The following is a 115,343-nucleotide window of genomic DNA, read 5'->3' as shown; positions in this document are numbered from 1 at the left end:
ATCAAACACAACGTGGAGCTGGTGGCCATCGGCAACGGCACTGCTTCACGTGAAACCGAGCGCTTCTATCTCGACCTGCAAAAGCAGTTCGGCGAAGTCCGGGCGCAGAAAGTGATCGTCAGCGAAGCGGGCGCGTCGGTGTATTCCGCGTCCGAACTGGCGGCGCAGGAATTCCCGGATCTCGACGTATCGCTGCGCGGCGCGGTGTCCATCGCTCGCCGCCTGCAGGATCCGCTGGCGGAGCTGGTGAAGATCGACCCGAAATCCATCGGCGTCGGCCAGTATCAGCACGACGTCAGCCAGAGCCAGCTGGCGAAAAAGTTGGACTCGGTGGTGGAAGACTGCGTAAACGCCGTCGGCGTCGATCTGAACACCGCGTCGGTGCCGTTGCTGACCCGCGTGGCCGGCCTGACGCGCATGATGGCGCAGAACATCGTCAATTGGCGCGACGAGAACGGCCGCTTCAGCAACCGTGAACAGCTGCTGAAGGTCAGCCGTCTGGGGCCGAAGGCCTTCGAACAGTGCGCCGGCTTCCTGCGCATCAACCACGGCGACAACCCGCTGGATGCTTCCACCGTTCACCCGGAAGCCTATCCGGTGGTGCAACGCATCCTGGCCGCCACCGAGCAGGCGCTGCAGGACCTGATGGGCAACGCCTCCGCGGTGCGCAGCTTGAAAGCGGTCGATTTCACCGACGACAAGTTCGGCGTGCCGACGGTCACCGACATTCTGAAAGAGCTGGAGAAGCCGGGCCGCGATCCGCGTCCGGAGTTCAAAACCGCCACCTTCGCCGAAGGCGTGGAAACCCTCAACGATCTGCAGCCGGGCATGATCCTGGAAGGCTCGGTGACCAACGTCACCAACTTCGGCGCCTTCGTGGATATCGGCGTGCATCAGGACGGCCTGGTGCACATCTCCTCGCTGGCGGACAAATTCGTCGAAGATCCGCACACCGTGGTGAAGGCCGGCGACATCGTCAAAGTGAAGGTGATGGAAGTCGATCTGCAGCGTAAACGCATTGCGCTGAGCATGCGCCTGGATGAGCAACCGGGCGAGGGTTCACCGCGTCGCGGCGGCAACGCGCCTGCCCAGACGCGCAACAACGCCAACCGTTCGGCAGGCGGCAACAAGGCCAAACCGCGCAACGCGGCGCCGGCCGGCAACAGCGCCATGGGCGACGCGCTGGCGGCGGCATTCGGCAAGAAACGCTAAGTCGGAACCGACAGGGCGGAGCCTGCTCCGCCCTTTCCGAGAAAGAAAACTTGCGGCATTTTTTTGACCCGTCTCAATAAACCTTCATCTTTTTATTTCCCGTTGCTGCGTGACCGCCCTCCCATTGTTAAAGCGGCAAACATTCCTTCTGCAGCCGTTTATTAACAACGTCGTTAACACGCATTTTTCATTTTGCGAATTGTGAGCGAAACACAAATGGTTACCGCTCGTATTACGGCGGAATAATGTTATTGAATTGCCTTTCATCAGAAATAAATAAGGGAAAAACGCCATCAATATTTGCAAACGAGAAAACTCGGCTACAAATACGCAACTGATTTAACTCACCATTCTCATTTGTCGCCGAGTAAAAGCAGTGGTAAAACGGGGCTTATCAAGACGATACAACCAAAAACTGTCGACGCCATAATAATTGGTTACAATACCCCTATCTTTTGTGTTGAATGCGATAATGATAATTACTATTATTTGCGCTCACTTTATTGCATGACCTTATGGATGAATACCGCCGACGGCGTGGCATTTTCGCCGGCAACGTCCAATTATCATCAGCCCGATGTTCATCGGCACCCGGAAGGTTAATCACATGCAGCTTCAACCTAAACACACATATAAGATTGTCGGCTTTTCCGGTGAAATTGCGCCGGCCTACCGCCAGAAACTGTTATCGCTCGGCATGCTGCCCGGCTCTTCGTTCGACGTGGTGCGCGTCGCGCCGCTGGGCGATCCGATAGAAATTAAAACCCGCCGCGTCAGCCTGGTGCTGCGCAGGAAGGATCTGGCGCTGCTGCAGCTCGACGGCCAGTCCTGAACCGGCGCGCCTCCATTTGCCGACGCGCCCTTGCGCCGGCGCTGCTCTCCTTGAAGACGACACGCAGAACTATGAAAAAACTCACCATCGGCTTAATCGGTAACCCGAACTCCGGCAAAACCACGCTGTTCAACCAGCTGACCGGCGCACGCCAACGGGTCGGCAACTGGGCGGGCGTGACGGTCGAACGCAAAGAAGGCCATTTCACTACCCCGCAGTCCGACGTGCGGCTGGTCGATTTGCCCGGCACCTACTCCCTGACCACCATTTCAGAGCAAACCTCGCTCGATGAGCAGATCGCCTGCCACTACATTTTGAGCGGCGACGCCGATCTGCTGATCAACGTGGTCGACGCCTCCAACCTGGAGCGCAATCTCTACCTGACGCTGCAGCTGCTGGAGCTGGGCATTCCCTGCATCGTGGCGCTGAACATGCTCGACATCGCCAAAAGCCAGCATATCGATATCGACGTCGCCGCGCTGTCGGCGCGCCTCGGCTGCCCGGTAGTGCCGATGATCTCCACCCGCGCCGACGGCATCGGCGTGCTGAAACAGATGATCGACAATCATCGCCTCAACGAACAGCAGGCGCTGGTGAACTATCCGCCGTTGCTGCTGAAAGCGGTCGCCACGCTGAGCGATGCCATGCCGCAAACGCTGCCGGCGGTGCAACGCCGCTGGCTGGCATTGCAGATGCTGGAAGGCGACATCTACAGCCACCGGCTGGCCGGTCCCGCCGTCGCGCTGCTGCCTGCGGCCATTCAGGCGTTGCAACAGCAGCAGCAAGAAGACCCGGCGCTGGTGATCGCCGACGCGCGCTACCAGTCTATCGCCACCCTGAGCGACGCGGTCAGCAACTCGCAGCAGGCGATGCCCAACCGCCTGACCGACATGCTGGATAAAGTGATCCTCAACCGCTGGCTGGGCGTACCGATCTTCCTGTTGGTGATGTACCTGATGTTCCTGCTGGCGATCAACATCGGCGGCGCGCTGCAGCCGATCTTCGATATCGGCTCGGCGGCGATCTTCATTCAGGGCATTCAGTGGCTCGGCTACACCCTGCACTTCCCCGACTGGCTGACCGTTTTCCTGGCGCAGGGCGTCGGCGGCGGCATCAACACCGTGCTGCCGCTGGTGCCGCAGATCGGCATGATGTACCTGTTCCTGTCGTTCCTGGAAGACTCCGGCTACATGGCGCGTGCGGCGTTCGTGATGGATCGCCTGATGCAGGCGCTCGGGCTGCCGGGCAAATCCTTTGTGCCGCTGATCGTCGGTTTCGGCTGCAACGTGCCGTCCATCATGGGCGCCCGCACGCTGGACGCCCAACGCGAGCGCCTGATCACCATCATGATGGCGCCGTTCATGTCCTGCGGCGCCCGGCTGGCGATCTTCGCGGTATTCGCCGCCGCCTTCTTTGGCCAGGACGGCGCAGGGGTGGTGTTCTCGCTGTACATGCTCGGCATCGCGGTGGCGATCCTCACCGGCCTGGTACTCAAATACACCCTCATGCGCGGCGAAGCCTCGCCGTTCGTGATGGAGCTGCCGGTTTACCACGTGCCGCACCTGAAAAGCCTGCTGCTGCAAACCTGGCAGCGGTTGAAAGGCTTCGTGTTGCGCGCCGGTAAGGTGATCGTGGTGGCCAGCATATTCATCGGCGGCCTTAACAGCTTCTCGTTCAGCGGCAAAACGGTCGACAACATCAACGACTCCGCGCTGGCCACGGTTTCCAAGGTGCTGACGCCGTTGCTGCAGCCGATGGGCGTCCACCGCGATAACTGGCAGGCCACCGTCGGCCTGGTGACCGGCGCGATGGCGAAAGAAGTGGTGGTCGGCACGCTGAATACGCTGTATACCGCCGAGCACATCAACAAAGAGGCGTTCGACGCCGCCAACTTCAACCTGCTCGATGAGCTGGGCGGCGCGCTGCAGGAAACCTGGGACGGCCTGAAAAACACCTTCAGCCTGAGCGTGCTGTCCAACCCGATCGAAGCCAGCAAGGGCGACGGCGAGATGGGCGTCGGCTCGATGGGCGTGATGAGCAGCAAATTCGGCTCCGGCATCTCCGCCTACAGCTATCTGATCTTCGTGCTGCTGTATGTGCCCTGCGTCTCGGTGATGGGCGCCATCGCCCGCGAATCAAGCCGCGGCTGGATGACATTCTCCATCCTGTGGGGGCTGAATGTGGCCTACTCGCTGGCGACGCTGTTCTACCAAGCGGCGACCTTCAACCAACACCCGCAGTACAGCCTGACGGCGATCCTGGCGGTGGTGCTGGTGAATCTGCTGGTGCTGTTCGGCCTGCGCCGGGCGCGCAGCCGCGTCACGGTGCGCCTGGGCAACGCCACGCCGGCGGCCTGTTGTCAGGGCGCCAAAGGGAGCTGTCACTGATGGCCGGGCTGCTGCAGGTGCGCGATGCGCTGGCGCTGCGCGGCAGCGCCCAGGCGCAGCAGCTCAGCCAATTACTGGCGACGCCGCTGCCGCTGGTGCAGGCGATGCTGGATCGTTTGACGGCAATGGGGAAAGTGGAACGTATCGAACAGGATGGCGGCGCCTGTCTGAGCGGCGGCTGCAAAAGCTGCCCGCAGGGCCAGGGATGCAGCACGGTGTTCTACCGGCTGAAGGCCTAACGATCAGGGGCGCCGCAGCGGCGCCCCTTGCCGTTCAAGGCTTATTGCTTGTCTTTGTAAACTTCGGCGATGGCGCTGAATTTACCGTGTTCGCGGCCCGCCAGGATCACGTAGTATTGACCGCCCTTTTCGTCCGCCAGTTTGGACAGCTCTTCCTTGGCGTCCATCGGTGACGTGGTTTCCGCCGTCGTGGTGACGGTGCCGATCTTCTCGTATTTACCCGGATTCTTATCCAGATCTTCCTTGGTCAGCAGGGTTGCCGCCATGGAGCCGAAAGACACCGAACCCAGCACTGCCGCTGCAATAATCATCTTCAATGATTTCATGACACTAACCTCTCAATGGATAATTTATCTGTTATGAAAGCCGTCCAGGATCCATGCGTAGTACCGCAGGCTGCCGCGACATCCACAGGCCTCGTTGCTTTCCCTGACGGGGCCCGTTTCCCAGAGACGAAACGCCAAAATGAAAATCGCCGCACGCGGTCTTTTCATTTTGCAGCCAACGCATTGACTCACTAAGTATTGAACAGCTTTGTCTTTTATCCACCCGGCGGCGTTTTTTTTCGCGCTCTATCGTGCGTTTTCCCGCTGCATTCAATGTGCTGCAATAAACGCTTCGATCATCGTCACAAATTCATCGGGATGAGAGATAAACGGCGCATGGGCGGCTTTGGCCACGATCTGCGACGTGGAGTTCGGCCAGGCGGCGTCGAGCAGCTCGGCGACCTTGCGCGGCACCAGCCCGTCCAGATAGCCGTAGATCCGCAGCAGCGGCAGATTCAACTCCGCCAGCGGCGCGCGCAGATCGGCGGTGCGCAGGATCTCCAGCCCGCCGTTCAACACCTCGACGCTCGGCGTCGGTTGGTTGAGCACTACCGCTTTCAGCTGGCGCGCATCCTGACGCGCGCTCTCGGTGCCCAGCGTCTGCAGCGCCAGAAAACGCTCGACGGTGCGCTGGAAATCCAGGCTTAGCTGGTGCTGGAAACCGCTCAGCACATCCGGACGGATCCCCGGCCACGCATCGCGGGCGGCAAAGCACGGCGAAGAGGCCACGGTGATGAGCCCGCTGACCCGCTGCGGCTGCATCAGCGCCGCCTGGCTGGCCACCAGTCCGCCGAGCGACCAGCCGAGCCACCAGGCCTGCGGCGGGGCAGCCGCCAGCACGATTTCCGTCATCTGCTCCAGCGACAGGGCGCCGCACCCCTGGCTGCGGCCGTACCCCGGCAGATCGACCAGGTGCAGGCGAAAATGCGGCGTCAGCCGCGCCTGAATGCAACGCCACACTTCGGCGTTCAATCCCCAGCCGTGCAGCAGCACAAGATCGCGTTCGCCTTCGCCTATTGTTTGCCAGTACAGCGCTGTCATTGGTTATTGTCCTTTCATGCTTACCCGTCTCGGAGACGCTATGCTATCAATCCGCAGCCGCTGTTGGCTATGCCGACAACCGTTGAGCCTGATGCGTCATGGCATCTGCAGTTGCTGCCTGCGCCATCTGCCGGCCCACCCGCCGTGTTGCCCGCGCTGCGGATTGCCCGCCGGGAAGGCGCGAACGCCCTGCGGCCGCTGCCTGCAACGGCCGCCGCCCTGGCAACGGCTGGTGTTCGTCGGCGACTACGCTGCGCCCCTCAGCCAACTGGTAAAAAGGTTCAAGTTCCACCGCGCGCCCGAGCTCGCGCCGACGCTGGCGCGCCTGATGCTGTTGCGGTGGCAGCAGGCGCGCAGAGAGCAGTATCTGAACAGACCCGACCTGATTTTAGCGGTACCCTTGCATGCATCACGCTGCTGGCGCCGTGGCTATAACCAGAGCGATCTGCTGGCGCGGCCGCTGGCGCGCTGGCTGGGCTGCGCCTATCAGCCCGCCGCCTTGCGCCGGGTGCGCAAAACCGCCCTGCAACAGCGGCTGAGCGCCTCTGCCCGCAGACGCAATCTGCAGCGCGCGTTCGCCTGTACCGTGCCGGTCGCCGGCCGGCATATCGCCTTGGTGGATGACGTGGTGACCACCGGCAGCACCGTCGCGGCGATCGCGGCGCTGCTGCGGCGGCAAGGCGCCGCCTCGGTGCAGATATGGTGCGTTTGCCGCACGTTGTAGTGCCACGGCAATGGGCGTATTATAACCGACTATAGAAGTCAACTATTGAGCTAATGCTATGATCCGTATAACAGATGCTGCACAGGAACACTTTGCCAAACTGCTGGCAAATCAAGAAGAAGGCACCCAAATCCGCGTATTCGTGATCAACCCGGGCACGCCGACGGCCGAATGCGGTGTCTCTTATTGCCCGCCGGACGCGGTAGAAGCGACGGATACCGAACTGAAGTTCGACAAACTGTCCGCCTATGTCGATGAGCTGAGCGCGCCGTATCTGGAAGACGCCGAAATCGACTTCGTGACCGACCAGCTGGGTTCTCAGCTGACGCTGAAGGCGCCGAACGCCAAGATGCGCAAGGTCGATGACGACGCGCCGCTGATGGAGCGCGTGGAGTACGTGCTGCAGTCGCAGATCAACCCACAGCTGGCGGGCCACGGCGGCCGCGTAACGCTGATGGAGATCACCGACGACAACATGGCTATTCTGCAGTTCGGCGGCGGTTGCAACGGCTGTTCGATGGTCGACGTCACGCTGAAAGAAGGCATCGAGAAAGAGCTGCTGCAGAAATTCCCGGAGCTGAAGGGCGTGCGTGATTTGACCGAGCACCAGCGCGGCGAGCACTCCTACTATTGATACCCGGCGTTCGCGCCACGGTAGATAACATAATGCCGGAAGGGGGAACCCGTTCCGGCATTGTCGTTTTCAGCCCACCGACACCTTGCGGCGCCGCTTGTCCAAATCCTTCAGTAAGCGGTTTATGTGCGGGTCGGCAAACATCTCCTCCAGCGTCTGGGTCAGCTTGCGCCGCCAGTTAGGGTATTGATCGCTGGTGCCGGGAATGTTGACCGGATCCGCCATATCCAGCCAGTCTTCCGGCTGCAGGCCGAGCAGGGCGCTGGCGCTGTCGGCGACATAGCGCTGCAGGCCGCGGTTGAGCAGCGGGCTCATGCCGAGCAGCGCCGCCTTCTTGCCTACCTTCTGCGGCACGCAGCCATAGCGATGCAATCCGTCCAGCAACCCCTGTTTGGCGCGTTCCCGATCGGCGAACAGCGCTCGCAGGATCTCCGCGTCCGGGTAAAGGCCCAGCCGATTGCCGAGCGTCAGATCGTCGCTTTGCCAGTAGCCGCGCAGCGTCGGCAGATCGTGGGTGGTGATGGTCGCCATCGCCTGCACCGGATAGGCCTGCGGCGCGCGGAAATGGTGCTCGCCGTCGCTTTCGAAATAGAGCACTTTGTAGGAGTAGACGCCGCTGTCGCGCAGCTTGCCGACGATCTCCACCGGCACCGTGCCGAGATCCTCGCCGATCACCATGCAACGGTGGCGCTGGCTTTCCAGCGCCAGCACCGCCAGCAGATCGTCCACCGGGTATTTGACATAGGCGCCGCGATCGGCGGTTTCGCCATACGGGATCCACCACAGCCGCAGCAGCGCCATGACGTGATCGATGCGCAGCGCGCCGCAGCTGGTCATGTTGGCACGCAAAAGATCGATGAACGGCTGATACCCGCGCGCCGCCATCACGTGCGGATCCATCGGCGGCAGGCCCCAGTTTTGCCCCAGCGGCCCCAGAATATCCGGCGGCGCCCCGACCGACGCGTTCAGGCAGTACAGCTCGCGGTCACACCAGGTTTCCGCCCCGCCTTCCGCCACCCCGACCGCCAGATCGCGATACAGGCCAATCGGCATCTGCTGCAGCCTGCTCTGGTCAAAACACTGCGCGAACTGCGTGCCCGCCAGCCATTGCAGCCACAGGTAAAAGCGGACCGCGTCCTGATGTTCGGCGCAGAACTGCCACACCGCGTCGCTCTGCCCCTGCCGATAGCGCTCGGGCCAGGCCGGCCAGCCCCACTGGCTGGCGTCTTTGGCCGCCAGATGGGCATGCAGCGCATCAAACGCCGCCTGCTGATACAGGCTGTCGCCCCCCTCAGCCACGAACTGCTCGAACGCCTGACGCTGCGCGTCGTTCGGCTGGCGCGCCTGAAACAGCGGGAACGCCAGCTTCAGCGCCGCCAGCTTCAGCTGCATCACGGCGGTGTAGTCCACCCACTCCGCGGCGCGCGCCTTGGCCAGCTGCTTCTGCGTCGCCGGCTTCTGCCACCAGCGCTGCGCCGCGTCGCTGCGCTGGAAATCCTCCACCGCGTTGACGTCGATATACGCCAGATTCAACCAGCGGCGCGACGAGGGGCTGTAAGGGCTGGCGCTCTCCGGGTTGGCCGGATACAGCGCATGGATCGGATTGAGGCCGACGAAGGCACCGCCGCGTTCCCCCACCTGCTCCACCATCAGGCGCAGATCGCCGAAATCGCCGATGCCCCAGTTGCGATCGGAACGCAGCGTATACAGCTGAACGCAGGCCCCCCACAGCTTCTTGCCGGTCAGCAAGGCGTCCGGCTCAAAGCAGCGCCTCGGCGCGACGATCACTCGGCATGACCACTGCTGCTCGTCCTGGCTCAGCGTCAATTGGTGGTACCCCATCGGCAGATCGCCGGGCAGCGTCAGGGTCTTGCGCGCGCCGACGCGCCCCTGCAGGCATTCGCCGTCTTCACGCTGCAGCGCCCACAGGTACTCGCCTTCACCCGCCGGGGTCAACGCCAGCGGCGCGCCCTGATAGAACACCTTGACCGCCGGTAACGGTGATGCCGCGCCTTCCTGCGCGCCATCGGCCCGATTCATGGCCGCCAACAGCTTGCGCTTGGTCTCCGGTTCAATCGCCTGCCGCTTGCCGTGGGCATTGATAAAATCGGCAGCGATCCCCGCCTGCGCTGCCGCCTGATCGATACGCTTGCGATCCATTCGCTCTCCTTAACGTTTGGCTTGCCAGATACGCTGCTGATAATCGCGGATCGAGCGATCCGAGCTGAACATGCCGACGCGCGCGGTGTTAAGGATAGTCCGCCGCGTCCATTCGTCCCGATCGCGATACAGCTCGTCGACCCGGCGCTGCGCCTGGCAGTACGAGGCAAAGTCCGCCAGCACCAGGTAGGGATCGCCGCCTTCCAGCAGGCTGTGCAGCATCATGTCGAACGCGTGCTTGTCGCCGTGGCTGAAGGCACCGCTCGCCAGCTCGTCCAGAATCGCCTTCAGGTGCTTGTCTTTCTTGCGGTAGCTGAGCGGATCGTAACCCTTCGCCACTATCGCCTTCACCTGCTCCACGGTATTGCCGAAGATAAAGATATTGTCTTCGCCCACCTGCTCGGCGATTTCGACGTTGGCGCCGTCCAGCGTGCCGACCGTCAGCGCGCCGTTCAACGCCAGCTTCATGTTGCCGGTGCCGGAAGCCTCTTTGCCGGCGGTGGAGATCTGTTCGGAGATATCCGCCGCCGGGATCATCAATTCGGCTACCGACACACGGTAGTCAGGGATGAACGCCACTTTCAGGCGATCCTTCACCAGCGGATCGTTGTTGATCTTCTCGGCCGCCTGGTTAATGGCGTAGATGATGTTCTTCGCCAGGTAGTAACCCGGCGCCGCCTTGGCGCCGAACAGGAACACGCGCGGCACGATGTCCAGGTTCGGGTTGTCGCGCAGCTGGCGATACAGCGACAGGATATGCAGCAGGTTCAGGTGCTGGCGTTTGTACTCGTGCAGGCGTTTGATCTGCACGTCGAAGATCGCGTCCGGGTCGAGCGTCAACCCCATCACGCCGTGCACGTACTGGGCCAGCGCCACCTTGTTGTCGCGTTTGATCTGCTGATAACGCTGGCGGAACGCCGCGTCGTCAGCGAATTTCTCCAGCCCGCGCAGCGCGTCGAGATCGTTCGCCCACTCCACCTTCAGTGTCTCATCGATCAGGCCCGACAGCGCCGGGTTGCACTGTTTCAGCCAGCGGCGCGGCGTGATGCCGTTGGTGACGTTATGGAATTTATTCGGCCACAGCTGGTGGTATTCCGGGAACAGATCTTTCACCACCAGATCCGAGTGCAGCTGCGCCACGCCGTTGACCGCAAAGCCGCTGACCACGCACAGGTTGGCCATGCGCACCTGCTTGTTGTGGTGCACCGCCAGCTTGGCCCACACCGCCTCGTCGCCCGGCCAGTGCTTATCCACCAATTTTTTAAACCTGGCGTTGATTTGTTTGATGATGGAGAAATGGCGCGGCAGCAGGCTGCGCACCAATTTTTCATCCCAGCATTCCAGCGCTTCCGGCATCAGGGTGTGGTTGGTATAGGCGAAGGTGTTGCTGGTGATCGCCCAGGCCGCCTCCCACTCCAGCTGGTGCTCGTCCAGCAGAATGCGCAGCATTTCCGGAATGGCGATGGTCGGGTGGGTGTCGTTCAGCTGGATCACTTCGTACTTCGGCAGCTCTTCAATCTTGCGGCCGGCCTGATGGTGCTTGCGCAAAATGTCCGCCACCGAGCAGGCGCACTGGAAATACTGCTGCATCAGGCGCAGGCGCTTGCCGGCCTGATGGTTGTCGTTCGGGTAAAGCACCTTGGTCAGCTTGTCGGCTTCTACGCCCTGCTTCTCCGCCTGCAGGAACTTGCCGTCGTTGAAATCGCTCAGGTTGAACGGATGCTGATGAGTCGCCTGCCACAGACGCAGCGGCTGCGCCACGCCGTTGCGATACCCCAGAACCGGCAGATCCCAGGCTTCGCCGCGCAGGGTGAAGGCCGGGCGCCACAGTTCGCGGCCGTCGGCCTGCTTTTCCAGCTTGCCGCCGATGCCCACGTCCACCGCCAGCGCGGCGTTGTGGCGGAACCACGGGTAGCTCTCGCGCTGCCAGTTATCCGGCGCCTCTTGCTGCTGCCCATCGCGGAACGACTGGCGGAACAGCCCATACTGATAGTTCAGCCCATAGCCGGTGGCCGGTTGTTCCACCGTCGCCATCGAGTCGAGGAAACAGGCCGCCAGCCGCCCCAACCCGCCGTTGCCCAGCGCCGGATCGGTTTCCTGCTCCAGCAGATCCGCCAGCTTGACGTTTTGCTCGGCCAGCGCCTGCTCGACGGTGTCGTACCAGCCCAGGTTGATCAGGTTGTTCGCCGTCAGCCGGCCGATCAGAAACTCCATCGAGATGTAGTTTACGTGGCGCAGCGGTTTGGCGCTTTTGCGCGGCGCCGGCTGCGCGGCCAACTGCTCGGCCAGCGCCGCACTGACGGCTTCCCACCATTGATGTTGCGTCATCTGCTGTGCGGAACTGAGGCCGAACCGTTGCCATTGACGGGCGAGCGCCGCCAGAAAAGCATCCTTCTTAAGCGTAGGCTGTGACATAAGGAAAACTCTCTATCCAGTAAGTGGGTCAAATTGCCGCTATCGTGCCGGTGAGAAAGCCTGACGGCATCATCCCGCCTGGGGATTAGCTGGGGAGGAGGATTGGGGCGTAGCTGGAATTGTGATCTCAGGCACTGTTTGACTCCCTTGCAACGATGCAAAAAAGCCCGCCAACGCGTGCGGCGAGCACTGAGAACGTTAACCCTGACGTTAGCACAAGTATTCGCGCTGCTGAAGTTTTGTCCATGGCCGGAAATGCGATCCGCCACCGCATCGCCGCGCGCCGGCGCCAAACGTAAAAAAGTGTGATCGATAGCAACTTAACTCCAAGCCGATGCGGAAGCTTGTTGCAATACGTTTAGGGTTGGCAGAAGTTAGGGGGAGCTATTAATTACGAACCATAAAATAATTAGCGCCACTCCAATCCCGGCGGGAACCGCGATTTATACCCTGGAATACTATGCTGATCCCATCAAAACTGAGCCGCCCGGTACGGCTGCAAAATACCGTGATCCGCGATCGCCTGCTGGCCAAACTGGCCAGCGCGGGCAACTATCGTCTGACACTGGTCAATTGCCCGGCGGGATACGGGAAAACCACGCTGATCGCCCAATGGGCGGCCGGCAAGGCCGATCTGGGCTGGTATTCCCTGGATGAGAGCGACAACCAGCCGGAGCGCTTCGCCAGCTACCTGATCGCCGCCCTGCAGCAGGCCAGCGGCGGCCGCTGCGTCAAGAGCGAGGCGCTGAGCCAGAAACACCAGTACGCCAGCCTGTCGGCGCTGTTCGCCCAACTGTTTATCGAGCTGGCCGACTGGCATCAGCCGTTGTACCTGGTGATCGACGACTACCACCTGATCACCAACGACGCCATCCATGAAGCCATGCGCTTTTTCCTGCGCCATCAGCCGGAAAACCTGACGCTGATCCTGCTCTCGCGCACTCTGCCGCCGCTCGGCATCGCCAACCTGCGGGTGCGCGATCAGCTGCTGGAAATGGGCACGCAGCAGCTGGCGTTCACCCATCAGGAAGCCAAACAGTTCTTCGATTGCCGCCTGGCGGCGCCGATGGAGCAGCAGGACAGCAGTCGCCTGTGCGACGAAGTCGAAGGCTGGGCCACCGCGCTGCAGCTGATCGCGCTGTCGGCTCGCCAATCCGCCTCCTCGGCTCAGCTGTCGGCCAAGCGGCTGGCGGGGCTGAACGCCAGCCATCTGTCCGACTATCTGGTGGACGAAGTGCTGGATCACGTCGATGCCGATGCGCGCGCCTTCCTGCTGCGCTGTTCGGTGTTGCGCTCGATGAACGATGCGCTGATCGTGCGGCTGACCGGCGAAGACAACGGCCAGCAGCGGCTGGAGGAGCTGGAGCGCCAGGGGCTGTTTATCCACCGCATGGACGACACCGGCGAATGGTTCAACTTCCATCCGCTGTTCGCCTCTTTCCTGCGCCAGCGTTGCCAGTGGGAGCTGGCGCTGGAGCTACCGGGGCTGCACCGCGCCGCCGCCGAAGGCTGGCTGGCGCTGGGGTATCCGGCGGAGGCCATTCACCACGCGCTGGCGGCCAGCGACGTCAGCATGCTGCGCGATATCCTGCTGCAACACGCCTGGTCGCTGTTCCACCACAGCGAACTGGCCTTGCTGGAGGAGTGCCTCAACGCGCTGCCGTATGAGCGCCTGATCCAAAACCCCAAGCTGGCGCTGCTGCAGGCCTGGCTGGCGCAGAGCCAGCACCGCTACAGCGAAGTCAACACTCTGCTGGAGCGCGCCGAGCGCACCATGCGCGAACAGAAAATCGAGATAGACCAAACGCTGCACGCCGAGTTCGACGCCTTGCGCGCCCAGGTGGCGATCAACGCCGGCAAACCGGAAGAAGCCGAGCGGCTGGCGACCGAAGCGTTGAAATTCCTGCCGCTGTCCAGCTACTACAGCCGCATCGTCGCCACCTCGGTGACCGGCGAAGTGCACCACTGCAAGGGCGAACTGGCGCGCGCGCTGCCGATGATGCAGCAAACCGAGCAGATGGCGCGTCGCCATCAGGCGAACCATTACGCGCTCTGGGCGCTGCTGCAGCAAAGCGAAATCCTTATCGCCCAAGGCTTCCTGCAGGCCGCTTACGAAACCCAGGATAAAGCGTTCGAACTGATCCGCGAGCAGCACCTGGAACAGCTGCCGATGCACGAATTTCTGCTGCGCATCCGCGCCCAGATCCTGTGGTCGTGGTCGCGGTTGGACGAAGCGGAAGACGCGGCGCGCGCCGGGCTGAAAATCCTGGCTAACTACCAACCGCAGCAGCAGTTGCAGTGCATCGCCATGCTGGCCAAATGCTCGCTGGCGCGCGGCGATCTGGACAACGCCAATACCCATCTGCAGCGCTGCGAAACCCTGCTGCACGGCGCGCACTATCATCGCGACTGGCTGACCAACACCGACAAATCGCGGGTGATCCACTGGCAGATGACCGGCGACGCCGCCGCCGCCGCCCAGTGGCTGCGTCATACCGAAAAACCCGGCATGGCGGACAACCATTTCACGCAGGGCCAATGGCGCAACATCGCGCGGGTGCAGATCCTGCTCGGCCAGTATGAAGAGGCCGGCGTGGTGCTGGATGAACTGAACGAAAACGCTCGCCGCTTGCGACTGGTGAGCGATCTCAACCGCAATCTGCTGCTCAGCAACCAGCTTTACTGGCTGCAAGAGCGCAAAGGCGAAGCGCAGCAGGCGTTGATCGAAGCGCTGTCGCTGGCCAACCGCACCGGTTTTATCAGCCACTTCGTCATCGAGGGCGAAGCGATGGCGCAGCAGCTGCGCCAGCTGATCCAGCTCAACACGCTGCCGGAGCTGGAACAGCATCGCGCCCAGCGTATCTTGCGCGACATCAACCAGCATCATCGGCACAAGTTCGCGCATTTTGACGAGAACTTCGTCGATAAGCTGCTGACCCACCCGCAGGTGCCGGAACTGATCCGCACCAGCCCGCTGACCCAACGCGAATGGCAGGTGCTGGGGCTGATCTATTCCGGTTACAGCAACGACCAGATCGCCGGCGAGTTGGACGTGGCGGCCACCACCATCAAGACGCATATCCGCAATCTGTACCAGAAACTGGGCGTGGCCCATCGCCAGGAGGCGGTGCAGCAGGCGCAGCAACTGCTGAAAATGATGGGCTACGGCGCGTAAAAACCCTGATATCCCTCTGGTCTTAAACGCCGCAGAGTTGGTTACAATAGCGGCGTCCCCCTATTACGAGGCAGTCAGCAGTATGGAACAGTTCGAAGCGATCAACGTTGAGCAGGCGTACACCCGCTGGAAAGAGGGCAGCGCCGCCCTGGTCGACATCCGCGATCCGCAAAGTTTTGAAGCCGGGCATACGCCGGGCGCTTTTCACCTCACCAACGCCACCTTGTCGGCCTTTATGCAGCAAAACGACTTCGAGCGGCCGGTGATGGTGATGTGCTACCACGGCAACAGCAGCCGCAGCGCGGCGCAGTACCTGCTGCACCAGGGGTTCGACGCGGTCTACAGCATCGACGGCGGCTTCGAAGCCTGGGCCCGCCAGTATCCGCAAGACGTGGAAACCTCTGCCTGATCCCCGCCGCCCGCCGTGCGTCGGCGGGCTTCCCTTTCGTTTTTGTGCGCGTTTTCGCGGGTTTTTCGCAGATCCGTTTGCCAGCGCTCAGGATTTCGACGTTATAATCGGCCGTCAGGGTCGCCGGCGAGCAAGCCGCGGCCAAAATCATTCACTTACGACGGAAGAGCAATGGTTAGAGTAATCGCCATATCCAACCCGCGCCTGGCGCTGGCCTTTGTCGACTATATGGCGACCCAGGGCATCCGGCTTGAACTGCGCAACAGCGGCGAGGCGGCGGAAATCTGGCTGGCCGACGACGGTCACCTCGAGCAGGTGCAACACGAGCTGCAGCAGTTTCTGGCCGATCCGCTCAACCGCCGTTATCAGGCCGCCAGCTGGCAGACCGGCCATACCGACGCCGGCCTGCATTATCAGAGCGAATCCTACCTGCACACCCTGCGCAGCAAGGCCGGGCCGCTGACGCTCGGCGTGATGGTGCTGTGCATCGCGGTCTATATTCTGATGCAGGCGCTGGGCGACGATACCGTGATGTACTGGCTCTCCTGGCCGCAGGACAGCAGCCAATACACGCAGCTGTGGCGCTGGGTCAGCCATGCGTTCCTGCATTTCTCCCTGCTGCATATCCTGTTTAACCTGATGTGGTGGTGGTATCTCGGCGGCCAGATGGAAAAACGCCTCGGCGCCGGCAAGCTGTTCGTGCTGGCGGTGGTGTCGGCGTTCTTCAGCGGCTGGGCGCAATCGTTGTTCAGCGGCGCGCTGTTCGGCGGGCTGTCTGGCGTGGTTTATGCGCTGATGGGCTATGTGTGGCTGTCGGGCGAACGGGCGCCGGAGCGCGGCTTGATGCTGCCGCGCGGCCTGATGGTGTTCTCGGTGCTGTGGCTGGTGGCCGGATATTTCGATATTTTAGGAATGTCGATCGCCAACGCGGCACACATAGCCGGTTTAGTGTTAGGGTTATTGATGGCATTTTGGGATACGCGTCATCGCGCACACAACGAACAATAACAGCCGGGAGCTATGCCCCAATGGGCATAGCGGGCGTTTTAGGGGATTATCGTGAAGCAAACACAGCGTCATGACGCAATTATCGAGCTGGTGCGCCTGCAGGGTTACGTCAGCACGGAAGAGCTGGTCGAACATTTTGACGTCAGCCCGCAAACGATTCGCCGCGATTTGAATGACCTGGCCGACCAGAACAAGATCCAGCGTCACCACGGCGGCGCGGCGCTGCCTTCCAGCTCGGTCAACGCTGCCTATAACGATCGCAAGGTGATGTGGTCGGAAGAGAAGGCCCGCATCGCGCAGCGCGTCGCCAGCCAGATCCCGGACGGCGCCACGCTGTTCATCGATATCGGCACCACGCCGGAGGCGGTGGCCCATGCGCTGATGAACCACAAGAACCTGCGTGTGGTCACCAACAACCTTAACGTCGCCACCCTGCTGACCGCCAAAGAAGACTTCCGCCTGATCCTGGCCGGCGGCGAAGTGCGCACCCGCGACGGCGGCATCATGGGCGAAGCCACGCTGGACTTCATCTCCCAATTCCGTCTCGATTACGGCATTCTCGGCATCAGCGGCATCGATATGGACGGCTCGCTGCTCGAATTCGACTATCACGAAGTGCGCACCAAACGCGCGATTATCGAAAATTCCCGCTGCGTGATGCTGGTGACCGACCATTCCAAATTCGGCCGCAACGCCATGGTCAACCTGGGCAACATGAACCTGATCGACTACCTGTTTACCGACCAGCTGCCGCCGCCGAGCGTGATGAAAATCATCGAACAGTACGACGTGCAGCTGGAGTTGTGCTGATTCAGCCTTAACCTGCGGGGCGCGCCGCCGCCCCGTTTCATCCCTTCAGGCACCCCTCATCGACAGCCGTTTGCGCGCCCGCGCCATATCCATACTATTTGTGTGACTATCATCACCAAACTGTTACCTCTATCACGCCTAAATGTTTTTGTTTGGTTAACTCTTGGCTTGCTTGTTGGTTTTTGATTACAATCATGAGCGAAAACGAACATGAAAGAGCTATTTCGAACATCTGGAGGAAGATGACGTGGAAACCAAAGACTTGATCGTTATCGGTGGCGGCATCAACGGTGCCGGCATCGCGGCGGATGCTGCCGGGCGCGGGCTGTCGGTACTGCTACTGGAAGCGCAAGACTTGGCCTGTGCTACGTCTTCCGCCAGTTCCAAACTGATCCACGGTGGCCTGCGCTACCTGGAACACTACGAATTCCGTCTGGTGAGCGAAGCGCTGGCCGAACGTGAAGTGCTGCTGAAACTGGCGCCGCACATCGCGTTCCCGATGCGTTTCCGCCTGCCGCACCAGCCGCACCTGCGTCCGGCCTGGATGATCCGCATCGGCCTGTTCCTGTACGATCACCTGGGCAAACGCACCAGCCTGCCGGGCAGCAAGGGTTTGCGCTTTGGACCAGAGTCGGTGCTGAAGCCTGAACTGAAGCGCGGTTTCGAATATTCCGACTGCTGGGTCGACGATGCTCGCCTGGTGGTGCTGAACGCGCAGGAAGTGGAAAAACGCGGCGGCGAAGTGCGCACCCGCACCAAAGTGACCCGCGCATGGCGTGAAAACGGCCTGTGGATGGTGGAAGCGGTCGATATCGACAGCGGCAAAACCTTCACCTGGCGCGCCAAAGGCCTGGTGAACGCCACCGGCCCGTGGGTGAAAAACTTCTTCGACGACGGCCTGAAGCTGAAATCGCCTTACGGCATCCGCCTGATCAAAGGCAGCCACATCGTGGTGCCGCGCGTGCACGATCAGCCGCAGTCTTACATTCTGCAGAACGAAGACCACCGCATCGTGTTCGTGATCCCGTGGAATGACGAGTTCTCCATCATCGGCACCACCGACGTGGAGTACAAAGGCGATCCGAAAGACGTGAAGATCGACGAGAACGAAATCGCTTATCTGCTGAAAGTGTACAACGACCACTTCAAGAAGCAGCTGGGCCGCGACGACATCGTCTGGACTTACTCCGGCGTGCGTCCGCTGTGCGACGACGAATCCGATTCACCGCAGGCGATCACCCGCGATTACACGCTGGACGTGCACGATGAGCAGGGCAAAGCGCCGCTGCTGTCGGTGTTCGGCGGCAAGCTGACCACCTACCGCAAGCTGGCCGAACATGCGATGGAAAAACTGGCCCACTACTACCCAGGCTGCGGCCCGGCGTGGACCAAAAATGCCACGCTGCCGGGCGGTGACATCGACGGCGACCGCGACGGTTACGCGGCCAAACTGCGCCGTGCGCACGGCTGGCTGCCGGAAGCCCTGGCGCGCCGCTATGCCCGCACCTACGGCAGCCAGAGCGAGCTGATCCTGGCCGGCGCCAACGGCCTCGCCGATCTGGGCGAAGATTTCGGCCACGGTCTGTATGAAGCCGAGCTGCGCTACCTGACCGAGAAAGAGTGGGTCGTAGAGCTGGACGACGCCATCTGGCGCCGCACCAAGCTGGGCATGTGGCTGGACGAAGCGCAGCAGGCGCGAGTGAAAGCCTGGCTGGCGGAACACGCGAAAACGAAAGCGCTGTCTCTGGCTTCCTGAGCTGCAGCGTAACGAAAAAGGGCCGGTTATCCGGCCCTTTGCTTTTTTCCTCTCTCGCTTTACAGTTTCACCGGCTTAATGTGCCAAATTTCATCCGCGTATTCCTGAATGGTGCGATCGGATGAGAAGTAGCCCATATTGGCGATATTCAGCACCGCGCGCCGCGTCCACTCGTCCTGATTGAGATAGACCTCGTCCACCTTGTCCTGCGTGTCCACATAGCTGCGGTAATCCGCCAACAGCTGATAGTGATCGCCGAGGTTGACCAGCGAGTCGAACAAATTGCCATAGCGTTTCGGCTCTTCCGGGCTGAACACCCCGGTGGCGATCTGCGTCAGCGCCTGATGCAGCTCCGGATCCTGCTCATAGTACTGGCGCGGGTTGTAACCGTTGCGGCGCAGTTCCTCAACCTGCTCGGCGGTATTGCCGAAAATAAAGATATTCTCCTCCCCCACGTGCTCACGCATCTCGACGTTGGCGCCGTCCAGCGTGCCGATGGTCAGCGCGCCGTTCAGCGCGAACTTCATGTTGCTGGTGCCCGAGGCCTCGGTGCCCGCCAGCGAGATCTGTTCCGACAGATCCGCCGCCGGGATAATGATCTGCGCCAGGCTGACGCCGTAGTTCGGGATGAACACCACCTTCAGTTGGGTATGCACGCGCGGATCGTTGTTGATCACTTTGGCCACATCGTTGATCAGACGGATGATCTGCTTGGCGGCATAGTAGGCTGAGGCCGCCTTGCCGGCGAAGATCACCACCCGCGGCACGCGCTCAATGTCCGGGTCAGCCAGCAAACGGTTATACAGCGTGATGACGTGCAGCACGTTGAGCAGCTGCCGTTTGTACTCGTGGATGCGCTTGATTTGCACATCGAACAACGCATCCGGGTTGACCACCACGTTGAGCGTTTTGGCGATGTACAGCGCCAGCCGCTCCTTGTTCTGCCGTTTGGCGCGCTGCACCGCCTGCAGGAAGCTCGGGTAATCGACGTTGGCCTTGATCTCGCTCAGTTGGCTGAGATCGGTGCGCCAGGTTTGACCGATGCAGTCGTCCAGCACCGCCGCCAGCGGCGGATTGGCCAGCGCCAGCCAACGGCGCGGCGTCACCCCGTTGGTTTTGTTGCAGAAACGGGTCGGGAATAGCCGGGCGAAGTCGGCGAACAGCGACTGCACCATCAGTTCGGAATGCAGGGCGGAAACGCCGTTGACCTTGTGGCTGGCCACCACCGCCAGCCAAGCCATGCGCACCCGGCGGCCGTTGGTTTCGTCGATGATCGAGACCCGCGCCAGCAGATCGTTGTCGTCCGGCGCCACTTCCTGCACCATCTTGAGGAAGTGATCGTTGATTTCGAAAATCAGCTGCAGATGGCGCGGCAAGATGCGGCCAATCATATCCAGCGGCCAGGTCTCCAGCGCCTCGCTCATCAGCGTGTGGTTGGTGTAAGAGAACACCTGCTCCACCACTTCCCAGGCGTCGAGCCACTTGAATTTATGCTCGTCGATCAGCCGGTGCATCAGCTCCGGAATCGACAATACCGGGTGGGTGTCGTTGAGGTGAATGGCGATCTTGTCCGCCAGGTTGTCGAAGGTTTTGTGCATCAGCCAATGGCGGTTGAGGATATCCTGCACCGTGGCCGACACCAGGAAATACTCCTGCCGCAGCCGCAGCTCGCGCCCGGACGAGGTCGAATCGTCCGGATAGAGCACGCGCGACACGTTCTCCGAGTGATTTTTGTCTTCCACCGCCGCGAAGTAATCGCCCTGGTTGAACTTGCCGAGGTTGATCTCGTTACTGGCCTGCGCGCCCCACAACCGCAGCGTGTTGGTGGCGTCGGTGTCGAAACCGGGGATCACCTGATCGTAGGCGATGGCCACGATTTCTTCGGTCTCCAGCCAGCGGGCCTTGGCCCCCTCCTGCTGCACGCGGCCGCCGAAGCGCACCTTGTAGCGGGTGTTATGGCGCGGAAACTCCCACGGATTGCCGTACTCCAGCCAGTAGTCCGGCGATTCCATCTGTTGGCCGTTGACGATGTTCTGCTTGAACATGCCGTACTCATAGCGAATGCCGTAGCCGCGCCCCGGCAGCGCCAGCGTCGCCAGCGAGTCAAGGAAGCAGGCCGCCAGCCGGCCCAGGCCGCCGTTACCGAGCCCGGGGTCGTTTTCTTCCTCCAGCAGCTCCGCCAGGTTCAGCCCCATCTCGTTCAACGCGTTGTCGATATCCTGATAGATGCCCATCGACAGCAGCGCGTTTGACAGGGTGCGGCCGATCAGGAACTCCATCGACAGGTAATACACCTGCCGCACGTCTTGAGACAGCTGGGCGCGGTTGGAACGCAGCCAGCGCTCCACCATGCGATCGCGTACCGCGAACAGCACGGCGTTCAGCCAATCGTGCCGGTTGGCGATGGCCGGATCCTTGCCGACGATAAACATCAGCTTATAGGCGATGGAGTGTTTCAGCGCTTCCACACTGACCGTAGGTGAGGTGTAACTAAACGGTGAAGTCATGGCTTTTTAATCCCTTGTAGGGAGCCCCGCCATTCGCCGCGGAATAGCGGGCTCCGCTGAACATGGACGCGGCACGCCGCGCCCCGACAATCTACCCTTACGGCTGCCCGCCGCGCGCCAACCCGAAACGCGAAACGCGGGCTACAAACGTTGATAAAGCGATAAATACTCTTTCGCCGCCACCGGCCAGCCGAAGTCCACGCTCATGGCGTGGCGCTGAACGTGGCGCCAGTGTTTCGGCCGGCTCCACAGCACCATGGCGCGGCGGATGGCGTTGCCCAGCGCGACAGCGTCGCAATCGTCGAACACGAATCCGCTGGCGGTGCCGTCGGCCAGGTTCTCCAGCGCGCAGTCCACCACCGTGTCCGCCAGCCCGCCGGTACGGCGCACCAGCGGCAGCGTGCCGTATTTCAGGCCGTAGAGCTGGGTCAGGCCGCAGGGCTCGAAGCGGCTCGGCACCAAAATGACGTCGGCGCCGCCGATGATGCGGTGGGAGAAGGATTCGTGATAACCGATCTGCACGCCGACCTGTTCAGGGTAGTCGGCGGCGGCGGCCAGAAACGCCTGTTGCAGCACCGCGTCGCCGGCGCCCAGCAGCGCCAGCTGCCCGCCCTGCGCCAGCAGTTCAGGCAACGCCTGCAGCACCAGATCGAGGCCTTTCTGGCTGGTCAATCGGCTCACTACCGCGAACACCGGCAGTGATTCGTCCACCTTCAGCCCCATGGCCTTTTGCAGATGCAGCTTGTTTTTGACCTTGCTTTTCAGATCGTCGGCGTCATAGCGGGCGCTCAGCCGCGGGTCGTGGGCCGGATCCCAAATCTTGTCGTCCACCCCGTTGAGGATGCCGCTCAGCCTGCCCTGCCGCTGCCGCTCCTGCAGCAGCCCCTCCATGCCGTAGCCGAACTCCGGCCGGGTGATCTCACGCGCATAGGTCGGGCTGACGGCGGTCACGTGGTCGGCATAAAACAGCCCGGCCTTGAGGAACGACATCTGGCCGTAGAACTCCAGGCCATAGACGTTGTAGAACGACGCCGGCAGCCACAGCTCGGTCACGTGATGGGCGGAGAACAGCCCTTGATAGGCCAGGTTATGCACCGTGAACACCGAACGCGCCGGGTGGCCGTTGGCGGCCAGATAGGCGCAGCTAAGACCGGCGTGCCAGTCGTGGGCATGCACCAGCTGCGGGCGCCAGTAGCGATCCAGCCCCTTGGCCAGCTCGCAGGCCATCCAGCCCAGCAGCGCAAAGCGGCGGTGGTTGTCGGGGTAGGCATACATGGACTGATCGTGGTACGGGCTGCCCGGCCGGTCATACAGCCAGGGCGCATCGATGAGATAGATGCCCACACCATGGTAGGTGCCGTAACGCAGGCCGACCCGGCCGGCGAACGAGTCTATCTCCGCCACCAGCACGGTGTCGGGTATGCCGTTGCGTACGTCAGGAAAAGCGGGCAATAGCACCCGAACATCGGCGCCTTCGGCGATTTGCGCCGCCGGCAGCGCGCCAACCACGTCTGCGAGTCCGCCCGTTTTCAGCAGGGGGAACATTTCAGAACATACGTGTAAGACCTGCATTATCACTCCTGAAAGTCGGCCGAAGGCCTCTGGATAAGAAATAAAGCAGGCTTGCCGCTGTTATGTGTGCCGCGTTGCGCAAGCCATCGAACCGTTCATCGGGCGGCAGGCTATCGTTCTGCCCCCACGTTAACTCACAATTTTGACAACATTTCGCGCGTCACCAGCACGATGCCGCCTTCCGAGCGATAGAAACGCTTGCTGTCCTCATCGGCGTTTTCCCCGATCACCATGCCCTCCGGAATGTGGCAGGCGCGGTCGATGATGCAGCGCCGCAGGCGGCAGGAACGGCCGACGTTCACGTCCGGCAACAATACGGTAGAGTCGATGGTGCAGAACGAGTTCACTCGCACGCGCGGGAACAGCACCGAATGCACCACCACCGATCCGGACACGATGCAACCGCCGGACACCAGCGAGTTCATGGTCATGCCGTGGCTGCCGGAGCGATCCTGTACAAACTTGGCCGGCGGCAGCGGTTCCATGTGGGTGCGGATCGGCCAGGCGCGGTCGTACATGTCCAGCTCCGGCGTCACCGACGCCAGATCGAGATTGGCGCGCCAGTAGGCGTCCAGCGTGCCCACGTCGCGCCAGTACGGCGGCAGATCGGGGTTGGACGTCACGCAGGACAAGGTAAACGGATGCGCCCACGCCGCCTGCTGCGCGGTGATTTTCGGGATCAGATCCTTGCCGAAATCGTGGCTGGAGCCGGGGGTCGACATATCCTCTTCCAGCAGTTGGAACAGATAGGCGGCATTAAAAATATAGATGCCCATGCTGGCCAGCGACATATCCGGATTGCCTGGCATCGCCGGCGGATCGGCGGGCTTTTCCAGAAACTCGATGATACGGTCGCTTTCATCCACCTTCATCACGCCGAATTCGCCGGCTTCGCTGCGCGGCACCGGCAGGCAGGCCACGGTGCACTGAGCGCCTTTCTCGACGTGATCGATCAGCATGCGTGAGTAATCCATCTTGTAGATGTGATCGCCCGCCAGGATCACCACGTATTCGGCCTCGTAGCGGCGGATGATATCCAGGTTCTGGTACACCGCGTCGGCGGTGCCCTTGTACCAATGCTCGGTGCTGAGGCGCTGCTGGGCCGGCAGCAGATCGACGAACTCGTTCATCTCCTCGTTGAGGAACGACCAGCCGCGCTGAATGTGCTGCACCAGCGTGTGCGACTGGTATTGGGTGATCACGCCGATGCGGCGGATGCCGGAGTTCAGGCAGTTCGACAAGGCGAAATCGATGATGCGGAATTTGCCGCCAAAGTGGACGGCGGGCTTGGCGCGGGTGGAGGTCAAATCTTTCAAACGTGAGCCGCGGCCGCCGGCCAGGATCAGCGCTACGGATTTAATCGGCAACTGGCGCGCCAACATCAGGGGGTCTTTATTTTCAAACCTAACCATAGCGGACTCCTTTTATTATTTCCGTACCAGAACGCAAAGCGAGCGCGCGGCCTGGTGCCAGGCGGGCAATACCGCCCGTGAGTCTTCCTGAGTGAACGGGGCGACAACCTGCCAATCGCCTTCCGGCAATCTCATCTCCGTCGTTTGCGGCGTGGCGTTGACCAGCAACAGCCAGCGCTGCGACAGCAGGATCTGCATGAGCAGCTCGCCCCGCTCCCACTGCTGCGCGTGGAGCGGCTGGCCTTGCGCGTTCAGCCACTGCACGCTGCCGTCGTCCTGCTGCCACCAGCGGTCCTGCTGCAGCGCTGGGATCTGGCGGCGCAGCGCGATCAGCGCCGCGACGTAATCGGTCAGCGCGTCATCCGCCGTGGCCCAATCGAGCCAGGTGGTGGCGTTGTCCTGACAATAGGCATTGTTGTTCCCCTGCTGGCTGTGTCCCTGTTCATCGCCGGCCAGCAGCATCGGCGTGCCCTGGGACAGCAATAGCGTGGCGAGCATCGCCCGCTGGCTGGCCCTGCGGCGTTGCACAATGGCGTCGTCGGCGACCAGGCCTTCCACGCCGTGGTTGTTGCTGAAATTGCGATCGCTGCCGTCGCGGTTGCCCTCACCGTTCGGCTGATTGTGTTTCTCGTTGAAGCTGACCACGTCTTGCAGGGTAAAGCCGTCATGCGCGGTCAGCATGTTGACGGTGGCGTAAGGCGCCCGCCCGCGCTGGTTGTACAGATCGCTGGAAGCGGCAAAACGCCGGGCGAACTGGCCGAGCGACACGCCGCTCTGCAGCCAAAAACGGCGCATGTCGTCGCGGTAATGATCGTTCCATTCGGCGAAGCGGCCGGGAAATGCCCCCACCTGATAGCCGCCGGGGCCAACGTCCCAGGGTTCGGCGATCAGCTTGCAGCGCGACAGCAGATCGTCCGCCAGCATCGCCTGGAACAGCGGCGCATCGCGATCGAACCCCGGCGTGCGGCCCAGCACGCTGCCCAGATCGAAGCGGAAGCCGTCGACGTGGCACTCCCGCACCCAAAAATGCAGGCAATCCATCACCCAGGCTACGCCCTGCGGCTGATCGAGCCGCAGCGTGTTGCCGCAGCCGGTGTCGTTGACATAGTCCCCTTCGGGCGTCAGCCAGTAGTAACTCAGATTATCGATGCCGCTCAGCGACAGCATCGGCCCATCCCTGTCCAGCTCGGCGCTGTGGTTAAACACCACGTCGAGGATCACCTCAATGCCGGCTTGGTGCAGCGCCTTGACCGCATCGCGAAATTCGTTGAGCGGCGTGGCATCGGTGCTCAGGCTGGCGTAGCGGTTGTCCGGCGCATAGGGCGCCAGCACGTTATAGCCCCAGTAGTTGATCAGCCCCAGCCGCTGCAGGCGCGGTTCGGAGGTATGTTGCTGCACCGGCAGCAATTCCAGCGCGGTGATGCCGAGGCGTTTGAAGTGGGCGATCATCGCCGGGTGCCCCAGCGCGGCGAAACTGCCGCGCAGCGCCGGCGGGATCTGCGGGTGCAGCAGCGTCAGGCCGCGCACGTGCGCTTCGTAAATCACCGTCTGTCCCCAGGGCGTGGCGGGCGGGCGATCGTCCTGCCAGTCATACTGTTCGTCCACCACCACGCACTTCGGCATCAGCTCGGCGCTGTCGTGCGGGTCCGGCTGCTCGTAACCGCCGTGCAGGTGCGGGTGGTCCGCCACCGGCCCTTCCACCGCGCGCGCGGCCGGATCGAGCGCCAGCTTGTTGGGGTTGAAGCGCTGCCCGTTCGCCGGATCAAACGGGCCGTAGACCCGGTAGCCGTAACGTTGCCCCGGCCTGCCGCCCGGCAAGTAGCCATGCCAGATATCGCCGCTGCGCGCCGGCAGCGGCAGGCGCACTTCGCGCTGTTGGCCGTCGAACAGGCACAGCTCCACCCGCTCGGCATGCGCCGAATACAGGGTAAAATTGATGCCTTCGCCGTCGTAATGCGCGCCCAGCGGCGCGGCGAGGCCAGCCGTCAGCTCGGTCATGGCGCCTCCCGCAGCAGATAAATGGTCGACAATGGCGGCAACGTCACGCTGATAGAGAAATCGCGGCCATGGCTGCCGACCATTTCGGAAGAGACCCGCCCCTGATTGCCGGCGTTGCTGCCGTGATAGTGGTGCGAATCGGTATTGAGGATCTCGCGATAGTCACCGGCGCGGGAAATGCCGATGCGGTAGCGATAGCGCGGCACCGGGGTAAAGTTGCTGATGGCGATCAGCTCATTGCCCTGCGAGTCGTAGCGCGCAAAGGCGAACACCGAGTTGTCGTGATCGTCGACCACCAGCCACTCGAAGCCATCCGGGAAGTAGTCGCGCTCGTACAGCGGCGCCTGCTGCCGGTAGCAGTGGTTCAGATCGCGCACCAGCCGCTGCACGCCGTTATGCCAGTTATCCAGCCCTTCCAATAAATGCCAGTCGAGGCTGGTATCGAAATTCCACTCGCGCCCCTGCGCAAATTCGCAGCCCATAAACAGCAGCTTTTTGCCCGGATGCGCCCACATAAAGCCGTAATAGGCGCGCAGGTTGGCGAACTTTTGCCAGGCATCGCCCGGCATACGGTCTAGGATCGATTTTTTGCCGTGCACCACTTCATCGTGCGAGATAGGCAATACAAAGTTCTCGGTATAGGCGTACAGCATACCGAAGGTCATCTGGTTGTGGTGATACTTGCGGTGCACCGGATCGCACTTCATATAATTGAGCGTGTCGTGCATCCAGCCGAGGTTCCATTTGTAATGGAACCCCAGGCCGTTGGCGTCCGGCGGCAGGGTGACGCCGGGATAGTCGGTGGACTCCTCCGCCAGCGTCACCGCGCCCGGCTGCGCCTGGCCGATAGTCTGGTTGGTATAACGCAGGAAGGCGATGGCCTCCAGATTCTCGTTGCCGCCGTAGTAATTCGGCACCCACTCGCCGTCGGCGCGGCTGTAATCGCGATAGATCATCGACGCCACCGCATCGACCCGCAGCGCGTCGATGCCGAAACGCTCCAGCCAATACAGCGCGTTGCCCGCCAGGTAGTTGCGCACCTCGTGACGACCGTAGTTGTAGATCAGCGTATTCCAGTCCTGATGGTAGCCCTCGCGCGGATCGGCGTACTCGTACAGCGCAGTGCCGTCGAAATTCGCCAGGCCGTAGGCGTCGCTCGGGAAGTGCCCCGGCACCCAGTCGAGGATCACGTTGATGCCCGCCTCATGCGCCGCCGCCACAAACGCCCTGAAGTCAGCCGGCGTGCCGAAGCGCCGGGTCGGCGCATACAGCCCCAGCGGCTGATAGCCCCAGCTGCCGTCGAACGGGTGCTCGTTGATCGGCAGCAGCTCGATATGGGTGAATCCCATGTCCTTCACATAATCGATCAGCTGCACCGCCAGCTCGCCGTAGCTGAGCCAGAAGTGGTTGTCAGTGTGGCGGCGCCATGAGCCGAGATGCACCTCGTAGATGGCGATCGGCTGGTCAAAATCGTTGGCGCGGCGGCGCGCCGGCGTCGACGGCACCACCTCCGGCAGCGGCGCCACCAGCGAGGCGGTATCCGGGCGCATCTGCGCCTCGAAGGCGTAAGGATCGGCTTTCAACTGAGTATTGCCGTAGCAATCGACGATTTCATATTTGTACAGCTGGCCGGCCTGCACGCCGGGCAAGAACAGCTCCCAGATGCCGTTTTCACGCCGCAGACGCATCGGGTGGCGGCGGCCGTCCCAGAAGTTGAATTCCCCCACCACCGAAACACGCTGGGCGTTGGGCGCCCAGACCGCAAAGCTGACGCCGTCGATGCCATCCAGCGTGACGAGGTGGGCGCCCAGCCGTTCATAGGGGCGCAAATGCGTACCCTCAGCCAATAGCCAACTATCGATATCCTGCAGCAGCGGGCCGAATCGATAAGGATCGTCGACGATCTGTTGATGATCGCGCCAGCTGACCTGCAGCTGATAGCGGAAAGGATTTTTGCGCCGCGGCACCACGGCGCTGAAGAAACCGCGCGGATCGTCGCAGTTCAGCTGCACCAGCCGCCGGCCGGTTTGCTGTTCCACCAGCCAGACTGCGCCGGCGTCCGGCAGCAGCGCGCGCACCTGCAGACCGTTATCGGTCGCATGCATGCCAAGCAGAGCGAAGGGATCGGCGTAATGGCCGGCGATGATCTGATCAATCACGTCACGATCGGGAAGTACAGGCATAGTCTTCTTCCTTAGATTAACAGCATGATCTAAGCACGGCTTGTTGATTATTCCTTGGCCGTTTTGGTCATCATGCAATGCATTCGGACTCTAAAGCGTGATTGCGGTCGGTTATTGACCAATCTTTACTCTGCCGACCTGAATTTCGCTCTTTATGCTTATTTTTTGAAATATTTCAGTCATGGTGAAAAAGTGTCCACCCATGCATTAAGCATAGCCAATGTCTGTTAAAAACTGCTCAGCATTGCTCAGGAAAATTCTTCATTAAGAAAACTGCCAGCCTGGCGGCGTTTGCATGCGGCGGCTGACGAGGAGATAGGCGGGATCCCGCCCATTGAAACGAGGCTGGCGATGACGCTGCCCGACGCGGTGCGCGGCGAACAAAAAAGCGGAAAATAAGGCATTAGGGGGCTGAAAGCAGCCAGCCCCCTGGAAGTGCGGGTTTACAGCAGGATGCGCAGCATGCGGCGCAGCGGCTCGGCCGCGCCCCACAGCAGTTGGTCGCCTACGGTGAACGCCGACAGGTACTCCGGCCCCATATTCAGCTTGCGCAGACGGCCGACCGGCGTATTCAGCGTACCGGTCACCGCCGCCGGCGTCAGTTCGCGCATGGTCAGTTCGCGGTCGTTCGGGATCACGCGCACCCAGTCGTTGTGCGTCGCCAGCATCTGCTCGATTTCCGGCAGCGACACGTCTTTTTTCAGCTTCAGCGTGAACGCCTGGCTGTGGCAGCGCAGCGCGCCGACGCGCACGCACAGACCGTCGACCGGGATCACGCTGGCGGTGTTCAGGATCTTGTTGGTTTCCGCCTGGCCTTTCCACTCTTCGCGGCTCTGGCCGTTGTCGAGCTGCTTGTCGATCCACGGGATCAGGCTGCCGGCCAGCGGCACGCCGAAGTTATCGGTCGGCAGTTTGCCGCTGCGGGTGGCCTCGGTCACCTTGCGTTCGATATCCAGAATGGCGGAGGCCGGGTTCTGCAGCTCTTTCGCCACGTCGGCGTGCAGCATGCCCATTTGGGTCAGCAGTTCGCGCATGTGGCGCGCGCCGCCGCCGGAGGCCGCCTGGTAGGTGGCGACCGACGCCCACTCCACCAGATCGTTGGCGAACAGGCCGCCGAGCGACATCAGCATCAGGCTGACGGTGCAGTTGCCGCCGACGAAGGTTTTGATGCCTTTGTCCAGGCCCTGCTGAATCACCGCGTGGTTGACCGGATCCAGGATGATGATGGCGTCGTCCTGCATGCGCAGCGACGAGGCCGCGTCGATCCAGTAACCCTGCCAACCGCTGGCGCGCAGCTTAGGATAGACTTCGTTGGTATAATCGCCGCCCTGACAGGTAATAATGATATCGAGCGCGCTCAGCGCGTCGATGTCATACGCATCCTGCAGCGTGCCCTGCTGGCCGCCAAAGGCCGGCGCGGCGGAACCGTGCTGCGAGGTGGAGAAAAAGACCGGGCGAATGGCGTCGAAATCGCGCTCTTCCGTCATGCGTTGCATGAGAACCGAGCCGACCATTCCGCGCCAACCGATGAAACCAACGTTTTTCATAATATCTGTGTCCTGCCCGGATAAGGGCTTATTAGGTGATAACGAGTTGTGTGCAATATCTCCTCACCTTACAAAATGTCGGCGCGGGCGCAAAGTGAATTTATTCGATGGCTGGGGATTTCTCAGCAATCCTTCTTATAGGCAAGGACGCGGCCGTAAAGGCCGAGGCGTTTTCCCGATCACGAGGTCACCATGACAGAGATGATTTCCGCTACGGTATTGCTGTTTTTAATTATGGATCCGCTGGGCAATCTGCCGATTTTCATGTCGGTGCTCAAGCACCTGGAGCCGCGCCGCCGCCGGGTGGTGCTGATCCGCGAGCTGCTGATCGCCCTGCTGCTGATGCTGATCTTTCTGTTCGCCGGCGAGAAAATTCTGGCGTTCCTCAACCTGCGTACCGAAACCGTCTCCATTTCCGGCGGCATCATCCTGTTTCTGATCGCCATCAAGATGATTTTCCCCACGCAGGAGGGGAACAGCTCCGGGCTGTCCGCCGGCGAGGAGCCATTCCTGGTGCCGCTGGCGATCCCGCTGGTGGCCGGGCCATCAATTCTGGCGGCGCTGATGCTGCTGTCGCACCAATACCCGCATCAGCTGCCGCATTTGGTGGCGGCGCTGCTGATCGCCTGGGGCCTCTCTGCGGCCATTTTGCTGATGTCGAACCTGTTCCTGCGCCTGCTGGGCAGCAAAGGCGTCAGCGCGCTGGAGCGGTTGATGGGGCTGATTCTGGTGATGCTGTCGACCCAGATGTTCCTGGACGGCGTGCGGGCTTACATGAAGCTGTAGGCGCCTGGCGGCGCCGACAACGGTCCGCGCTTAGCGGGCGGTAACGCGGCGAATATAGGCGAGCGTATCGGCAACCACGCCGTCCAACGGCTGGTTGATGTCGATCGCTTGCACATCCGGCTCCTGCTCGCCCGGCTCTTCCAGCGTGGCGAACTGGGAAATCAACATCTGCGGCTTGAAGAAATGGCCCTTGCGTTGCTTCAGACGCTCCTCGATCACCGACTGGTCGCCTTTCAGATACAGGAAATGCAGGTTGAGATTGCCGTCGCGCAGGCGATCGCGATAGCTTTTCTTCAGCGCCGAGCACACCAGCAGCGACACGTCGTTGGTGCGCTGCATGGCGAAGATGGCGTCGTTCAGGGCCGCCAGCCACGGCGCGCGATCGTTGTCGTCCAACGCATGCCCGGAGGACATTTTGATGATGTTGGCGCGCGGGTGCAGGTAATCGCCGTCCAGCATGGCGGCGTTGGCCTGGTGAGCGACAGCGCTGGCCACGGCGGATTTGCCGCTGCCGGAAACGCCCATCAAAACAAATACGTGATTCTGCGGATTGCTCATTGTGTCATGCCCTTATGGGAACTGGCGCGAGCGCGCCAAATGCGTCCCGACTGATAAAGATACTTTGGAACGCCGACGCCCCGCAGGGCGCCGGATAAAGATTATACGACCGTCGCCAGCAGCAGACAGCCCACCAGGCCGCACACCGAGATAATGGTTTCCAGCACCGACCAGGATTTGATGGTTTCCATGATGCTCAGGTTGAAGTACTCCTTGAACAGCCAGAAGCCCGGATCGTTGACGTGCGAGAAGATGACGCTGCCGGAACCGACCGCAATCACCATCAGCTCAGGGCTGACGCCGGTGGTGGCGATCAGCGGCGCCACAATGCCACCCGCGGTGATCGCCGCCACGGTGGCGGAACCCAGCGCCAGACGCAGCGCAGCGGCGATCGACCAGGCCATCAGGATCGGCGAAACGTTGCTGCCTTCCATCAGGCCGGCGATGTACTTCTCAACGCCGCTGTCCACCAGCACCTGCTTGAAGGCGCCGCCGCCGCCAATGATCAACAGCATCATGGCGATGATTTTAATCGAGTCGGTGATGGTGCCCATCACTTCATCCATGGTACGGCCACGGTTCAGGCCGAAGGTGAAGATGGCGATCAGCACGGCGATCAGGGTGGCCATCACCGGGTCGCCGAAGAACTCGGCGAAGCGCAGCAGGCTGTGGCCCTTCGGCAGCACCATTTCAGCGACCGCGCGCAGCGCCATCAGGATCACCGGCACCAGCGACGTGGCGACGCTGACGCCAAAGCTTGGCATCTCCGCGTCGGTAAAGGTTTTCGGGTTGTACAGGCCTTCCGGCACCGGCTTGTCGATGCCTTTCAGGAAGCGGGCATAGACCGGGCCGGCCAGGATCACCGTCGGGATCGCCAGCAGCGTGCCGTACAGCAGGGTTTTACCCATGTCGGCATGGAAGATGGTGGCGATGGCGGTCGGGCCTGGGTGCGGCGGCAGGAAGCCGTGGGTCACCGACAGCGCGGCGGCCATCGGCACGCCGACGTACAGCAGCGGGATACGCGCGGAGGCGGCGATGGTGAACACCAGCGGCAGCAACAGCACGAAGCCCACTTCGTAGAACAGCGCGAAGCCGACGGTGAAGCCGGTCAGCACCACCGCCCATTGAATGTGTTTTCTGCCGAACTTGTCGATCAGCGTGGTGGCGATGCGCTGTGCGCCGCCGCAGTCCGCCAGCAGTTTGCCGAGCATGGCGCCGAAGCCCATGATCAGCGCCAGGCTGCCCAACGTGCCGCCCACGCCGGCCTTGATGGAGCCGATGACCTTATCGACCGGCATACCCTGCGCGATCCCGACCGCCAAAGCAACCAGAACCAGAGAGATAAAGCCGTTCAGCTTGAAGCGGATCATCAGCAGCAGCAGCAGCGCTACGCCGCCTGCAACAATCACTAATGGCATAGTTTTTCTCCAACCTTTTATCGCGACTCTCTTTACAATAGGCGTAAAGCGTGCGGTTGTTTTATTTTTAGGCTCTTTCCCGGTGTTTAAGAAGAGCTGTAGGTGTTGTTGAGTCAGAGGTTCAGTCTTGCAGCAAGATGACCGCGCACTCGTTGTTACCGGTATCATGATACCGGTAACAACATGAGCGCCGGAACCGGGTAACCGGCTAAAATTCGCGTTCTGGGACAGAGATCAAACTTATGCCGGCAACGAGCGGCGGGCTTACAGGCGGGGTAACCAGCGCGCCTCAGGGCGCGCTGTAAAAAGAAAGAGTGTTAAAACAGAACGTTAAAATGGCTCAGATGCTGCCGCCGGGGATCACGGTGAAACCGACGTCCACCATGCGCGGGCACACCGTTTCGCCGCGCAGCCGGGCCAGCAAGCGCTCGGCGCCGATCTGGCCCATGCGTTCGCGCGGCGTCAGCACGCTGGCCAGCTTCGGCACCATCACCTGGCCGATGTCATGGCCGTGGAAACCGGCGATCGCCATGTCCTGCGGGATCGACAGCCCTTGCCGCTGGCATTCGAAGGCCGCGCCGATCGCCAGGTCATCGTTGGTGCAGAAGATACTGTCGATCTGCGGGTAGTCACGCTGCGCCTGGCGCAACAGCTCGCCGCCGGCGGAATAAGAGGAAGAACGCGCGGTCATGATGCTGTACGGCTCCAGGCCGGATTCACGCATCGCCTGCTCATACCCCTGCTGCTTGATGATGGTACGCTCATCCTGACGAGCGCCGAAATAGACCACGTGACGGTGGCCGTGCGCGATGATCTGCTGGGTCATCTGGCGCGCCGCCTCGAAGTTGTTGAAGCCCACCGCCAGATCGATGCACGGTGAGACGCAGTCCATCAGCTCCACCACCGGAATGCCCGCCACCTCGATCATTTTCAGGGTGCGCGGCGTGTGATGGCGCTCAGACAGGATCAGGCCGTCGATATTGTAAGACAGCAGCGAGGTCAGACGCTCTTCTTCACGCTCCGGCAGGTAGCCATAGTGCGCCAGCATGGTTTGGTAGTTGTGCGCGTCGGTTACGCTTTCGATGCCGCGCAGCACTTCGGCGAACACCTGGTTGGTCAGCGACGGCAACAGCACGCCAATCGCCCGGCTGGTGGCGTTGGAGAGGATATCCGGCGCGCGGTTGGGGATGTAGCCCAGCTCATCCAGCGCGACGGCGATTTTTTGCTGCAGGGCGGCGGAAACCTGGTCGGGATTGCGCAGATAACGGCTCACCGTCATCTTGGTCACGCCCACCTTGTCCGCCACATCCTGGAGTACCGGCCGTTTTTTCTTCATTATCAATGAACTGACTAACCGTGAATGGGCAGTCATTTTAGCAAAAAAAACGGCGGGCCGATATTGTCGGTTATGCGACAGCCAACGCAAAAAGGGCTCACACAGTGAGCCCTTCATACGCTGACAAAGGGGGAAAAAGCGTGGTTTTTCCCCCTTTGTGATGATTAGCCGAAAATCAATAAATTGATTTTCCTTGTTTTTATATGCTGGCGGCGTCAAGTCAGGCAACATCGTCAGACGTGTCATTAACCTCAAGGGCTCACACCGTGAGCCCTTGAAATTTACCGCTTAATCACACCGGCGGCAGATCGAACAGCAGGATTTCGCTCTCTTCGTCGGCCTGGATCGTCAGCGCCGATTCATCCCACACCGCGAACGCGTCGCTGATGCCGGCGGTCTGGCCGTTGACCGAGACCTTGCCGCGCACCACCTGGATCCAAACGCGACGGCCGGCGGCAATCGGGCATTCCCCCTGCTCGCCCTTATTCAGCGCCCAACGCGACAGCGTCATATCCTGGAACACCTTCAGCGAGCCGTCACGCGCATCCGGCGACAGCACCAGCTGACGGCCCTGCGGCGCGTCGAACATGCGCTGCTCATAGCGCGGCTCCAGCCCGACCTGATCCGGGATGATCCAAATCTGGTACAGGTGCAACGGACGATCCTGATTAGCGTTGTACTCAGAGTGACGCACCCCGGTGCCCGCACTCATGATCTGGAATTCACCGGCCTGGATCTGCTCCTTGTTGCCCATGCTGTCCTGATGTTCCACCGTGCCGCTCAGCACGTAGGTCAGGATTTCCATGTCTTTATGCGGGTGAGTACCGAAACCCTGCCCTGCGTCGATCACATCTTCGTTGATCACTCGCAGCGCCGAGAACCCCATAAAGTTCGGATCGTAGTAATCGGCAAATGAGAAGGTGTGCCAGCTATCCAGCCAGCCATGATTGGCGTGGCCGCGGTCTTCCGCTTTACGTACATAAATCATTTTCAACTCTCCTCAATGTTTTTTTACAGTCTAGTCCTGCCAGCAGAATAAGAAAGCGTAAAAAACTCATGCCTCTGTTCAAAAATTTCGATGAAATGAAACAGCGGATGGGCAGCGGATTTGTTGAAAGCGGAACCGGCTGAAAAAGGGCAAAAAAAAAGCCAGCACCCGAGCTGGCTAAGTAAACACTGGAAGCAATGTGAGCAATGTCGTGCCTTCGCAGCGAGAGTATCAAGGATTGATGCCCTCCCCGGAACGCATCGCAATAATAATCATTATCATTCGCACCTGTAAAGCGTTTTTTTTGACCCGTTGAAATAATATTGACTCAAGGCAGTAAACGGATAAATTCAGAGGTTATTCAACCGGTAAGCAAAAGGAGCAGCGAGATGAGCGAGATCGTGATACGCCACGTGGAAACATCGGATGCTCAGGCTCTGCATCATCTTTATTCTCAGACGCCCGTCTACCGCGATACGCTGCAGCTCCCGCTACCGTCCGTCGAGTCCTGGCAGAAACGCCTCGCCAACCCCGAACCGGGCACGCATAACCTGGCGGCCTTCGTTGACGGGCAGCTTGTCGGTCAGTTAGCCGTGATGCTGAATCAGCGCGTTCGCCGCCGCCACGTGGCCACCTTCGGCATCGGCGTCGATCCGCGCTACCACGGTAAAGGCGTCGGCAGCCGCCTGATGCAGGCGATGATCGACCTGTGCGACAACTGGGCGGCCATCGAGCGCATCGAACTGACGGTGTTCACCGACAACCCGGCGGCCATCGCGCTGTATCGCAAGTTCGGTTTTGAGATTGAAGGCACCAGCCGCGCTTTCGCCATTCGCGACGGCGTGCTGGTCGATGCCTACCATATGGCGCGTTTTCGCTCCGGGCAGCCGCGCGGCGATGCGTGATCTCATCCCCCCGCAGGGGCCGCTGCGCCGGCCCCTGAATATCAACCGCCGAACCTTTTTACACGCGCTGGCCGGCCTGACCGCCGCCAGCATGTTCTCCCCCTTCACCCCATTAGGTGCCGCTATGCCAACTTCCGCCGCCGGTCGCCCTGGCGCCCGCAACCTGATTACCGATGTGCCCGGCCTGAAGGTCGGCGTGGCGCAGGACAGCCGGGTGCGCACCGGCGCGACGGTGATCCTGCCGGACAGCCCGGCGATTGCCGCCGTGGACGTGCGCGGCGGCGGCCCCGCCACCCGGGAAACCGACGCGCTGGGTGAAGACAATTTGGTACAGACCGTCGATGCGTTGACGTTCAGCGGCGGTTCGGTATACGGCCTGGCGGCGGCGGACGGCGTCGCGGCCTGGCTCGGGCTACAAGGCAGAGGCTATGCGCTGCGGCCGGCTCCCGGCGTGCCGGTCTCACCTATCGTGCCCACCGCCTGCCTGTACGACCTTGCCAACGGCGGCGATAAAAACTGGCAGCTCACGCCGCCGTATCGCCAGCTGGGCATCGACGCGGTCGGCAAGGCTGGATTGGACTTTCCACTGGGCACCGTCGGCGCCGGCTACGGCGCCATGACCGGCATGGGCAAGCTGAAAGGCGGGCTCGGTTCGGCATCGATCGTTGCCGCCAGCGGCGCTACCGTCGGTGCACTGGTGGCGGTCAACAGCCTGGGAGCGGTGGTAGCGCCCGGCACCCGCGCCTTCTGGGCGACGCCCTATGAAATTGACGGTGAATTCGGCAACGGCGGCGCGGCGGCGCTGGCGCAACTGCGCGCGCAGGGCGAAGACTGGATGGTGCAAGAGCCGCAAGGCGGCAGAAAGAACACCACCCTGGCCTGCATCGCCACCGATCTGGCGCTGACGCGTGTGGAGTTGAAACGGGTGGCCATCATGGCGCAAGACGGCATGGCGCGCGCTATTCGCCCGCTGCACAGCCCGTTTGACGGCGACGTGGTGTTCGCCCTGTCCACCGGGCAGCGCGAGGTACAGGGCAGCCGCGAACTGGCGGTGCTGCAGATCGGCGCGCTGGCGGCGGACACCCTCGCTCGGGCGATCGCCCGGGGCGTATACGCCGCCACGCCGTGGCCGGGCAGCCAGGTCACAACCTGGCAAACGCTCGGCGGCTAACGCGCCGCCATCAAAAAAGGGGGCCGGTGGCGCCCCTCGATCTTTATTGCCCCCCACCGCCTAAATACCGGCAGTTTCCCGAATATAACGGCGCGCCTTCACCGCATACTCGAACGGGTTGGCCAGCGCCGGATCCTGCTCGGCCTCCACCACCATCCACCCTTTGTAACCGCGCTCGTCCAGCAGCTTGAACACCGGCCTGAAGTCGATCACGCCATCACCCGGCACGGTGAAGGTGCCCTTCTTCACGCCGTCGAGGAAGCTCAGCTTGTTGGCCTTCACTTCCGCCACCACCTCATCGCGCACGTCCTTCAGGTGGACATGGTTGATGCGCGGCAGATACTTCTCCAGGATCGCCATCATCGCCTGTTGGCTGCCTTCCGAATAGTAGGCGTGGCCGGTATCGAACAGCAGGTAAACGTCGTCGTTGACCATGCTCATGTAGCGATCGATTTCGGCCGTGGTCTGAATGCCGGTGCCCATGTGGTGGTGCAGGCACACCTGCATGCCTTTATCGGCGGCGATCTTCGCCAACTCGTTGTAACCGTCGGCCACGCGCTGCCACTCTTCATCGCTGAAGTACGGCTTCTCTTCGAACACGCCTTTGGTGGTGCCCTGAATGCTCTTGCTCTGCTCTGAGCAGCCAATCACCCTGGCGCCCATGGCATGCAGGAAATTCATGTGGTTGATAAATTCATCAATGGTTTTGTCTTTCTGGCCGTCGGCGAAAAAGGTGCTGAACCAGGCGTTGCAGATCTGGATGCCGCGAATATCCAGCATCGGTTTCAGCACCGCCGGATCGCGCGGGTATTTGCTGCCCACTTCGCTGCCGGTGAAACCGGCCAGCGCCATTTCACTGACGCATTGCTGGAAGGTGTTCTCCTTGCCCAGATCGGGCATGTCGTCGTTGGTCCAGCCGATCGGCGCAATGGCCAATTTCACGTTGTCTTTATTCATGGTTTGCCTCGGTCCTTGCAGGGCCGCCGGTACAAACGCCGCCGGCGAGCCGAATCAGATTATTTGCCCAACAGCTCTCTTTCGATGCGTTCTCTGGTCGCCACCGCCTGGCTCGGCATCTTTTCCGGGTAACCGAACAGCGAGGTGCAGATGATCGATTCGCCGCCGACCTTGAAGCTGCGGTTGGCAAATTCCATGTCGCGCAGCGTCTGGAACAGGGCGTCGAAATTCACCTCGCCTTCGCCGATGCCGATGTGCTGGTGCACCGCGGCGTCAACGCCCGGCGGGTTGACGATATAGCGGCAGTGCTTGGTGTGGTTCATGGTGTCGGCGATCAGCACGTGGGACAGATCGTCCCCGGCGTACTGCAGCATCCCGGCTACGTCACCCTGCCCCTTGTCGTAGTAGAAGGTGTGCGGCACGCTGTAGAGATATTTGACGTGGTCGCTGCGCAGCGACTTCACCAGGTCGGCGGTTTCGTTGCTCAGCTCGCAGAAGTCCCACGGGTGCGACTGGATCTCCATACGAATACCCTCGCGCTCAACGATCGGCAGCAGCTCCTCCATCGAGCGATACCACAGCTCCTCGCAGATCTCCGGTTCGTTGGGATTGCCGGCCAGTTCGGTGTTGATCACCTGCACGCCCATTTCCACCGCAATTTCGATCATCCGCCGCCAGTTTTTGACCGCCGCCTGGCGGCGATCTTCCCCCGGACCGGACCAGCGATACACCACGATAAATGAGGAGATCTCCACGCCGGTCGCTTTTAGGGCGTTTTTATACTCCGCCATGATTTCGCGGCTGGCCTTCGGATGTTTGTAAAACGGGTTGATCTGCGGGTGCGGCGACTGCTCGATGTATTTGTAGCCCCAGTCCGCCACCTGCTGAACCATTTTGGTGACGCCCAAATCCCGGATAACGTCGACATCAAAAGCGATCTTCATGGTCACTCCTCTGCAATCGTGGTTACGCGCTGCGAGCGGTTATTTACCGTAAAACGCCGGGCGCGCCGGCAGGGTCACCGGCACGATCTCGCCGCTGAGCTGGGCCGCCACGCAGGCGTCGGCGGTTACCGCGGCGGCGTAGCCGTCCCAGGCGGAAGGCCCGGTCAACTTGCCCGCGGCTACGTCGTTGATGAAGCCCTGCAGCTCGACGTCATAGGCATCGATAAAGCGATCCTTCCAGTCGGTCAGGATTTCGGTCGACAGGCGGGCGCCGCTGCGCATCTGCACCGAGGACGGTTCCGGCAGTTTGGCGATGCCGGTTTCCCCCACCACTTCGCACTGAATGTCGTAGCCGTACTGGCAGTTGACGAAGATTTCGACGTCGATGCGCGTCCCCTTGGCGGTTTCAAACAGCACAATTTGCGGATCTTTCAGGTGCGGGAACGCCTTCGGGCTCTTGCGTGGGAACACCACCTGCACCGACACATAGTCGTCGTCGAGCAGCCAGCGCAGCACGTCGATTTCGTGGATCAGGGTGTCGGTGATCGCCATATCGGTGGTGTAGGCCTCGCCGACCGTCGGGTTGCGGTGCGCGCAGTGCAGCATCAGCGGCTCGCCGATCTGGCCGCTGGTCAGTACCTGTTTCAGCGCGCGATAGCCCTGATCATAGGGGCGCATGAAGCCGACCTGCACCAGCCGTTTGCCGTGCTTCGCTTCGGCGTCGACGATGTTTTTGCAGCCCTGCGCGGTCACCGCCAGCGGCTTCTCGCAGAATACCGGTTTGCCGGCGGCGATGGCCGCCAGCACGAACTCTTCATGACTCGGCCCCCAGGAGGTGACCAGCACCGCCTGCACGTCGGCGGCTTTGATCAGATCGTGGCCGTTGTCATACACCCGCGCATCCAGCTGCAGATCGCTCACCGCTTTGGCGGCGTTGTCGCGGTTGATGTCGTTGACCGCCACCACGCGGGCGCCCTGCAACACTTTGCTGCAGCGACGGATATGATCGCGGCCGATGGCGCCGGTGCCGATAACCCCAATGTTCAATGTCATTTTCGCTACCCTCGAGATTAATGTATGAAAACGAATCAGTAATCGCGCGCCTTATCGATGTTTTCCTGCAGCTTGCGCGCCACTGCGACGATTTTTTCGCTGTCGGCCACCTGAGCGCCGCCCACGCGCCACCAGCTGAGATACTTGTGCACCATGGTCTTCGGCAGCACCTTGATGTCCAGCAGCGTGGACACGGTTTGCCTGCGGGCGTCGGCCAGCGCGTCGAGCAACTGCTGCTCGGTGGTGACGCGATAGGTTTTGCACCCGTAAGCCGCCGCCAGCATGGCGAAATCGACCGGCACCAGTTTGCCGTCGAGCTTGCCGCCCTGTGGATTGCGGAAGCGGAATTCGGTGGTGTAGCTGTCCATGCCGTGTTCCATCTGCAGGTTGTTGATGCAGCCGTTGGTCATGTTGTCGAACAGCACCACGTTGATCTTGCAGCCTTCCTGAATCGAGGTGACCAGTTCGGAATGCAGCATCATGAAGGCGCCGTCGCCCACCATCGCGTACACCTCGCGCTGGGGCTCGGCCAGCTTGACCCCCAGCGCGGCGTTCACCTCGTACCCCATGCAGGAGTAGCCGTATTCCACGTGGTAACCGTGCTCGCCGCGGTTGTGCCACACCCGCTGCAGATCGCCCGGCAGGCTGCCGGCGGCGGCGACGATCACGCTGTCCGGCGGCAGCTCGCGGTTCAGCACCCCCAGCACCCGGCTTTGCGTCATCGCCGAGCCGGTCTGGGCGATAAATTCGTCGAACACCTGCTCGCGGTCGAGGTGATCGTCTATCTCCGGCACAAAGTCTGCGCCGCTGTATTCCACCGAGTAAACACGCTCGGTCTCTTCACGCTGGGCACCGCGCGCCGCGGCGATGGCGTCGCCCCAGCCGGCGCGATAATCGGCCTGCGCCAGCAGCGCGCCCAGTGCGTTCAGGGCCTCGCGGGCGTCCGCCAGCACCTGCACGCCGTCGAGCTTGCCGGCGTCGAAGGCGCTGACGTTGATATTGAGGAAGCTGACGTCCGGGTGTTGGAACAGCCATTTGGACGAGGTGGTGAAATCGGTGTAACGGGTGCCGACGCCAATCACCAGATCGGCCTGCCGGGCCAGCGTGTTGGCCGCCAGGCAGCCGGTTTCGCCGATGCCGCCGAGGTTGAATTCATGGTCACTCGATACCGTGCCTTTACCGGCCTGGGTCTCGGCGAACGGAATGCCGAAGCGCTCGGCGAATTCGCGCAGCGCCCGCCCGGCCTGCGAGTACTTCACGCCGCCACCGCACACCAGCAGCGGTTTGCGTTTGGCCGTCAGCAGCGCTAAGGCGTCCGCCAACATGCCGTCGGTCGCCGGGCGGCGATCGAGCCGATGCACGCGCTTTTGGAAGAAATAGTCGGGGTAGTCGTAGGCTTCACCCTGCACGTCCTGCGGCAGACACAGCGTCACCGCGCCGGTTTCCGCCGGATCGGTCAACACGCGCATCGCATTGATGCAGGCGCTCATCAGCTGTTCCGGGCGCACGATGCGATCCCAGTATTTGCTCACCGCACGGAACGCGTCGTTGGTGCTGATGCTGAGATCGTAAGACTGTTCGATTTGCTGCAACACCGGGTCCGGCTGGCGGGAAGCGTAAACGTCGCCCGGCAGCAGCAATAAAGGAATGCGGTTAGCGGTGGCGGTGGCCGCGGCGGTGATCATATTGGCGGCGCCGGGGCCGACCGATGAGGTGCAGGCGTAAATTTGCCGGCGCAGCTTCTGTTTGGCGAAGCCGATCGCCGCATGGGCCATCCCCTGCTCGTTGCGGCCCTGGTGCACCCGCAGATCGCCGCTATCCTGTTCCAGCGCCTGCCCCAGCCCCAGCACATTGCCGTGGCCGAAAATCGCGAAAATGCCCGCGACGAATTTGGTTTCCACGCCGTCGGCCAGCAGATACTGGTTATCGAGAAATCTGACGAGCGCCTGCGCCATGGTTAACCTGATCTTGCCCATTTACCCACCCTTTAGATTAAGGGCCGCCCCGGAAAGCGCTCATGCCGAGCCGACAATCCCGTGTTTGTGTTACGCGGCGGCAGCTATTATCTTGAGCAGGCGATGCCCGCGCTGCTCACGAAGTCGACAACCTGAAACGTGAAGCGATTATAAACAAATATATTTTTCATAAAATCACATTACAGAAGAAACATTTCATTTTGCGATAAAGATCGCATATTGCATGAAAAGCCCGTTTCATCTCGTGGTTCAGCCTTCATGGGCTTCGTGCCGCGCACCGGCCGATAAAAGTCGTTGGCACATGGGTTGACAGCCTTTTCCTCTGCCCTCACCTCCCTTTTATGTTCCGCCCCGGCGGCCCTTGCGCAGCCGATTCATCGCCTTTTCCCACGCCTCTGTCGATGTTTTAAACGCATCACATTTTTGGGGTGTAAATTTCATTTCATATTGAAATTGAAATTTTCATTCCCCATACTGTCCCCATGCTTCCTGCAGGGCGCCACGCTCGGGCCGCCGCCGGAGTTTTGCTTAACAGAAGGAAACGGGTATGGCTACACAACAAAAACAGCTTGATGTCATTTGTCTCGGGCGCATCGCCGTCGATTTCTATGCTCAGCAGATCGGCGCGCGTCTGGAAGACGCCGGCACATTCGCCAAATACCTCGGCGGCTCTTCCGGCAACGTGGCCTACGGCACCGCCATTCAGGGGTTGAAATCCGGCATGCTGGCCCGCGTCGGCGATGAACACATGGGCCGCTTTCTGCGTGAAGAGCTGCAGCGCGTCGGAGCCGATACCCGCTGTCTGATCACCGACAAGCAACGATTAACCGGCCTGGTGATCCTCGGCATCAAGGATCAGGAAACCTTCCCGCTGATCTTCTACCGCGAAAACTGCGCGGACATGGCGCTGACGCCGGACGACATCGACGAGGCCTACATCGCCTCCTCCCGCGCGCTGGCCATCACCGGCACGCACCTGTCGCACCCGAACACCCGCGCCGCGGTGCTGAAGGCGCTGGAGTATGCGCGCCGCCACGGCCTGCGCACCGCGCTCGACATCGATTACCGCCCGGTACTGTGGGGGCTGACGTCGCTGGGCGACGGCGAAACCCGCTTTGTGGAATCAGACCAGGTGACCCGCGAACTGCAGGAGGTGCTGCACCATTTCGATCTGATCGTCGGCACCGAAGAGGAATTTCATATCGCCGGCGGCAGCACCGACACGCTGACGGCGCTGAAAAACGTGCGCCGGACTACCGCGGCCACGCTGGTGTGCAAGCGCGGCGCGCAGGGCTGCTCGGTGTTCGAAGGTGAAATCGCCGACGACTGGGCGCAGGTGAAGCTGCACGCCGGTGTGCGGGTTGAAGTGCTGAACGTGCTGGGGGCCGGCGACGCCTTTATGTCCGGGCTGCTGCGCGGCTACCTGAACGATGAGGGCTGGGAGCAGGCCTGCCGCTACGCCAACGCCTGCGGCGCATTGGTGGTTTCGCGCCACGGCTGCGCGCCGGCGATGCCGACCAAACGGGAACTGGACGACTACCTGCAGCGTGAACAGCAGGTCACGCGCCCGGACCGCGACGCACGCCTGAACCACCTGCACCGGGTCACCACCCGCAAGCAACAGTGGCCGGAACTGTGCGTGTTCGCCTTCGATCACCGCAAGCAGCTGGCGGACATGGCGCGCGAAGCCGGCGTCGGCGAGGAACGCATTCCGCGCCTGAAGACCCTGCTGCTCACCGCGGCGCAACAGGCTGCCGCGCAGGCCGGCCTCAACGGCAACAGCGGCATTCTGGCCGACACCACCTATGGGCAGGCGGCGCTGAACGAGATCACTGGCCAGGGATGGTGGATCGGCCGGCCGGTGGAGCTGCCCAGCTCGCGCCCGCTGCGCCTGGAGCACGGCAATATCGGTTCGCAATTGATCGACTGGCCGCAGGAGCACGTGGTGAAGTGCCTGGTGTTTTATCACCCGCACGATGCGGAGGAACTGCGTCGCGAACAGGATGAGCTGATCGCCGACGTCTACCGCGGCTGCTGTAAATCCGGCCACGAGCTGCTGCTGGAGGTGATCCTGCCGGACAGCAACGCCGACAAAGACGAACGTTATTACCTGGAGATGATTGAGCATTTCTACCAGTTGGGCATTCAGCCCGACTGGTGGAAACTGCCACCGCTGAGCGCAGAAAACTGGCGGCAGGTCGGTGCCCTGATCGACACCTACGATCCCTTCTGCCGCGGCGTGCTGATCCTGGGGCTCGACTCCCCGGAGGCGGTGCTGAAGGCGGGCTTCGCCGCCGCCGCGGATGCGCGCTGGGTGAAAGGTTTCGCCGTCGGCCGCACCATTTTCGGCCAACCTTCGCGCCGCTGGCTGCAGGGGGAAATCGACGACGCGGCCCTGATCGAGCAGGTGAAACAAAAATACCTGACGCTGATCGGTTTCTGGCGCCAGTACCGTCCGCAGGCGGGCGGCACGCACTGACAGCAACAGCAGGTTCACGTCCCCTTAAGGCCATTTCGCCGCTTTAAGGGGATTTTTTTGCCCCTTTTCTGTGAAGTCGCGCAATGTGCGATCGAATAAATCGCTTTTTGAGGAAATGAAATTTCCGCTCCGTCTGTTAAAATACCCTGTCAATATTTCAGGCATCAGGCCAATGCGCCTTCACCCCACTGCGAGCCGAATGGATGAACAACCCAACTCAACTTTCGCTGTTACAGGACGAGATCCGCCACCGTTATGAAACGCTGAGCAAGCGTTTGAAGCAGGTGGCGCGCTATATTTTGGATAACAGTAACAGCATCGCTTTCGATACCGTTGCCTCCATCGCCGCACAGGCCAGCGTGCCGCCTTCCACCCTGATCCGTTTCGCCAACGCCTTCGGCTTCAGCGGCTTCAACGAAATGAAGCAGGTGTTCCGTCAGCATCTGATGGAAGAAACGGTGAACTATACCGAGCGCGCGCGCCTGTTCCGCCAAACCTCTACCGACGACAACGTCGCGCCGGAGAAGCCGGCGGAGATTCTCAACGTATTCACCATGGTCAATGCGCAGGCGCTGCAGCAGCTGGCGATGCAGATTGCCCCCGAGCAATTGGATCGCGCCGTCGAACTGCTCAACAACGCCGAAAACATCTACGTGATCGGCCTGCGCCGCTCGTTCAGCGTCGCCTCCTACCTCACCTATGCGCTGCGCCATCTGGAGCGCCGCGCATTTCTGATCGACGGCCTGGGCGGCATGTTCACCGAACAGCTGAGCATGGTGAAACCGAAAGACGTGGTGATCGCCATAAGCTATTCGCCGTACGCCCGCGAGGCGGTGGAACTGGTGGAATTGGGCGCCAAGCGCGGCGCGCAGCAGATCGCCATCACCGACAGCCAGGTCAGCCCGCTGGCCGCGTTCAGCGACGTCTGTTTCGTGGTGCGTGAAGCGCAGGTGGACGGGTTCCGTTCGCAGGTGGCCTCGATGTGCCTGGCGCAGACGCTGGCGGTCTCGCTGGCGCTGAATAACGCCCGGGACGAGTAAGGCTGGTGTGAACGCGCCCGACAGGCTCGGGCGCGGCGGGATTATTGCAGCAACAAATAGCGGTAGAGCGCGCTTTCCAGATCCTGCATCATGCTGATGAAAAGCAGAATCTCCACCGTTTGGCCGTCGTAGTCATAGATGACGCGGTATTCGCTGTCGGGATCCAATCGTTCGTGCAACCGCACTCCCATGCCCGCCAGCACGGCGTTGAAGCGATAGCGGACGGGATCGTCGGCGATTGCCGCGAGGGACGATAACAACAGATTGTCCACGAACATCCCGGCTGCGACGGCCCCTATCGTTCCGCTCTTATAAGACTCGATGTCTTTCAGGCTCCATTCCGCCGCCGGCGCGACGGTAAAACGTATTTCCTGGGGCATCCTGCACCTCGGGTCTATTTCCGCGCGTCACGCAGCCGCTGCAAGGTTTCTTCGGGCGACAGACCGCGCTGATTTTTAATCTCTTGCTTCGCCATCATAGTCAGTTTCAACAACGCGTTGGACTGGCGCTCGAGATTGCGTTCCCGTATTTCGGCCTCTCTCTCAGCCGCCGTTTGTACAAACAGCTCGGCAACACCATTTTTTGTGACGTAAACCCCGCCTTCAAACAGATCGGGCGAACCTAATCCTTCGCGCGCCGCTTTTTGAGACATGGTGGTTGTCATAGTTTTTCCTCCTGTGTACCGGCATTCTCACTGCATAACAGCGGTTCGTTAGATTCACTCAACCAGGGAGCAATCGCGTGCGGACAGGTTATCATTTGAGCAAGAGAGAGGGCAAATTTAGGTCAAATTTATACCCTGATAAAGAGAAAGCCCGGCAAGCCGGGCCTCAAGCGCCTATTGCGCGGCGGGGTAACCTTCGCCGTTAATCCAGGCGTGGTCTTTTTCCCAGGTGAACTTCCACTGCCGTACCGGCCCGGCCATCACGTTGAGATAATAGTTGTCATAACCCGCCAGGGTCGCCACCGGGTGATAACCGCGCGGCACTTTCACCACGTCGCGATTGTAGACCGGCATGCACTCGTCGAGCGTGCGATCGTCGGTATAGACGCGCTGCATGCAGAATCCCTGCTCCGGCTGAATGCGGTGATAGTACGTCTCTTCGAGATAGGTCTCGTCCGGCGAATCTTCTTGATCGTGCTTGTGGCTCGGGTAGGAGCTGGTATTGCCCTCGTCGGTGTAAACCTCCACCACCAGCAGACTGTCGGCCGGCTCGCTGTCCGGCAGAATGTTATGCACCAACCGCTGGTTGCGCCCCTTGCCGCGCCGCTCCACGCCGATTTCCGCCGGCGTGATCAGGCGTGAAGGCAGGTGGCCGCTGCCGGGCGCGCTGCACACCGCCAACTCCAGATCGGTTTCTGCCCGCACGTCGATGCGATCGTGGTGCGGCACGTACACCGCGTAAGGCGGCGTGCGCTCGAACGGGCTCATGCGTTTGCCGATATGCGGGTATTCGGCGCGCAGCGTGGCGACGGAGGCGATACCGGCCACCAGTACCAGACACAGTTCCTTGTCACCGCACTCCAGCTGCAGCGACTGCCCGGCGGCCAGGCGGTAAACGTCAAAGCCGACATAGCCCCAACCGGCATTTTCCGGCGTCACGTGCTGGATACGCCCCTCGGCGTTCGGCGCCTGACATTTGGCAAGCAGTGAAGACATTTCGATTCTCCTGTTAACTCCCCGTGCAAAGGCCGCTGCCCCCATGGAGCAACGGCCCGCTCATACTCTGCGATCGCTTAACCCAGCGTCGGCATGCTGAATTCAGACACCGTCTGCTGCCCGGCCGGCCAGCGCGCGGTGGCGGTCTTCATGCGCGTGTAGAAACGCACGCCGTCGGTGCCGTGCACGTTCAGCGCGCCGAACACCGAGCGCTTCCAGCCGCCGAAGCTGTGGAACGCCATCGGCACCGGCACCGGCACGTTGACGCCGACCATCCCGGCCTGCACTTCCTGCACGAACTGGCGCGCGTAGTGGCCGCTGCCGGTAAAGATGGCGCTGCCGTTGCCAAACTCGTGGCCGTTAACCGTGTCGATAGCGGTGCGATAGTCCGGCACCCGCACGATGCCCAGCACCGGCCCGAAGATCTCTTCGCGGTAGATGCGCATGTTCGGCTTCACATGGTCGAACAGCGTGCCGCCGACGTAGTAGCCTTCAGGGTAGCCCGGCACCTGATAATTGCGGCCGTCGGCCACCAGGGTGGCGCCTTCTTCCACGCCCAGATCGATGTAGCCCAGCACCTTTTTCTGGTGAGCGGACGATACCAGCGGCCCCATTTCATTCTCTTCGCCGCCCTGCTGCAAGCCCGGCCCGACGCGCAGCTGCGCGATCAGCGGCTTCAGTTTGGCGATCAGTTTATCGGCGGTGTCGTCACCGACCACCACGGCGATCGGCAACGCCATGCAGCGCTCGCCGGCAGAGCCGAACGCGCCGCCCATCAGCGCATTGACCGTGGCGTCCAGATCGGCGTCCGGCATGACGATCGCCTGGTTTTTCGCCGCGCCGAAGGCCTGTACCCGCTTGCCGTGCGCGCTGGCGGTGGTATAGATATGTTCCGCCACGGTGGAGGAGCCGACGAAGCTCACCGCCTGAATGCGCGGATCGGTGCACAGCTGCGCCGCATCTTCATTGGCGCAGTGCACCACGTTGAACACGCCGTCCGGCAGGCCGGCTTCTTTCAGCAGCTCCGCCAGGCGCACCGAGGCCGAAGGCACCAGCGCCGGCGGCTTGAGGATAAAGGTATTGCCGCAGGCCAACGCGATAGGGAACATCCACATCGGCACCATCGCCGGGAAGTTGAACGGGGTAATGCCCGCCACCACGCCCAGCGGCTGCATCAGCGAGAAGCTGTCGACGCCGCCGCCGACGTCCGGCGAGTATTCGCCCTTGATCAGATGCGGGATGCCGCAGGCAAATTCGACCACTTCCATGCCGCGCGTCAGTTCGCCCAGCGCATCCGAATACACTTTGCCGTGTTCGCTGACGATAAGCTCGGCCAGCTCGTCGCGGTGCTGTTCCAGCAGCGCCTTGAAATTGAACATGATGCGCGCGCGGCGCAGCGGCGTGGTGCGCGACCAGTCGGCAAACGCCCGGTGGGCCACGTCGATGGCCTGCTTGACTTCGGCGGCGGTGCTCTGCGTGACGCGCCGCTCAACCTGCCCGCTGGCCGGGTTGTGCACGTCGACGGTTTGATTGCTGCTGCTCAGGCACACCTGCCCGTCAATAAAGTTACCCACGGTTTTCATGTCACGCCCTCTTTTCAAGTCCGCTGTCGCCTGGCCACACCCAGGCGGCGCGGCGTTAATCGTCCCGCTCGCCAAACCCCGTCGGCAAGCCGGCTAAATCCTGACCGGATGCAGCAAACTCTATTTCATTGAAAAAAAAGTTTCAAATAAATTGTTTTGAAAAATTTGTTTTTAGTGCGTGAGGTCGCAATTTTGCGGTGTCGATCGGGTTGGCGCTTGCATTGCCGTGCCAGGGAAAGCGCAACTGCGGCGGAGAAAGTTGGGGTAATACACACTGACTTTGCTACAGAAAACCCGCACTGCGCCTGCCCTGCCGCCATTACCGCACGCCCTCGAGCGCCCAAGGTGCCCGAATCGCTCGCGACGGTTTTTTTTGAACTGGATCTAAAAATCAATATTCCATTATTCACTAATTATGAAATAAATGTTCTTGTTTGTTCCAGCATTTATCGACGACATCGCCTTGATGACAGGCACGGTTCACACCCTTCCGCTCGCCCTCTTCCCGACAACCCAACCGTGCGGACGGAAGCCAGGATAAAAATCGGAGCAACACATGTCATATCAGCGTAAGCATAATACCGGCTACATATTGCGAATTTGCGGCATCGCCGCCCTGGGCGGCATTCTATTCGGCTACGATACCGCCGTGATCTCCGGCGCGATCGAAGCGTTGAAAGCCTATTTCGATCTCAGCCCGGCCGAAACCGGCTGGGCAGTCTCCAACGTGGTGATCGGCTGCGTGGTCGGCGCCTTCGCCGCCGGGCCGCTGGCGGCGCGCTGGGGCCGTAAAAAGGCGCTGATGCTGGCAGCGCTGCTGTTCACCGTGTCCGCCGTCGGCGCCGCATTGGCTCCGACCTTCACCTGGTTCGTCATCTACCGCATCATCGGCGGGCTGGCGGTCGGCATTGCCGCCACCGTGTCGCCGATGTACATGTCGGAGGTGTCGCCGAAAGACATGCGCGGGCGGGCGCTCAGCATGCAGCAATTCGCCATCGTCTTCGGCCAGATCGTGATTTTCTACGTCAACTTCAAAATCGCCAGCCTCGCCAGCGAAGCCTGGCTGGTGGAAATGGGCTGGCGCTGGATGTTCGCCTCGGGCGTGATCCCCTGCATTCTGTTCTGCATCCTGGTGTTCGTCATTCCTGAATCGCCGCGCTGGAACGTGATGATGGGCCGCGACGATCAGGCGCTGGCGATGTTGACCAAGGTCTCCAACGCCGCCCACGCGCAGAATCTGCTGAAAGAAATCAAAGACTCGCTGCAGCAGGATCAACAGCAGCAGCACCGGAAGCTGAACTACGGCGATGTGCGGGTGCGGTTCATCCTGTTCGTCGGCTGCATGATCGCCATGTTGCAGCAGGTCACCGGCGTCAACGTGATGATGTATTACGCGCCGGTGGTGCTGAAAACCGTCACCGAAAACGCGCAGGAAGCGCTGTTCCAAACCATCTGGATCGGCGTGCTGCAGTTGGTCGGTTCGGTCATCGGCGCCATGCTGATGGATCGCATGGGCCGCATTCCGCTAATGCGTTACGGCACGCTGGGCGCCATCGCCGGCCTGCTGCTCACCTCGTACGCGCTCTACACGCAGGCCACCGGCTATTTCGCGCTGTTCGGCATGCTGTTCTTCATGGTGTTTTATGCGCTGTCCTGGGGCGTCGGCGCCTGGGTGCTGGTGTCGGAAATCTTCCCGAACCGCATGCGCGCGCAGGGGATGAGCATCGCCGTCGGCTGCATGTGGGTCGCCAACTTTGCGGTGTCGCAGTCGTTCCCGATGATCAACGACCACCCTTACCTGTTCTCGCATTTCCACGGCGCCTTCCCGATGTGGATCTTTGCCGCCTGCTGCCTGTTCAGCTACTGGTTTATCGGCCGCTATATTCCTGAAACCAAAGGCGTCTCGCTGGAAAAAATGGAACAGGTGGTGCTGGCCAAACGCCTCCGCCAATCCCTGCCCGACGGCAAGCCGCTGCCGCTGGAAAACGGCAAATCCTGATCTCTCAACCCTGACCGCTGGAGTCATGCCCCATGAACATTGCGCTGGACCGCTTCTGCATTAACCGCAAGATCGCGCCGAATCTCGATCTGGACAATTTTTTCCGCCTGGTGAAACGCTGCGGGCTCAGCAAAATTGAGCTGCGCAACGACATGCCCAGCGGCAAGGTGACCGACGATCTGAGCGACGCGCAGCTCAACGCGCTCGCCGCACAATACGGCATTGAAATCGTCACGATCAACGCCCTCGGCATGTTCAATCGGGTGGATGACCCGGCGGCGCTGCAGCAGCGCGCCGAAGCGTTGCTGGCGCAGGCGCAGGCCATCCACAGCCGGGCGCTGGTGCTGTGCCCGCACTGCAGCGCCGACGACACGCGCAGCGAGCAGCAAAAACGGGACGATACCCTCGCCGCGTTGCGTCTGCTGGCGCCGCTGTTTGCCCGCTACGGCGTGCAGGGATACGTCGAGCCGCTGGGCTTCGGCATCAGCTCGCTGCGATCGTCGCTGTTGACCCAGGCGATCATCCGCGACTCGGGCGCGCCGTATCGCATCGTGCTCGATACGTTCCACCACTATTTGAGCGGTGTGGCGCAAGCCGACTTCGACGCGCAGATCCAGGTGGCGCAGATCGGCCTGGTGCATCTGTCCGGCGTGGAGGATGGGCGGGATAAAGGCGCGCTGAGCGATGAAGAGCGCATCATGCTGAGCACGGGCGATCGGCTGGAAAGCCGCCGCCAGGTACAGAACCTGGAACGCCTGGGCTACACCGGCGTCTATGCCTTCGAGCCCTTCTCTTCGCAGTTGGACGGCTGGAGCGAGGCGGATATCGAACGGGAAATCCGCCAGAGCATCGCCCTGCTGCAAGGGTAAAAAAAAACGGCCTCCGCGGAGGCCGTTTTTCATGGCGTTACTTCAGGTTGCCGACCACCAACTGGTGGCGCGCATTGTAAAACTTACGGTAAGCCAGATAGCAGGCGATGATGGTCGACAGGCTGGCGGTGGAAAGCAGCATAAAGGTCACCATAATCTGGTATTTGATCGCTTTCACCGGGTCGATGCCGGCAAAGATCAGCCCGGACATCATGCCCGGCAGGCTGACCAGCCCGACGGTTTTCGCCGAGTCCACGGTCGGGATCAGCGAAGCGCGGATGCTGTCGCGGATCAGCGCCGCCGAGGCGAACTTGGGCGTCGCCCCCAGGCTGAGCATCTCCTGAATCTTCTGCTGCTCGCTTTTGAAACGCTGGCCGAGGTTGGTGTAGCACAACCCCACCGCCACCATGGCGTTGCCAGCGATCATCCCGGAGATGGGGATCACCTGCATCGGCGTAAATTCGATGGAGCCGGTCAATACCAGCACCGCCAGCGTCAGCACCGCGCCGGTGGTGATGGCGATAAACGACGTCACGAACGCGTGTTCGACGTACTTGCTGCGTTTCTTGGCGTTGTAAGCCGCGTTAAAGCAGATGAACAGCACCATCAACACGGTGAGAACGGCGTTATCCAGGTCGAAAATATACTTCAGCACGTAGCCGACGATGATCAGCTGCACCACCGCGCGGCAGATGCTCCAGATAATGTCCTTTTCCAGCGCCAGCTTTTCCCGGTGGCTGATCAGGATGGCGACCACCACCAGCACCATCGACAAGCCCAAGGATTCGTTGGTGATGTTATGCTGATTCATGCTGTTGCTCCTGTTGCTCGGCGCCGCGCGCGCGCAGGGTGATCACTTCGTCCGCATGCGCTATCTCTTCGGTATCGTGCGTCACCCACAGCACCGCCAGCCGGTGTTCCGCCACCAGCTGATGCACTATCTCATTGACGTTGCGTTTGTTTTCCTCGTCCAGCGCGCTGGTGATCTCATCGAGCAACAGCACCCGAGGCATAAACTGCAGGTTGCGGATCAGGGACACCCGCTGCTTCTCCCCGCCGGACAGTTCATTGATGCTTTTGGTCAGCATCGCCTCCGGCAGCCCGAAACGCGCCAGATCGGCCTTCATTTTTCGCTCGGCCGGCGGTTCCTGGCGGATCTGGTAGGGCAGCGCCAGATTGTCGTAAACCGTACTGCCGAACAGTGACGGCGTCTGGAAGCAGTAAGAGACCTGCTTGCGATACGCCTCCGGCGACATCTCGTCGATCGCCTGGCCGTCGAAATAGAGCTTTCCGCTGGTCGGATCCATTAAGGAAGAGATGATTTTCAGCAGGGTGCTTTTCCCGCAGCCGGAAGGTCCGGTGATCAGTTTGAACTCGCCTTCACCCAGCGTGAAAGAGACGGAATCCAGGATCACCTGGCTGTCTATTTGATAATGAATATCATCCAATCTCAGTATGTCTTTCTTTTCCTTCATTACGATGCCGGCTCCCTATACCTGTTCCCGTCTGAGCGATAAGTATATGGCTGCTAAAAACATCTTAGCAATGGCTGTGCGGATGGCAGCGAACGGAGGGGAAGGATTGACGGAGCGAAACGCCCCGCCAAATGATAAATTTAATTAATGATTAGCTGTAGGAATAGTCAAAAGCGACCGCCAGGGTCGAATCACTCTTTTTTTATCGCTGCCTGTTCGTCGCAGCTGTACCAGCGGAGAGAATTGTTGATGCTGCGGTGGGTGCAGTGAACCTTACCCTCCTTTTCCAGCGCCAGCAGCAGGGTGCGGGTGGTATAAATATTTTCGCCGCATTTATCCGCCAGCTCGCGCGTCTTCGGCCACTGCTCCGGCGGGGGATGATGGCCCCCAGATCCTTCCACACGCTCCCTGCACAATCCTTGCAACACATTCAGCATCAGCGATTTTCTGCTTTCAAACGTTTTCGGCGCCTTGGCCATAGCATTCCTCCTGAGTGGTTACTGCTGAGCACCCCGCTCACGGCTGCACGTCAGCGATGCGCAGGGTGTAAATCATGGTGGCATTCGGGGGGATCGCCGGCGGGTTGCCCTGTTTGCCGTACGCCAGCGCCGGCGGCACCACCAGCGTGATCGCACCGTGTTGCTGCAGCTTCTCGATAGCCGCGCGAAACAGCGGCGGGTAGCGCGTCAACGGCTGCGAGATCACCGTCCCCGCCAGCTCCATGTCTTTGACTACCCGGCCGTCGGTCAGGCTTTCGCGCACCACGATATCCACCCGATCGTCGGCGCCGATCGCCCCGCTGCCGGCATAGTCCACCCGGTAATAGAAACCGAGCGCATCCTGCTTGACCCCCTCCTGGCGAACGAAATTGGCCAGGTAGGCGTTGTCATCCCGAGGCGGCGCCTGCGTCTGTTGCGCCTGCTGCAACCGCTGCTGCGCCGTGTGCAGCGCGCCGTCGATGGCGGCTTCATCGAGCCGCAATCGCCCGGCCAGGGTATCGGCGATGCCCGCCAGCAACAGCTGGCGATCCGCCTCCAGCCCCGCGCGCCGGTTCTCCTGCTGCAGATGCAGAATGTCGCGTCCGAGCGACACGCCGGCGGCATACGCCTGCTTGTCCGCCTCGCTGGCCAGCGCGGGCGGCTCGGCCGCCTGCTGCCGTTCGGCCAGCAAGGTCTCTACCCGCCGCTGCTGCTGCGCCAGCTGCGCCGCCAAACTTGCACTGCGCTGTTCGGACCGCGTTAACGAAGCGGACAGCACGCTCACTTCAGGCACCGGCGCAACGGCCTGCCGCAATCCCTTCAGGGCATCGGCCAGCGGCCGAATATCGACGACGGCCGGTTCCCGTTTCGGCGCCGCGGCGGCCTGAGCCGCCGCCAACTGCCGCTCCAGCTGACGGATTTTCTCCGCCTGCTGTTGCACAGAGTGCTTCAGAGAAGTTAAACGAGCGCCGTCTGCCCCCGCGACGGCGGCCGGTTTGGCGGCCGGTTTGGGCGCCGATTTACGCGCGCTGTCTTCCCTGGGCGCGGCCGGCGGCGCCTGCCGCTGTTCGGCAAACTTCAACAGCGCGGGAATGCCGTCATCGGCGGCGCAAGCGGCCCCGCTCGCCGCCAACAGCAAAAGCCCCATCGCCCATCCTTGCGCGCATCGCTTCATGGCTACAGATTCTCAACCCGGCTGGACAGATCGGACATCAGCTCATGCTCGACGTCAGCGCAGAATTTCTCGGTTTTATATTGATAAAGAGCATCAATCGCTTTACGGGTACTCTCATCCACGTTGCCGCGCACCCCGGCATATCCCGAAGCGTTGGAAAGCAGACCATTAAAATAGGCGATGCGTTTTTGGTAACTTTGCGGATTAATATTCTTTAATGAATTAACCCGCTGCTGACAAAGCGCGATGCGTTGCTCATCGGATTTATCATTAGGATTATTCTGTGAGATTTTTTTCACGGAATTCAGTTTTGTCTTGCTCCCGCCCGCACAGCCAGAAAGCGCCATAAGAGACAGCAGAAATAGGGTCAACCCCACCCAACGGCGCCCGCCGCAAGCATTAATCATCGTTATCATTCCGTTTATAATCCTTTAATTGTCACTTAGGTCATCATTATGTGGCGAACGGCAGCAGCACATGCCTTAATTTGATTAATCAAAATGGGTTAGGTAGCAAAAAATCCCTATCACGCAATGCGATAGAATAATTCACTACCGGTGCAATTGTTATTTAATTGTTAACCAATTAGGTCTAAACGCTGGCTAAACGCGAATAAGAAACCCCATTCCCTCATGAACAAACAACCATGAAATAACAATAAAAACAATAAATTATGTTTTATATTTTGTTTCTAAAGGGAAATGCATCATCTGCTGCCTCAGAGCGATATTAGCAAAACAATATTGTGAATTGTAGGTGCCACCCTATTTCCCCCGATCTAATATCTCGCATATCGTTATTTATATAGTGATTTATACTGGATAATATTTGTATACGATCTATTGATTTTAAAGCAAATATATTTCTTTTTCCTTTTGGTTTTATATTCTGAATTTGACTTAATTTAATAAAATCTATTTCCAAGCAATACTATTATTTGCAAGAATATTCCCAGCAACACGCCACACGTAAAAAACGTATTTTATTTACCAGAAAATCCATTATCGATTTTCCAAATCTCGTTATTTCTCATAAATAACGGATGTCGGCGTATTGCCCAGAGCAAAAGGATCTGGCTCCAACCGCACGGGCGGCGACATGGCGTTGCCACCGCCGCGGGGGATTTAGATGTGCTGTTCTTTTTATTTAAAAACTCTCTACAGGAACCTGAGAAATGAAACTGAATAAATTAATGCTGGCAACCGTGATTGCTTTCGCTTCCGCATCTGTTGCTCATGCCGCATCTAATCAGGGCAGCGGTAAAGTCACCTTTACCGGCGAAATTATCGATGCGCCATGCAGCGTCGCGCCGGAATCCGTTGACCAAACCGTGCCGATGGGCCAGATCAGCAGCCGCATCCTGGCCAACCAGGGTAAATCCAGCATGCAGCCTTTCAACATCGAACTGAAAGATTGCTCCATCTCCACCATGAAAAACGTCAAAGTGACCTTTACCGGCACGCCTGATCCGGTTAACAACAAACTGCTGGCCCTGAGCGGCACGGCAACCGGCGCCGGCATCGTGATCTACGACAACCTGCACTCCAAAGAGGTGGAACTGGGCACCGCGACCGACGGTCAGGGCCTGAACGACGGCGACAACTCGCTGAAATTCGCCGCTTATCTGCAGGGCAGCAGCGCCTCAAGCGCCGTGGTGCCGGGCGACTTCACCAGCGTGGCGAACTTCACCCTGGCTTACCTGTAATACCCCACAGGGGATGTCTCAGGGCATCCCCCGCTTTATTGCATGCCGAGGATACCGGCAAGGGAACAGGGAAAGACAGGGAGACGCCAGCATGACTATCCGCCTTTGCGGCCTGTTGCTCATCGCGCTCAGCATCGGCAGCGCGGCGGCGGCAGCGAAAAATCAGGGCCACGGCAAAGTCAGCCTGGGCGGCACCATCGTTGAAACGCCGTGCGGCATCGCCAGCGACAGCCTGGATCAAACCGTCGATTTTGGTCTGATTTCCATGACCGACGCCTCGCAGGATGGGCAGTCGGTGCTGATCGGCAGCCGCCGCCATTTCACGATCAAACTGGTGAACTGCGAGCTGGCCAGCCAGGTGAAGCCTGACTTCATCTATCGCGCGGCCAACGTCACGTTCGACGGCACCGCCGACAGCGGGGATCCTTCCCTGCTCGGCGTTTACGGCGAGGCGCAGGGCGTGGCTATCGAGCTGTTGAACGATGCCGGCACGCCGATCCCGCTCGGCAGCACGACGGCGGATTACCAGATCGTCGCCGGCGACAACACGCTGCGCTTTGGCGCGCAGTTGCGCCTGCATCCCGACAAGGCGCGGGCGGGCGGCTTCAGCTCTCTGGCCAAATTCACCCTGTCTTATCTCTAGCGCCGGCGGGCGCTGCACAGCATTACGTATTCAGGTCGTACGGATGACCTGCTATTGGGCGCGGACTTGCCATGAGTGATTATGCTATGACGTCATTACTGACACGGAAACACCTACCTCTCCTCGTCATTCTGTCTTTCCTCTGGGTGCGTCCGGCATTTTCCGCCACGGAATTCAATACCGACGTCCTGGATATCGGCGAGCGCAGCAAAGTGGATCTTTCGCGCTTCTCCGACGCCGACTACGTCATGCCCGGCGCTTATTTGCTGGACATCAAGATCAACCAGAAAACGCTGCCCCAGCGCAGCATTCAGTATTTCCCGTCGCCGGATAACAAGAGCGGCAGCCAGGTGTGCCTGCCGCCTGACCTGGTGGAAAAAATGGCGTTAAAAGAAGAAGCGGCCAAAAAAATCACCCTGTGGCACGACAACCAGTGCGCCGACATTCGCGGCATCAAAGGCGCGACCATCTCCGATCGCATCGGCGGCGGCGTGCTGGCGATCACCATCCCGCAGGCGTGGATGAAATACTCCGATCCCGACTGGACGCCGCCCGAGCAGTGGGACGACGGCATTCCCGGCCTGCTGCTGGACTACAACCTGAGCGGCCAGTTAGGCAAACAGAGCCACAACAACAACACCGCCCAGAACCTGAGCAGCTACGGCACCTTGGGCGCCAACCTGGGCCCCTGGCGCCTGCGCGCGGACTACCAGGCCAATTACAATCAGCAGGCCGGCGATCGCAGCACCGGTTTCGACTGGAACCAGATCTACGCCTACCGCGCGCTGCCGATGCAGGCCGCCAAGCTGACGCTGGGCGAGATCTATCTCGACTCCGGGGTGTTCGACGCCTATCGCTTCACCGGCCTCAATCTGGCCAGCGACGAGCGCATGCTGCCGCCGAACCTGCAGGGCTACGCGCCGGAAGTGCGCGGCATCGCCAAGAGCAACGCCAAGATCACCGTCTCGCAGGAAGGCCGCACGCTGTACGAAACCACCGTGCCCGCCGGGCCGTTCGCCATCCAGGATCTCAACAGCTCGGTGCGCGGCAAGCTGGACGTCAAGGTGGAAGAGCAGGACGGCACCGTCTCGACCTTCCAGGTGGATACCGCCACCATTCCGTACCTGACCCGCCCGGGCTACGTGCGCTACAACGTGGCGCTCGGCAAAACCTCGGCCTACGACCACCGCACCCAGGGGCCGCTGTTTTCCGCCAGCGACTTCTCCTGGGGGCTGAGCAACGCCTGGTCGCTGTATGGTGGCGCGCTGCTCGGCGGCGACTATAACGCCTGGGCGCTCGGCCTCGGCCGCGATCTGAACGTGTTCGGCGCCATGTCGCTGGACGTCACCCAGTCGATCGCTCGCCTGCCCGGCGAGCCGACCGCCAGCGGCATGTCGTTCAAGCTCAACTACGCCAAACGCTTCGACGAGCTGAACAGCCAGATCACCTTCGCCGGCTACCGCTTCTCGCAACGCAAATTCATGAACATGTCGCAGTATCTGCAGGAGCGCTACGGCGATTACGACAAGAATTACAACGGCCGTCAGAAAGAGCTGTATACCATCACCGCCAGTAAAACCTTTATGGCGGAAGACAGCGCCAGGGCGATCACCACCTATCTGACTTACTCGCACCAGACCTATTGGGACGCGCGAACCCAGGATCGTTACGGGCTGTCGACCAGCAAGTTGTTCAGCATCGGCGATATCAGCAACATCACCGCCTCGCTGTCGGCTTACCGCACCTATTACCAGGGCCGCACCGACGACAGCGTGATGCTCAACTTCACCGTACCGATCGGCGATCGTCGGCGCGTCGGCTATGCGCTGCAAACCAACAACGGCGACGTCACGCAGACCGCGTCGTACAACGACTACAGCGATCCGGACAATACCTGGCAGGTCAGCGGCGGCTTTAACCAGTCCGGCAAATCGCTGGCGCGCGGGTACTACACCCACAACGCCTCGTTCGGCTCGCTGAACGCCAGCGCCTCTTACCAGCAGGACAGCTACTCGTCGATCGGCGGCTCGTTCCGCGGCGGTCTCACCGCGACCCGGCACGGCATCGCGGCGCATCAGAACTCGAGCAACGGCGGCAGCCGCATGATGCTCGACACCGACGGCATCGCCGGCGTGCCGATCAACAACGGCCGCGCCTACAGCAACCGTTTCGGGCTGGCGGTGATTTCCGACATCACCAGCTACTACAACACCGACACCCGTATCGACGTCAACAAGCTGGCGGACGACGTCGAGGCCACTCGCGCCGTGGTGCAAGGCACGCTGACCGAAGGCGCCATCGGCTACCGCCACTTCGAGGTGGTGAAAGGCAGCAAGCTGCTGGCCACCATTCGCCTCGCGGACGGCAGCGAACCGCCGTTCGGCGCCGCGGTGCTGAGCGAGAAAGGCCGCGAGGTCGCGGTGGTCAACGACGGCGGCTCGGTCTATCTGACCGGCGTACAGCCGGAGGAAAAACTGGATGTCGCCTGGGAAGGCCAACGCCGCTGCCGCATCGTGATCCCGGGCGCCGCCAAGCCGCTGGACCAGCTGCTGCTGCCGTGCGCCACCCTGTAATCCGTAACGCTGAGAAATAATGACATGAACAAACACCCGATAACGCTACTGACCGCCGCCGGCCTGGCCCTGAGCGCCGTACTGCCCACCGCCGACGCGGCGATATCGCTGGATCGCACGCGCGCCGTCTATGTGAGCGACGCCAAATCGATCAGCCTGAATATCGTCAACGAAAACAAAGAGCTGCCTTTCCTGGCGCAGTCCTGGCTGGAGAACGAGCAGCATCAGAAAATCACCTCGCCGCTGGTGGTGCTGCCGCCGTTGCAGCGCGTGGAGCCGAGCGAGCGCAGCGTGGTGCGCATCACCAAGACGCCGGAAGCGGATCGCCTGCCGCAGGATCGCGAGTCGGTGTTCTACTTCAACCTGCGCGAGATCCCGCCGAAAAGCACCAAAACCAACGTGATGCAGCTGGCGCTGCAGACGCAGATCAAGCTGTTTTACCGGCCGAAGGCGATTGTCGCGCCCAAGGGTGAAGTGTGGCAGGAAAAGCTGGTGTTCCGTAAAAGCGGCGGCGCCATCACCGTCGACAACCCGACGCCGTTTTACATCACCCTGACCGGCATGACGCGGCAGACGCAAAAACAGGGCGGCGGCGCGATCGGCGGTTTTCAGCCGCTGATGCTGAAGCCGAAATCCAGCGAAAGCCTCAAGCTGCACGACACCGGCATGAACAGCTTCGTCATCACCTACATCAACGACTACGGCGGCCATCCGGAGCTTCGCTTCGTCTGCAATGGCGGCGTTTGCACCGCCGTGCCCGAGAAAAAATAAGGAGGTCCAGCATGGCTGAATTCACCGATCGACTGCGCCCTCTGCTGCTCGGCGCACTGCTGTGCGGCGGCGGCGCGCTGGCGGCAACGCCGCTGGGCGTGATCGAAGGCACCACCGGCACCGTCAGCTTTCACGGCGGTCTGCTCAGCTCTCCCTGCAGCCTGACGCCGGACAGCCGGGATCAGTCCGTCGATCTGGGCGACGTCAGCGCACGCGACTTCCGCAACGCCGGCGATCGCAGCGCGCCGGTGCGTTTTCGTCTCTCGTTCCGCAATTGCCTGCTGGGCGCGCGCGCGCTGGCGGATAACCCGGCCGGCCCGCGCAACGGCGATGCCGGCCGCCTCTACCTGCAGGGTGAGCAGGCCGCCACGCTGGTGTTTCTCGGCGAAAGCGACGTCGACAACCCGTCACTGCTGAAGCTGAACGGCGGCGTACAGGGCATCGGCCTGCGGCTGCAAGACCAGCAGGGCCAGGCGCTGGAGCTGAATCAGCGCAGCCGCCCCTACATTCTGCAGCCCGGCAGCAACACCCTGTGGTTCAGCGCCAGCGTGGAATCCACCCAGCGGGCGGTGATGGCGGCCGGGTTCGCCGCCGTGGCGCACATTCAGGTGATTTACCTGTGAGGCTCGAGAACGCAATGAAAACTCAACTGACCAAACTCTGCCTGCCGCTGGCGATCGCGCTGGCGGCCCCCGCCGCCTGGGCCAACGGCTATGTCACGCCGGACGGCGGGCCGAAACAGTTCTATATCGATCTGAATGAAAGCAACATCACCAACCAGGTGGGGTTCACCAAACTGTTTCCCTATGATCTGGGCGGCACCTATACCGGCAAGGTGTATTGCGATACCCCTATCCCCACCAGCCCGCACTTTTACAAGTCGGATTCGGCGTTGCCCCCCTCCGACTACGGCAACGGCTATTTAAAGCTGAATGACTTTTTGGATTTAAAAGCCGAGGTGTGGATTGCCGGCAACAAGAACGCCTACGTCACCGTGCCTTTTTACAACGAATCGAATCTGCTGAGCCAACACCGCTGCCAGCCGCCGTACTTGCAGGTCAACAACTACGGCAGCGGCTCCAAAGGCAAGATCACCTTCCGGGTGCGCAAAAAAATCATTAACGGCGTTGAGATTAACGATCGGCAGATCATCGAGATGTACGGCCGCCTCGGCTCGACCGACGGCGGTTTCGGCCCCAACCCGATGGCGCAGGTGTTTATCCAGTCCGCAATCCTCTACGTGCCCGATAAATGCGTGGTGAACGAAGGCCAGTTGATCAACGTGGAGTTCGGCGAGATCGGCGGCAGCGATCTCAACGGCTCGAACTACCCGCAAAGCATTCCGGTGCGCTTCCAGTGCGAGGGCGGCAGCTTCGAGGACGGCACGCTGAATATCAAGCTGGCGGTGTCGGGCACGGCGGCCTCCTTCAGCAACGAGGTATTCAAAACCGACAAGAACGATCTCGGCATCCGGCTGACGCATAAAGGCCAGTTGGTTATCCCGAATGAGTTTTACCCGGTGCCGAACATCGGCAACGGCGGCTCCTGGAACCTGGTGGCGGCGCCGTTCGCCAACGGCGGCGCAGAGATCGGCGAAGGGGAATTCAATGCATCGGCCACCATCGTGGCGGCATTCCAGTAACCGAGGGAGGAACGGAAAATGCGTCTACGCGCTTTAGCGCTGCTGAGCTGCGCGCCCTGGTGGTTTGCCGCCATGCCGGCGGCGGCGAACACCGAGCTTATCGGCGCGCCGGTGCAGTTCCACGGCACCGTGGTGAGCCGCCCGTGCAATATCGAACCGCAGTCCGCCGATCAGCTGGTGGAGATGGGCACGGTGATCGTCAAAACCCTGTACCGCTACGGCCACACCACGCCGGTGCCATTCAGCATCAAGCTGACCGACTGCAAGACCACGGTGTTCAAATCCGTCAGCGTGACCTTCAGCGGCACCGAAGACGGAGAGCTGCCGGGCAAGCTGGCGATCAACAACGGCGCGAACGGCGCCGCCATCGCCCTGTTCGATCATCAGGGTGCGGACATCTCTCTGAATAAGGCCACCAGCGCCGTCGCGCTGCAAAACGGCCCCAACAACCTGAACTTCACCGCCTACGTACAAGGGCGGCCGAGCGCGATTCAGAACCAAAGCATTACCGAAGGCGAATTCACGTCCGTCGCCAATTTTGTGCTGGCGTACCAATAAGCCCCGCACCGCCCCAGGGAAATCAGGAAAACGCCCGGCGCGCTATCGCCGGCAATGGGCCGTCACCGTTCGCTCCGGCGCGGTGCCGCGGCCTTTTAAGGAGCCACCCATGCCAGATATTCGCTTCACGCTGTTCGACAGCGATAACTTCTACCAGCAGGGGCTGCGTCTGCTGCTGCAGGATTATCTGCACTCCCTGAACGAATGCCAGCGCCTGTACCCGCAGTTCTCGCCGCTGGCGCTGCAGGCGTTGGATAACATCGAAATCGTGTTCCGCACGCCGGAAGAGCGCTGGGGCTGCGCCTGCTGTTACCAGAGCCCCTACGGCATCCCGCGCCAGCGGCAGCTGACTCTGCTGATCCTTGACGACACGACCCAGCAACAGGTGAAAAACCTGCCGCCGCTGTTCAGCATCCATCGGCGCGATTCGGCCTACGCCATCCGCCTCAAGTTGCAGATGGCGCTGGAGAAATTTATCCAGCATCCGTGGATGGCGCTGCACGCCGCCGGCATGTGGAAATGCCAGGCCTGCCGCATCGCCGCGCTCAGCCACTGCGAAAAAAAGGTGTTGGGGTTGATGAGCAGCGGCATGTCCGCCTGCAGCATCGCCGGCCTGCTGCAGCGCAGCCAGAAAACCATCAGCGCCCATAAGCGCTCGGCGATGCGCAAGCTGAACGTGCGTAAAAACAGCGAGTTGAATAAAGTGCTGCTGAATCAGCGCGGGCTGAGTTGACCAGCCCGCCCACTCAATAATAATTGATGTTAAAGGTCACTGTTGCGTCGGCAGCACCCGGCGTGACGGTAGGCTCGGTTTGGATATAGCGGGCCTGCAACGGAATGCTGAAAGACGTGGGCGTGGCAGGGGAAAGCGGCACGGTGATTGCCCGCGAGAACTGTACGCTCTGAGGTAAAGAGGCTCCATATCCCAACTGAATGCCTACGCCGCCGGCGCTGCCGCTGCCTTCTTTCACGCCCATGACGCCATTGATGTCATCGATCACCGACGTGTTGGGCGTCAACGAAAGCGTCAGACTGTTGCCGGTCGCGCCGCTAATGCTGCCAGTACCGTCATCCGAATACTGGGCCTCGGCCGTGCCGTAAAACCTCGGGCAATCCAGCAGGCGGATCGAGGCGTCTTTCCATTCGGTTACGCTGCCTTTTCCGGTGAAATGTCGCCCCATGTCATATTTCCCCATGGCGACGAAAACATCGGGCGTGGTGCAGGTTTTCGCTTCCACGTTGATAGCGCCGGTAAAGCACAGCCGCATCGCCGTAAAGGGGGCTGCGGTCGGTCCCACCCGCGTCATCAGGCAGGGCAGAGCGGCGCCGGTGACGGTACCGGGTTGCACGTCGCCAGTCTTGATTAAGCGGATACGATACTTGAACAAGTTATTCGCCCAGCCATTATCCTCTTTCACTAACGTACCGTTGGAAATATACGGCAGCGTGAAAGTATCCAACGAGTGATTATCGATAAATACGCCCACCCCCGGCAAGCCGGTTTCATACACTTTGCCGAATTTCGCCGAGCTCCACCCCGATAACGGGTACGGAGGCGTTTCATAATCCATCACCAGCGAGACGAACGTCTGCGGCGTATCGCATTTAACCCATACTGTGCCGAATGAGGGATTAAAGTTTTGCGTATAGATCACTGAGCCAACCGGCACATCTGCGCCAATACTGATATTGCCGGTCACCAAAGGCGCATTGACCGTCAGATCGTTCTTGATACTCGACTTATCGCTGTAATAACAGTCGGCCCACGCCGATTGAGCCAGCAACAGCGCCAACAAGGCGATGCCGCGCCAAATAACCTGGCGGTTTTTTTGTGTCATCTCATTCTCTCCCGCGCGTTGAAACGCGCCGCTGCAGCCGTGCCCGGCGGCGTTCTCAAGCCAAAAATAGATCTCATCGTTCTGCGCCAACGCCGCTGCGACACGGCACGCTAAAGCGCTGCAACACCGGCCGACCGCCTTTCTGCTGCGGCATCAGCACATAATTCAAGTCGCACTGCGCATTGCGATCCGCCCCCCAGCGCACCCGCAAACCGCCTCTGTCCTGAGCGACGCGCGCATAAACCAGCCCGCCCTGCCCCACGGCGCCAACCACGGCGCCGCTTTCGTCGAGCACTTCGGCGCCGAAAGGCGCCGGCACGCCCGCAGACCCGGTGTCGATCAATACCGGCATGCCTTTACGGGCGTTATATTTCACTTTCACCAACGCGCCAGAATAAGGCGCGACCTTGCGCGTCGTCTCTTCCAGCTCGACGTCGGACGCTGCGCCTTTGGGATCCAGGCTAATTTCATTCAGCTGGTAGGGGGTTAAATAAGGCACCAACGCATAACCGCGCGCATCGACAGCGACGCCCGGGTAGGTGGAAACTCCGGCGCCTTCGGCGCCTTTCGCTTCCACCAGAGCGAACGTTTCCGAACCGTAAGAACTGAACGATACGCCGCCGGCATGCCCCACTACGGTGCCGCTGAGCCCGGCGGAGCCGCTGCGATAGCCTTTGCCCGCGCTGTAAGCGCCGCTGAGCAGCGCCATCTGGCTGCGATACTGAGCGTTCAACGAGCCGCTGCCGCCATTGCGGTTGGCGTTCATCGCACTCAGGCCATAGCTGAACTGATTGGCAGCGCCGAGATTGCCGGAAATCATCGCCTGCTGGCTCCTCGCCCCGTTGCTGTCATGCGCCAGGCCCAGGCGCAGCTGCGGCGCGCCCGCCTTGTCGCGCCGCCCCAATGGCAGGCTGATATTCAGCAAAAAGCTATTTTGCGCCTTGCCGTTACTCGTCTTGCTGCGCGCCGCGCTCAGGCCATAGGCGACCGACCGATAGCCGTTGCTGTAGCCCAACTGATACTGCTTATCACGCCCGTACCCGTTCCAATAATCCTGCAGCGAGCCGCTGACATAAAGTTGCCCCCATCCCGACGCCAGCCCTTGGGCAACAGAGAAGGTCAGACGATTCTTGGCACGCGGAACGGCGTTATCCCCCTCACCCGGAGCCATGCGCTCACGCGTCTGCATGGCGGTCATGAAATCCATATAGCCTGAGGTGGAAAACCGATAGGCGGCCAGCGAAAGACTGCTGTTGGTTTCGTTGACGGTTTTGCTGTAGCTGAGCCGATAGCTCTGCCCGCTTTGCCGTCGCTCGCGGCTCAGGCGGCTGTCGCTTTGGGTCACGTCGATCCCCACCGCACCCAACGACGTGCCGACGGCCGTCCCTAATTGTACGGCCCGATAATCGGCCGCCCCCTGCAACCCGCCGTAAGCGGTCAGCGCATTGGACAGGCCGCGCTGATAGGTAGCCTGATACAGCCAGGGCTTTTCCCGCAGGCTGCCACTGTCGGCCTTGCCAAGCACCGCTTCATAACGATCGGTCCCCGGTCGCAGCAGCTGAGTGACCGCCGCATAGGGCACGGTGAAGACACTCTGCGCGCCATCGGCTTCGCGCACCGTAACCTCCAGATCGCCGCCGTAACCGGTGGGATACAGATCGTCAATCAGGAATGCCCCCGGCGTTACCGTGGTTTGATAAATGATCTGCCCGCTTTGCCGCACGGTCACCTGAGCGTTGCTTCTGGCGATGCCGCGGATTTCCGGCGCATAGCCGCGCTGCGATTCCGGCAGCATGCGCTCATCGCTGGCCAGCTGCACGCCGTTAAACGCCAGCGTATCGAACAGTTGACCGGTGGTGTTCGCCTGGCCGATCACACCTCTGCCCTTCAGCAGCGGAATATCGCGCTGCAGGAAGGTGTTGATGCTGTCGTATTGCGAAGTGCCGTTTTGCATCCAGCTATACGTGCCGTTATGCCGCAGATACCAAGCGCCCAGGTTGGCGCCGCCGGACAAACCGGCGTAAAAAGATTGGTAGTCCACGCCGCGCGACGAGCTGGTATAGCCGTTCAGGTTGTAATTCAGAAACAGAGCCGCGACGCCGCTGTCCCACTGTGCCGGATCAACGCTGCCGCGCGCGGTTTTACGCATATAAATCTGCGGTATCACAATATCCAGCCGCTGCTCGCCGCTATCAAAGTTCATCTGCGCGTCGGGGATTTGCCGCGGCAGATCGAAGCATGCCTCTCCCTGCGCCAGTGGCGCCAGCGCCGCTTTCGGCAACGCCGCCTCGTTAAACGCGATCGCCTTGACGATGTCCGACGTCAGACAGGGATACAGGCTGCCATCGGCGCGCGTTTTGAATTCAATTTCTCTATTGGTTGTGGCTTCTTCATTGATATACAGCGCCACCCGATGTTTTCCGATCAACCCCGCCGCCCCGCGTGCAAAGCGTGACAAATCGACATGCTCGCGATTACCCATATTCAGAAATGACGGATCGAATTCGACGTTTTCGGCCCAGGCTGAGCCGCTTAATGCGCCGAGCACGCACAGCGCCGCCGGCGTTAAACGCCACGCGCCATGGCGGCCCGCGCGCGCAAAGCTAAAATATCCGCTCATGTTATTTTCCCCGTCACGCCCGGCCGATATTCGCCCCATTAATGACTTCGCTCGCGCTTACTTAACCAAAGCAATGAATTTATTGACGGCGCCGTAGTCATTGACGAATTCGACGCTTAACGATTTTCCCGCTGCAGCGCTGACGCCTTTAAATTCCAATGCGGATCGCGGCGCGATCATTTGCCCCTCAGTTTCCTTGCCGTTGGCAGCAAGGCTGACCAGCGACACAAAATACGGCGTCGGGTTAGTCGCCTTGACGCCGCCCGGCGTCACGGACCAGCTCAACTGCTTTGCCGCCTCATTGGCGTCACCGCTCAGTCCATCCGGACGGAAAAACAACTTGATGCGCGAACGGAAGGCCATTTGCAGCAGGCTTTCATCGCCTGTAAGCTGCTTTTTGGCCGGGATCTCCAGCACGTTAAGCCAGTAAACGCTCTCTTTATCCGCCGGCAACGGTGCACCGGTGTAACTCAGACGCAATGTCTGCCCCTTGCCTGCATCAATGCGATTAATCGGCGGCGTCAAAATAAAAGGCACATTGATATTTTCTGGTTTTTTATTCGGATCGCCGTCATCAATCCAGCTTTGAATTAATACCGGCGATTTGCCCACATTATTTAATCTCACCGTAGTTTCTTTATCTGACGAAGAGTAAATAACCCGCGTACCGTTAATCACTACGCTGGCGGAAGCCATCATGGGAAAAGAGGCAAGCACGGCCCAAAAAAACGCGCACGAAAAAACACGAGCTTTATTGCTCATAATCATCACTCCAGTAATTTTGATAAATACAGGGGGGAGCCCCCCCTGTAAAATGGTTATTTGTACTGCAGGGAATACACCACATTACTCACTACCGAACCGGCGCTTGCTGCGCCCTTAGCATAATATTCAACCGTATACGGTAACGTGGCCATACCGGTAGAAGCGATAGTGTGATAGGTAGCATTCGTTATTTGACTTGGGCTGCCGGCCACGATCGGATTGAATGATCCCGAACCTTCACGCAATTGCAGCGCGACATTCTTCGCCGAGCCGGTGAGGTTATGCAGACGCCCGCTGGAGTCCACCCCTGGGCCGGCCTCAAAATAAGCGGCCACCGTTTTCAGGGTGCCCTGGCAGCTGTTCAGTTTCAGCTCAAACGCCGTGCGGCCGGCGGTCCAACTCATCACGCTCAGTTGATCCTGAGTGACGACAGGCAGCGTGATGTTGCCATCGGCTGCCTGCCCGTTGACTCTCACATCGCAAGTCGTCGCGGAAACGGCGCCGCTAAAGTTAATCGTCCCGTTACTGGCCGCTTGCGCCTGGCCGACCAAGCCAGACAGGCCGAGCAAGGTAAACACTATTGCGGAGGACTTTTTCATATAGACTCCTGATTATTTTATCAATAACGCATTCTATTACCTTTTATTTCCATGAATAACGCCAAGCAGGAACGATAATATTGATATGCGCGCTTTTATTTTACGCTTTTAAATACAATCACTCGTAGAATAAAGGCGTAACGACTGGGTTATTAAGGGTATACCCCGCCCCCTTCACATTAACGATGAAGTCGTGCGGCAAACCTATCACATCGAGCCTTAATCTGAGCTCTTTAATGGTTTGCCAGAGTTTTTGGCTGGATGACGAGTAACTGTTGTCATCCCACACCTGTTGCAATATTTCCGCTTTGGTGAATTTCCGACCGTCGCCATGGTGTTGTAATAAAAAAACCAGTAAGCTCACCATGGCATCATTTAATGTCACCGCGCTAAAGTGCACCCATTTTTCCGGCGCCAGAGAATTGATTCTCACCAATCGCTTGTTGGCGATGTCCAGTTGAATGTCGTGATCTATAATAAAACCGAAGAGATGGCGTTCCATCATTAAGATTCCCTGAAAGAATAAAAAAATAAAACTGCATCATTTAAATTCATAATGTCTTTATGTCATTATAAATTCAGAAAAGTCTTGGGCAATCCCTTAAAATTGATCAGTTGCCATTCAATATTACGAGAACCATGAGAAGTTAGTCTCAAGAAGCGCCTCACAACCGATATATTCCACTGCCGTCATCTTCACACAGTGCAATAAATCATGATTATCATTAGATTTTAATCATGAGTCTTAAATCCCGCATTTCAAAAAAAATCAGATATAAATTCCAAAAACACGAAAAGCATAGTCTGCTATTTATATCTTCATCGTACCTCCCACCAAAACACTGCCTCAGACTGTTTTCCTTCCGTCCTTAAAAAGGCAACCCTCTCATCATGGAATTAATATTTATGATAGAAAAAGCCATTCAGATAACGCAGAGGCATAATACACAAACCCCGAAGAAAAAAGTTTTATATATTGAAATTATCTTTAAATTTAAAATAAAAACCTACAAAAAAAACATAAAATAGGTTTTTGTAAATTTAAATTAGGAAGAAAATAGAACAAACAGAATATAAGACTAATGGGATTAGTTGAGTTTAATAAAAAATATATCCCAGATTCCAAATCGCCGATTTTAGCTTGGGAAAATTTCGCTAAACGCGTGTACAGCCGCAGAGTTGCGCAACCTTAGGCATTCCACTACGCAGTGTAACAATGCATGCTACCTTCACCATTAGCCCCACACGCCATCAATCAATTCACAACAGATGCGGCGCACCTCTGGTTAACACCTGAAAGCCATCACCAAACATTTTGGTGATGAGGTTTATTTCAAATTCGCCGATAAGCAACATTGCATTATGTAACCCCGTTATAGAAGCCTGGTAATAGCGCTAAAATAATGAAGCGCATACAATACCGGGTAAAATGTTCTCGCGGCCATCCCCCAAGATTCGCGCTCCTTTTTTCAATCTGGTACGGCGCATTAGCGAACACAGTAAGAGTGGTTTACGCTGAATACTCATTTTCGCACTGCAAAGCGAGCCGGAATCCATGCCCAGAACAGCCAAAGTCGTTGACGTCCCAGCCCTCGGCGAGCTCGACCGCCAGGCGGGTCAGCTAAGCCACCAGCTGGCGCAGGCCCTGCGCCAGGCCATCCACCGGGGCGATCTGAAAGCGGGCGATCTGCTGCCCTCGACGCGCCGGCTGTCGGCGGCGCTGGATCTGGCGCGCGGCACGGTGTTGGAAGCCTTTGCTCAGCTGACGGCGGAAGGCTTTCTCGAACCGCAGCCCGGCTCCGGCACCCGGGTCGCCCACTATCAGGCGCCGCGCCGCACGCCGCACGCCACGGCGCAGGCGAGTTCAGCGGTAGCGGTTCCGCTTTCTTCACAGGCTCAGCATTTGGCGCGCTTTGCCACGCAGGCGCGGGCGCTGCCGCCGGTGCCGTTCACTGTGTCAGTGCCAATCGGCGATACCGCGCCCGACGATATCTGGCGGCGGCTCGGCAACCGCATCCGCGCCCGCGGCCCCGGCGCGCCGTCGGGCTACGGCGATCCGCTGGGCGCACTGCCGCTGCGCGAAGCCATCTGCGACTATGTGCGCCGTTCCCGCTCGGTAAACTGTACGCCGCAGCAAATCCTCATTACCTCCGGCACCCAACAGGGGCTGTATCTGGCCGCGCAGATCCTGTTGGACGCCGGCGACAGCGCCTGGGTCGAAGATCCTGCCTACGCCGGCATTACCGCCATTTTCGATAGCCTGTTCCGCGATCGGCGCATGATTAGGGTGCCCGTCGCCGACGACGGCATCGACGTCGCCGCCGGCGTGCGCCTGGCCGCCAATGCCCGCGCCGCCTTTGTCACGCCGTCGCATCAGTATCCGCTGGGCATGCCGATGAGCATGGCGAAAAGAAGCGCCCTGCTGGCCTGGGCCAGAGAGCGGCAGGCCTGGATCGTGGAAGACGATTACGACAGCGAGATGCGCTACGCCGGCCACCCGTTCCCTTCGCTGCAGGGGCTGGCGCCCGAGCGGACGCTCTATCTCGGCACCTTCAGCAAGGTGCTGTTCCCTTCGCTGCGGTTGGGTTACGCCATCGTGCCGCCGCCGCTGGTCGACGCCTTTTGCGGCGCCAGGATCCTGATGGATCGCCATCCACCCAGCGCGGATCAATACGTGCTGGCCGCCTTTATCGCCGAAGGGTATCTCGACCGGCATATCCGCAAAATGCGCGGCGTCTACGCCGAGAAGCGTCGGGTGCTGATCGAGGCGATCAACGCTTACATCCCGGCCGAGCTGGCGGTGGTGCAGCCCTGCGATCAGGGCATGCACATGGTGCTGTGGTTGAGAAAAGATCTCGACGACGTGCGGGTCGCCCTGCAGGCCAACGAAGCCGGGTTGGCGCTGCGGGCGGTGTCGCCGATGTATGCGCCCGGCCACGGTGAGCCGGGCCTGGTGCTGGGGTTGGGCGGTTACGCCGACCGCCAGGTGCAACTGGCGGTGGAACGGCTCGGACAGGTGATCCTGGCCTGCGCCGGCAGCGGCGCCTAGCGGGAAAAACGTTTGGCGCCGAACACGCAAACCACCACGCCGGCCATCACGGCGATCATCATCGGCTGGACGGTTTCCTGCAGCAGCCAGCCCGCCAGCGCCAGGCCGAAGAACGGCTGCAGCAGCTGCAACTGCCCGACGGCGGCGATGCCGCCCTGCGCCAGGCCGCGATACCAGAAAATAAACCCAATCCACATGCTGAACACCGAGACGTAAACCAGCGACAGCCAGGCAGCGCCGCTGACCACGGGCCAGGCGGCCGGTGCCGCCAGCCAGGTGGCCGCCAGCGTCAACGGCAAGGCGACCACCAGCGCCCAGGAGATCGCCTGCCAGCCGCCGATCCGGCGCGACAGCACCGCCCCTTCGGCATAACCCAGGCCGCACAGCAACACCGCCCCGACCATCAGCGCATCCCCTTGCCAGGCGCCGCCGCTCCCCTGGCTCAACGCGAAAGCGCCCACCAGCACGGCGCCGACGCCTGAAAAAGCCCAAAAAGCGGGCTTGGGCCGCTCTCCGCCGCGCAAAACGCCAAAACCGGCGGTCGCCAGCGGCAGCAGGCCGATATACACCAGCGAATGCGCCGAGGTGGTGTGCTGCAGCGCCAGCGCCGTCAGCAGCGGAAAACCGATGACTACGCCAAGCGCCACAAACAGCAGCGGCGGCAAATCGGCCCGCGTCGGCCGCGCCTGCCGGGTGATCAACAGCGCACACAGGGCCAGCAAAGCGGCGATCGCCGCCCTGACCGCCGTCAGAAACAGCGGATCGAGCTCCAGCACCGCCACCCGGGTGGCGGGCAACGAGCCGCTGAAGATCATCATGCCAAGAAAACCGTTCATCCAGCCCTGGGCCGAATGCCCGGCGGCGGGATGTGCAGGGGTAACAACGAGAGTTTTTGCAGACTGACTGTCCGTCATGTGAACGCTCCGCACGCCTGAGGCATACCGAAATCGGCAACCCGCGAGGCGATGTCATAGTGAAAGAGAACATCGTTCCCCGGCGTCGTTTGCCGGGGCTGCGTTCTATTTTTCAGATAAAGCGGTTCACAGACAGGTCCAGATAGTGAAATTTTCACTGTGCCGGTTAGCAAAGCGCGCCGCTAACGCCAAAGAAGGGCGTTTTTCGGGCTGTCCTTGGCCGTTTGGCGGCCCTGCCTGCGGGGTATCATGGACTTTTATGCGTTTTTGTAGAACAGGACAAGGTGCGGCGCCGTGGTGAAACCCTTCTTACGCAGTGGCAGTTTGGATGACGTGCTGGCTTTAGGCGAGAACGGGCAACCGGTCTACGCCTGCGCGCAGCAGTTGCGGGAAACCCTGCGCCTTCGCCGGCAGCAGCAGGCCGCCGACTGTCTGGCGATCCCCCAGCCGAACGAAAGCGGCACCCGCATCGACTGGTATGCGCCCTTCCCCGGCAAAGTCACCTCCTGGCTGGCGGCGAGCGATGCCCAGCGCGCGCAGGCGGTACGGCACCTGGAACACTGCCTGGCGACCTTCCGCAGCCTGACGGAACAGGCCCTGGCGACCGATCACCCCAGCCATCGCCTGTTCGGCGCGCTGCTGGCCAAAGCGATGCACATACCCGACCCCAACCACGTTTACCTGGTGGACGATCGGCCGGTGCTGACCTTCTGGGGCTTTATCAAGCCGCAGGCGCAGAGCCCGGACGATCCGTTGGCCTGCCTGCGTCCGATCGAATCGGAAGTGGAAAAACCGGCGCCGATCGCTGCCGCTCCGCGCAAACCGGCCGTTGTCGAACCGGTAAAGCCGGCCCCGGCCGCCGAGCCTGAACCGGTGCCCGCTCCGGCGGCGCCCGTCGAATCCCCCACCGTTGTTCGCCCACATCGGCGCCACGCGCTGTGGCTGTTGCCGGTACTGCTGCTAGGCAGCGCGGCGCTGGCCGCCTGGCTGCACCGCTCACCGTCGCCGCAACCGGCGATGCCGGCTGAGGTGCGCCATCCGGCGCCGCCGGAAAAAACCGCCGCGCCGTTGCCTAAGCTGCGCTTGCCGCTGGCGCACGCCACGCTGATGCCGCCGCCCCCAGCCCCGGTCATCCCGCAGCCGGCGGACAAAAATGCGCTGGTGCTGCCGCCCGAGGCGGTGAAGGCCGGCTCCACCCGTTTCCTTAACGGCAAATGGCGCGCCACGGTGGCGCTGAAAGATCCGATTACCGGCAAGCGCCCCGGTCTGCAATACCGTCTGAACGGTGGCAAGGGCAGCGCCGTCATCGCCTACGGCGACGGCGTCAGCTGCCGGGTGGCGGTCGAAGCCGGGCTGATGCAGTCCGGCAATCTGGTGATCAACAGCCGCACCAAGGCGCGCTGCAGCGACGGCAGCCGCTACCAGATCCCGGAGATCGTCTGCCGCCAGGGCGAAACCGGCGCGGCAGAGTGCACCGGCCGCTACGATGCGGACACCACCTATCCCATGACGTTCAAGCGCGAGAGTAAATGATGCTGGCACCCCTTACGGACTACAAACACGGCATTACGCTGATCCAGGACAGCGGCATTCAGTTTCTGGACTTTGCCCTGACCCCGCGGCTGGACGCCGAGTTTCCCGGCAAATTCGTGCGCAAGACCGCCAGCGGCCCGCTGCTGCGCCTGCAATGGGAGGCCGAGAGCGGCAAATACCAGTTGCCGGCCGTGGGCGACCAGGCCGCCGAAGTGGTGCGGCCGGAGTTCAGCTACCCGCTGCAGCAGTCGCTGCGCCTGCTGGATAAGCTCTGGCTGCCGCTGCCCTTCTTGCGCCACACCCCGGCGGGCCTGTTTTTGTCGGGCCCGGACAACTGGGCGCGCCTGCAGGTGGTGCAGCTGGATGAACCGGATCAGGACGGCAACCTGCTGCGCGTGGTGCTGGCCTTCGACACTCGCGCCGCCGCGCCCGGCCAGGAGGCGCTGGCGCCGGGCGAAAGCGATCTCGGCGCCGATCTGAGCTTCGCGCTGGCGCACCGCAACCACGAGCTGGGCGAATTTCTCGATCTGACCTGGGTGGACGGCTGGCTGCGCGAGGCGTTCAGCCAGCGCGCCGCCGAGCGGGAACAGCGCGCCGAGGCGGAGATCAACGCCGGGCTGAAAACCTTCGAGTATCAGGCGCACTACCTCAACCTGCTGCACATGCTCGGCCACCAGCTGGCGGTGCCGCAGATAAAGATGGTGGCGGCAACGCTGCAGCAACCGGCGATCGACGTCGATCTGGTGCTGGACGTCGGCAACTCGCACACCTGCGGCGTGCTGGTCGAAGACCACCCGGAAGAGAGCAACGGCCTGAAGCAAACCTACGAGCTGCAGCTGCGTTCGCTGTCTGAACCGCACCGCGTCTACAACGAGCTGTTCGAGAGCCGGGTGGAGTTTTCTCAGGCCAGCTTCGGCAAGCCGCATCTGTCGTTCCAGAGCGGGCGCGACGACGCCTTCCAGTGGCCGTCCATCACCCGCGTCGGCCGCGAAGCCGCGCAGCTGGCGCAGCGGCGAACGGGCCATGAAGGCACCACCGGCATTTCCAGCCCGCGCCGCTACCTGTGGGACGAGGAGCGCTATGCGCCCGGCTGGCGCTTCAACGAGCGGCACGAGCCGATGGCCGCCGCCGCGCCGTTGACCACCCTGATCAACGACGAAGGCGTGCCGCTGTCCGCCCTGCCGACGGCGCAACGGCTGCCGGTGTTCACCGCCCATTACAGCCGCAGCGCGGTGATGACGCTGATGCTGAGCGAGCTGCTGGCGCAGGCGCTGATGCAGATCAACAGCATCGCCCAGCGCAGCCGCATGCCGAACGCCGCCGCGCCGCGCCGTTTGCGCGCCATCATTCTGACGCTGCCTTCGGCGATGCCGAAACCGGAGCGCGAGATTTTCCGCCGCCGCATGCAGGAGGCGATCGGGCTGGTGTGGAAGGCCCTCGGCTGGCACCCGCAGGATGCGCCGTTCGACGGCGCGCACGCCCGCTTCCCGGCGCCGCTGGTGCAGATGGAGTGGGACGAGGCCACCTGCGGTCAGATGGTCTATCTGTACAACGAAACCCAGGTGAACTTCGCCGGCCGCACCGATGCCTTCTTCGCCGCCATGGCTCGGCCCGATCGGCCGCTGGCGCCGGGTGAACAGCCCGGCAAGACGCTGCGCATCGCCTCCATCGACATCGGCGGCGGCACCACCGATCTGGCGATCACGCACTACTCGCTCGATGACGGCGTAGGCAACAACATTAAAATCAACCCGCGCCTGCTGTTCCGCGAGGGCTTTAAAGTCGCCGGCGACGACATCCTGCTGGACATCATCCAGCAGTTTGTCCTGCCCGCCGTGCAACAGGCGTTCGAGGCCGCCGGCGTGAGCGCCGCCGCGGCGCTGATGGACAAACTGTTCGGCAACGAAGGGCGCATGGACGGGCTTTCCACCCTGCGTCAGCAGGCCGCGCTGCAGATCTTCATGCCCGCCGGACGCGCGCTGCTCGGCGCCTATGAAGAATACGACCCGCTGGACAACCGGGCGGAAATCGCCGCCAGCCTGGGCGATCTGCTGCCGCAGCCGCCGACGCCGCAGGTGCTGGCGTTTATCAACGGCGAAGTGCAGCGCGAAGCCGACAGCAACGCCTTCGATATCCTGCACACCCCGCTGGTGATCCGCCTGGCCGATCTGCACGCCGCTTTCTTGTCCGATCGCATCGGCATCGGCCGCTGTCTGCGCCTGCTGGCCGAAGTGGTGGCTCTGTATACCTGCGACGTACTGCTGCTGACCGGCCGCCCGGCGCGCTTCCCCGGCGTGCAGGCGCTGCTGCGCCATCTGCAGCCGCTGCCCGCCAGCCGCATTCTGCCGCTCGAGGGGTATCACACCCGCAGCTGGTACCCGTTCAACAAACGCGGCCGCATCGACAACCCGAAATCCACCGCAGCGGTGGGCGCCATGCTGTGCCTGCTGGCGATCGATCTGCGGCTGGAGAGCTTTTACTTCAACGTCGGCGATTTCCAGCCCTACTCCACCATTCGCTATCTGGGCATGCTGGACGGCAACAACATGCTGGCGGACGATAACGTCTATTACCGCGACATCGATCTGGATCGCGCCGATTTCGCGCTCGATCCCGCCGGCAGCTTCCAGCTGCGCGGCCCGCTGCGTCTGGGGTTCCGCCAATTGGACAACGAACGCTGGCCGGCCTCGCCGCTCTATACGCTGACCATCAATGACGCCCAGCTGGCGCGCAAGCTGGCCGGCGACGCGGTGATCAGCCTGCGGCTGGCCATCACCGCCAGCGCCGAGCAGGGCGCCGAGAGCGTCAAGATCGCGCATGCGCTGCTGGCCGACGGCAGCCCCGTCCCGGCGCACCACCTGCAACTGAAACTCAATACCCTGGCTGCCAGCGCCTCCGGCGCGACCCACTACTGGATAGACAGCGGGAGCATTTACCCACGATGAACACGCAAACCTTCGCCCCTGCGGCTCCGAATAACGCGCTCAGCGCCGGCATTTTGCAAGCTATCGACTGGGTGGACGCCGCGCGCCGGCAGTCCCCCCGCCTGGAGCGGGAGGCCGATCGCCTGATACAGCGCCTGCGCCGTTGCCATAACCGCGCCGCACGGTTGGAAAACACATGCCCTGCGCAGGTCGCCATCGGTTTGTATGGCCACAACGCCGCCGCCAAGGCCCATCTGCTGGCGGCGCTGGCGCCTGGCGCAAAGCGCTTCAACGCGGACCTTTCGCTCGCGGTGCGCTACTGCACGGCGGCCGAGGCGGGGCCCGCCGAGTATCCGATCGCCCTCGCCCTGCTCAATGAAGCGCAGTGGCTGGCCATCACGCTCGATGCCGCCGCGATGGGCGGCTTCCGGCTGGACTGGGACGCCCGCGCGATCGCCGGCCATCTGCAAACGTTGGCGCGCCACCGCCAAGCCATCGCCCCCGACGCCCTCAGCGACGGCGATGTGCTGGCGCTGTGGGATAGCCAACGCCGCCACGGCGACAAGGGGCAACAGACGCTGGACAGGCATTTCTGGCCGCAGGCCGTGGCGCTGGCGCCGCAGCTTAGCATCGACGATCGCGCGCGCCTGTTTGCGCCGCTGTGGGGAGAGGAACCGACGCTGACGACGCATTATCGCCAGCTGGCACACACGCTGCATGCCCTCGGTGACAGCCGGCAGGTTCATGCCCCGCGCCGCGCCTTGACGCTGCTGACCGCGAGCGCCGCACCGGAAAACACGGCAATCGTCGTGATGGCCGAACACGGCGGTGAACGGGAGATCGCGCTGAGCGATCTGGTCTGGTTGACCGCCGAAGTCACCACCGTTCTGCCGCAAACCGCGCAGGCGGGCCTGCCCGCCGACGTGGCGCTGATCGACCTGCCCGGCAGCTGCGCCCGCCCGCAGGCGGAACCGACGCAGCGGCTGCAACAGGCGAAACGCGCCCATTTGCTGGCCCGCTGCGCGGACGGCCTGCACGCCAACCTGCTGCTGGTAGCCGATGCCGCCGCCACGCCGCAGGACGCCGCGCGCATCGGCCAGGCGCTCGCCGGTTGGGTCGACCACACCCAGGGGGAAACCCCGGCGCTGCGCCAGCGCCGCAAACCCGGTTTAATCTGGGCGATCACGCCGTTCGACCCACGCCAGGAAGGCAAGCCGCGCCCTGACGACGCCGTTCAGCGCCAGGTCGGCGAACCCGGTGACAGCTGGGCCACACTGCTGGCGCTGGATGAGCAGGATTGCCGCCGCATGGTGAACTACCTGGCCGCACAGGCGCGCCCGGCCCACAAGCAAGCGCGCCTGCTCGAGCTGCGCGAAGAGTTGCAGCGCGAGCTGACGGAAAGCCTGCTCGGCAACTGGCTCACCGCCGCCGATCCATACGCGACCCAGCAACGCGCCCAACAGCTGCTGCGCGCGCTGCAGGCGCAGGCCGGCCGCCACGGCGAACTGCTGGAACGATTGTTGCCCCAGCGCGATACGCTGCGCCAGCTTTACCAGCAACAGCAGCACGCCGCGCCGACCCCGGCGACGCCTGCGCCGTTCGGGCTCGACATCGATCTGTTCGGCGCACCGGAAACCCCGGCGCCCGGCGAGCCCCCCACGTCACCCTTTGCCGCGCGGATATTCGCGGATTGGATCAACCATCTGCGCAGCCTGCCGGACAGCCGCCGGTTGCTGGATCTGCTCGGCGTCGACAAACCGCATCTCGAACTGCTGGTTGATGCGTTGATCGGCGCCGCCTGCCGCCAGCGGCTCGATGATGAGCTGGAGCGCGCGCTGTGCGCCGGCGGCCTGCCGGAACAGGGGGAAGATCGGCAGATCAGCCAGGCGTTGGCGCTGTTGGGCGACTTCGTCGCCTGGCTCGGCTTCCAGCGGCGCGATGCGGCAACGCGCCCCGAGAGCCGCGTCAATCCCGGCCAACCGATCTTTACCCCGCCGCCGCAGCCGGCGGTGGACTGGAGCGGCCAGCAGCGGCTCACTCGGCTGGCGCCGACGCCAACCAAAAGTACCGCATTTTATATCTATGACTGGCTGATCGGCCTGCAGACCCTGCTGGCGGAAAATGCCGCGCAGGCGCAGCCGGCGCTGGCAGACGAGCAACGCGCCGACCTGGCGGCGATCGTCGCCGCCCTGCGCGCTGCGCCGTAGCGGGCGCCATCCGGGCCGGACGCCGCCGCGCAGTCAGTGGCAGGCCGGCCCGGCCGACATCACTTCGCGGAAATGGGTGACCAGCGGGCGCAGGTTGGCCTTGTGCCACACGGCCCACAGCTGCGTGGTGTATTGCATCCAGGGCAGCTCGCGCAACACTACACCTTGCGGCGCGTTATGCCGCAGGCTGTGCTGGATCAACGTCATCCCCAACCCGGCGGCGACCAGCCCCAACGCAGTCAGCGGCTCGCCCGCCTCCAGCCGAATATCCGGATCGAACCCGGCCTTCACGCAGGCCGCCACGAAGTCGTCGCGCGAATGGGCATCCTCTTTGTGGATCACCGAGATCCAGGCCTGATCGGTGAGATCCGCCGGCTGCAGCGTTTCCCTGTCCGCCAGCGGATGCGTCTGCGGCAGGGCCAGCAACATGCGATCGTCCAACACCTGCGTATAGTCCAAATCCTGATCGTCGCGATCCGGCGCCGTATTGACCAGCGCCACGTCCAGGCTACGCTGCCGCAGCCCTTCCAGCTGCATGGAAGAAGGCTGGCTGTAAAGCACGATGTGCACATCCGGCCGGGACACCCGCAGCGACCGCAAGGCGTTCGACAAGACGCCGGAGTGCATCGCATTTTCGATATAGCCAATGCACAGCCCGCCGTCTTCCCCGCGCCCCAGACGGCGCCCAAGCGACTCGAGCCGGGTGGCGTGCGTCAACAGCGCGCGGGTTTCTGCCAGAAACGTCTGGCCGTCGGCGGTCAGGCGGATGCGCTGCTGATTGCGTTCGAACAGCATCAATCCGAGGCGCTCCTCAAGCTGGGAAATCTGCCGGCTCAGCGGTGACTGGGAAATGTGCAGCCGTTCGGCGGCGCGGCCGACGTGCTCTTCTTCCGCCACCGCCACAAAGTATTTCAACTGACGTAAATCGATCATGTGAGACCTCAAAGGACTTAACTTAGACAAATTATGTCCTATCAAGTCACAACTTGCCAAGTTATCTTTAGCCTCGTGACGGGGCAGACGCTGTATGAGCCCCACTAGTTTCCCTGAAAAGATAACGAATTGAGGATTCACCATGAGCATCAAAAATATTTTACCCGGCAAGATCGGTTTGGGCGGCGCGCCGCTCGGCAATATGTTCCGCGCCATTCCAGAAGAAGAAGCGCTGGCTACCGTAACCAGCGCCTGGGACTTGGGCATCCGCTACTTCGACACCGCACCGCTTTACGGTTCCGGCCTGTCGGAAATTCGCATGGGCGAAGCGCTCTCTCAGTACCCACGCGATGAGTTCGTGCTGAGCACCAAAGTGGGCCGCATCATGCTGGACGAAATGGAAGATCCCGCCGCCCGCGATCTGGGTGAGAAAGGCGGCCTGTTCGAACACGGTTTGAAAAACAAGATCCTGAACGACTACTCGGAAGACGGCACGCTTCGCTCCATTGAACACAGCCTGAAGCGTCTTAAAACCGACCGTCTGGATATCGTCTGGATCCACGACGTCGCTCAGGATTTCTACGGCGACAGCTGGCTGGAACAGTTCAATATCGCCCGTACCGGCGCCTTCCGCGCACTGTCCCGCCTGCGTGACGAAGGCGTGATCAAAGCCTGGGGCCTCGGGGTCAACCGCGTCGAGCCTTGCGAACTGACGCTGGCGCTTGATGAGCCGAAACCGGATGCCTTCCTGCTGGCCGGCCGCTACAGCCTGCTGGATCACGAACGCGCCCTGCAACGCCTGATGCCGGAAGCGCTGGAACAGAATGTCGATATCGTCGTCGGCGGCCCATACAGCTCCGGTGTGCTGGCCGGCGGCGAACATTTCGAATATCAGAAAGCGTCCCCGGCTATTCGCCAGCAAGTCGCGAAAATCAAAGAGATCGCCGCTCGCTTCCAGGTAGACGTCAAAGCCGCTGCGCTGCAATTCGCGCTGGCTAACCCGGCCGTCGCCGCCGTGATCCCCGGTTCGAGCCGTCCTGGCCGCATGGCCGAAGATCTGGCTGCGCTGGATGCAGTGATCCCGGCTGAGTTCTGGGCGGAGATGCGCCGTCAGAAACTGGTGGCCGACAACGCGCCGCTGCCGATTCGTTAAGTTTTATGGGGCCGCACCCCGGCCCCATTACCCACATGACAGAGTGATATACATGATGAAACTGGATCTTTCAGGCAAAGTCGCCGTCGTCAGCGGCTCCACCTCCGGCATCGGTCTCGGCATCGCGCGCGGGCTTGCCAAAACGGGCGCCACCGTGGTGATCGTCGGCCGTCAGAAAGCCGGGGTCGATAACGCCATCGCCGACATCAGCGCCAACGTGCCCGGCGCGCAGGTACGCGGCGTGGTCGCCGATCTCGGCACCGAACAAGGGGCTGCAACCCTGTTCGCCGCGGAGCCTAAAGCCGACGTGCTGGTCAACAACCTCGGTATTTTCAACGATAAAGACTTCTTTACCGTGCCCGACAGCGAGTGGATGCACTTCTATAACGTCAACGTCCTCTCGGGCGTGCGTCTGGCGCGCCACTACGCGCAGAGCATGACCGAACAGGGCTGGGGACGCATTATTTTCGTGTCGTCCGAATCCGGCGTCGCCATCCCGGCGGATATGATCAACTACGGCGTGACCAAAAGCGCCAACCTGGCGGTATCTCACGGCCTGGCGAAACGCCTCGCCGGCACCGGCGTGACGGTCAACGCCATCCTGCCAGGGCCAACCTTTACCGAAGGCCTGCAGGAGATGCTGGCGGAAGCGGCGGCCAAATCCGGGCGCAGCGCGCGCGATCAGGCCGACGAGTTCGTTAAAACCGAACGCCCAAGCTCCATCATTCAACGCGCGGCGGACGTCGATGAAGTGGCCAACCTGGCCGTTTACCTTGCGTCTCCGCTGTCTTCGGCCACTACCGGCGCGGCGCTGCGCGTCGACGGCGGCGTCGTCGACACCCTGGCAATGTAATTCCGTACCCTAAACCGATATCAAGAGAGAAAGAAAATGGCTACTACATCCGTATCTATGAACATCCCGGCATCCGCCGACACCGTATGGCAACTGATCGGCGGCTTCGACGCCCTGCCTGACTGGCTGCCGTTCATTCCGAAAAGCGTCGTTTCTGAAGGCGGCCGCGTGCGCACTTTGACGACCTCTGACGGCGGTACCGTTATCGAGCGGCTGGAAGCGTTCGACAACCGTCAACGCAGCTACAGCTACTCCATCATGCAGGCGCCGTTCCCGGTGGTGAATTACCTGTCCACCCTGTCGGTACACGCCACCGACGACGCCAACGTGGCGCGCGTGGAATGGTCGGGCAGCTTCACGCCGGTCAATATCAGCGACGACGAAGCCGTCGCCCTGTTCCATGGCATCTACCAGGATGGCCTGGATGCGCTGAGCGGCAACTTCCCGCGTTAATGCGTGAACACTCCTCACGCTTACGGCCGATGGTGAAAACCATCGGCCATTTTTTTGCTTTAGCTCTGGAGCAGGATAAATCCGCCAGCGCCGTTTATGCTGTAAAGGAGACTTCCGTTTGAGGAGATGGCCGTGCGCCCTTTCAGCCTGAAGACTATCGACCATGTGGTGCTGCGCGTGCGCGATATGCAGAAAAGCCTGCATTTTTATACCCGGATCGTCGGCTGTGATATCGCCAAACAGCGGCCGGATTTGGGGCTGATGCACCTGCGCGCCGGAGCGGCCATGATCGATCTGGTGGATATTAACGGCGTGTTGGGGAAAAAAGGCGGCACGGCGCCCGATCCTCACCGGCAAAATGTCGATCACATCTGCCTGCGCATCGATCCTTTCAACGAGGACGAGCTGTTGGCCTATCTGCGATCGCAGGGGATCGGCGTTGATCCCGCCGAATCGCGCTATGGCGCTGAAGGCGACGGCCCGTCCATTTATTTCAGCGATCCGGACGGCAATCGCGTGGAATTGAAGGGGCCGGCGATCGGCTAGATCCTGGCGCTCCCGTTGATGTCGGACAGCCGTTGGCGATCCGTCACCCGCAGTGATTTGTTTTTAAATTGAATGATGCCGTCCGCCGCGAGCTGCGCCAGCGCGCGGCTCAGCTGTCTGACGGAGATGCCCAATCTCGCCGCCAGCGCCTCCCGGTTTTCCAGCTCAATCAATTCCCCTTCGTTCTTTATCTTGAATAATAAAAATTTTCGCAGTTTATACTCCGCCGTAAAAACGCCGTTCGCATGCAGCAAAGAGGCATTCAGCAGCTTATTGCTCAATTGCCGGCAGATAAAGGTGAGGAACGCCGGGTCGCTCAGGGCGTGATTGTTGATGGCCTCTATCGGTGCCGCGAGGAGCAGCGCGTCGGTCACCGCCTGCACGGTGCTGAACAGCGTGCGCTGCGCCTGGGAGAACAGCTCCAGATCGCCAATCACCGAGAAATCCGTTTCGAAGGAAAAGACAATGTGCGCGCCATTCACATCAAAATTCTCAACCTGCAATTTTCCCTGCACGAGAAAAAACAGGTGGGTCAAACGATCGCTTTGCGTCACCAGGTATTCGCCGGCTTCGACGCTGACCAGGCGCAGTGCGGCGAGCAGCGTGGGCGAAAGCGCCGTTCGCAGATCGTGAGCGTCGATAAAAGCTTCTTTTAGCTTGCTGTCACCGACCGTTTTCAAGGCGATTCACTCCCAGGGCTCATCCTTAAACGTCTTACATCCTCGCTTTCGACTGCGTTCAGCATAGCCGACGCGCTTCAGAACGAAAAAGGACATCTGACCTTTTTTGCCTTAGGTCGTCTGGGTACTTTCTCCGCATAGCCCACCCGAGGAGATGGCCATGCGACATATTTTGATAGATACCGATACTGCTTCCGACGATGCCGTCGCGCTGCTGATGGCGTTGCGCGCACCCGACGTAAAGGTGGAAGCGATCACCACCGTCGCGGGAAACTGCCCGCTTGAACAGTGCGTCAAAAATGCACTTATCTGCGTGGAAAAAGCGGGAACCTATGCGCCCCCGGTTTATGCCGGCATGGCGAAACCGCTTTTGCGAACGCGTTATCATTCGCACCATATTCACGGCGAAGACGGCATGGGCGACATGGCCTTGCCCGATCCGCGCCAGAGCGCCGAACCCGTTCATGCCGTGGACGCCATCATCGACTGCGCCGCACGGCTCAATGGCGAGCTGGAAATCGTCACCCTCGGGCCGTTGACCAATCTCGCGATGGCGGTGCTGAAAGCGCCCACGCTGGCCGAAAAAGTGAAGAGGGTTTATGTGATGGGCGGTTCCGGGCTGATGCCCGGCAATATCACCCCGCTGGCCGAATTTAATTTTTACGCCGATGCCGAGGCCGCGCATCTGGTGCTCACTGCCGGGCTGCCGCTCACCCTCGTTGGCTGGGAGATCGGCATGGGGGAAGCATTTATCAACGAACGCGATATAGAGCGATTGAATAATCTCGGCGAACTGGGGCGCTTTGCCGTGCGCTGCAATCGCACGCTGATGGCGTTCAACGCCATGCGCACCGAACGTAAAGGCTTTGATTTGCCCGATCCGACCACCATGGCGGTGGCGCTCTACCCGGACATCGTCGAAACCAGTCTGGAGGCGTATTCCTGGGTTGAATATAAAAGTGAAAGGTCTTACGGCCATTACGTCATCGATTCCACCCACCTGACCGGCGAACCGGCCAATGCGTGCGTGATCACCCGCATCAAACCCGGCCTGTTTAAAGAAAAACTGTTTTCGTTGTTATCTCAGCCGTTAATGAAATAAGTGGCCCGTATGAAATTCGATCCAAGAAAATTGAAGAAAGTGGAATTACACGTCCATTTGGATACCTGTTTAAGCTACCACTATGTCAAAAAGGTCGACCCGCAAATAACCAGAGCGGCATTTAATCGGCAATTTATCGCGCCGAAGCGATGCGCCGATCTGGGGAACTTTTTAAGCAAGATAGCGCCGCAAATAGATCTATTACAGACACGCCAGGCGATAACGCTGGCCGTCGGGGACTTATTCGCGCAGTTGGCGGCGGATAATGTCATCTATGCCGAGCTGCGCTTCGCGCCGCTGCTGCATACCCGGCTGGGATTAACCGGCGAAGCGGTGGTCGAGACGGTGCTGGCGGCCATGCATCACGCATCACGGGCTTACGGCATCGCCGCCGGGCTGATCCTGTGTACGCTGCGACATTTCGACGCGGCCGCCAGCCTGCAAACGGCGAAACTGGTTATCGATTATCAGGGAAGCGGCGTGGTGGCGCTGGATTTGGCCGCCGATGAAGCGCGTTACCCGCTGACCCACCATGTGGCGGCCTTTCGCGCCGTGCGAGCAGCCGGCGGCAACGTCATCGCCCACGCCGGTGAGGCGAAGGGCGCCGACAGCGTACGGGAAACGCTGGAGCAGCTACAGGTGTCGCGCATCGGCCACGGCGTCAGAAGCATCGAGGATGCTGCCCTTATCGAGCGTCTGATAGCCACCGGCGTCCTGCTCGAGATCTGCCCCAGCTGCAATCTCGTCTGCAATCTGTTCGACAGCATCGACGATCATCCGATAGATCGGCTGAAAAGGATGGGAGTGCGGCTGAACGTGAATACCGATGCGCGCACCGTCGCCGACACCACGCTGAACAAGGAGTACCAGCTGTTGCATGACGCCTTCGGCTGGCAGGATGACGATTTTAACCGCAGCAACCGACAGGCGCTGGAGGCGAGTTTTCTCGACGGCAACACTAAAATGAAATTAATGAATCAGCTCAAGGCCGGGCCAATGTGACCCGGCACGTGTCAAGGCTGAGCGGGTTTTAACGCCCCTGCGCCACCAGCGCCTGGGCGCAGGCCCAGGCCGAACTCCAGGCCCACTGGAAGTTGTAACCGCCCAGCCACCCGGTCACGTCCACCACTTCGCCGATGAAGTAGAGCCCCGGCGCCTTGTGGGCCTCCATCGTCTTGGAGGAAAGTTCGTTGGTGTCGACGCCGCCGAGCGTCACTTCCGCCGTGCGGTAGCCTTCGGTGCCGTTCGGCTGCACGCGCCAGTTCTGCAACAGATCCACCAGCGCCGCTTGTTGCGGCGCATTCAGCTGCTTCAGCGTCGCCTCCGGCAGTTGTCCCAGGGTCTGCAAGCACTCCACCAGCCGCTTCGGCAAATGCAGCGCCAGGGTGTTTTTCAGGCTTTGGTTCGGGTGCTCTTGGCGTTGGTTATCCAGGAAGCCCGCCAGATCCAGCTCAGGAAGTAAGTTAACGCTCACATACTCACCCGGCTGCCAGTAGCTGGACAGCTGCAATACCGCCGGGCCGGAGAGACCGCGATGGGTGAACAGGATGCTTTCACGGAAGCTGACGCCGTTCTCGGCGGTGATCACCGCCGGCACCGACACGCCGGACAGCGCCTGCACATGCTCCAGCAGCGGCTTATGCAGGGTAAAAGGCACCAGCCCGGCGCGCGTCGGCAGCACCCTGAGGCCGAACTGCTCCGCCAGTTTGTAACCGAACGGCGAGGCGCCCAACCCCGGCATGGATAATCCGCCGCTGGCCACCACGAGTGAGCGAGCACTTACTTTTTCGCCATTGAGCGCCAGCTGGTAGCCGTTCTCGGTTTTCTCCACGCCCAGCACTTCGCTGCGCAGGCGCATCGTCACCTGGCCCAGCTCGCACTCTTTGACCAGCAGATCCACCACCTGCTGCGCCGAATCGTCGCAGAACAGCTGCCCCAGCGTTTTTTCATGGTAGGCGATGCCGTAGCGGTTGATCAGATCGATGAAGTCCCACTGGGTGTAGCGCGCCAGCGCCGACTTGCAGAAGTGCGGGTTGTTCGACAGATAGGCCGCCGGTTCGGCGTACATGTTGGTAAAGTTGCAGCGCCCGCCGCCGGACATCAGGATCTTGCGGCCCGGTTTTTTGCCGTTGTCGAGCAGCAACACGCGGCAACCGAGTTGCCCCGCCTGCGCGGCGCAAAACATGCCGGCGGCACCCGCCCCAATCACTACGACATCAAACTGTTCCACCTGAGCCTCACTTATCAAAACCACAATCGCGACAAAAGAGCGCCATATTACGCCGTTTCGCCGCCGGTCACCGCCAAATTCACGGCGGCAGATTGTAAAGCCCCGGCGCCGCCAACGCCACAGTAAGAAAATATTACAGAGGTCAGAGGAGAATAACGCGTTGATATTCAATATTTTTGTTATAGGCGCGTCATCGTTTCGTCATGTCCAAATCAAAAAAACGTCATATTTTCCTTTTCCCCGGCCCCGGTTGTCACTGATAATGCGCGGCGTTCATGTCCACAAACTGGCGTAACGCTTATGCTGCATTTGTTCGCTGGCCTGGATTTCCATACCGGCCTGATGTTAATTCTCGCATTGTTGTTCGTGTTGTTTTATGAAGCCATCAACGGTTTTCATGATACGGCCAATGCGGTCGCTACAGTTATTTATACCCGCGCCATGCGCTCGCAACTTGCGGTCGTGATGGCAGGTTTGTTCAACTTTCTTGGCGTAATGCTCGGCGGTTTGAGTGTTGCTTACGCCATCGTCCACTTGCTGCCTACCGATCTGTTGTTGAACGTCAGTTCAGCACACGGATTAGCCATGGTCTTCTCCATGCTGTTGGCGGCAATCATCTGGAACCTCGGCACCTGGTATTTCGGTCTGCCGGCCTCCAGTTCCCATACGCTGATAGGCGCAATCATCGGTGTCGGTTTAACCAACGCCCTGATGACCCACACTTCGGTGGTGGATGCGCTTAACGTCCCGAAAATGATTGGCATTTTCCTTTCTCTGCTGTTCTCGCCGCTGGTCGGCATGATGGTGGCGGGAGTGATGGTGTTCGCCTTGCGCCGCTATTGGAGTGGCACCAAGAAACGCCAGCGTATCCACATGACCCCTGCGGAACGTGAAAAGGTCGACGGCAAACGCAAGCCGCCGTTCTGGACCCGTATCGCGCTGATCCTGTCGGCGATTGGCGTCAGCTTCTCGCACGGCGCCAACGACGGCCAGAAAGGCATCGGCCTTATCATGCTGGTGTTGATCGGCGTTGCGCCGGCCGGCTTCGTGGTCAATATGAATGCAACCGGTTATGACATCACCCGTACGCGTGACGCCGTGACCCACCTGCAGCAATATTACCAGCAGCACGGCGACGCGCTGTCGCATGCGGTGTCGCTGACGCCGCTGGTGCCAAGCCCGGATGACGAAGCTGCGTCTGGCAAACCGGCCGAGTTCCACTGTGACAGTTCGCGCGCCATGCCGGCGATCGAGCTGGCTCAGGGCATGTTGACCAACCTGCAAAGCTACGATCAGCTGACGGTTGACCAGCGCAGCCACCTGCGCCGCCTGCTGATGTGCGTGACCGACACGGCGGATAAAGTCGCCAAGCTGCCGGAAACCTCATCCGCCGACCAGCGCTTCCTGAAGAACCTGCGTCAGGATCTGCTGCAGACCGTCGAGTACGCGCCGATGTGGATCATCGTCGCCGTCGCGCTGGCGCTGTCGCTCGGTACCATGGTGGGCTGGAAACGCGTGGCCACCACCATCGGCGAGAAGATCGGCAAGAAAGGCATGACCTACGCCCAGGGCGTATCGGCCCAGATGACCGCGGCGCTGTCGATCGGCGTGGCGAGCTATACCGGCATGCCGGTCTCCACCACCCACGTCCTCTCTTCGGCGGTTGCCGGGACGATGATCGTGGACGGCGGCGGCGTGCAGAGCAAAACCGTGAAGAACATCCTGTTGGCCTGGGTACTGACCCTGCCAATCTCGATTCTGCTTTCCGGTGCGCTGTATTGGATTGCGTTGAAGCTGATCTAAGCGATAAGCATCATGAGGAAGGCGGCCGCAGGGCCGCCTTTTTTTTGCCTGCATCAAGGGAAACAGAAAGGCATTAATACCAAATCATCATCGCTATCAGGCAGATGACCACCAGGCCGCACAGGGCCGAGGTCAGCATAAACTGCCCGCGCACCCGCTCACAGCGGCGAATAAACTCCGGATCGTGGTGTTCGACATAGCGCTGCGCAAAGATATAGCGCACCAGCCTCAGTTGCTTGCTGGGTTGGCCGTGGGCGGTGAAGAAGCCGCCGCCGTCGACGTATTGGTACAGCAGCGGGTCACAGCCGCGCAATACCACCAGCAGCGCGCGCAGAGAAGAGTAATACCGCACCATGTTTACCACACACACCACACATAAGGCCCAAAACAGCGCGACGGTACTGATCATGATTGCCCCCTCAAGGCGTTGTTATCCGCGGCCATCCGCCGGGTCCAACCGCCCTACCTCATTACCCGATACTCTGCTGGAGCTTACCGCTCTCATCCCCTTTTTTTGCCTGCACGGGCCACGCCCATAACCCACCGCCTCCGAAGACGTTGCCGCACCGCACGATGAGATTTGCACGGCATGGTTCTACTCAGAGGAGAAATGATGAGGCCCATATCCATCATTGTAGGTTAATGAAACGCAAACTGGCCTGAGCAGTGGATAAAATTTACCGCCCTGTACCGAAAAGTCACCTGCCGGGGCGTTATAAGCGATAACCGTCCGTTTCGATTATGTCGCTTTTCTGGATAGTCTATCCCGCGCCACGCCGCTGATCTTTCCCCCCACGCTGGCTAGACTCAGGTTTCCGTTACGCTCATCCAAGGAAACTGTTATGGCAAACCATTCAATCAAGGGAAAAACCGTCCTCATCGCCGGCGGCGCCAAAAACCTCGGCGGGCTGATCGCGCGCGATTTGGCTGAACAAGGCGCCAAAGCGGTGGTGATCCACTACAACAGCGCCGCTTCCAAAGCCGAAGCGGAGAAAACCGTCGCCGCCATTCAGGCCGCCGGGGCGCAAGGTGTCGCGCTGCAGGCCGATCTGACCACCGCAGGCGCGGTCGAGAAGCTGTTCGCCGATGCGGTCGCCGCCGTCGGCAAGCCGGATATCGCCATCAATACCGTCGGCAAGGTGCTGAAAAAGCCGCTGATCGACATCAGCGAAGCCGAGTACGACGAGATGACGGCGGTCAACGCCAAAACCGCGTTCTTCTTCCTGAAAGAAGCGGGTAAGCACCTTAACGACAACGGTAAAATCTGCACGCTGGTCACCTCGCTGCTCGGCGCCTTCACGCCGTTCTACGCCGCTTATGCCGGCACCAAAGCGCCGGTGGAGCACTTCACCCGCGCCGCCGCCAAGGAGTTCGGCGAGCGCGGCATCTCCGTGACGGCGGTCGGCCCCGGCCCGATGGACACCCCGTTCTTCTACCCGGCAGAGGGTGCGGACGCCGTGGCCTACCACAAGACGGCGGCGGCGCTGTCGCCGTTCAGCAAAACCGGCCTGACCGATATCGAAGACGTGGTGCCGTTCATCCGCCATCTGGTCAGCGACGGCTGGTGGGTAACCGGCCAAACCATCCTGATCAACGGTGGCTACACCACCAAATGAACCCGGCGGGGGCACCTATCGCCCCCGCACCTGCTCGCACGCAACCGCGCCATGCGGCTACACTCTACTGTCAGAAACGGCGCCAAGGAACAGCAGATCAGCGAGATGGACAGATTCAATCAATACCGCGTATTCGTACAGGTGGCGGAAATGGGCAGCTTTATCCGGGCGGCCCATGCGCTGGAGGTGCCGCGCGCCTCGGTCTCCGCCGCCGTGCAGCAATTGGAAACGCAGCTGGGCGTGCGCCTGCTGCACCGCACCACGCGGCAGGTGCGGCTGACCGCCGACGGAGAACAGCTGCTCGAGCGGCTGCGCCCGCTGCTGGCCGAAGTGGAAGACATCGATCAGTCATTTCAGGCCAGCCAACGGCAGGCCTCCGGACGGCTCAGCGTCGACGTGCCGAGCCGCATCGCCCGCCGGCTGATCGCGCCGGCGCTGCCCGGCTTGCTGCGGCGGCATCCCCACCTGCAGCTGGTGCTCGGCTCCGCCGATCGCGCCATCGATCTGGTGCAGGAGGGGGTCGACTGCGCGGTGCGCGTCGGCGATCTGCACGACAGCAGCCTGGTGATGCGCCCGCTCGGCCATATCGCGCTGATCAACTGCGCCAGCCCCGCCTACCTGAGCGAATTCGGTCATCCGCTCCACCCCGGCGATCTTGCCGAGGGGCACTGGAGCATCGGCTACGCCTCGCCCAGGACCGGCCGCGAATCCCCCTGGGAATACCTGACCGGCGACGGCCATACGCAACGGCTCGAACTGCCCAGCCGGGTGGTGGTCAACAACGCCGAAAGCTATATCGCCTGCTGCCGCGCCGGGCTGGGGCTGATGCAAATCCCGCGCTACGACGTACAACACCTGCTCGACGTCGGTGAACTGGTGGAAGTCCTGCCCGGTTACCGCGCCACCTCCATGCCGATCGCCCTGATCTACCCCCATCGCCGCCAGCGCTCAAGGCGCCTGGCGGTGTTTCATGAGTGGTTTGAAAGCCTGCTGCAGCCGCATCTGGAGCGCTGATTGCACATTTAGCGCTATACTTTGTTTAATAACGCTTATAATTCAAGCGGTCAGACCGTTAAAACCCGCATAACCCATAGGCTTTTACGCCGCGCGGGTGTACAACGAAAGGTATCGTGCGCAGAGATTTTCGATGCGGCGCAGTGTGATCGCCCCAACATATCATTGCGTTATCCGAATGATACTATGGAACCAACAGCGCCAGGCGGGTACACGGAACGCCTGCTAACCCTTTTTAATCGGCATGTTTATGGAAGGAGTATTCTTATGGCTTACAAACACATATTGATCGCGGTAGACCTATCCCCGGAAAGCAAGATCCTGGTAGAAAAAGCCGTCTCTATGGCGCGGCCGTATAACGCCAAAGTTTCTCTGATCCACGTCGATGTCAACTATTCCGACCTCTATACCGGCCTTATCGACGTCAATCTCGGCGACATGCAAAAACGCATCTCTGAAGAAACCCATCAGGCGCTGACCGAGCTGTCGCAAAACGCCGGCTACCCGATCACCGAGACCCTGAGCGGCAGCGGCGATCTGGCGCAGGTGCTGGTGGACGCCATCAAGAAATACGACATGGACCTGGTGCTGTGCGGCCACCATCAGGACTTCTGGAGCAAGCTGATGTCTTCCGCGCGCCAGCTGATCAATACCGTGCACATCGATATGCTGATCGTGCCGCTGCGCGATGAAGAAGACGAATAAAGTAAGCGCTTGCTAACTTAACTAACCAACGCCCGCGCCCTGCGGGCGTTTTTCATGCCGCCACGCCGATTAATCGCTTGATAATCAACCGCCCTCCGATGATATAGTCGCTAAAGACACAACATCCTCCCCCGAGCATCGCCTATACCCAAATCTATAAGAAATAGCGGGGGAAATTTAATGCGAAAAGGAGTTATCCATGGAATATGCCGTATCGGTAGAGTCTTTCCTGTCCTCGTTACAACGCCATAACCCCCACCAGCCGGAATATCTGCAGGCGGTGCGCGAAGTGTTCACCTCGCTGTGGCCATTTATCGAACGCAATCCGCGCTATCGCGAACAGGCGCTGCTGGAGCGCCTGGTGGAGCCCGAGCGTATCATTCAGTTCCGCGTCAGCTGGGTGGACGATCGCGGCCAGGTGCAGGTCAACCGCGCCTTCCGCGTGCAGTTCAACTCGGCCATCGGCCCCTACAAGGGCGGCATGCGCTTCCACCCGTCGGTAAACCTGTCGATCCTGAAGTTCCTCGGCTTTGAGCAGACCTTCAAGAATGCGCTGACCACCCTGCCGATGGGCGGCGGCAAAGGCGGCTCCGATTTCGATCCGAAGGGCAAAAGCCAGGGCGAGATCATGCGCTTCTGCCAGGCGCTGATGACCGAGCTGTATCGCCACTTGGGCCCGGACACCGACGTGCCGGCCGGGGACATCGGCGTCGGCGGCCGTGAAGTCGGCTTTATGGCCGGCATGATGAAAAAACTGTCCAACAACACCGCCTGCGTGTTTACCGGCAAGGGCCTCTCCTTCGGCGGCAGCCTGATCCGCCCCGAGGCGACCGGCTACGGCCTGGTGTACTTTACCGACGCCATGCTGCAGCGCCACGGCCTGGGTTTTGAGGGGATGCGGGTGGCGGTATCCGGCTCCGGCAACGTGGCGCAGTACACCATCGAGAAAGCGCTGGAGCTGGACGCACGCGTGATCACCGTATCGGATTCCGGCGGCACTCTGGTGGACGAAGACGGCTTCACCACCGAGAAGCTGGCGCACCTGGCGGAGATCAAAAACCAGCGCTACGGCCGGGTGGCGGACTACGCCCGCGAACGCGGCCTGACCTACCTGGCGGGCCAGCAGCCGTGGAACGTGCCGGTGGATATCGCCCTGCCGTGCGCCACCCAGAACGAGCTGGATCTCGAGGCGGCGCAGACGCTGATCCGCAACGGGGTGAAAGCGGTGGCGGAAGGCGCCAACATGCCGACCACCATCCAGGCCACCGACGCCTTCCTCGACGCCGGGGTGCTGTTCGCGCCCGGCAAGGCGGCCAACGCCGGCGGCGTGGCCACCTCGGGGCTGGAGATGGCGCAAAACGCCGCGCGCATCGGCTGGCGGGCGGAAAAAGTGGATGTACGTTTACAACATATCATGGCGGATATTCACCATGCCTGCGTGGAATACGGCGGCGAGGGCAAGCAAACCCACTATGTACACGGCGCGAATATCGCCGGTTTCGTCAAGGTTGCGGAGGCGATGCTGGCGCAGGGCGTGCTGTAATCGGGCGCAAAGGTGATCTTGTTCACACATCGATTAAATGCTTCAATGCCGGCCTCTGCGCCGGCATTTTTTTCCGCGTCCAAGCCATCAAAATGATGCAAAAACGTTAATTAAAAGTTAATAAAAAGTTATTTACAACCTATTAGTTGGTAGTAAATTTACCACCGACAAATAATTAAACATTTATTTAACACTAAAACCGCTAATATTTTACTTAAATATGCGCAGATCACATTTCGTTAACTTCGGCTACGCCCCCTCTTCCATTCCTTTGTAATCTGCAGCGGTGGAAAAACCGCCACCCCTACAGATAAAAAAAGGTACAGCTAATGAAATTTAACCTCGCATTATTAAATGCATGTGTGGTTTCTGCGTGCATGTTATCGACAACACCTGTGTTCGCCGCTGATAAATATGAGATTGCCGTGGTCGCCAAAGTGACCGGCATTCCGTGGTTCAACCGCATGGAAGTGGGCGTCAACGAAGCGGCGAAAAAACTCGACGTCAACGCCTACCAGACCGGCCCTTCTACGCCGGATCCGGCCGCACAGGTCAAGGTGATTGAGGATCTGATCGCCAAGAACGTCAACGCCATCATCGTGGTGCCGAACGACGCCAAAGTGCTGGAGCCGGTGCTGAAAAAAGCGCGTGACAAAGGCATCGTGGTGCTGACCCATGAATCCCCGGACCAGCAGATCGGCCAATGGGACATCGAGACCATCGACAGCGAGAAATACGCGCAGGCCAACGTCGATGAGCTGGCGAAAGACATGGGCGGCAAAGGCGGCTACGCGATCTACGTCGGCTCGCTGACCGTGCCGCTGCACAACGCCTGGGCCGATTCCGCCATCAAGTATCAGAAAGAAAAATACCCGGACATGTTTGAAGTCACCTCGCGCTTGCCGGTGGCGGAAAGCATCGACAAATCCTACGCCACCACGCTGGATCTGATGAAAACCTATCCGCAGATGAAAGGCATCATCGGCTTCGGCTCGCTCGGCCCGATCGGCGCCGGCCAGGCGGTGGCCAAGAAGCGCGCCAAGGACAAAATCGCGGTGGTGGGCATCGCCATGCCGGCGCAGGCCGCCCCTTACCTGATGCGCGGCGACATCAAGAAAGCGCTGCTGTGGGATCCGAAAGACGCCGGTTATGCGCTGGTGACGGTGGCCGATCAGCTGCTGCAGGGCAAGGACGTGAACAAAGACCTGTCGATCGAGGGCCTCGGCAAGGCCGACGTCGATATGGAACACAAAGTGATTCGGTTTAATAAGATTCTGGAAGTGACCAAAGACAACGCCAAATCGCTCGGATTCTGATTTTTCGCGTAATTTCGCTACACCGGGAAAGTAGTTAAACCCTCGTAGGGGCGCAGCCTGCTGCGCCCAGGGCTTCGGCCGCTACGCAAGCACAGGTTAACGTTATGACAGCCTCCCCCGCATTTATCACCCTGGAGAATATCAGCAAGCGATTCCCAGGCGTGCTGGCATTAGACCAGATCAACCTGACGCTCAATATTGGCGAAGTGCACTGCCTGGCCGGGCAAAACGGCTGCGGCAAAAGCACCATTATTAAAATCATCTCCGGCGTCTATCAGCCGGAAAAAGGCGCCAACATTTCGCTGGAAGGCAAACTCTTCCACGCCCTGACGCCGCAGCTGTCCGGTTATTACGGCATACAGGTGATCTACCAGGACCTGTCGCTGTTCCCTAACCTGACGGTGGCGGAAAACATCGCCATCCACCGTTACCTGCCCGGCGGCCGCTTCTGGGTGCGCAAGCGATTGATGCGCCAGACGGCGCTGGACGCCATGGCGCGGGTCGGCGTGCGCATCGATCCCGATAAAAAGGTGGAAAAACTGTCGATCGCCGATCGGCAGCTGGTGGCGATTTGCCGCGCCATCGCCGCCGAAGCGCGGTTGGTTATCATGGACGAACCGACCGCCTCGCTGACCCGCCAGGAGGTCGACGGCCTGCTGCGGGTGGTCAACGAATTGAAAGCAGCCGGCATCTGCGTGGTGTTCGTCAGCCACCGATTGGATGAAGTGATGGAAGTCGCCGATCGCATCAGCGTGATGCGCGACGGCAAGCTGGTGGGCACCTGGCCGGCCAGCGAACTGGACAGCCATGAACTGGCGTTCCTGATGACCGGCCAACGCTTCCACTACAGCCCGCTACCGCCGCTGCCGCCGGCCGAACAGGCGCCGCTGCTCGAGGTGCGCAACCTCAGCCGCGGCGAGAAATACCGCAACGTCAATCTGGCGCTGCGCGGCGGCGAGATCGTCTCGATCGTCGGCCTGCTCGGCGCCGGCCGCACCGAACTGTGCCTCAGCCTGTTCGGCATGACGCGGCCGGACAGCGGCGAGATCCGCATCGAGGGCCAAGCGGTGCAGCTGCACAACAACCGCGAAGCGGTGCGCCACGGCATCGGCTATGTGTCGGAGGATCGTCTGACGCAGGGATTGATCATGGAGCAATCGATCTACGACAACACCATCGTCACCGTCTTCGATCGGCTGCATACCTCGCTTGGATTGTTGGATCACGCCAAGGCGACCGAGCTGGTCAACCGGCTGATCCGCGATTTGAACATCAAGGTGTCCGACAGCGCATTGCCGGTGAAGACCCTGTCCGGCGGCAACGCCCAGCGCATCGCCATCGCCAAATGGGTAGCGACTCAGCCGAAGATCCTGATCCTCGACTCGCCTACCGTCGGCGTGGACATCGCCAACAAAGAGGGGATCTACCAGATCGCCCGCGATCTGGCGCAGCTGGGCATGGCGGTGCTGATGATCTGCGACGAGATCCCGGAAGCCTATTACAACAGCCATCGGGTGATGGTGATGCGCAAGGGCGAGCTGATCGCCGAATTCGCGCCGCACCAGAGTACCGAACAACAGATCGCCGAGGTGGTGAATGGATAAGTCATTATTGGCCCGCCTGGCCGGGCGGCACGAGTTTTATCTCGGCCTGCTGGTGCTGCTGCTGGCGATCGGCCTGAGCGCCGGCACCGATGAGTTTCTGACGCTCGGTAACCTGACCGACGTCGCCACCAGCTACGCCATTCTCGGCATTCTGGCCTGCGGGCTGTTCGTGGTGCTGATCGCCGGCGGCATCGACATTTCGTTCCCGGCGATCACCGCCATCGCCCAATACGTGATGGCCAGTTGGGTGATCCAGCACGGCGGCAGCTTCCCGTTGGCGTTCGCCCTGGCGATCGGCGTCGGCCTGCTGCTCGGGCTGGTGAACGGTTTCCTGGTGTATTGGCTCAAGGTGCTAGCGATCATCATCACCATCGCCACCCTTAACCTGTTCTACGGCCTGCTGGTATACGCCACCAACGGCACCTGGCTGTACGGCTTCCCTGACTGGTTCATGAACGGCATCAACTGGTTCTCGTTCCAGGGCGCCGACGGCTACGACTACGGCCTGACGCTGCCGCTGCTGTGCCTGCTGGCGACCATCGTCGTCACCGGCGTGCTGATGAACCGCACCCGGCTGGGGCGCCAGATCTACGCCATGGGCGGCAATCGCGACGCGGCGTCGCGCCTGGGGTTGAATCTGCTGCGGCTGCATTTTTGCGTCTACGGCTATATGGGCATTCTGGCCGGCGTCGCGGCGGTGGTGCAGGCGCAAATCACCCAGTCGGTGGCGCCCAACTCGCTGCTCGGCTTCGAGCTGACGGTATTGGCGGCGGTGGTGCTGGGCGGCACCAGCATGAGCGGCGGCCGCGGATCGTTGACCGGCACCCTGCTCGGCGTGGTGCTGCTGGCCTTCCTGCAAAACGGGCTGACGCTGCTCAGCGTCTCGGCCTATTGGCACCAGGTATTCAGCGGCGCGATCATTTTGATCAGCATCAGCACCACCGCCTGGAACGAAAAACGCAAGCTGCTCAAGGAGATCTGACATGACGCAGTTAACTCGGTTGATCCCAAACGATCGGATCATTCGCCTGCAGGGCGCGATCATCATCGCGGTGGCGCTGCTGTTCGCCGGGCTGCTCGGATCGCGCTTCTTCAGCCTCGGCAACTTCCAGTCGATCGCCTCGCAGCTGCCGATCCTCGGCCTGCTGGCGCTCGGCATGGGCATCACCATGCTGACCGGCGGCATCAACCTGTCGATCATCGCCGGCGCCAACGCCTGTTCGCTGGTGATGGCGGCGATCATCGTCAGCCATCCCGACCAGCCGCTGTTCCTGGCGCTGGCGCTGTTGGCCGGCCTGTTGGTGGCGGTGGCGATCGGCGCGCTCAACGGCGCGCTGGTAGCCTGGATCGGCGTTTCGCCGATCCTCGCCTCGCTCGGCACCATGACGCTGATCACCGGCCTGAACATCCTGCTGTCCAACGGCGCGGTGATCTCCGGCTTCCCGGCGGCGATTCAATTTCTCGGCAACGGCGCCGTACTCGGCGTGCCGGTGGCGCTGATCCTGTTCCTGCTGGTGGCGGTCGGTCTGTGGCTGCTGCTGGAGCACACCACGCTGGGCCGCAGCCTGTACCTGATCGGCTCCAACGAGCAGGCCACCCGCTTTAGCGGCGTGAACACCGCGCGGGTGCAGATCGCGGTGTACATCCTGTCGGCGCTGCTCGGCTGGGGCGCCGCGCTGCTGATGATGGCCAAGTTCAACTCGGCCAAGGCCGGCTACGGCGAATCTTATCTGCTGGTGACCATTCTGGCCTCGGTGCTGGGCGGCATCAACCCGGACGGCGGTTTCGGCCGCATTCTGGGGCTGGTGCTGGCGCTGATCGTGCTGCAAATGTTGGAAAGCGGCCTCAATTTGCTGGGGGTCAGCAGCTACCTGACCATGGCCCTGTGGGGCGGCGTGCTGATCCTGTTTATCGCGTTACAGAATCGAAAAGCTTAGGAGAAAACAGATAATGGCGAGCTATTTTATTGGCGTAGATGTGGGCACCGGAAGCGCGCGCGCAGGCGTATTCGATCTCAATGGGCGCATGGTCGGCCAGGCCAGCCGGGCCATCGATCTGTACCGGCCGAAGGCGGATTTCGTCGAGCAGTCGTCGGATAACATCTGGCAGGCGGTGTGCAATGCGGTGCGCGACGCGGTCAACCAGGCCGACATCAACCCGATCCAGGTCAAGGGGTTAGGCTTCGACGCCACCTGTTCGCTGGTGGTGCTGGATAAAGAGGGCAAGCCGCTGACCGTCAGCCCCTCCGGCCGTACCGAACAGAACATCATCGTGTGGATGGATCACCGGGCGATCGCCCAGGCCGAGCGCATCAACGCCACCAAACACCGGGTGCTGGACTTCGTCGGCGGCATCATTTCGCCGGAGATGCAGACGCCGAAACTGCTGTGGTTGAAACAGCACATGCCCACCACCTGGGCCAACGCCGGCTACCTGTTCGATCTGCCGGACTTTCTCACCTGGCGCGCCACCCAGGACGCCACCCGTTCGCTGTGCTCGACGGTGTGCAAGTGGACCTATCTCGGCCACGAGCGGCGTTGGGACAAGAGCTACTTCCAGCAGATCGGGCTGGAAGACGTGCTGGAACATGACGCGGCCAAGATCGGCAGCGACGTTAAAATGATGGGTGAGCCGCTGGGCCACGGTCTGACCCAGCGTGCCGCCAGCGAGATGGGGCTGATCGCCGGCACGGCAGTGAGCGTATCGATCATCGACGCGCACGCCGGCACCCTCGGCACGCTGGGCGCCACCGGCGTCTCCGGCGAGGTGGCCGACTTCAATCGCCGCGTCGCGCTGATCGGCGGCACCTCCACCGGCCATATGGCGATGTCGCGCACCGCGCGCTTTATCGGCGGCGTCTGGGGGCCGTATTACTCGGCGATCCTGCCGGAATACTGGCTGAACGAGGGCGGCCAGTCCGCTACCGGCGCGCTGATCGACCACGTCATCCAGTCGCACCCGTGCTATCAGGAGCTGCTGGCGCAGGCGAAAGCCCAGGGCCAGACCATCTATGAGGTGCTGAACGCCATTCTGCGCCGCATGGCCGGCGAGCCGGAGAACATCGCCTTCCTGACGCAGGACATTCACATGCTGCCGTACTTCCACGGCAACCGCTCGCCGCGCGCCAACCCGACGCTGACCGGCATCCTGACCGGGCTGAAGCTGTCGCGCACGCCGGAAGACATGGCGCTGCACTACCTGGCCACCATTCAGGCCATCGCGCTCGGCACCCGCCACATCATCGAAACCATGAACCACAGCGGCTACAGCATCGACACCATCATGGCCAGCGGCGGCGGCACCAAGAACCCGATCTTCGTGCAGGAGCACGCCAACGCCACCGGTTGCGCCATGCTGCTACCGGAGGAGAGCGAAGCGATGCTGCTGGGCGGCGCGATGATGGGCACCGTGGCGGCCGGCGTGTTCGACACCTTGCCGGAGGCGATGAGCGCCATGAGCCGCATCGGCAAGACGGTGACGCCGCAGACCAACCAGATAAAAAGCTACTACGATCGCAAATACCGGGTGTTCCACGAGCTGTACAACGACCACATGAAATACCGCCGGTTGATGCAGGAGGAGGCGTGATGCAGCAAGAGTGGCGGCAGGCCGTGCAGGGCTGGCAAACCTACAGCCAGGAGCTGGCGCAGCTGAGCGAGCGCCTCGATGCGCACACCTGGCAACGGCTGCTGGCGCTGCTGGCCGACTGCCGCGGTAAAATCGCCGTCACCGGCGTCGGCACCTCGGGGATTGCGGCGCGCAAGATAGCCCATATGCTGGCCTGCGTGGAGCGGCCGGCGGTCTATCTCGACGCCACCGGCGCGGCGCACGGCGATCTGGGCTTCCTGCGCGCCGACGATCTGCTGATCCTGATCTCGCGCGGCGGCAATTCCGACGAGCTTACCCGCCTGCTGCCGACGCTGCAGGCCAAGGGGGTGACGCTGATCGCGGTGACGGAAAACCCGCATTCCGCCATCGCACAGGCGGCGCAGCTGACAATCGCCTCCGGGGTGCAACGGGAGATCGATCCGCTGAACATGCTGGCCACCACCTCGATTGTGCTGGTGTTGGCGATCTTCGACGCCGCCTGCGCCTGCCTGATGACGCGCAGCGGCTATGACAAGAGCGCCTTGCTGGCGGTGCATCCGGCCGGCGGCGTGGGGAAAAGTTTGCGGGAGGCAGAGTGAGGGCCCGACACGGCGGGCCCGGCAGACATTACAGCGGCATGTAGATATCGAAGCGGTGGCTTTTGGTCAGCGTGGCGGCGTGCGCCGGCACGTCGGCCAGCGGCGGCGCGTAGTCCGGGCGTTTCACCACCACGCGCTTGGTGGCCAAACGGCGCGCCGGTTCCAGCAGGCCGTCGGCGTCATCGTCGCTGCCCACCAGCGATTGAAACACCCGCATCTCTTTCTTCACCAGCGCGCTTTTCTGCTTGTGCGGGAACATCGGATCGAGATACACCACCTCGGGACGCGGGCTGAGATCCGCCAGCGCCGTCAGGCTGGAGGCGTGCAGCAGCGTCAGGCGCTCGCGCAGCCACGGGCCGATTTCCGCATCCTGATAGCCGCGCTGCAGGCCATCATCCAGCAATGCCGCCACCACCGGATTGCGTTCCAGCATCCGCACCCGGCAGCCCAACGCCGCCAGCACGAAGGCGTCTCGCCCCAGCCCGGCGGTGGCGTCCACCACGTCCGGCAGGTAACTGCCCTTGATGCCGACCGCCTTGGCCACCGCCTCGCCGCGGCCGCCGCCAAAGCGGCGCCGGTGCGCCATGGCGCCGGAGACGAAATCGACGTAGATCCCGCCCAGCTTCGGCTCGTCGCGCTTGCGCAGCTCCAGCCGCTGCGGAGTCAATACCAGCGCCATCGGCGCGTCGTCGTCAGACGCCAGCCGCCAGCGCTGCGCCAAAACAGACAAGGCGCCGGGATCGGCGCCTGCTTCACACAATAAACACACGCTCACGTGTCGGGTTATCCTTTAATGCCGTAATGGCGCAGCATAGCATCCAGCTGCGGCTCGCGGCCACGGAAGCGTTTGAACAGCGCCATCGGCTCTTCCGAACCGCCGCGCGACAGGATGTTGTCGAGGAAGGATTTGCCGGTCTCGGCGTTGAAAATCCCCTCTTCTTCGAAGCGCGAGTAGGCGTCGGCCGACAGCACTTCCGCCCACAGGTAGCTGTAGTAACCTGCCGCGTAGCCGCCGGCGAAGATGTGGCTGAAGGCGTGCGGGAAACGGCCCCAGCTCGGCGAAGGCACCACCGCCACCATTTTCTTCACTTCCGCCAGCGTCGGCAGGATCTGCGCCCCTTTCTCCGGGCTGTATTCGAAGTGCATGCGGAAATCGAACAGGCCGAACTCCAGCTGGCGCAGGATAAACAGCGCCGCCTGGTAATTCTTGGCCGCCAGCAGCTTGTCGAGCATTTCCTTCGGCAGCGGCTCGCCGCTCTGATAGTGGCCGGAGATAAACGCCAGCGCTTCCGGCTCCCAGCACCAGTTTTCCATAAACTGGCTCGGCAGCTCGACTGCATCCCACGGCACCCCGTTGATGCCGGAGACGCCGGCGGTATCGATCTGCGTCAGCATGTGATGCAGACCGTGGCCGAATTCGTGGAACAGCGTGGTCACTTCGTTATGGGTGAACAGCGCCGGCTGATCGCCCAGCGGACGGTTGAAGTTGCAGGTCAGGTAAGCGACCGGTTTTTGCAGCGTGCCGTCGGCCTTGCGCAGGCTGCCGACACAGTCGTCCATCCAGGCGCCGCCGCGTTTGTTTTCGCGGGCGTACAGATCGAGGTAGAAACTGCCGCGCAGCTCGCCGTCGGCGGCGAACAGATCGAAGAAGCGCACGTCCGGATGCCAGGTCTCGACGTCTTTACGCTCTTTGGCTGTGATGCCGTAGATGCGTTTCACCACTTCGAACAGCCCTTCCACCACCCGCTGCTCCGGGAAGTACGGGCGCAGCTGCTCGTCGCTGATGGAGAACAGATGCTGCTTCTGTTTTTCGCCGTAATAGGTGATATCCCAGGCTTCGAGCTCGTCCACGCCATAGTGCTGTTTGGCGAAGGCGCGCAGCTGCGCCAGCTCTTGCTCGGCCTGCGGGCGGGCGCGCTTGGCCAGATCGCTCAGGAAGCCGATCACCTGCTCCGGGCTCTCCGCCATTTTGGTCGCCAGCGACTTGTCGGCGTAGGTATCGAAGCCCAGCAGCTGAGCCAGCTCGTGGCGCAGCGCCAGCGTTTCCGCCATCACTTCGCTATTGTCCCATTTGCCGGCGTTCGGCCCCTGATCGGAGGCGCGAGTGGCGAAGGCGCGGTACATCTCTTCGCGCAGCGCGCGGTTGTCGGCGTAGGTCAGCACCGGCAGGTAGCTCGGCATGTCCAGCGTCAGCAACCAGCCGTCTTGCTCTTTGGCCTGCGCCATCGCCTGCGCCTGTGCCAGGGCGCTTTCCGGCAGGCCGCTCAGCTCGGCTTCGTCGGTAATCAGTTTGCTCCAGCCCATGGTGGCGTCGAGCACGTTATTGCTGTAGGTGGAACCCAGTTCGGACAGGCGCGCGACGATCTCGCCGTAGCGCTGCTGTTTATCCGCCGACAGGCCGATGCCCGACAGTTCGAAATCGCGCAGCGCGTTGTCCACCGCCTTGCGCTGCGGCACGCTCAGCGCCTCGAACGCCGCGCCCTCTTTCAGGCTGCGGTAGGCCTGGTACAGCCCTTCGTGCTGGCCGACCCAGGTGCCGTACTCGGACAGCAGCGGCAACGCCTGCTCATAGGCGGTGCGCAGCTCCGGGCTGTTTTTCACCGAGTTCAGGTGCCCGATCGGCGACCAGATGCGCGACAGGCGATCGTCCGACTCCGCCAACGGCTGACACAGATTGTCCCAGGTGAACGGGCCCGGCTGCGCGACCACGCGCTCTACCGCGGCGCGGCAGTCCGCCAGCGCGGATTGCACCGCTGGCACGATATCTTCAGGGCGGATCGCCGAGAAAGGCGGCAGGGAAAACGGGGTCAGCAGCGGATTTGTCATAGGGCAGTCCTGATTAGCGTTGGGCCCGCCGCACGGGCGAGCCTTAAAATGCGTATGAATCTCTAACATGGAGCCAGACAGCAGGAAAATCAATGCCCGGCGTTGATCGTTCGTGCCTTAAATGGCGCTTTGGCGGATGCGGGCGGCCAGCGCCGCCAGCTGTTGGTCGTCGGCGCGCGCCGCATCGTGGGAGGAGATATAGCCCTCATAACGTTCGAAAAACTTCGGCGAGGTCGATTCGATCGGCCGCCACTGTTCCAGCGATGCGGTGCCGTGCAGCGGGATCAGTTTGGCATGCACATGGTCGACGCCGTAGCCCTCGAACACCATGCCGCAGCGGCCGACGTCGTCGAACGCGCGATCCAGCTGCTTCGCCACCCGCTTGGTCGCCAGCATCAACGCGCTCAGCACCTCGTCCGGCAGGTCAAAGGCGTAGCTCGGGTGGTGCGCCTTGGGGATCACCACGCTGAAACCGTCGGTGTTGGGAAAGATGGACAGGAACGCCAGATGGTCGTCGTCTTCCCAGATTTTATGGCATGGCGCCTTGCCCGCCACGATGTCGCAAAAAATGCAGCTCATCCTTTCTCCTTGTGATTCACAGCGTTTCAACCCGTTCGAACTCTTCGAACACCAGCCACATGTCCGGCGCAAAGCTCCCCTCGCGGGTAAAGAACGCCTGATGCCCCTGGCGCCAAAACGCCAGGCTTTTGTCGCCTTCACCCTCTTTGGCCGCCATCTCGGCGGTCACCCGATCGTAGCGCACCAGGCGCAGCGCCAGGGTTCTGATCACGCAGGCCGGTTCGCCGCGGCCATCGAGAACGATGCTGTAATCGCCGATCCGCGGGGTTTGTTCCCGACGATAGCTCGCATAGGAACTGCAGGTGGCGGTTTTATCCCCGCTCAGCACCAATCCCAGCAGTTCGTCGGCTAACGCGGGGCCGTCGCCGAACGCCCAGCGCGCCGCGTCGGGGTAATTCGCCAAAATCGCCTGTTTGCTCATCGTCCTGTCCCTTTCTGTTAACGTCTGCGGCAACGGAGTCCGGTTTTTCCCGGCCAGACAGTTTATACTGTGCAGATTATAAGCCTTATTGCATTGAATGCTCCGCCTGCGGAGCACAAGGAACCGCCACCCGTCATGTTAAGTTATCGCCACAGTTTCCACGCCGGCAACCACGCCGACGTGCTCAAGCACACCGTTCAGAGCCTGATCATCGAGTCGCTGAAGGAAAAAGAGAAGCCGTTCCTGTATCTGGATACCCACTCGGGCGCGGGTCGTTATCAGCTCAGCGGCGAACACGCCGAGCGCACCGGCGAATACCTGGAAGGCATCGGTTTGCTGTGGCAACGCGACGATCTGCCGGAAGAGCTGGCGGCCTACATGAGCGTGGTGCACAACTTCAACCGTTCCGGCACGCTGCGCTACTATCCCGGCTCGCCGCTGATCGCCCGCCAGCTGCTGCGCCCGCAGGATAAAATTCACCTGACCGAGCTGCACCCGAGCGACTACCCGCTGCTGCGCAGCGAATTCCAGAAAGACGAGCGCGCCAAAGTGCAGCGCGCCGACGGCTATCAGCAGCTGAAATCCCAGCTGCCGCCCCTGTCGCGCCGCGGCCTGATCCTGATGGACCCGCCGTATGAAATGAAGACCGATTACCAGGACGTGGTCAAAGGCATTCAGGAAGGCTACAAGCGTTTCGCCACCGGCACTTACGCGCTGTGGTACCCGGTGGTGATGCGCCAGCAGATCAAACGCATGCTGCGCGATCTGGAAGCCACCGGCATTCGCCGCATTCTGCAGATCGAACTGGCGGTGAAACCCGACAGCGATCAGCGCGGCATGACCGCCTCCGGCATGATCGTCATCAACCCGCCGTGGAAGCTGGAACAGCAGATGAAGAACGTGCTGCCGTGGCTGCACAAGGTGCTGGTGCCGTCGGGCATCGGCCACCATCTGGTGAACTGGGTGGTACCGGAATAATCCCCATCAGGGCGCGGTTTGCCGCGCTCTGCGTCCGCCTATCGCAGCCATCGACGCAATCTTTGCGACAAACCCCGGTCAGGCGTTAAACTCTTACCCTCTTCAAATTCACAACTCATGGAAATCCCAGATGACGAAACATTACGATTATCTAGCAATTGGCGGCGGCAGCGGCGGTATCGCATCGATCAACCGGGCAGCCATGTACGGCCAAAAGTGTGCGCTGATTGAAGCCAAAGAGCTGGGCGGCACCTGTGTAAACGTGGGTTGTGTACCGAAAAAAGTCATGTGGCACGCGGCGCAAATCGCCGAGGCCATCCATCAGTACGGCCCGGACTACGGCTTCGACACCACCGTCAACGCCTTCGACTGGAAAAAGTTGGTCGCCAACCGCACCGCCTATATCGATCGCATCCACAACTCCTACGATAACGTGCTGGGCAAGAACAAGGTCGACGTGATCAAAGGCTTCGCGCGCTTCGTGGATGCGCACACCGTGGAAGTGAACGGCGAGACCATCACCGCCGACCACATCCTGATCGCCACCGGCGGCCGCCCGAGCCATCCGGCCATTCCGGGTGCCGAATACGGCATCGACTCCGACGGCTTCTTTGAGTTGGACGCCATGCCGAAACGCGTCGCCGTGGTGGGCGCCGGCTATATCGCCGTGGAAATCGCCGGCGTGCTGAACGCGCTGGGCGCGGAAACGCACCTGTTCGTGCGCAAGCACGCGCCGCTGCGCAGCTTCGATCCGATGATCGTCGAAACCCTGGTGGAAGTGATGAACACCGAAGGGCCGAGCCTGCACACCGAATCGGTGCCGAAAGCGATCGTCAAGAACGCCGACGGCAGCCTGACGCTGCAGCTGGAAAACGGCAAAGCATTCACCGTCGACTGCCTGATCTGGGCCATCGGCCGCGAACCGGCGACCGACAACCTGAACCTCGGCGTTACCGGGGTGAAAACCAATGAGAAAGGCTACATCGACGTCGATAAGTTCCAGAACACCAACGTCAAAGGCATCTACGCGGTGGGTGACAACACCGGCGCGGTAGAGCTGACCCCGGTCGCCGTGGCCGCCGGCCGCCGTCTGTCCGAGCGCCTGTTCAACAACAAGCCGGACGAACACCTGGACTACAGCAACATCGCCACCGTGGTGTTCAGCCACCCGCCGATCGGCACCGTCGGCCTGACCGAGCCGGAAGCCATCGAGAAGTTCGGCGCGGACAACGTGAAGGTGTACAAATCCTCCTTCACCGCCATGTACAGCGCCGTGACGCAGCACCGCCAGCCGTGCCGCATGAAGCTGGTGTGCGCGGGTAAAGAAGAGAAAATCGTCGGCCTGCACGGCATCGGCTTCGGCATGGACGAGATCCTGCAGGGCTTCGCGGTGGCGGTGAAGATGGGCGCCACCAAGAAGGACTTCGACAACACCGTGGCGATCCACCCGACTGCGGCGGAAGAGTTCGTCACCATGCGCTGAGGCGCAACTTCGCCGGGTTCCGGCGCGTAACAGGCCAGGCGCGAAAGTGTCTGGCTTTTTTATTTATCCCGCTCGCCTCACGGCGCCCGGCGGTAATGATCGCGAAGAAACACCGGCAAATCGTTCGCCGGTGCAGCAAAGGGCACCTGATAGAGCATATCGCCGACAAAACCGCGATGATAGGTCGCGTGGTTGACGACATGCAGCACGATTTCCTGGCGCGTCATGCGGCCTTCCCCCCCGCCGACGAACTCGAAATGCACCACCTGCGCCAGCGCCTCGGGCGACCAGTTGTCCACCTGTTCGATATACCAGCGGTCCATTTCCTCCACCGCACACCGCAGAGAGTCAAGCGCAGGCGTTTGCTCGGTGTTGCGCGCGAGGTAGCCATGCTTGCGGCCTTGCAGATGGTGCCTGAAGATATCGTCCACCACGTACACGTGATTCAAGGTATGCACCATATTGCCGAAACGGGTCGGGCGCGGCCGCAGCGCTTCGCCCTCCGGCAAGGCCGCCACGCAGTCAAAGGTCAAGGCATTCGCCCAGGCTTTGTAACGCACCAACATTTTCAAGGTATCGATGGCCGTTGCAGACATACTGTTCACTCCTTATCGGATGAAAATCGATATTCCGTTCAGCCGCACGCGGGTGCAGCGGCGCGTTCTACGCCGTGCCAATCCCATGCAGCCGACCTTCGACCTGAGTGCGCGTATTGCCCCCCACCCAAATCCGGCCGCTCTCGTCGCGGGTGACATGCACGCGCCCGTTGCGCCCACGGCAGCGGCCCTGAGCGGCGATATAGCCGCCGCTGACCACGCCGCTTGCAAACAGCCACTGAGCCAGCGAGGCATTGAGGCTGCCGGTGACCGGATCTTCGACGATAGCGCCAAGGTGATCGCTCAAAAAAGCGCGCACCTCGAAGGCTGCGTCACCATCGGCATGTGGGCCGACGACGCCAATGTCCACTCTGCGCGGCCAGCTTCTCGCCGGCGTCAGGGAAAGCACCCGCTCGGCGCTGGCCAGCCGGATCCCCAGCCACCCCGGACCGTTATCGATCCAGGCGGCATCGAGCGCCTCCTCAGGCGCGATCCCCAAAAACCGCAGCGCGTCGGCCAACGCCGCTTCTGACGGCGCCCCGGAGCGAATCAACGGCGGCGCGGCAAAACACAGCCGTCCGCCCTCGCGGCGAATGCTCACCAAGCCCGCCCCGCACTCCTGGATGATCTCCGCGTCATTACGCGGCGTACCGCCCGCAGTGAGCCAGGCATGGCAACTGCCGAGCGTCGGGTGCCCGGCAAACGGCATTTCACGATCCAGCGTGAATATTCGCACCCGGTAATCCGCCTGTGAGTGCATAGGCGGCAGTAAAAAGGCCGTTTCCGACAGGTTGAACCAACGTGTCAAGCGCTGCATGTCCTCCGTAGACAACGCTCCGGCGCCCGTAATCACCGCCAACGGATTGCCGGCGAGTGGCCCGGCGCCAAAGACATCCACCATCTGCATGCCAAAAACCATCGCTTCTCTCCTCAGGTTAACGCCGGGCGTTCATTACCCCCGCGATATCAACAGCTCCAGGCCCGCCAAAGCGAACAGCAGCGCAAGCGTTCCTTCAATCCAGCGCCTCACCCGGGTGTAAAACGCGATCATCGGCGACGTTGAGAACAGCAGGGCATACCCCCCGAAAATCGTCACGCCGAGCAGCGCGCAACCGCCAATAATTGCCGGTAAAACCTGCTCAGGCGCGCCTTGCCGCAATCCCAGCGACATGATCGCCATCCAGGACATGATGGCCTTGGGATTGCCGAGATGCATCAGCACGCCCTGCCGATACAACCTCTGATAAGATCGCGCGCTATCCCCTGCCGCTATGCCTGTCGTAACGGGAGACGCCCGTAATGCGGATCGGCCGGCGCGCAGCGCCAGATACAGCATATACACGCCGCCAACGATCTTGATGGTCCACAGCGCCTGCGCATACGTGGCCAACACGGCGGAAAGGCCGGTCGCGGCCAACATCGCCCAGCACAGCGATCCGGTCACCACCCCAGCGGCCAGCACCAACGCGGGCCTGCGGCCGTCACGCATCGCCACGCCCATGATCGCCATGTTGCTGGGGCCGGGGCTGGCAGTTGCGAGGAGATAGGCGCCGTAAACCAACGCAAGCTGACTGACCATCATGGAAAAACTCCGCTGACCCGCCTTACGGCCGAGCCGTAGTTGAAAACGCCGGGACTCCTCACCAACATAGTATGTGTTACACTTTTCGCCTATTTAAATAGTGTCACGTGACACTATATTCTTTCTCCGGAGAGCGAATATGCGGCTTCAATCCCCCTGGCAGCCCCGCCTGGCCAATGTGGAAGCCACTACCGTCGAACGGCTGGTGTTGGCGTTGGCTGACGACATTATCGAGGGCAAGCTGCAAGGGGGCGATCGTTTGCCGGCCCACCGTACGCTCGCCTGGCAATTGGCGATCGGTCTGGGCACGGTGACCAAAGCCTATGCCATCCTGGAGCGGCGTGGGTTGGTGCGCAGCGTGAAAGGCCGCGGGATGTTCGTGGCGATCCGCCGCGCCCGTGAAAAACGCGAAATCGATCTTTCATCCAATGCGCCGCCGGCGATGCTTACCGATCGTTTGCTGGCGCGCACGCTGGCCGGCATTGCGCGGAAAATGGATGCGGACCATCTGAACTTCTATTCCCCTCCGACCGGGCATCTGGAGCACCGGCGTTTGTTGACCCGCTGGCTGGAAAACGCCGGCGTCACGATCGATCCGTCGCACCTGGCGCTGACCAGCAATGCCCGTCAGGCGATTTCGCTGGCGTTTGACCTGGCCTGCGGGCCACGCGGCACGATACTGACGGAGAGACTCACCTACCCCGGCGCGATCGCGCTGGCCCGACGTAAAGGCCATCGCCTGATCGGCGTGGAGATCGATGCGCAAGGCATAGTGCCGCAGGCGCTGGCGAGTGCGCTCGAGCGTGTCTCCTCCGGCCATACCGCTGTCTATCTGACGCCGACGCTGCATAATCCGACAACCGCCACCATGAGCGCCGAGCGCAGGCAGGCTATCGTCGAGATATGCCGGCGGGCGAATGTCTGGATCATCGAGGATGGCATGTATGCGCTGGGGCATTCAGCGGCGCCTGCGCTCGCGGCTCTGGCGCCCGAGCGGGTGTTCCATGTCAATGGCCTGTCGAAAACGCTCGGCCCGGGATTGCGGATCGGCATGCTGACTCTGCCGCCCGGCATGCAAACTGCGGCGGAAGAAGCCTTGCAAGATCTTCCTTTCGCGCCTTCGCCACTGTCTTGCGCTGTGGTGGAGGAGTGGCTGGCCAGCGGCGCGATCGAGACGATACCGCAAGCGTTGCGTCATGAGGCTCAGCGAAGAGTGCATCTGGCCACCTCGATATTTGATGTCGACGAATGCGTATCGCATCCCGACGCTTATCATGTCTGGCTGCCGATGCCGCGCGAAACCGCCGAGTCTGTGGCCGCCGCCGCCGCATTGGCCAACGTAAAGGTGACGCCGCCGGACACCGTGATGGTAGACCGCGACGAACGTGCGACGGGCATTCGCCTGTGCCTGGGTTCCCCCTCGCCGGACGAGCTAACGGCAGGCCTGACGCAGCTGGCGCAGCTGTTGAAAGCGCATCGAAACGGCTGACAAACGGAAGAGAAAGGTTACGCGTACAGGCCGACCGGCCCAGGACTGTTCTTTTTGTGCGGTTTACTATTCCCTTCGCACCCGCCTGCTTTTTCTGCCATTATTCTGCCTGATAAATTAGCGGGACTGATACAAACCTCCCCGCGCCTCTGGAGAACGCCGATGCTGTTCAAACTATGCAAAACCCTTGCGATGGCCTGCGTGGCCCTGATTATCGCCCAGAGCAGCGCGCTCAGCTTTACCCTGGAAGTGGCGGGCAAGATCGACAACGTGACCGACCCGGTCAAAAAAAGCTATCTGTTCACCGATAAGCAGCTGTTGGCGATGCCGGTGCGCAGCATCACCACCTCCACCTCCTGGACGCCGCAGAGAAAATTTGAAGGGATTTCGGTGGCCGATATCCTGGAGCGCGTCGGCGCTAAGGGCGAGACGCTGACTTTCTATGCGCTGAACGATTATTACATCGACGTGCCGCTGTCCGACGTCAAGAAATACAACATGATCCTGGCCTACAAGATGGACGGGGAAATGCTGAAGCTCAGAAACTTCGGCCCGCTGTTCCTGGTTTACCCGCGCGACGCCGCCGGGCCTGAACTGAACTCGCCGTTGTACAATTCACGCTTTATCTGGCAAGTCGACAGGATCGTGATCAAATGAAGCTGACGACCTTTAAGAACGGCAGCAGGCTGGCGATCCCGGCCATCTTTGCCGCGCTGTTTTTAGTGGCTTCGACCGTCACGCTCTATTACTACAGCGCCACCCTGTCGAAGAAAGGGCTGTATGCCATCGCCGGCACGCAGGAGAATTACTCCTGGTCGATCGCCAAGTTCTCCATCAAGCTGGCGGAGTTCGACACGTTCGTCGAGCAGCAGAGCCATGCGCCGCAGGTGGACAGCGACAACCTGCGGCTGCGGTTCGAAATCCTCTATTCGCGCTTTTACGTGCTGGAAACCGTCTCCGAATCCACGCAACCGCTGTACGCCGAGCCGGGCTACCCGGAAGTGGTCAAGCAGATGCGCCTGCAGATGGATCGCATCGATAAACTACTGGATAACCCGAAAATCGACTTCAGCCAGGTTTTCGCGGCCATGAAGGCCATCAAGCCTTACGCCATCGAAATGGCCAACCTGACCGACCACGCCGAGGTGAAGCAGCGCACCGCCGCCTATGAGGACTACATCGAGAAACGGCACATCATTTTCTATGGGCTGGTGATCGTCATGTTCTCGGTGATCGCGCTGATCGCCATCACCCTGATCGTGTTCCGCCAGCAGCGGCTGACCATTCGCCAGCAGGCCAAGGCCATTGAGGCGGAGAAAGCGACACGCACCAAAAACGCCTTCCTCGGCGCCATCGGCCACGAGCTGCGCACCTCATTGCAGAGCGTGATGTCGGCCATCGACGTGCTGGTGAACACCCGGGTGTCGGCGGAGCATGCGGACACTTTCCAGCGGCTGGAGACCGCCGCGCAGCAAATCGAAAGCCAGATGAAGGATCTGACCGACTACGCGCACCTCGACAGCGGCATGATGGAATTGCGCATCGTGCCGTTCGACGCGCAGAAGCTGATCGCGGAAACCGCTAATGAAATCGCCACCCTGACCCGCAAAGAGCAGGTCAAACTGAGCTGCGAAGTGGAGTGCAGCCACCTGTTGGTGCACTCCGATCCGCTGCGCATCCGGCAGATTATCGTTAACCTGCTGACCAACGCCTACAAATACACCGAAAGCGGCAGCATTACGCTGCACAGCTGCCTGCGCCGTCAACCCGGCGGCAGTTCGCTGATTATCGAAGTGACCGACACCGGCATCGGTATCGAAAAAGACCAGCTCGATCAGATCTTCAAACCCTTTACCCAGTTGGATCAGTCGCATACCAAGCAATATGCCGGCGTGGGGATGGGGTTGGCGATCGTACACGGCCTGGTGACGCTGCTCAACGGCACCATCACGGTGTACAGCGAAATCAAGAAGGGCAGCACCTTTATCGTCAGCATTCCGGTGCAGATCAGTGAAGAAGAGCGCGCCGACGAGCCCGCCGCCGCCAATGCCCCCCTGCAGCAAAAGCCGCAGCAGGTGCTGGTGGTGGATGACAACAAGTCGGTGGGTGACGCCTTTGCGGCGTTGCTGGACAAACTGGGCTACCAGCACGAACTGTGCGACTCGCCGGAGCGCGCGTTGCAGAAGCTGCTCAGACGCCCTTACGACGCGCTGTTGCTGGATCTGCAGATGCCGGGCATCGACGGCGCCGCCCTGGCCAGGCAGCTGCGCAATCGTCGCGGCCCCAACCGCCATGTGCCAATCATCGGCATCAGCGCCTATACGCCGGAGCAGCTGACGGCGGATCAGCGCGCCCTGTTCGATAACTACCTGATGAAACCGGTTCGGCTGGATGCGCTGTCGAGCGCACTGGCCGAGGTGTTCCCCGCTAAAGATTAAAACAGCGTTGCAGTGCGGCTTCGATCACATGGAGCCGCACCGGTTTTTCATAAGGACCGAGCACATCGTACTCGCGCATCGCCTGAGCGATCTCCGACTCGCGTCGGTCGGTGCCCAGTTCGCCGGTCAGCACCAGTACCGGCGCGTCCGGGTTGTCGGAGGCGCGGATGGTGGCGATACAGCGATCCGCCGTTTCCTCACCGATCAGCCAGTCCACCACGTAACCGTCGAACAGGCTTTGCTGCAACGCCTGGCAGAAGCTGTCGACATCGTAAAACGCCACTGCGTTGAAACCGCAGCCGCCGAGGTACTTGGCCAGCTCATCGGCCGCCTGATGCGAATCGTCCAATACCGCGATGCTCAACCGCTCGTCATCGCCGTAGCCGGGCCGGATTTCTATCAGTTCGACGCCGTAACGCAGACCTGCCGGCGCCTCTTCGGCGCGATAGATATGCCATTGCCCCTCCACACGCAGCGCCACAAACTCCGCCGGCCGCCCGGCAGAAAGTTCATCGCCAATGTGCCCGACGCAAGGCATCGCCACCCCCGCCACGAAAAAGATGGCATCACGCGCCATGTTTGGCTCGGTCGTCTCGTGTTCGGCGCTCAAATCGGCGATCGCCGCCGGCGTTTCTCCCAACGCGGCCGCGACGCTGTTGATCTGTTCCAGCGTCCAGGGGCTTTGCCCTTTCAATTTGCGGTGCGCATGTGAAAAACTCAGATCCAAGATGCGGCTGAGTTCGCGGGCATGCTGACGTTTTCCAATCCCGTAATGTAAAAACAGCTCCCTGACCCGATTGGCAATCGACTGTGAATCGAATTTTTGATGATTGTTATCCATTTGTTCCTTCGATTTTTTTTACTGATTTATCAGTCGTTTTGATTATTTCTGCTGAAAAAGCCACACCTAAAACTAGCATCCCATGCAATTATGCGTTAAAAACGTTGCTTGACATACCATGTTGTATCGTCAAACATGGTATCAAAAGAGACATACAGCAATACACTATAAAAAATAACACCAGCACGATTTTTAATAATAACCATAGTAACACCAGGGAAAATTTGTTCCGTTGCCGCTACTGAGACGATGCTCACATCGCTTGGACTGCATAAGCAAAACGGGGCTTGAGCCTTTAGCGCTAATCTGTTTTACCCACTTTTAAGCCGGGATCCGTCAGGGTCCCGGTTTTTTATTGCCCTGGAGCCGGCCATCATACGTTCTCACCCCACAGCCGCAAATAAAAACGGAGCCGGCATGCCGGCTCCGTTGACCCTTGTAATGACCGCTTGGCTTAGAAGCGCCAGGTGAAACCGGCGTTGACGCTGTTGTCCTGATGGTTCTGCGACAGCAGCCCGCCGTAGCCCAGCGACAGCGAGGCGTTCTCGTTCACCGCCACTTCCGCCCCCGCCTTCAGCACCATGCCGTCGCGCGACACCGGCACGCTGTCCACCACGAACGGCGCGTTGCCGCCGTTGAACCGCAGCCCGGTGCCACGCTCCAGCCCGCCGTACTGGTGTTGCCACCCCAGCTCGCTGCGCAGCGCCACCGTCGTGCCCGGGCTCACCTGCCACGCGGTGTCCGCGCGCAGCCCCAGCGTCGACACCGTCGCGTCGGTATGCTGCTTGTCGCCGCGCAGCGCCGCTGCGCCGCCGCTTTCCGCGATGCCGTTGT

General features: G+C 61.1%; 98 protein-coding genes (1 of these 98 running past the window's edge). 52 read left to right on the top strand and 46 right to left on the bottom strand.

Annotated elements, in window-relative coordinates; genetic code table 11:
- The 4 genes from MMS95_RS09245 to MMS95_RS09230 all read left to right on the top strand — a co-directional run.
- Positions 1 to 1,212, top strand: part of the annotated coding region (locus MMS95_RS09245; protein ID WP_242141593.1) for a Tex family protein (this coding region is incomplete at its 5' end). Its footprint begins 599 nt before the window's first position; 1,212 of its 1,811 annotated nt are in view.
- Positions 1,213 to 1,819: 607 nt separating this feature from the next.
- On the top strand, positions 1,820 to 2,044 hold the full coding sequence (gene feoA / locus MMS95_RS09240) for a ferrous iron transporter A (RefSeq protein ID WP_004930752.1): 225 nt from the start codon (positions 1,820 to 1,822) through the stop codon (positions 2,042 to 2,044).
- 71 nt (positions 2,045 to 2,115) lie between these two features.
- Positions 2,116 to 4,431 (top strand): Fe(2+) transporter permease subunit FeoB, encoded by a 2,316-nt coding sequence (gene feoB / locus MMS95_RS09235; protein WP_242141592.1) that lies wholly within the window; start codon positions 2,116 to 2,118, stop codon positions 4,429 to 4,431.
- A complete protein-coding gene (locus MMS95_RS09230) occupies positions 4,431 to 4,670 on the top strand; it encodes a FeoC-like transcriptional regulator (protein WP_049300451.1) in 240 nt (79 codons plus the stop codon). Before feoB ends, MMS95_RS09230 begins: the two co-directional genes overlap by 1 nt.
- A gap of 41 nt (positions 4,671 to 4,711) precedes the next feature.
- Here MMS95_RS09230 and MMS95_RS09225 read toward each other — a convergent pair whose 3' ends face one another.
- On the bottom strand, positions 4,712 to 4,996 hold the full coding sequence (locus tag MMS95_RS09225) for a YdgH/BhsA/McbA-like domain containing protein (RefSeq protein WP_004930765.1): 285 nt from the start codon (positions 4,994 to 4,996) through the stop codon (positions 4,712 to 4,714).
- A gap of 270 nt (positions 4,997 to 5,266) precedes the next feature.
- Positions 5,267 to 6,037 carry a pimeloyl-ACP methyl ester esterase BioH gene (gene bioH, locus MMS95_RS09220; RefSeq protein WP_242141591.1) on the bottom strand — a complete coding sequence of 257 codons (771 nt, stop codon included), beginning with the start codon at positions 6,035 to 6,037 and terminating at the stop codon, positions 5,267 to 5,269.
- Between the two features lie 40 nt (positions 6,038 to 6,077).
- Between bioH and gntX the strand changes: the two genes are divergently transcribed.
- Positions 6,078 to 6,761, top strand: coding sequence for a DNA utilization protein GntX (gntX, locus tag MMS95_RS09215; protein WP_028128296.1), 684 nt, complete (start codon positions 6,078 to 6,080; stop codon positions 6,759 to 6,761).
- A gap of 58 nt (positions 6,762 to 6,819) precedes the next feature.
- Complete coding sequence (gene nfuA / locus MMS95_RS09210) at positions 6,820 to 7,395, top strand: Fe-S biogenesis protein NfuA (protein WP_004930777.1); 576 nt, start codon at positions 6,820 to 6,822, stop codon at positions 7,393 to 7,395.
- 69 nt (positions 7,396 to 7,464) lie between these two features.
- Here nfuA and malQ read toward each other — a convergent pair whose 3' ends face one another.
- Both malQ and malP read right to left on the bottom strand, forming a co-directional pair.
- Entirely contained in the window at positions 7,465 to 9,555 is a 2,091-nt protein-coding gene (gene malQ / locus MMS95_RS09205) for a 4-alpha-glucanotransferase (protein WP_242141590.1), read from the bottom strand.
- 9 nt (positions 9,556 to 9,564) lie between these two features.
- Entirely contained in the window at positions 9,565 to 11,970 is a 2,406-nt protein-coding gene (malP, locus tag MMS95_RS09200; protein ID WP_131165345.1) for a maltodextrin phosphorylase, read from the bottom strand.
- Positions 11,971 to 12,430: 460 nt separating this feature from the next.
- Between malP and malT the strand changes: the two genes are divergently transcribed.
- The 5 genes from malT to glpD all read left to right on the top strand — a co-directional run bounded on the left by malT (position 12,431) and on the right by glpD (position 19,128).
- The gene (gene malT, locus MMS95_RS09195) at positions 12,431 to 15,145 is read left to right on the top strand and encodes an HTH-type transcriptional regulator MalT (RefSeq protein WP_242141589.1); all 2,715 of its coding nucleotides are present in this window, start codon (positions 12,431 to 12,433) and stop codon (positions 15,143 to 15,145) included.
- An 82-nt stretch (positions 15,146 to 15,227) separates the two neighbouring features.
- Positions 15,228 to 15,554, top strand: a complete 327-nt coding sequence (gene glpE, locus MMS95_RS09190; RefSeq protein ID WP_004930790.1) for a thiosulfate sulfurtransferase GlpE — start codon at positions 15,228 to 15,230, stop codon at positions 15,552 to 15,554.
- 171 nt (positions 15,555 to 15,725) lie between these two features.
- Complete coding sequence (gene glpG / locus MMS95_RS09185) at positions 15,726 to 16,562, top strand: rhomboid family intramembrane serine protease GlpG (RefSeq protein WP_015379321.1); 837 nt, start codon at positions 15,726 to 15,728, stop codon at positions 16,560 to 16,562.
- Between the two features lie 51 nt (positions 16,563 to 16,613).
- The gene (locus MMS95_RS09180; RefSeq protein WP_004930797.1) at positions 16,614 to 17,372 is read left to right on the top strand and encodes a DeoR/GlpR family transcriptional regulator; all 759 of its coding nucleotides are present in this window, start codon (positions 16,614 to 16,616) and stop codon (positions 17,370 to 17,372) included.
- A gap of 247 nt (positions 17,373 to 17,619) precedes the next feature.
- Complete coding sequence (gene glpD / locus MMS95_RS09175) at positions 17,620 to 19,128, top strand: glycerol-3-phosphate dehydrogenase (RefSeq protein ID WP_004930801.1); 1,509 nt, start codon at positions 17,620 to 17,622, stop codon at positions 19,126 to 19,128.
- 59 nt (positions 19,129 to 19,187) lie between these two features.
- Here the strand turns inward: glpD and glgP are convergent, their stop codons facing one another.
- The 6 genes from glgP to asd form a co-directional block, all read right to left on the bottom strand.
- Positions 19,188 to 21,635 carry a glycogen phosphorylase gene (gene glgP / locus MMS95_RS09170; protein ID WP_118892661.1) on the bottom strand — a complete coding sequence of 816 codons (2,448 nt, stop codon included), beginning with the start codon at positions 21,633 to 21,635 and terminating at the stop codon, positions 19,188 to 19,190.
- A 141-nt stretch (positions 21,636 to 21,776) separates the two neighbouring features.
- A complete protein-coding gene (gene glgA / locus MMS95_RS09165) occupies positions 21,777 to 23,207 on the bottom strand; it encodes a glycogen synthase GlgA (RefSeq protein ID WP_004930807.1) in 1,431 nt (476 codons plus the stop codon).
- A 134-nt stretch (positions 23,208 to 23,341) separates the two neighbouring features.
- Entirely contained in the window at positions 23,342 to 24,619 is a 1,278-nt protein-coding gene (gene glgC / locus MMS95_RS09160; RefSeq protein ID WP_004930810.1) for a glucose-1-phosphate adenylyltransferase, read from the bottom strand.
- A 15-nt stretch (positions 24,620 to 24,634) separates the two neighbouring features.
- Positions 24,635 to 26,617: a glycogen debranching protein GlgX gene (gene glgX, locus MMS95_RS09155; RefSeq protein WP_242141588.1), complete on the bottom strand. Its 1,983-nt coding sequence runs from the start codon at positions 26,615 to 26,617 to the stop codon at positions 24,635 to 24,637.
- Complete coding sequence (gene glgB, locus MMS95_RS09150) at positions 26,614 to 28,800, bottom strand: 1,4-alpha-glucan branching enzyme (protein ID WP_075684686.1); 2,187 nt, start codon at positions 28,798 to 28,800, stop codon at positions 26,614 to 26,616. Before glgB ends, glgX begins: the two co-directional genes overlap by 4 nt.
- Before the next feature lie 443 nt (positions 28,801 to 29,243).
- A complete protein-coding gene (gene asd / locus MMS95_RS09145; protein WP_004930820.1) occupies positions 29,244 to 30,347 on the bottom strand; it encodes an aspartate-semialdehyde dehydrogenase in 1,104 nt (367 codons plus the stop codon).
- A 192-nt stretch (positions 30,348 to 30,539) separates the two neighbouring features.
- On the opposite strand from asd, the gene MMS95_RS09140 reads away from it, so the two are divergent.
- Positions 30,540 to 31,133: a YhgN family NAAT transporter gene (locus MMS95_RS09140; protein ID WP_004930825.1), complete on the top strand. Its 594-nt coding sequence runs from the start codon at positions 30,540 to 30,542 to the stop codon at positions 31,131 to 31,133.
- 30 nt (positions 31,134 to 31,163) lie between these two features.
- Here MMS95_RS09140 and gntK read toward each other — a convergent pair whose 3' ends face one another.
- The 4 genes from gntK to MMS95_RS09120 all read right to left on the bottom strand — a co-directional run bounded on the left by gntK (position 31,164) and on the right by MMS95_RS09120 (position 35,433).
- Entirely contained in the window at positions 31,164 to 31,691 is a 528-nt protein-coding gene (gene gntK / locus MMS95_RS09135; protein ID WP_015379326.1) for a gluconokinase, read from the bottom strand.
- Between the two features lie 101 nt (positions 31,692 to 31,792).
- Positions 31,793 to 33,109 carry a gluconate transporter gene (gene gntT / locus MMS95_RS09130; RefSeq protein ID WP_004930830.1) on the bottom strand — a complete coding sequence of 439 codons (1,317 nt, stop codon included), beginning with the start codon at positions 33,107 to 33,109 and terminating at the stop codon, positions 31,793 to 31,795.
- A gap of 340 nt (positions 33,110 to 33,449) precedes the next feature.
- Positions 33,450 to 34,445: a gluconate operon transcriptional repressor GntR gene (gene gntR, locus MMS95_RS09125; protein ID WP_004930833.1), complete on the bottom strand. Its 996-nt coding sequence runs from the start codon at positions 34,443 to 34,445 to the stop codon at positions 33,450 to 33,452.
- 292 nt (positions 34,446 to 34,737) lie between these two features.
- Positions 34,738 to 35,433, bottom strand: a complete 696-nt coding sequence (locus tag MMS95_RS09120) for a pirin family protein (RefSeq protein WP_004930835.1) — start codon at positions 35,431 to 35,433, stop codon at positions 34,738 to 34,740.
- Between the two features lie 389 nt (positions 35,434 to 35,822).
- Between MMS95_RS09120 and MMS95_RS09115 the strand changes: the two genes are divergently transcribed.
- Both MMS95_RS09115 and MMS95_RS09110 read left to right on the top strand, forming a co-directional pair.
- On the top strand, positions 35,823 to 36,338 hold the full coding sequence (locus tag MMS95_RS09115) for a GNAT family N-acetyltransferase (protein ID WP_015379327.1): 516 nt from the start codon (positions 35,823 to 35,825) through the stop codon (positions 36,336 to 36,338).
- On the top strand, positions 36,331 to 37,509 hold the full coding sequence (locus tag MMS95_RS09110; RefSeq protein ID WP_242141587.1) for a P1 family peptidase: 1,179 nt from the start codon (positions 36,331 to 36,333) through the stop codon (positions 37,507 to 37,509). Before MMS95_RS09115 ends, MMS95_RS09110 begins: the two co-directional genes overlap by 8 nt.
- A gap of 60 nt (positions 37,510 to 37,569) precedes the next feature.
- On the opposite strand, the gene iolE is transcribed toward MMS95_RS09110, so the two are convergent.
- From iolE to iolD, 4 genes are read right to left on the bottom strand one after another with little or no spacing between them, the layout of a single operon-like run.
- Positions 37,570 to 38,466: a myo-inosose-2 dehydratase gene (iolE, locus tag MMS95_RS09105; RefSeq protein ID WP_015379329.1), complete on the bottom strand. Its 897-nt coding sequence runs from the start codon at positions 38,464 to 38,466 to the stop codon at positions 37,570 to 37,572.
- 59 nt (positions 38,467 to 38,525) lie between these two features.
- Positions 38,526 to 39,410, bottom strand: a complete 885-nt coding sequence (locus MMS95_RS09100) for a sugar phosphate isomerase/epimerase (protein WP_118892658.1) — start codon at positions 39,408 to 39,410, stop codon at positions 38,526 to 38,528.
- A 39-nt stretch (positions 39,411 to 39,449) separates the two neighbouring features.
- Positions 39,450 to 40,463: a Gfo/Idh/MocA family oxidoreductase gene (locus tag MMS95_RS09095; RefSeq protein ID WP_015379330.1), complete on the bottom strand. Its 1,014-nt coding sequence runs from the start codon at positions 40,461 to 40,463 to the stop codon at positions 39,450 to 39,452.
- Positions 40,464 to 40,498: 35 nt separating this feature from the next.
- On the bottom strand, positions 40,499 to 42,439 hold the full coding sequence (iolD, locus tag MMS95_RS09090) for a 3D-(3,5/4)-trihydroxycyclohexane-1,2-dione acylhydrolase (decyclizing) (RefSeq protein WP_015379331.1): 1,941 nt from the start codon (positions 42,437 to 42,439) through the stop codon (positions 40,499 to 40,501).
- A 547-nt stretch (positions 42,440 to 42,986) separates the two neighbouring features.
- Here iolD and iolC point away from each other — a divergent pair.
- Together iolC and MMS95_RS09080 are read left to right on the top strand one after the other, a co-directional pair.
- Positions 42,987 to 44,918 (top strand): 5-dehydro-2-deoxygluconokinase, encoded by a 1,932-nt coding sequence (gene iolC, locus MMS95_RS09085; RefSeq protein WP_015379332.1) that lies wholly within the window; start codon positions 42,987 to 42,989, stop codon positions 44,916 to 44,918.
- A gap of 203 nt (positions 44,919 to 45,121) precedes the next feature.
- Positions 45,122 to 45,958 (top strand): MurR/RpiR family transcriptional regulator, encoded by an 837-nt coding sequence (locus MMS95_RS09080; RefSeq protein WP_004930856.1) that lies wholly within the window; start codon positions 45,122 to 45,124, stop codon positions 45,956 to 45,958.
- A gap of 41 nt (positions 45,959 to 45,999) precedes the next feature.
- Here MMS95_RS09080 and MMS95_RS09075 read toward each other — a convergent pair whose 3' ends face one another.
- The 4 genes from MMS95_RS09075 to MMS95_RS09060 form a co-directional block, all read right to left on the bottom strand.
- Complete coding sequence (locus MMS95_RS09075; protein WP_049240493.1) at positions 46,000 to 46,338, bottom strand: hypothetical protein; 339 nt, start codon at positions 46,336 to 46,338, stop codon at positions 46,000 to 46,002.
- Positions 46,339 to 46,352: 14 nt separating this feature from the next.
- Entirely contained in the window at positions 46,353 to 46,622 is a 270-nt protein-coding gene (locus MMS95_RS09070; protein WP_004930864.1) for a hypothetical protein, read from the bottom strand.
- 174 nt (positions 46,623 to 46,796) lie between these two features.
- Complete coding sequence (gene iolB, locus MMS95_RS09065) at positions 46,797 to 47,618, bottom strand: 5-deoxy-glucuronate isomerase (RefSeq protein ID WP_044030037.1); 822 nt, start codon at positions 47,616 to 47,618, stop codon at positions 46,797 to 46,799.
- Between the two features lie 77 nt (positions 47,619 to 47,695).
- Positions 47,696 to 49,201, bottom strand: a complete 1,506-nt coding sequence (locus MMS95_RS09060; protein WP_021505174.1) for a CoA-acylating methylmalonate-semialdehyde dehydrogenase — start codon at positions 49,199 to 49,201, stop codon at positions 47,696 to 47,698.
- A gap of 556 nt (positions 49,202 to 49,757) precedes the next feature.
- Here MMS95_RS09060 and MMS95_RS09055 point away from each other — a divergent pair.
- Together MMS95_RS09055 and MMS95_RS09050 are read left to right on the top strand one after the other, a co-directional pair.
- Complete coding sequence (locus MMS95_RS09055) at positions 49,758 to 51,200, top strand: sugar porter family MFS transporter (protein WP_049240490.1); 1,443 nt, start codon at positions 49,758 to 49,760, stop codon at positions 51,198 to 51,200.
- A gap of 32 nt (positions 51,201 to 51,232) precedes the next feature.
- Entirely contained in the window at positions 51,233 to 52,069 is an 837-nt protein-coding gene (locus MMS95_RS09050) for a TIM barrel protein (RefSeq protein ID WP_242141586.1), read from the top strand.
- A gap of 37 nt (positions 52,070 to 52,106) precedes the next feature.
- Here MMS95_RS09050 and fetB read toward each other — a convergent pair whose 3' ends face one another.
- The 5 genes from fetB to MMS95_RS09025 all read right to left on the bottom strand — a co-directional run bounded on the left by fetB (position 52,107) and on the right by MMS95_RS09025 (position 55,613).
- Complete coding sequence (gene fetB, locus MMS95_RS09045; protein WP_004930878.1) at positions 52,107 to 52,880, bottom strand: iron export ABC transporter permease subunit FetB; 774 nt, start codon at positions 52,878 to 52,880, stop codon at positions 52,107 to 52,109.
- A complete protein-coding gene (fetA, locus tag MMS95_RS09040; RefSeq protein ID WP_075684682.1) occupies positions 52,867 to 53,544 on the bottom strand; it encodes an iron ABC transporter ATP-binding protein FetA in 678 nt (225 codons plus the stop codon). The genes fetB and fetA overlap by 14 nt, the downstream gene beginning before the upstream one ends.
- 191 nt (positions 53,545 to 53,735) lie before the next feature.
- Positions 53,736 to 54,023, bottom strand: coding sequence for a FaeA/PapI family transcriptional regulator (locus tag MMS95_RS09035; protein ID WP_004930885.1), 288 nt, complete (start codon positions 54,021 to 54,023; stop codon positions 53,736 to 53,738).
- A 37-nt stretch (positions 54,024 to 54,060) separates the two neighbouring features.
- The gene (locus tag MMS95_RS09030; protein WP_156866422.1) at positions 54,061 to 55,170 is read right to left on the bottom strand and encodes an FKBP-type peptidyl-prolyl cis-trans isomerase N-terminal domain-containing protein; all 1,110 of its coding nucleotides are present in this window, start codon (positions 55,168 to 55,170) and stop codon (positions 54,061 to 54,063) included.
- Positions 55,171 to 55,199: 29 nt separating this feature from the next.
- On the bottom strand, positions 55,200 to 55,613 hold the full coding sequence (locus tag MMS95_RS09025) for a hypothetical protein (protein WP_015379341.1): 414 nt from the start codon (positions 55,611 to 55,613) through the stop codon (positions 55,200 to 55,202).
- 758 nt (positions 55,614 to 56,371) lie between these two features.
- Between MMS95_RS09025 and MMS95_RS09020 the strand changes: the two genes are divergently transcribed.
- The 8 genes from MMS95_RS09020 to MMS95_RS08985 all read left to right on the top strand — a co-directional run bounded on the left by MMS95_RS09020 (position 56,372) and on the right by MMS95_RS08985 (position 63,822).
- The gene (locus MMS95_RS09020) at positions 56,372 to 56,902 is read left to right on the top strand and encodes a fimbrial protein (RefSeq protein WP_015379342.1); all 531 of its coding nucleotides are present in this window, start codon (positions 56,372 to 56,374) and stop codon (positions 56,900 to 56,902) included.
- A 91-nt stretch (positions 56,903 to 56,993) separates the two neighbouring features.
- Complete coding sequence (locus MMS95_RS09015) at positions 56,994 to 57,545, top strand: fimbrial protein (protein ID WP_242141585.1); 552 nt, start codon at positions 56,994 to 56,996, stop codon at positions 57,543 to 57,545.
- Positions 57,546 to 57,631: 86 nt separating this feature from the next.
- On the top strand, positions 57,632 to 60,118 hold the full coding sequence (locus MMS95_RS09010) for a fimbria/pilus outer membrane usher protein (RefSeq protein ID WP_049186521.1): 2,487 nt from the start codon (positions 57,632 to 57,634) through the stop codon (positions 60,116 to 60,118).
- A gap of 24 nt (positions 60,119 to 60,142) precedes the next feature.
- A complete protein-coding gene (locus MMS95_RS09005; protein WP_021505171.1) occupies positions 60,143 to 60,889 on the top strand; it encodes a molecular chaperone in 747 nt (248 codons plus the stop codon).
- A gap of 11 nt (positions 60,890 to 60,900) precedes the next feature.
- A complete protein-coding gene (locus tag MMS95_RS09000) occupies positions 60,901 to 61,512 on the top strand; it encodes a fimbrial protein (protein WP_004930909.1) in 612 nt (203 codons plus the stop codon).
- Positions 61,513 to 61,526: 14 nt separating this feature from the next.
- Positions 61,527 to 62,531, top strand: coding sequence for a fimbrial protein (locus tag MMS95_RS08995; RefSeq protein WP_033631878.1), 1,005 nt, complete (start codon positions 61,527 to 61,529; stop codon positions 62,529 to 62,531).
- An 18-nt stretch (positions 62,532 to 62,549) separates the two neighbouring features.
- Positions 62,550 to 63,089 carry a fimbrial protein gene (locus MMS95_RS08990; protein ID WP_156866419.1) on the top strand — a complete coding sequence of 180 codons (540 nt, stop codon included), beginning with the start codon at positions 62,550 to 62,552 and terminating at the stop codon, positions 63,087 to 63,089.
- A gap of 109 nt (positions 63,090 to 63,198) precedes the next feature.
- Positions 63,199 to 63,822 carry a LuxR C-terminal-related transcriptional regulator gene (locus MMS95_RS08985; RefSeq protein ID WP_060557887.1) on the top strand — a complete coding sequence of 208 codons (624 nt, stop codon included), beginning with the start codon at positions 63,199 to 63,201 and terminating at the stop codon, positions 63,820 to 63,822.
- 13 nt (positions 63,823 to 63,835) lie between these two features.
- Here the strand turns inward: MMS95_RS08985 and MMS95_RS08980 are convergent, their stop codons facing one another.
- The 5 genes from MMS95_RS08980 to MMS95_RS08960 all read right to left on the bottom strand — a co-directional run bounded on the left by MMS95_RS08980 (position 63,836) and on the right by MMS95_RS08960 (position 69,416).
- Positions 63,836 to 64,927 (bottom strand): fimbrial protein, encoded by a 1,092-nt coding sequence (locus MMS95_RS08980; protein ID WP_134954135.1) that lies wholly within the window; start codon positions 64,925 to 64,927, stop codon positions 63,836 to 63,838.
- Positions 64,928 to 65,000: 73 nt separating this feature from the next.
- Positions 65,001 to 67,547, bottom strand: a complete 2,547-nt coding sequence (locus MMS95_RS08975) for a fimbria/pilus outer membrane usher protein (protein ID WP_156866418.1) — start codon at positions 67,545 to 67,547, stop codon at positions 65,001 to 65,003.
- 57 nt (positions 67,548 to 67,604) lie between these two features.
- Positions 67,605 to 68,246, bottom strand: coding sequence for a fimbria/pilus periplasmic chaperone (locus MMS95_RS08970; protein ID WP_232733444.1), 642 nt, complete (start codon positions 68,244 to 68,246; stop codon positions 67,605 to 67,607).
- A 119-nt stretch (positions 68,247 to 68,365) separates the two neighbouring features.
- Positions 68,366 to 68,911, bottom strand: a complete 546-nt coding sequence (locus MMS95_RS08965; RefSeq protein ID WP_060557894.1) for a fimbrial protein — start codon at positions 68,909 to 68,911, stop codon at positions 68,366 to 68,368.
- 118 nt (positions 68,912 to 69,029) lie between these two features.
- Positions 69,030 to 69,416 carry a helix-turn-helix domain-containing protein gene (locus tag MMS95_RS08960; RefSeq protein WP_050501227.1) on the bottom strand — a complete coding sequence of 129 codons (387 nt, stop codon included), beginning with the start codon at positions 69,414 to 69,416 and terminating at the stop codon, positions 69,030 to 69,032.
- Between the two features lie 1,050 nt (positions 69,417 to 70,466).
- Here MMS95_RS08960 and MMS95_RS08955 point away from each other — a divergent pair.
- A complete protein-coding gene (locus MMS95_RS08955) occupies positions 70,467 to 71,960 on the top strand; it encodes a PLP-dependent aminotransferase family protein (RefSeq protein ID WP_242141584.1) in 1,494 nt (497 codons plus the stop codon).
- Here the strand turns inward: MMS95_RS08955 and MMS95_RS08950 are convergent.
- Positions 71,957 to 72,874 (bottom strand): DMT family transporter, encoded by a 918-nt coding sequence (locus MMS95_RS08950; protein ID WP_075685659.1) that lies wholly within the window; start codon positions 72,872 to 72,874, stop codon positions 71,957 to 71,959. The two genes, MMS95_RS08955 and MMS95_RS08950, sit on opposite strands and share 4 nt — an antisense overlap.
- 294 nt (positions 72,875 to 73,168) lie before the next feature.
- Between MMS95_RS08950 and MMS95_RS08945 the strand changes: the two genes are divergently transcribed.
- The 3 genes from MMS95_RS08945 to MMS95_RS08935 are packed head-to-tail and all read left to right on the top strand — an operon-like array spanning position 73,169 to position 79,538.
- The gene (locus MMS95_RS08945; protein WP_118892652.1) at positions 73,169 to 74,407 is read left to right on the top strand and encodes an SrfA family protein; all 1,239 of its coding nucleotides are present in this window, start codon (positions 73,169 to 73,171) and stop codon (positions 74,405 to 74,407) included.
- Entirely contained in the window at positions 74,407 to 77,352 is a 2,946-nt protein-coding gene (locus tag MMS95_RS08940) for a virulence factor SrfB (protein ID WP_162895254.1), read from the top strand. Before MMS95_RS08945 ends, MMS95_RS08940 begins: the two co-directional genes overlap by 1 nt.
- On the top strand, positions 77,349 to 79,538 hold the full coding sequence (locus MMS95_RS08935; protein ID WP_118892650.1) for a virulence factor SrfC family protein: 2,190 nt from the start codon (positions 77,349 to 77,351) through the stop codon (positions 79,536 to 79,538). Before MMS95_RS08940 ends, MMS95_RS08935 begins: the two co-directional genes overlap by 4 nt.
- Before the next feature lie 33 nt (positions 79,539 to 79,571).
- On the opposite strand, the gene MMS95_RS08930 is transcribed toward MMS95_RS08935, so the two are convergent.
- A complete protein-coding gene (locus MMS95_RS08930; protein WP_015379354.1) occupies positions 79,572 to 80,471 on the bottom strand; it encodes a LysR substrate-binding domain-containing protein in 900 nt (299 codons plus the stop codon).
- A 142-nt stretch (positions 80,472 to 80,613) separates the two neighbouring features.
- On the opposite strand from MMS95_RS08930, the gene MMS95_RS08925 reads away from it, so the two are divergent.
- From MMS95_RS08925 to MMS95_RS08910, 4 genes are all read left to right on the top strand, one after another.
- Positions 80,614 to 81,624 (top strand): aldo/keto reductase, encoded by a 1,011-nt coding sequence (locus MMS95_RS08925; RefSeq protein ID WP_015379355.1) that lies wholly within the window; start codon positions 80,614 to 80,616, stop codon positions 81,622 to 81,624.
- 55 nt (positions 81,625 to 81,679) lie between these two features.
- Positions 81,680 to 82,477, top strand: a complete 798-nt coding sequence (locus MMS95_RS08920) for an SDR family oxidoreductase (protein WP_004930955.1) — start codon at positions 81,680 to 81,682, stop codon at positions 82,475 to 82,477.
- 36 nt (positions 82,478 to 82,513) lie between these two features.
- Positions 82,514 to 82,930, top strand: a complete 417-nt coding sequence (locus MMS95_RS08915) for an SRPBCC family protein (RefSeq protein ID WP_031300306.1) — start codon at positions 82,514 to 82,516, stop codon at positions 82,928 to 82,930.
- 126 nt (positions 82,931 to 83,056) lie between these two features.
- A complete protein-coding gene (locus MMS95_RS08910; RefSeq protein WP_004930960.1) occupies positions 83,057 to 83,476 on the top strand; it encodes a VOC family protein in 420 nt (139 codons plus the stop codon).
- On the opposite strand, the gene MMS95_RS08905 is transcribed toward MMS95_RS08910, so the two are convergent.
- Positions 83,473 to 84,156: a cyclic nucleotide-binding domain-containing protein gene (locus tag MMS95_RS08905; protein ID WP_021505201.1), complete on the bottom strand. Its 684-nt coding sequence runs from the start codon at positions 84,154 to 84,156 to the stop codon at positions 83,473 to 83,475. The genes MMS95_RS08910 and MMS95_RS08905 overlap by 4 nt on opposite strands.
- 160 nt (positions 84,157 to 84,316) lie before the next feature.
- On the opposite strand from MMS95_RS08905, the gene MMS95_RS08900 reads away from it, so the two are divergent.
- Together MMS95_RS08900 and add are read left to right on the top strand one after the other, a co-directional pair.
- Complete coding sequence (locus tag MMS95_RS08900) at positions 84,317 to 85,258, top strand: nucleoside hydrolase (protein WP_015379360.1); 942 nt, start codon at positions 84,317 to 84,319, stop codon at positions 85,256 to 85,258.
- A 9-nt stretch (positions 85,259 to 85,267) separates the two neighbouring features.
- Complete coding sequence (gene add / locus MMS95_RS08895; protein WP_075685651.1) at positions 85,268 to 86,260, top strand: adenosine deaminase; 993 nt, start codon at positions 85,268 to 85,270, stop codon at positions 86,258 to 86,260.
- A 28-nt stretch (positions 86,261 to 86,288) separates the two neighbouring features.
- Here the strand turns inward: add and MMS95_RS08890 are convergent, their stop codons facing one another.
- Positions 86,289 to 87,488, bottom strand: a complete 1,200-nt coding sequence (locus tag MMS95_RS08890) for an NAD(P)/FAD-dependent oxidoreductase (RefSeq protein WP_118892647.1) — start codon at positions 87,486 to 87,488, stop codon at positions 86,289 to 86,291.
- A gap of 300 nt (positions 87,489 to 87,788) precedes the next feature.
- On the opposite strand from MMS95_RS08890, the gene pitA reads away from it, so the two are divergent.
- Entirely contained in the window at positions 87,789 to 89,291 is a 1,503-nt protein-coding gene (pitA, locus tag MMS95_RS08885) for an inorganic phosphate transporter PitA (RefSeq protein WP_015379362.1), read from the top strand.
- A gap of 73 nt (positions 89,292 to 89,364) precedes the next feature.
- On the opposite strand, the gene uspB is transcribed toward pitA, so the two are convergent.
- Entirely contained in the window at positions 89,365 to 89,700 is a 336-nt protein-coding gene (gene uspB / locus MMS95_RS08880; RefSeq protein WP_004930978.1) for a universal stress protein UspB, read from the bottom strand.
- Between the two features lie 433 nt (positions 89,701 to 90,133).
- On the opposite strand from uspB, the gene MMS95_RS08875 reads away from it, so the two are divergent.
- The 10 genes from MMS95_RS08875 (at position 90,134) to MMS95_RS08830 (ending at position 101,276) form a co-directional block, all read left to right on the top strand.
- On the top strand, positions 90,134 to 90,907 hold the full coding sequence (locus MMS95_RS08875; protein ID WP_242141583.1) for an SDR family oxidoreductase: 774 nt from the start codon (positions 90,134 to 90,136) through the stop codon (positions 90,905 to 90,907).
- 105 nt (positions 90,908 to 91,012) lie between these two features.
- On the top strand, positions 91,013 to 91,921 hold the full coding sequence (locus tag MMS95_RS08870; RefSeq protein WP_242141582.1) for a LysR family transcriptional regulator: 909 nt from the start codon (positions 91,013 to 91,015) through the stop codon (positions 91,919 to 91,921).
- A 267-nt stretch (positions 91,922 to 92,188) separates the two neighbouring features.
- A complete protein-coding gene (gene uspA, locus MMS95_RS08865) occupies positions 92,189 to 92,626 on the top strand; it encodes a universal stress protein UspA (protein ID WP_004930988.1) in 438 nt (145 codons plus the stop codon).
- Between the two features lie 199 nt (positions 92,627 to 92,825).
- Complete coding sequence (gdhA, locus tag MMS95_RS08860; RefSeq protein WP_021505207.1) at positions 92,826 to 94,169, top strand: NADP-specific glutamate dehydrogenase; 1,344 nt, start codon at positions 92,826 to 92,828, stop codon at positions 94,167 to 94,169.
- Between the two features lie 329 nt (positions 94,170 to 94,498).
- The gene (locus MMS95_RS08855; protein ID WP_028128102.1) at positions 94,499 to 95,485 is read left to right on the top strand and encodes an autoinducer 2 ABC transporter substrate-binding protein; all 987 of its coding nucleotides are present in this window, start codon (positions 94,499 to 94,501) and stop codon (positions 95,483 to 95,485) included.
- Between the two features lie 104 nt (positions 95,486 to 95,589).
- Positions 95,590 to 97,089: a sugar ABC transporter ATP-binding protein gene (locus tag MMS95_RS08850; RefSeq protein ID WP_033631858.1), complete on the top strand. Its 1,500-nt coding sequence runs from the start codon at positions 95,590 to 95,592 to the stop codon at positions 97,087 to 97,089.
- Entirely contained in the window at positions 97,082 to 98,071 is a 990-nt protein-coding gene (locus MMS95_RS08845) for an ABC transporter permease (protein ID WP_242141581.1), read from the top strand. Before MMS95_RS08850 ends, MMS95_RS08845 begins: the two co-directional genes overlap by 8 nt.
- A 1-nt stretch (position 98,072) precedes the next feature.
- A complete protein-coding gene (locus MMS95_RS08840; protein WP_016930441.1) occupies positions 98,073 to 99,026 on the top strand; it encodes an ABC transporter permease in 954 nt (317 codons plus the stop codon).
- A 13-nt stretch (positions 99,027 to 99,039) separates the two neighbouring features.
- Positions 99,040 to 100,677 carry an FGGY-family carbohydrate kinase gene (locus tag MMS95_RS08835; RefSeq protein WP_242141580.1) on the top strand — a complete coding sequence of 546 codons (1,638 nt, stop codon included), beginning with the start codon at positions 99,040 to 99,042 and terminating at the stop codon, positions 100,675 to 100,677.
- Positions 100,677 to 101,276 (top strand): SIS domain-containing protein, encoded by a 600-nt coding sequence (locus tag MMS95_RS08830; RefSeq protein ID WP_242141579.1) that lies wholly within the window; start codon positions 100,677 to 100,679, stop codon positions 101,274 to 101,276. The genes MMS95_RS08835 and MMS95_RS08830 overlap by 1 nt, the downstream gene beginning before the upstream one ends.
- 28 nt (positions 101,277 to 101,304) lie before the next feature.
- Here the strand turns inward: MMS95_RS08830 and rsmJ are convergent, their stop codons facing one another.
- The 4 genes from rsmJ to MMS95_RS08810 form a co-directional block, all read right to left on the bottom strand.
- Positions 101,305 to 102,051, bottom strand: coding sequence for a 16S rRNA (guanine(1516)-N(2))-methyltransferase RsmJ (rsmJ, locus tag MMS95_RS08825; protein WP_004931005.1), 747 nt, complete (start codon positions 102,049 to 102,051; stop codon positions 101,305 to 101,307).
- Positions 102,052 to 102,059: 8 nt separating this feature from the next.
- On the bottom strand, positions 102,060 to 104,102 hold the full coding sequence (gene prlC, locus MMS95_RS08820; RefSeq protein ID WP_135638743.1) for an oligopeptidase A: 2,043 nt from the start codon (positions 104,100 to 104,102) through the stop codon (positions 102,060 to 102,062).
- Positions 104,103 to 104,219: 117 nt separating this feature from the next.
- Positions 104,220 to 104,681: an HIT family protein gene (locus tag MMS95_RS08815; RefSeq protein WP_033631854.1), complete on the bottom strand. Its 462-nt coding sequence runs from the start codon at positions 104,679 to 104,681 to the stop codon at positions 104,220 to 104,222.
- A gap of 16 nt (positions 104,682 to 104,697) precedes the next feature.
- Positions 104,698 to 105,102 carry an ASCH domain-containing protein gene (locus MMS95_RS08810; protein WP_242141578.1) on the bottom strand — a complete coding sequence of 135 codons (405 nt, stop codon included), beginning with the start codon at positions 105,100 to 105,102 and terminating at the stop codon, positions 104,698 to 104,700.
- 135 nt (positions 105,103 to 105,237) lie between these two features.
- Between MMS95_RS08810 and MMS95_RS08805 the strand changes: the two genes are divergently transcribed.
- Both MMS95_RS08805 and gorA read left to right on the top strand, forming a co-directional pair.
- Entirely contained in the window at positions 105,238 to 106,080 is an 843-nt protein-coding gene (locus MMS95_RS08805; protein WP_004931012.1) for a 23S rRNA (adenine(2030)-N(6))-methyltransferase RlmJ, read from the top strand.
- A gap of 130 nt (positions 106,081 to 106,210) precedes the next feature.
- Positions 106,211 to 107,563, top strand: coding sequence for a glutathione-disulfide reductase (gene gorA / locus MMS95_RS08800; RefSeq protein WP_021505213.1), 1,353 nt, complete (start codon positions 106,211 to 106,213; stop codon positions 107,561 to 107,563).
- Positions 107,564 to 107,640: 77 nt separating this feature from the next.
- Here the strand turns inward: gorA and MMS95_RS08795 are convergent, their stop codons facing one another.
- The 3 genes from MMS95_RS08795 to MMS95_RS08785 form a co-directional block, all read right to left on the bottom strand.
- Entirely contained in the window at positions 107,641 to 108,159 is a 519-nt protein-coding gene (locus MMS95_RS08795; protein ID WP_074469419.1) for a DinB family protein, read from the bottom strand.
- Positions 108,160 to 108,226: 67 nt separating this feature from the next.
- Positions 108,227 to 109,078 carry a PhzF family phenazine biosynthesis protein gene (locus MMS95_RS08790; RefSeq protein WP_088382003.1) on the bottom strand — a complete coding sequence of 284 codons (852 nt, stop codon included), beginning with the start codon at positions 109,076 to 109,078 and terminating at the stop codon, positions 108,227 to 108,229.
- Between the two features lie 33 nt (positions 109,079 to 109,111).
- Positions 109,112 to 109,741 carry a LysE family translocator gene (locus tag MMS95_RS08785; RefSeq protein ID WP_044030069.1) on the bottom strand — a complete coding sequence of 210 codons (630 nt, stop codon included), beginning with the start codon at positions 109,739 to 109,741 and terminating at the stop codon, positions 109,112 to 109,114.
- A 139-nt stretch (positions 109,742 to 109,880) separates the two neighbouring features.
- On the opposite strand from MMS95_RS08785, the gene MMS95_RS08780 reads away from it, so the two are divergent.
- The 3 genes from MMS95_RS08780 to MMS95_RS08770 all read left to right on the top strand — a co-directional run bounded on the left by MMS95_RS08780 (position 109,881) and on the right by MMS95_RS08770 (position 113,668).
- A complete protein-coding gene (locus MMS95_RS08780; protein WP_242141577.1) occupies positions 109,881 to 111,230 on the top strand; it encodes a PLP-dependent aminotransferase family protein in 1,350 nt (449 codons plus the stop codon).
- A 162-nt stretch (positions 111,231 to 111,392) separates the two neighbouring features.
- On the top strand, positions 111,393 to 111,887 hold the full coding sequence (locus tag MMS95_RS08775; protein WP_033631849.1) for a molybdopterin-dependent oxidoreductase: 495 nt from the start codon (positions 111,393 to 111,395) through the stop codon (positions 111,885 to 111,887).
- A complete protein-coding gene (locus MMS95_RS08770) occupies positions 111,884 to 113,668 on the top strand; it encodes an ATP-binding protein (RefSeq protein WP_242141576.1) in 1,785 nt (594 codons plus the stop codon). Before MMS95_RS08775 ends, MMS95_RS08770 begins: the two co-directional genes overlap by 4 nt.
- On the opposite strand, the gene MMS95_RS08765 is transcribed toward MMS95_RS08770, so the two are convergent.
- Both MMS95_RS08765 and MMS95_RS08760 read right to left on the bottom strand, forming a co-directional pair.
- Positions 113,658 to 114,509 carry a helix-turn-helix domain-containing protein gene (locus MMS95_RS08765; RefSeq protein ID WP_021505218.1) on the bottom strand — a complete coding sequence of 284 codons (852 nt, stop codon included), beginning with the start codon at positions 114,507 to 114,509 and terminating at the stop codon, positions 113,658 to 113,660. The genes MMS95_RS08770 and MMS95_RS08765 overlap by 11 nt on opposite strands.
- A gap of 454 nt (positions 114,510 to 114,963) precedes the next feature.
- The coding region (locus MMS95_RS08760; RefSeq protein WP_242141575.1) for an autotransporter outer membrane beta-barrel domain-containing protein at positions 114,964 to 115,343 on the bottom strand (380 nt) is incomplete at its 5' end.

It is taken from the genome of Serratia sp. PGPR-27 (assembly GCF_022678525.1).
Lineage (GTDB): Bacteria > Pseudomonadota > Gammaproteobacteria > Enterobacterales > Enterobacteriaceae > Serratia > Serratia nematodiphila.
The sequence above is the reverse complement of the archived record's forward strand: the minus strand, read 5'-3'. Positions and strand labels throughout refer to the sequence as shown.

Coding starts and splice junctions, on each gene's coding strand:
- feoA (WP_004930752.1), top strand. CDS start 1,820: ATGCAGCTTCAACCTAAACACACATATAAGATTGTCGGCTTTTCCGGT.
- feoB (WP_242141592.1), top strand. CDS start 2,116: ATGAAAAAACTCACCATCGGCTTAATCGGTAACCCGAACTCCGGCAAA.
- MMS95_RS09230 (WP_049300451.1), top strand. CDS start 4,431: ATGGCCGGGCTGCTGCAGGTGCGCGATGCGCTGGCGCTGCGCGGCAGC.
- MMS95_RS09225 (WP_004930765.1), bottom strand. CDS start 4,996: ATGAAATCATTGAAGATGATTATTGCAGCGGCAGTGCTGGGTTCGGTG.
- bioH (WP_242141591.1), bottom strand. CDS start 6,037: ATGACAGCGCTGTACTGGCAAACAATAGGCGAAGGCGAACGCGATCTT.
- gntX (WP_028128296.1), top strand. CDS start 6,078: ATGCTATCAATCCGCAGCCGCTGTTGGCTATGCCGACAACCGTTGAGC.
- nfuA (WP_004930777.1), top strand. CDS start 6,820: ATGATCCGTATAACAGATGCTGCACAGGAACACTTTGCCAAACTGCTG.
- malQ (WP_242141590.1), bottom strand. CDS start 9,555: ATGGATCGCAAGCGTATCGATCAGGCGGCAGCGCAGGCGGGGATCGCT.
- malP (WP_131165345.1), bottom strand. CDS start 11,970: ATGTCACAGCCTACGCTTAAGAAGGATGCTTTTCTGGCGGCGCTCGCC.
- malT (WP_242141589.1), top strand. CDS start 12,431: ATGCTGATCCCATCAAAACTGAGCCGCCCGGTACGGCTGCAAAATACC.
- glpE (WP_004930790.1), top strand. CDS start 15,228: ATGGAACAGTTCGAAGCGATCAACGTTGAGCAGGCGTACACCCGCTGG.
- glpG (WP_015379321.1), top strand. CDS start 15,726: ATGGTTAGAGTAATCGCCATATCCAACCCGCGCCTGGCGCTGGCCTTT.
- glgP (WP_118892661.1), bottom strand. CDS start 21,635: ATGACTTCACCGTTTAGTTACACCTCACCTACGGTCAGTGTGGAAGCG.
- glgA (WP_004930807.1), bottom strand. CDS start 23,207: ATGCAGGTCTTACACGTATGTTCTGAAATGTTCCCCCTGCTGAAAACG.
- glgC (WP_004930810.1), bottom strand. CDS start 24,619: ATGGTTAGGTTTGAAAATAAAGACCCCCTGATGTTGGCGCGCCAGTTG.
- glgX (WP_242141588.1), bottom strand. CDS start 26,617: ATGACCGAGCTGACGGCTGGCCTCGCCGCGCCGCTGGGCGCGCATTAC.
- glgB (WP_075684686.1), bottom strand. CDS start 28,800: ATGCCTGTACTTCCCGATCGTGACGTGATTGATCAGATCATCGCCGGC.
- asd (WP_004930820.1), bottom strand. CDS start 30,347: ATGAAAAACGTTGGTTTCATCGGTTGGCGCGGAATGGTCGGCTCGGTT.
- MMS95_RS09140 (WP_004930825.1), top strand. CDS start 30,540: ATGACAGAGATGATTTCCGCTACGGTATTGCTGTTTTTAATTATGGAT.
- gntK (WP_015379326.1), bottom strand. CDS start 31,691: ATGAGCAATCCGCAGAATCACGTATTTGTTTTGATGGGCGTTTCCGGC.
- gntT (WP_004930830.1), bottom strand. CDS start 33,109: ATGCCATTAGTGATTGTTGCAGGCGGCGTAGCGCTGCTGCTGCTGCTG.
- gntR (WP_004930833.1), bottom strand. CDS start 34,445: ATGAAGAAAAAACGGCCGGTACTCCAGGATGTGGCGGACAAGGTGGGC.
- MMS95_RS09120 (WP_004930835.1), bottom strand. CDS start 35,433: ATGATTTATGTACGTAAAGCGGAAGACCGCGGCCACGCCAATCATGGC.
- MMS95_RS09115 (WP_015379327.1), top strand. CDS start 35,823: ATGAGCGAGATCGTGATACGCCACGTGGAAACATCGGATGCTCAGGCT.
- MMS95_RS09110 (WP_242141587.1), top strand. CDS start 36,331: ATGCGTGATCTCATCCCCCCGCAGGGGCCGCTGCGCCGGCCCCTGAAT.
- iolE (WP_015379329.1), bottom strand. CDS start 38,466: ATGAATAAAGACAACGTGAAATTGGCCATTGCGCCGATCGGCTGGACC.
- MMS95_RS09100 (WP_118892658.1), bottom strand. CDS start 39,410: ATGAAGATCGCTTTTGATGTCGACGTTATCCGGGATTTGGGCGTCACC.
- MMS95_RS09095 (WP_015379330.1), bottom strand. CDS start 40,463: ATGACATTGAACATTGGGGTTATCGGCACCGGCGCCATCGGCCGCGAT.
- iolD (WP_015379331.1), bottom strand. CDS start 42,439: ATGGGCAAGATCAGGTTAACCATGGCGCAGGCGCTCGTCAGATTTCTC.
- iolC (WP_015379332.1), top strand. CDS start 42,987: ATGGCTACACAACAAAAACAGCTTGATGTCATTTGTCTCGGGCGCATC.
- MMS95_RS09080 (WP_004930856.1), top strand. CDS start 45,122: ATGAACAACCCAACTCAACTTTCGCTGTTACAGGACGAGATCCGCCAC.
- MMS95_RS09075 (WP_049240493.1), bottom strand. CDS start 46,338: ATGCCCCAGGAAATACGTTTTACCGTCGCGCCGGCGGCGGAATGGAGC.
- MMS95_RS09070 (WP_004930864.1), bottom strand. CDS start 46,622: ATGACAACCACCATGTCTCAAAAAGCGGCGCGCGAAGGATTAGGTTCG.
- iolB (WP_044030037.1), bottom strand. CDS start 47,618: ATGTCTTCACTGCTTGCCAAATGTCAGGCGCCGAACGCCGAGGGGCGT.
- MMS95_RS09060 (WP_021505174.1), bottom strand. CDS start 49,201: ATGAAAACCGTGGGTAACTTTATTGACGGGCAGGTGTGCCTGAGCAGC.
- MMS95_RS09055 (WP_049240490.1), top strand. CDS start 49,758: ATGTCATATCAGCGTAAGCATAATACCGGCTACATATTGCGAATTTGC.
- MMS95_RS09050 (WP_242141586.1), top strand. CDS start 51,233: ATGAACATTGCGCTGGACCGCTTCTGCATTAACCGCAAGATCGCGCCG.
- fetB (WP_004930878.1), bottom strand. CDS start 52,880: ATGAATCAGCATAACATCACCAACGAATCCTTGGGCTTGTCGATGGTG.
- fetA (WP_075684682.1), bottom strand. CDS start 53,544: ATGAAGGAAAAGAAAGACATACTGAGATTGGATGATATTCATTATCAA.
- MMS95_RS09035 (WP_004930885.1), bottom strand. CDS start 54,023: ATGGCCAAGGCGCCGAAAACGTTTGAAAGCAGAAAATCGCTGATGCTG.
- MMS95_RS09030 (WP_156866422.1), bottom strand. CDS start 55,170: ATGGGGCTTTTGCTGTTGGCGGCGAGCGGGGCCGCTTGCGCCGCCGAT.
- MMS95_RS09025 (WP_015379341.1), bottom strand. CDS start 55,613: ATGATAACGATGATTAATGCTTGCGGCGGGCGCCGTTGGGTGGGGTTG.
- MMS95_RS09020 (WP_015379342.1), top strand. CDS start 56,372: ATGAAACTGAATAAATTAATGCTGGCAACCGTGATTGCTTTCGCTTCC.
- MMS95_RS09015 (WP_242141585.1), top strand. CDS start 56,994: ATGACTATCCGCCTTTGCGGCCTGTTGCTCATCGCGCTCAGCATCGGC.
- MMS95_RS09010 (WP_049186521.1), top strand. CDS start 57,632: ATGACGTCATTACTGACACGGAAACACCTACCTCTCCTCGTCATTCTG.
- MMS95_RS09005 (WP_021505171.1), top strand. CDS start 60,143: ATGAACAAACACCCGATAACGCTACTGACCGCCGCCGGCCTGGCCCTG.
- MMS95_RS09000 (WP_004930909.1), top strand. CDS start 60,901: ATGGCTGAATTCACCGATCGACTGCGCCCTCTGCTGCTCGGCGCACTG.
- MMS95_RS08995 (WP_033631878.1), top strand. CDS start 61,527: ATGAAAACTCAACTGACCAAACTCTGCCTGCCGCTGGCGATCGCGCTG.
- MMS95_RS08990 (WP_156866419.1), top strand. CDS start 62,550: ATGCGTCTACGCGCTTTAGCGCTGCTGAGCTGCGCGCCCTGGTGGTTT.
- MMS95_RS08985 (WP_060557887.1), top strand. CDS start 63,199: ATGCCAGATATTCGCTTCACGCTGTTCGACAGCGATAACTTCTACCAG.
- MMS95_RS08980 (WP_134954135.1), bottom strand. CDS start 64,927: ATGACACAAAAAAACCGCCAGGTTATTTGGCGCGGCATCGCCTTGTTG.
- MMS95_RS08975 (WP_156866418.1), bottom strand. CDS start 67,547: ATGAGCGGATATTTTAGCTTTGCGCGCGCGGGCCGCCATGGCGCGTGG.
- MMS95_RS08970 (WP_232733444.1), bottom strand. CDS start 68,246: ATGATGGCTTCCGCCAGCGTAGTGATTAACGGTACGCGGGTTATTTAC.
- MMS95_RS08965 (WP_060557894.1), bottom strand. CDS start 68,911: ATGAAAAAGTCCTCCGCAATAGTGTTTACCTTGCTCGGCCTGTCTGGC.
- MMS95_RS08960 (WP_050501227.1), bottom strand. CDS start 69,416: ATGATGGAACGCCATCTCTTCGGTTTTATTATAGATCACGACATTCAA.
- MMS95_RS08955 (WP_242141584.1), top strand. CDS start 70,467: ATGCCCAGAACAGCCAAAGTCGTTGACGTCCCAGCCCTCGGCGAGCTC.
- MMS95_RS08950 (WP_075685659.1), bottom strand. CDS start 72,874: ATGACGGACAGTCAGTCTGCAAAAACTCTCGTTGTTACCCCTGCACAT.
- MMS95_RS08940 (WP_162895254.1), top strand. CDS start 74,407: ATGCTGGCACCCCTTACGGACTACAAACACGGCATTACGCTGATCCAG.
- MMS95_RS08935 (WP_118892650.1), top strand. CDS start 77,349: ATGAACACGCAAACCTTCGCCCCTGCGGCTCCGAATAACGCGCTCAGC.
- MMS95_RS08930 (WP_015379354.1), bottom strand. CDS start 80,471: ATGATCGATTTACGTCAGTTGAAATACTTTGTGGCGGTGGCGGAAGAA.
- MMS95_RS08925 (WP_015379355.1), top strand. CDS start 80,614: ATGAGCATCAAAAATATTTTACCCGGCAAGATCGGTTTGGGCGGCGCG.
- MMS95_RS08920 (WP_004930955.1), top strand. CDS start 81,680: ATGAAACTGGATCTTTCAGGCAAAGTCGCCGTCGTCAGCGGCTCCACC.
- MMS95_RS08915 (WP_031300306.1), top strand. CDS start 82,514: ATGGCTACTACATCCGTATCTATGAACATCCCGGCATCCGCCGACACC.
- MMS95_RS08910 (WP_004930960.1), top strand. CDS start 83,057: ATGGCCGTGCGCCCTTTCAGCCTGAAGACTATCGACCATGTGGTGCTG.
- MMS95_RS08900 (WP_015379360.1), top strand. CDS start 84,317: ATGCGACATATTTTGATAGATACCGATACTGCTTCCGACGATGCCGTC.
- add (WP_075685651.1), top strand. CDS start 85,268: ATGAAATTCGATCCAAGAAAATTGAAGAAAGTGGAATTACACGTCCAT.
- pitA (WP_015379362.1), top strand. CDS start 87,789: ATGCTGCATTTGTTCGCTGGCCTGGATTTCCATACCGGCCTGATGTTA.
- uspB (WP_004930978.1), bottom strand. CDS start 89,700: ATGATCAGTACCGTCGCGCTGTTTTGGGCCTTATGTGTGGTGTGTGTG.
- MMS95_RS08875 (WP_242141583.1), top strand. CDS start 90,134: ATGGCAAACCATTCAATCAAGGGAAAAACCGTCCTCATCGCCGGCGGC.
- MMS95_RS08870 (WP_242141582.1), top strand. CDS start 91,013: ATGGACAGATTCAATCAATACCGCGTATTCGTACAGGTGGCGGAAATG.
- uspA (WP_004930988.1), top strand. CDS start 92,189: ATGGCTTACAAACACATATTGATCGCGGTAGACCTATCCCCGGAAAGC.
- gdhA (WP_021505207.1), top strand. CDS start 92,826: ATGGAATATGCCGTATCGGTAGAGTCTTTCCTGTCCTCGTTACAACGC.
- MMS95_RS08855 (WP_028128102.1), top strand. CDS start 94,499: ATGAAATTTAACCTCGCATTATTAAATGCATGTGTGGTTTCTGCGTGC.
- MMS95_RS08850 (WP_033631858.1), top strand. CDS start 95,590: ATGACAGCCTCCCCCGCATTTATCACCCTGGAGAATATCAGCAAGCGA.
- MMS95_RS08845 (WP_242141581.1), top strand. CDS start 97,082: ATGGATAAGTCATTATTGGCCCGCCTGGCCGGGCGGCACGAGTTTTAT.
- MMS95_RS08840 (WP_016930441.1), top strand. CDS start 98,073: ATGACGCAGTTAACTCGGTTGATCCCAAACGATCGGATCATTCGCCTG.
- MMS95_RS08835 (WP_242141580.1), top strand. CDS start 99,040: ATGGCGAGCTATTTTATTGGCGTAGATGTGGGCACCGGAAGCGCGCGC.
- MMS95_RS08830 (WP_242141579.1), top strand. CDS start 100,677: ATGCAGCAAGAGTGGCGGCAGGCCGTGCAGGGCTGGCAAACCTACAGC.
- prlC (WP_135638743.1), bottom strand. CDS start 104,102: ATGACAAATCCGCTGCTGACCCCGTTTTCCCTGCCGCCTTTCTCGGCG.
- MMS95_RS08815 (WP_033631854.1), bottom strand. CDS start 104,681: ATGAGCTGCATTTTTTGCGACATCGTGGCGGGCAAGGCGCCATGCCAT.
- MMS95_RS08810 (WP_242141578.1), bottom strand. CDS start 105,102: ATGAGCAAACAGGCGATTTTGGCGAATTACCCCGACGCGGCGCGCTGG.
- MMS95_RS08805 (WP_004931012.1), top strand. CDS start 105,238: ATGTTAAGTTATCGCCACAGTTTCCACGCCGGCAACCACGCCGACGTG.
- gorA (WP_021505213.1), top strand. CDS start 106,211: ATGACGAAACATTACGATTATCTAGCAATTGGCGGCGGCAGCGGCGGT.
- MMS95_RS08795 (WP_074469419.1), bottom strand. CDS start 108,159: ATGTCTGCAACGGCCATCGATACCTTGAAAATGTTGGTGCGTTACAAA.
- MMS95_RS08790 (WP_088382003.1), bottom strand. CDS start 109,078: ATGGTTTTTGGCATGCAGATGGTGGATGTCTTTGGCGCCGGGCCACTC.
- MMS95_RS08785 (WP_044030069.1), bottom strand. CDS start 109,741: ATGATGGTCAGTCAGCTTGCGTTGGTTTACGGCGCCTATCTCCTCGCA.
- MMS95_RS08780 (WP_242141577.1), top strand. CDS start 109,881: ATGCGGCTTCAATCCCCCTGGCAGCCCCGCCTGGCCAATGTGGAAGCC.
- MMS95_RS08775 (WP_033631849.1), top strand. CDS start 111,393: ATGCTGTTCAAACTATGCAAAACCCTTGCGATGGCCTGCGTGGCCCTG.
- MMS95_RS08770 (WP_242141576.1), top strand. CDS start 111,884: ATGAAGCTGACGACCTTTAAGAACGGCAGCAGGCTGGCGATCCCGGCC.
- MMS95_RS08765 (WP_021505218.1), bottom strand. CDS start 114,509: ATGGATAACAATCATCAAAAATTCGATTCACAGTCGATTGCCAATCGG.